The sequence below is a fragment of the Pseudoduganella rivuli genome (genome assembly GCF_009674485.1).
Lineage (GTDB): Bacteria > Pseudomonadota > Gammaproteobacteria > Burkholderiales > Burkholderiaceae_D > Rugamonas > Rugamonas rivuli_B.
In genome coordinates, this window is sequence record NZ_WKJJ01000008.1 from 115,344 (window position 1) to 230,686 (window position 115,343).

General features: G+C 64.3%; 94 protein-coding genes, 1 tRNA gene and 2 pseudogenes (1 of these 97 only partly in view). 48 read left to right on the plus strand and 49 right to left on the minus strand.

Translation table 11 applies throughout. The annotated features are described in order from the left end of the window. From GJ700_RS14050 to GJ700_RS14055, 3 genes are all read right to left on the minus strand, one after another. Positions 1-1,808, minus strand: the 5' portion of a protein-coding gene (locus tag GJ700_RS14050) for a TonB-dependent receptor (protein WP_371867953.1). 607 nt of this gene lie to the left of the window's left edge; only the first 1,808 of its 2,415 coding nucleotides appear in the window; it begins with the start codon at positions 1,806-1,808; its stop codon lies off the left edge, out of view. A 91-nt stretch (positions 1,809-1,899) separates the two neighbouring features. Next, positions 1,900-2,244, minus strand: a complete 345-nt coding sequence (locus GJ700_RS35445) for an arylsulfotransferase family protein (protein ID WP_229507000.1) — start codon at positions 2,242-2,244, stop codon at positions 1,900-1,902. 3 nt (positions 2,245-2,247) lie between these two features. Then, positions 2,248-3,351 carry an aryl-sulfate sulfotransferase gene (locus GJ700_RS14055; RefSeq protein ID WP_229507001.1) on the minus strand — a complete coding sequence of 368 codons (1,104 nt, stop codon included), beginning with the start codon at positions 3,349-3,351 and terminating at the stop codon, positions 2,248-2,250. Positions 3,352-3,586: 235 nt separating this feature from the next. Between GJ700_RS14055 and GJ700_RS14060 the strand changes: the two genes are divergently transcribed. The 3 genes from GJ700_RS14060 to GJ700_RS14070 all read left to right on the plus strand — a co-directional run bounded on the left by GJ700_RS14060 (position 3,587) and on the right by GJ700_RS14070 (position 7,471). Next, positions 3,587-3,662 (plus strand) — tRNA-Phe (locus GJ700_RS14060). Positions 3,663-3,834: 172 nt separating this feature from the next. Then, entirely contained in the window at positions 3,835-4,770 is a 936-nt protein-coding gene (locus tag GJ700_RS14065) for a histone deacetylase family protein (protein WP_154374809.1), read from the plus strand. A gap of 22 nt (positions 4,771-4,792) precedes the next feature. Beyond that, on the plus strand, positions 4,793-7,471 hold the full coding sequence (locus tag GJ700_RS14070; RefSeq protein ID WP_154374811.1) for a bifunctional acetate--CoA ligase family protein/GNAT family N-acetyltransferase: 2,679 nt from the start codon (positions 4,793-4,795) through the stop codon (positions 7,469-7,471). Positions 7,472-7,520: 49 nt separating this feature from the next. On the opposite strand, the gene GJ700_RS14075 is transcribed toward GJ700_RS14070, so the two are convergent. After that, on the minus strand, positions 7,521-8,705 hold the full coding sequence (locus GJ700_RS14075; protein ID WP_154374813.1) for a DesA family fatty acid desaturase: 1,185 nt from the start codon (positions 8,703-8,705) through the stop codon (positions 7,521-7,523). A gap of 280 nt (positions 8,706-8,985) precedes the next feature. Between GJ700_RS14075 and GJ700_RS14080 the strand changes: the two genes are divergently transcribed. The 3 genes from GJ700_RS14080 to trhP all read left to right on the plus strand — a co-directional run bounded on the left by GJ700_RS14080 (position 8,986) and on the right by trhP (position 13,373). Then, entirely contained in the window at positions 8,986-9,999 is a 1,014-nt protein-coding gene (locus GJ700_RS14080; protein WP_154374815.1) for a cyanophycinase, read from the plus strand. A gap of 223 nt (positions 10,000-10,222) precedes the next feature. Next, the gene (locus tag GJ700_RS36100; RefSeq protein ID WP_154374817.1) at positions 10,223-11,914 is read left to right on the plus strand and encodes a methyl-accepting chemotaxis protein; all 1,692 of its coding nucleotides are present in this window, start codon (positions 10,223-10,225) and stop codon (positions 11,912-11,914) included. A 100-nt stretch (positions 11,915-12,014) separates the two neighbouring features. Beyond that, positions 12,015-13,373 carry a prephenate-dependent tRNA uridine(34) hydroxylase TrhP gene (trhP, locus tag GJ700_RS14090; protein ID WP_195763897.1) on the plus strand — a complete coding sequence of 453 codons (1,359 nt, stop codon included), beginning with the start codon at positions 12,015-12,017 and terminating at the stop codon, positions 13,371-13,373. Positions 13,374-13,415: 42 nt separating this feature from the next. Here the strand turns inward: trhP and GJ700_RS35460 are convergent, their stop codons facing one another. Further along, complete coding sequence (locus GJ700_RS35460; RefSeq protein ID WP_154374819.1) at positions 13,416-14,171, minus strand: CPBP family intramembrane glutamic endopeptidase; 756 nt, start codon at positions 14,169-14,171, stop codon at positions 13,416-13,418. A gap of 254 nt (positions 14,172-14,425) precedes the next feature. Here GJ700_RS35460 and GJ700_RS14100 point away from each other — a divergent pair, with 254 nt between their 5' ends. Next, entirely contained in the window at positions 14,426-15,412 is a 987-nt protein-coding gene (locus GJ700_RS14100; protein WP_154374820.1) for an LLM class flavin-dependent oxidoreductase, read from the plus strand. A gap of 8 nt (positions 15,413-15,420) precedes the next feature. Here the strand turns inward: GJ700_RS14100 and GJ700_RS14105 are convergent, their stop codons facing one another. Beyond that, a complete protein-coding gene (locus GJ700_RS14105; protein WP_154374822.1) occupies positions 15,421-16,731 on the minus strand; it encodes a GGDEF domain-containing protein in 1,311 nt (436 codons plus the stop codon). Positions 16,732-16,927: 196 nt separating this feature from the next. Between GJ700_RS14105 and GJ700_RS14110 the strand changes: the two genes are divergently transcribed. Both GJ700_RS14110 and GJ700_RS14115 read left to right on the plus strand, forming a co-directional pair. Then, the gene (locus GJ700_RS14110) at positions 16,928-17,269 is read left to right on the plus strand and encodes a zinc ribbon domain-containing protein YjdM (protein ID WP_154374824.1); all 342 of its coding nucleotides are present in this window, start codon (positions 16,928-16,930) and stop codon (positions 17,267-17,269) included. Between the two features lie 63 nt (positions 17,270-17,332). Beyond that, a complete protein-coding gene (locus GJ700_RS14115) occupies positions 17,333-17,731 on the plus strand; it encodes a nuclear transport factor 2 family protein (RefSeq protein WP_154374826.1) in 399 nt (132 codons plus the stop codon). Between the two features lie 21 nt (positions 17,732-17,752). On the opposite strand, the gene GJ700_RS14120 is transcribed toward GJ700_RS14115, so the two are convergent. The 5 genes and pseudogenes from GJ700_RS14120 to GJ700_RS14140 all read right to left on the minus strand — a co-directional run bounded on the left by GJ700_RS14120 (position 17,753) and on the right by GJ700_RS14140 (position 22,535). Beyond that, the gene (locus GJ700_RS14120) at positions 17,753-17,968 is read right to left on the minus strand and encodes a hypothetical protein (protein ID WP_154374828.1); all 216 of its coding nucleotides are present in this window, start codon (positions 17,966-17,968) and stop codon (positions 17,753-17,755) included. Positions 17,969-18,031: 63 nt separating this feature from the next. Next, positions 18,032-18,640, minus strand: a complete 609-nt coding sequence (locus tag GJ700_RS14125) for a DUF1579 domain-containing protein (RefSeq protein WP_154374830.1) — start codon at positions 18,638-18,640, stop codon at positions 18,032-18,034. A gap of 169 nt (positions 18,641-18,809) precedes the next feature. Further along, entirely contained in the window at positions 18,810-20,606 is a 1,797-nt protein-coding gene (locus GJ700_RS14130; protein ID WP_229507002.1) for a DUF885 domain-containing protein, read from the minus strand. A gap of 175 nt (positions 20,607-20,781) precedes the next feature. After that, a pseudogene (locus GJ700_RS14135) lies at positions 20,782-21,522 on the minus strand (YoaK family protein); the annotation flags it as partial. Between the two features lie 47 nt (positions 21,523-21,569). Beyond that, positions 21,570-22,535 carry a GlxA family transcriptional regulator gene (locus GJ700_RS14140; RefSeq protein ID WP_154374834.1) on the minus strand — a complete coding sequence of 322 codons (966 nt, stop codon included), beginning with the start codon at positions 22,533-22,535 and terminating at the stop codon, positions 21,570-21,572. A gap of 95 nt (positions 22,536-22,630) precedes the next feature. Here GJ700_RS14140 and GJ700_RS14145 point away from each other — a divergent pair, with 95 nt between their 5' ends. Next, a complete protein-coding gene (locus GJ700_RS14145) occupies positions 22,631-23,572 on the plus strand; it encodes a fatty acid desaturase family protein (RefSeq protein WP_154374837.1) in 942 nt (313 codons plus the stop codon). Position 23,573: 1 nt separating this feature from the next. On the opposite strand, the gene GJ700_RS14150 is transcribed toward GJ700_RS14145, so the two are convergent. Further along, entirely contained in the window at positions 23,574-24,005 is a 432-nt protein-coding gene (locus GJ700_RS14150; protein ID WP_154374839.1) for a nuclear transport factor 2 family protein, read from the minus strand. A 12-nt stretch (positions 24,006-24,017) separates the two neighbouring features. After that, the gene (locus GJ700_RS14155) at positions 24,018-26,051 is read right to left on the minus strand and encodes an NADPH-dependent 2,4-dienoyl-CoA reductase (protein ID WP_154374841.1); all 2,034 of its coding nucleotides are present in this window, start codon (positions 26,049-26,051) and stop codon (positions 24,018-24,020) included. Between the two features lie 166 nt (positions 26,052-26,217). Here GJ700_RS14155 and GJ700_RS14160 point away from each other — a divergent pair, with 166 nt between their 5' ends. Further along, on the plus strand, positions 26,218-26,826 hold the full coding sequence (locus GJ700_RS14160) for a TetR/AcrR family transcriptional regulator (protein ID WP_154374843.1): 609 nt from the start codon (positions 26,218-26,220) through the stop codon (positions 26,824-26,826). Here the strand turns inward: GJ700_RS14160 and GJ700_RS14165 are convergent. Further along, positions 26,804-27,694 (minus strand): LysR family transcriptional regulator, encoded by an 891-nt coding sequence (locus tag GJ700_RS14165; RefSeq protein WP_154374845.1) that lies wholly within the window; start codon positions 27,692-27,694, stop codon positions 26,804-26,806. The genes GJ700_RS14160 and GJ700_RS14165 overlap by 23 nt on opposite strands. Before the next feature lie 98 nt (positions 27,695-27,792). On the opposite strand from GJ700_RS14165, the gene GJ700_RS14170 reads away from it, so the two are divergent. Further along, positions 27,793-28,548: an SDR family oxidoreductase gene (locus GJ700_RS14170; protein WP_154374847.1), complete on the plus strand. Its 756-nt coding sequence runs from the start codon at positions 27,793-27,795 to the stop codon at positions 28,546-28,548. Between the two features lie 65 nt (positions 28,549-28,613). After that, positions 28,614-29,837, plus strand: coding sequence for an erythromycin esterase family protein (locus tag GJ700_RS14175; protein ID WP_195763898.1), 1,224 nt, complete (start codon positions 28,614-28,616; stop codon positions 29,835-29,837). A 21-nt stretch (positions 29,838-29,858) separates the two neighbouring features. Here the strand turns inward: GJ700_RS14175 and GJ700_RS14180 are convergent, their stop codons facing one another. Then, positions 29,859-30,944, minus strand: a complete 1,086-nt coding sequence (locus GJ700_RS14180; protein ID WP_154374851.1) for a sensor histidine kinase — start codon at positions 30,942-30,944, stop codon at positions 29,859-29,861. Between the two features lie 199 nt (positions 30,945-31,143). On the opposite strand from GJ700_RS14180, the gene GJ700_RS14185 reads away from it, so the two are divergent. Beyond that, positions 31,144-31,509 (plus strand): hypothetical protein, encoded by a 366-nt coding sequence (locus GJ700_RS14185; protein ID WP_154374854.1) that lies wholly within the window; start codon positions 31,144-31,146, stop codon positions 31,507-31,509. 202 nt (positions 31,510-31,711) lie between these two features. Further along, on the plus strand, positions 31,712-33,103 hold the full coding sequence (locus tag GJ700_RS14190; RefSeq protein ID WP_154374856.1) for a GGDEF domain-containing protein: 1,392 nt from the start codon (positions 31,712-31,714) through the stop codon (positions 33,101-33,103). An 8-nt stretch (positions 33,104-33,111) separates the two neighbouring features. Here GJ700_RS14190 and GJ700_RS14195 read toward each other — a convergent pair whose 3' ends face one another. Next, positions 33,112-33,852, minus strand: coding sequence for a substrate-binding periplasmic protein (locus GJ700_RS14195; RefSeq protein ID WP_154374858.1), 741 nt, complete (start codon positions 33,850-33,852; stop codon positions 33,112-33,114). 221 nt (positions 33,853-34,073) lie between these two features. Between GJ700_RS14195 and GJ700_RS14200 the strand changes: the two genes are divergently transcribed. From GJ700_RS14200 to GJ700_RS14215, 4 genes are read left to right on the plus strand one after another with little or no spacing between them, the layout of a single operon-like run. Then, positions 34,074-35,318, plus strand: a complete 1,245-nt coding sequence (locus GJ700_RS14200; RefSeq protein ID WP_154374860.1) for a TIGR04552 family protein — start codon at positions 34,074-34,076, stop codon at positions 35,316-35,318. A 7-nt stretch (positions 35,319-35,325) separates the two neighbouring features. Beyond that, positions 35,326-36,117 carry a substrate-binding periplasmic protein gene (locus GJ700_RS14205; RefSeq protein ID WP_154374862.1) on the plus strand — a complete coding sequence of 264 codons (792 nt, stop codon included), beginning with the start codon at positions 35,326-35,328 and terminating at the stop codon, positions 36,115-36,117. Next, complete coding sequence (locus GJ700_RS14210) at positions 36,114-36,935, plus strand: substrate-binding periplasmic protein (RefSeq protein ID WP_154374864.1); 822 nt, start codon at positions 36,114-36,116, stop codon at positions 36,933-36,935. Before GJ700_RS14205 ends, GJ700_RS14210 begins: the two co-directional genes overlap by 4 nt. A gap of 12 nt (positions 36,936-36,947) precedes the next feature. Then, positions 36,948-37,976, plus strand: a complete 1,029-nt coding sequence (locus GJ700_RS14215; protein ID WP_154374866.1) for a serine hydrolase domain-containing protein — start codon at positions 36,948-36,950, stop codon at positions 37,974-37,976. 13 nt (positions 37,977-37,989) lie between these two features. Here the strand turns inward: GJ700_RS14215 and GJ700_RS14220 are convergent, their stop codons facing one another. Further along, positions 37,990-39,468 (minus strand): M61 family metallopeptidase, encoded by a 1,479-nt coding sequence (locus GJ700_RS14220; protein ID WP_195763899.1) that lies wholly within the window; start codon positions 39,466-39,468, stop codon positions 37,990-37,992. 187 nt (positions 39,469-39,655) lie between these two features. Between GJ700_RS14220 and GJ700_RS14225 the strand changes: the two genes are divergently transcribed. From GJ700_RS14225 to GJ700_RS14250, 6 genes are read left to right on the plus strand one after another with little or no spacing between them, the layout of a single operon-like run. Next, positions 39,656-40,339, plus strand: a complete 684-nt coding sequence (locus GJ700_RS14225; RefSeq protein ID WP_154374870.1) for an RDD family protein — start codon at positions 39,656-39,658, stop codon at positions 40,337-40,339. Positions 40,340-40,349: 10 nt separating this feature from the next. Next, positions 40,350-41,315 carry a stage II sporulation protein M gene (locus GJ700_RS14230; RefSeq protein ID WP_154374872.1) on the plus strand — a complete coding sequence of 322 codons (966 nt, stop codon included), beginning with the start codon at positions 40,350-40,352 and terminating at the stop codon, positions 41,313-41,315. Next, positions 41,305-42,894, plus strand: a complete 1,590-nt coding sequence (locus GJ700_RS14235; RefSeq protein ID WP_154374874.1) for a DUF4129 domain-containing protein — start codon at positions 41,305-41,307, stop codon at positions 42,892-42,894. The genes GJ700_RS14230 and GJ700_RS14235 overlap by 11 nt, the downstream gene beginning before the upstream one ends. Next, positions 42,891-44,216: a DUF4350 domain-containing protein gene (locus GJ700_RS14240; protein ID WP_154374876.1), complete on the plus strand. Its 1,326-nt coding sequence runs from the start codon at positions 42,891-42,893 to the stop codon at positions 44,214-44,216. The genes GJ700_RS14235 and GJ700_RS14240 overlap by 4 nt, the downstream gene beginning before the upstream one ends. Further along, the gene (locus tag GJ700_RS14245) at positions 44,194-45,189 is read left to right on the plus strand and encodes an AAA family ATPase (protein WP_154374878.1); all 996 of its coding nucleotides are present in this window, start codon (positions 44,194-44,196) and stop codon (positions 45,187-45,189) included. Before GJ700_RS14240 ends, GJ700_RS14245 begins: the two co-directional genes overlap by 23 nt. Further along, the gene (locus tag GJ700_RS14250; protein ID WP_154374880.1) at positions 45,186-46,529 is read left to right on the plus strand and encodes a DUF58 domain-containing protein; all 1,344 of its coding nucleotides are present in this window, start codon (positions 45,186-45,188) and stop codon (positions 46,527-46,529) included. Before GJ700_RS14245 ends, GJ700_RS14250 begins: the two co-directional genes overlap by 4 nt. A gap of 4 nt (positions 46,530-46,533) precedes the next feature. Here the strand turns inward: GJ700_RS14250 and GJ700_RS14255 are convergent, their stop codons facing one another. Continuing rightward, positions 46,534-47,127 (minus strand): DUF805 domain-containing protein, encoded by a 594-nt coding sequence (locus GJ700_RS14255; RefSeq protein ID WP_195763900.1) that lies wholly within the window; start codon positions 47,125-47,127, stop codon positions 46,534-46,536. Positions 47,128-47,255: 128 nt separating this feature from the next. Here GJ700_RS14255 and GJ700_RS14260 point away from each other — a divergent pair, with 128 nt between their 5' ends. Continuing rightward, entirely contained in the window at positions 47,256-48,200 is a 945-nt protein-coding gene (locus GJ700_RS14260) for an alpha/beta fold hydrolase (RefSeq protein ID WP_154374884.1), read from the plus strand. 3 nt (positions 48,201-48,203) lie between these two features. Here the strand turns inward: GJ700_RS14260 and GJ700_RS14265 are convergent, their stop codons facing one another. Next, entirely contained in the window at positions 48,204-49,643 is a 1,440-nt protein-coding gene (locus GJ700_RS14265) for a M16 family metallopeptidase (RefSeq protein WP_154374886.1), read from the minus strand. A gap of 1 nt (position 49,644) precedes the next feature. Then, positions 49,645-51,045, minus strand: a complete 1,401-nt coding sequence (locus tag GJ700_RS14270; protein WP_229507003.1) for a M16 family metallopeptidase — start codon at positions 51,043-51,045, stop codon at positions 49,645-49,647. Positions 51,046-51,273: 228 nt separating this feature from the next. Between GJ700_RS14270 and GJ700_RS14275 the strand changes: the two genes are divergently transcribed. Further along, the gene (locus GJ700_RS14275; RefSeq protein WP_371867961.1) at positions 51,274-53,514 is read left to right on the plus strand and encodes a putative bifunctional diguanylate cyclase/phosphodiesterase; all 2,241 of its coding nucleotides are present in this window, start codon (positions 51,274-51,276) and stop codon (positions 53,512-53,514) included. Positions 53,515-53,533: 19 nt separating this feature from the next. On the opposite strand, the gene GJ700_RS14280 is transcribed toward GJ700_RS14275, so the two are convergent. The 4 genes from GJ700_RS14280 to GJ700_RS14295 form a co-directional block, all read right to left on the minus strand. Beyond that, positions 53,534-54,361, minus strand: coding sequence for a hypothetical protein (locus tag GJ700_RS14280; protein WP_154374893.1), 828 nt, complete (start codon positions 54,359-54,361; stop codon positions 53,534-53,536). 122 nt (positions 54,362-54,483) lie between these two features. Further along, positions 54,484-55,095: a hypothetical protein gene (locus GJ700_RS34995; RefSeq protein ID WP_195763901.1), complete on the minus strand. Its 612-nt coding sequence runs from the start codon at positions 55,093-55,095 to the stop codon at positions 54,484-54,486. Positions 55,096-55,225: 130 nt separating this feature from the next. Further along, the gene (locus GJ700_RS14290) at positions 55,226-57,289 is read right to left on the minus strand and encodes a S9 family peptidase (protein ID WP_154374895.1); all 2,064 of its coding nucleotides are present in this window, start codon (positions 57,287-57,289) and stop codon (positions 55,226-55,228) included. Positions 57,290-57,476: 187 nt separating this feature from the next. After that, on the minus strand, positions 57,477-57,890 hold the full coding sequence (locus GJ700_RS14295) for a hypothetical protein (RefSeq protein WP_154374897.1): 414 nt from the start codon (positions 57,888-57,890) through the stop codon (positions 57,477-57,479). A 196-nt stretch (positions 57,891-58,086) separates the two neighbouring features. On the opposite strand from GJ700_RS14295, the gene GJ700_RS14300 reads away from it, so the two are divergent. Both GJ700_RS14300 and GJ700_RS14305 read left to right on the plus strand, forming a co-directional pair. Beyond that, entirely contained in the window at positions 58,087-58,539 is a 453-nt protein-coding gene (locus GJ700_RS14300) for a GNAT family N-acetyltransferase (protein WP_154374899.1), read from the plus strand. After that, entirely contained in the window at positions 58,536-58,895 is a 360-nt protein-coding gene (locus GJ700_RS14305; RefSeq protein WP_371867956.1) for a nucleotide pyrophosphohydrolase, read from the plus strand. Before GJ700_RS14300 ends, GJ700_RS14305 begins: the two co-directional genes overlap by 4 nt. A 24-nt stretch (positions 58,896-58,919) precedes the next feature. Here the strand turns inward: GJ700_RS14305 and GJ700_RS36105 are convergent, their stop codons facing one another. Both GJ700_RS36105 and GJ700_RS14315 read right to left on the minus strand, forming a co-directional pair. After that, positions 58,920-60,731: a TnsB C-terminal domain-containing protein gene (locus GJ700_RS36105; protein ID WP_154374901.1), complete on the minus strand. Its 1,812-nt coding sequence runs from the start codon at positions 60,729-60,731 to the stop codon at positions 58,920-58,922. A gap of 271 nt (positions 60,732-61,002) precedes the next feature. Next, positions 61,003-61,779, minus strand: coding sequence for an AraC family transcriptional regulator (locus GJ700_RS14315; protein WP_154374903.1), 777 nt, complete (start codon positions 61,777-61,779; stop codon positions 61,003-61,005). 87 nt (positions 61,780-61,866) lie between these two features. Here GJ700_RS14315 and GJ700_RS14320 point away from each other — a divergent pair, with 87 nt between their 5' ends. Beyond that, positions 61,867-62,565 (plus strand): aspartate/glutamate racemase family protein, encoded by a 699-nt coding sequence (locus GJ700_RS14320; protein ID WP_154374905.1) that lies wholly within the window; start codon positions 61,867-61,869, stop codon positions 62,563-62,565. Between the two features lie 16 nt (positions 62,566-62,581). On the opposite strand, the gene GJ700_RS14325 is transcribed toward GJ700_RS14320, so the two are convergent. Then, positions 62,582-64,819: a DEAD/DEAH box helicase gene (locus GJ700_RS14325; protein ID WP_154374907.1), complete on the minus strand. Its 2,238-nt coding sequence runs from the start codon at positions 64,817-64,819 to the stop codon at positions 62,582-62,584. Positions 64,820-65,030: 211 nt separating this feature from the next. Between GJ700_RS14325 and GJ700_RS14330 the strand changes: the two genes are divergently transcribed. Further along, positions 65,031-65,435, plus strand: a complete 405-nt coding sequence (locus GJ700_RS14330) for a nuclear transport factor 2 family protein (RefSeq protein ID WP_229507004.1) — start codon at positions 65,031-65,033, stop codon at positions 65,433-65,435. A 74-nt stretch (positions 65,436-65,509) separates the two neighbouring features. Here the strand turns inward: GJ700_RS14330 and GJ700_RS14335 are convergent, their stop codons facing one another. Then, entirely contained in the window at positions 65,510-66,328 is an 819-nt protein-coding gene (locus GJ700_RS14335; RefSeq protein WP_154374910.1) for an SDR family oxidoreductase, read from the minus strand. Positions 66,329-66,468: 140 nt separating this feature from the next. Here GJ700_RS14335 and GJ700_RS14340 point away from each other — a divergent pair, with 140 nt between their 5' ends. The 3 genes from GJ700_RS14340 to GJ700_RS14350 all read left to right on the plus strand — a co-directional run bounded on the left by GJ700_RS14340 (position 66,469) and on the right by GJ700_RS14350 (position 70,777). Continuing rightward, positions 66,469-68,106, plus strand: a complete 1,638-nt coding sequence (locus GJ700_RS14340) for a M28 family peptidase (RefSeq protein ID WP_154374912.1) — start codon at positions 66,469-66,471, stop codon at positions 68,104-68,106. 252 nt (positions 68,107-68,358) lie between these two features. Next, a complete protein-coding gene (locus tag GJ700_RS14345; protein WP_229507005.1) occupies positions 68,359-70,005 on the plus strand; it encodes a ShlB/FhaC/HecB family hemolysin secretion/activation protein in 1,647 nt (548 codons plus the stop codon). Position 70,006: 1 nt separating this feature from the next. After that, a complete protein-coding gene (locus tag GJ700_RS14350) occupies positions 70,007-70,777 on the plus strand; it encodes a FecR family protein (protein ID WP_154374914.1) in 771 nt (256 codons plus the stop codon). A gap of 10 nt (positions 70,778-70,787) precedes the next feature. Here the strand turns inward: GJ700_RS14350 and GJ700_RS14355 are convergent, their stop codons facing one another. Next, the gene (locus tag GJ700_RS14355) at positions 70,788-71,816 is read right to left on the minus strand and encodes a class I SAM-dependent methyltransferase (RefSeq protein WP_154374916.1); all 1,029 of its coding nucleotides are present in this window, start codon (positions 71,814-71,816) and stop codon (positions 70,788-70,790) included. Positions 71,817-71,831: 15 nt separating this feature from the next. After that, positions 71,832-74,201 carry a putative bifunctional diguanylate cyclase/phosphodiesterase gene (locus GJ700_RS14360; RefSeq protein WP_371867957.1) on the minus strand — a complete coding sequence of 790 codons (2,370 nt, stop codon included), beginning with the start codon at positions 74,199-74,201 and terminating at the stop codon, positions 71,832-71,834. A 209-nt stretch (positions 74,202-74,410) separates the two neighbouring features. Between GJ700_RS14360 and GJ700_RS14365 the strand changes: the two genes are divergently transcribed. After that, entirely contained in the window at positions 74,411-75,109 is a 699-nt protein-coding gene (locus GJ700_RS14365) for a dienelactone hydrolase family protein (protein WP_154374920.1), read from the plus strand. A 15-nt stretch (positions 75,110-75,124) separates the two neighbouring features. Here the strand turns inward: GJ700_RS14365 and GJ700_RS14370 are convergent, their stop codons facing one another. Together GJ700_RS14370 and GJ700_RS14375 are read right to left on the minus strand one after the other, a co-directional pair. Further along, positions 75,125-76,966 (minus strand): sensor domain-containing phosphodiesterase, encoded by a 1,842-nt coding sequence (locus GJ700_RS14370; protein WP_195763902.1) that lies wholly within the window; start codon positions 76,964-76,966, stop codon positions 75,125-75,127. Between the two features lie 100 nt (positions 76,967-77,066). Continuing rightward, entirely contained in the window at positions 77,067-77,882 is an 816-nt protein-coding gene (locus GJ700_RS14375) for an SDR family NAD(P)-dependent oxidoreductase (RefSeq protein ID WP_154374924.1), read from the minus strand. Positions 77,883-78,053: 171 nt separating this feature from the next. Here GJ700_RS14375 and GJ700_RS14380 point away from each other — a divergent pair, with 171 nt between their 5' ends. The 3 genes from GJ700_RS14380 (at position 78,054) to GJ700_RS14390 (ending at position 79,875) form a co-directional block, all read left to right on the plus strand. Next, positions 78,054-78,575 carry a winged helix-turn-helix transcriptional regulator gene (locus GJ700_RS14380; protein WP_154374926.1) on the plus strand — a complete coding sequence of 174 codons (522 nt, stop codon included), beginning with the start codon at positions 78,054-78,056 and terminating at the stop codon, positions 78,573-78,575. A 40-nt stretch (positions 78,576-78,615) separates the two neighbouring features. Continuing rightward, positions 78,616-79,365, plus strand: a complete 750-nt coding sequence (locus GJ700_RS14385) for a substrate-binding periplasmic protein (protein WP_195763903.1) — start codon at positions 78,616-78,618, stop codon at positions 79,363-79,365. Between the two features lie 66 nt (positions 79,366-79,431). Further along, positions 79,432-79,875 (plus strand): thioesterase family protein, encoded by a 444-nt coding sequence (locus GJ700_RS14390; protein WP_154374930.1) that lies wholly within the window; start codon positions 79,432-79,434, stop codon positions 79,873-79,875. A 9-nt stretch (positions 79,876-79,884) separates the two neighbouring features. Here the strand turns inward: GJ700_RS14390 and GJ700_RS14395 are convergent, their stop codons facing one another. Together GJ700_RS14395 and GJ700_RS14400 are read right to left on the minus strand one after the other, a co-directional pair. Continuing rightward, positions 79,885-80,391 (minus strand): DUF3016 domain-containing protein, encoded by a 507-nt coding sequence (locus tag GJ700_RS14395; RefSeq protein WP_154374932.1) that lies wholly within the window; start codon positions 80,389-80,391, stop codon positions 79,885-79,887. 108 nt (positions 80,392-80,499) lie between these two features. Continuing rightward, the gene (locus GJ700_RS14400) at positions 80,500-82,752 is read right to left on the minus strand and encodes a PhoX family protein (protein WP_154374933.1); all 2,253 of its coding nucleotides are present in this window, start codon (positions 82,750-82,752) and stop codon (positions 80,500-80,502) included. A 286-nt stretch (positions 82,753-83,038) separates the two neighbouring features. Here GJ700_RS14400 and GJ700_RS14405 point away from each other — a divergent pair, with 286 nt between their 5' ends. The 4 genes from GJ700_RS14405 to GJ700_RS14420 all read left to right on the plus strand — a co-directional run bounded on the left by GJ700_RS14405 (position 83,039) and on the right by GJ700_RS14420 (position 86,964). Further along, positions 83,039-84,544: an HD domain-containing phosphohydrolase gene (locus GJ700_RS14405; RefSeq protein ID WP_154374935.1), complete on the plus strand. Its 1,506-nt coding sequence runs from the start codon at positions 83,039-83,041 to the stop codon at positions 84,542-84,544. Positions 84,545-84,645: 101 nt separating this feature from the next. Beyond that, positions 84,646-86,280: an FKBP-type peptidyl-prolyl cis-trans isomerase gene (locus GJ700_RS14410; RefSeq protein ID WP_154374937.1), complete on the plus strand. Its 1,635-nt coding sequence runs from the start codon at positions 84,646-84,648 to the stop codon at positions 86,278-86,280. Positions 86,281-86,440: 160 nt separating this feature from the next. Then, positions 86,441-86,707 (plus strand): type II toxin-antitoxin system Phd/YefM family antitoxin, encoded by a 267-nt coding sequence (locus GJ700_RS14415; protein WP_154374940.1) that lies wholly within the window; start codon positions 86,441-86,443, stop codon positions 86,705-86,707. Beyond that, complete coding sequence (locus GJ700_RS14420; RefSeq protein WP_154374942.1) at positions 86,704-86,964, plus strand: Txe/YoeB family addiction module toxin; 261 nt, start codon at positions 86,704-86,706, stop codon at positions 86,962-86,964. Before GJ700_RS14415 ends, GJ700_RS14420 begins: the two co-directional genes overlap by 4 nt. An 11-nt stretch (positions 86,965-86,975) precedes the next feature. On the opposite strand, the gene GJ700_RS14425 is transcribed toward GJ700_RS14420, so the two are convergent. Both GJ700_RS14425 and GJ700_RS14430 read right to left on the minus strand, forming a co-directional pair. Further along, positions 86,976-88,934 carry a GAF domain-containing sensor histidine kinase gene (locus GJ700_RS14425; protein WP_154374944.1) on the minus strand — a complete coding sequence of 653 codons (1,959 nt, stop codon included), beginning with the start codon at positions 88,932-88,934 and terminating at the stop codon, positions 86,976-86,978. Between the two features lie 99 nt (positions 88,935-89,033). After that, complete coding sequence (locus GJ700_RS14430) at positions 89,034-89,513, minus strand: hypothetical protein (RefSeq protein ID WP_229507006.1); 480 nt, start codon at positions 89,511-89,513, stop codon at positions 89,034-89,036. A gap of 614 nt (positions 89,514-90,127) precedes the next feature. On the opposite strand from GJ700_RS14430, the gene GJ700_RS14435 reads away from it, so the two are divergent. Further along, positions 90,128-90,508 carry a hypothetical protein gene (locus GJ700_RS14435; RefSeq protein WP_154374948.1) on the plus strand — a complete coding sequence of 127 codons (381 nt, stop codon included), beginning with the start codon at positions 90,128-90,130 and terminating at the stop codon, positions 90,506-90,508. A 22-nt stretch (positions 90,509-90,530) separates the two neighbouring features. Here GJ700_RS14435 and GJ700_RS14440 read toward each other — a convergent pair whose 3' ends face one another. Both GJ700_RS14440 and queC read right to left on the minus strand, forming a co-directional pair. Next, the gene (locus GJ700_RS14440) at positions 90,531-93,587 is read right to left on the minus strand and encodes a CHASE domain-containing protein (RefSeq protein ID WP_154374950.1); all 3,057 of its coding nucleotides are present in this window, start codon (positions 93,585-93,587) and stop codon (positions 90,531-90,533) included. 153 nt (positions 93,588-93,740) lie between these two features. Then, positions 93,741-94,454, minus strand: a complete 714-nt coding sequence (gene queC, locus GJ700_RS14445; RefSeq protein ID WP_154374953.1) for a 7-cyano-7-deazaguanine synthase QueC — start codon at positions 94,452-94,454, stop codon at positions 93,741-93,743. A gap of 90 nt (positions 94,455-94,544) precedes the next feature. On the opposite strand from queC, the gene GJ700_RS14450 reads away from it, so the two are divergent. Together GJ700_RS14450 and GJ700_RS14455 are read left to right on the plus strand one after the other, a co-directional pair. Then, positions 94,545-96,374, plus strand: a complete 1,830-nt coding sequence (locus GJ700_RS14450) for an autotransporter assembly complex protein TamA (RefSeq protein ID WP_308700679.1) — start codon at positions 94,545-94,547, stop codon at positions 96,372-96,374. Beyond that, positions 96,374-100,780: a translocation/assembly module TamB domain-containing protein gene (locus tag GJ700_RS14455; RefSeq protein WP_154374955.1), complete on the plus strand. Its 4,407-nt coding sequence runs from the start codon at positions 96,374-96,376 to the stop codon at positions 100,778-100,780. The genes GJ700_RS14450 and GJ700_RS14455 overlap by 1 nt, the downstream gene beginning before the upstream one ends. 21 nt (positions 100,781-100,801) lie before the next feature. Here GJ700_RS14455 and GJ700_RS35000 read toward each other — a convergent pair whose 3' ends face one another. After that, a complete protein-coding gene (locus GJ700_RS35000; RefSeq protein ID WP_195763904.1) occupies positions 100,802-100,963 on the minus strand; it encodes a hypothetical protein in 162 nt (53 codons plus the stop codon). 145 nt (positions 100,964-101,108) lie between these two features. On the opposite strand from GJ700_RS35000, the gene GJ700_RS14460 reads away from it, so the two are divergent. Together GJ700_RS14460 and GJ700_RS14465 are read left to right on the plus strand one after the other, a co-directional pair. Then, the gene (locus GJ700_RS14460; protein WP_154374957.1) at positions 101,109-102,335 is read left to right on the plus strand and encodes a D-amino acid dehydrogenase; all 1,227 of its coding nucleotides are present in this window, start codon (positions 101,109-101,111) and stop codon (positions 102,333-102,335) included. Between the two features lie 38 nt (positions 102,336-102,373). Further along, positions 102,374-102,904 (plus strand): CcdC protein domain-containing protein, encoded by a 531-nt coding sequence (locus tag GJ700_RS14465; RefSeq protein WP_154374959.1) that lies wholly within the window; start codon positions 102,374-102,376, stop codon positions 102,902-102,904. Between the two features lie 12 nt (positions 102,905-102,916). Here GJ700_RS14465 and GJ700_RS14470 read toward each other — a convergent pair whose 3' ends face one another. Genes GJ700_RS14470 through GJ700_RS14485 form a run of 5 tightly spaced genes read right to left on the minus strand, consistent with a single transcriptional unit; the run spans position 102,917 to position 106,410 of the window. Next, positions 102,917-104,371 carry a TIGR01777 family oxidoreductase gene (locus GJ700_RS14470; protein ID WP_154374961.1) on the minus strand — a complete coding sequence of 485 codons (1,455 nt, stop codon included), beginning with the start codon at positions 104,369-104,371 and terminating at the stop codon, positions 102,917-102,919. Continuing rightward, complete coding sequence (locus GJ700_RS14475) at positions 104,368-105,000, minus strand: DUF4166 domain-containing protein (protein WP_154374963.1); 633 nt, start codon at positions 104,998-105,000, stop codon at positions 104,368-104,370. The genes GJ700_RS14470 and GJ700_RS14475 overlap by 4 nt, the downstream gene beginning before the upstream one ends. Then, positions 104,997-105,461 (minus strand): cell division protein, encoded by a 465-nt coding sequence (locus GJ700_RS35470; RefSeq protein WP_229507007.1) that lies wholly within the window; start codon positions 105,459-105,461, stop codon positions 104,997-104,999. The genes GJ700_RS14475 and GJ700_RS35470 overlap by 4 nt, the downstream gene beginning before the upstream one ends. Beyond that, entirely contained in the window at positions 105,458-105,868 is a 411-nt protein-coding gene (locus tag GJ700_RS35475; RefSeq protein WP_229507008.1) for a thiol-disulfide oxidoreductase DCC family protein, read from the minus strand. Before GJ700_RS35475 ends, GJ700_RS35470 begins: the two co-directional genes overlap by 4 nt. Positions 105,869-105,870: 2 nt before the next feature. After that, on the minus strand, positions 105,871-106,410 hold the full coding sequence (locus GJ700_RS14485; RefSeq protein ID WP_154374967.1) for a GbsR/MarR family transcriptional regulator: 540 nt from the start codon (positions 106,408-106,410) through the stop codon (positions 105,871-105,873). A gap of 156 nt (positions 106,411-106,566) precedes the next feature. Here GJ700_RS14485 and GJ700_RS14490 point away from each other — a divergent pair, with 156 nt between their 5' ends. Continuing rightward, the gene (locus GJ700_RS14490) at positions 106,567-107,535 is read left to right on the plus strand and encodes an IS1595 family transposase (RefSeq protein WP_154374969.1); all 969 of its coding nucleotides are present in this window, start codon (positions 106,567-106,569) and stop codon (positions 107,533-107,535) included. Between the two features lie 56 nt (positions 107,536-107,591). On the opposite strand, the gene GJ700_RS14495 is transcribed toward GJ700_RS14490, so the two are convergent. The 5 genes and pseudogenes from GJ700_RS14495 to GJ700_RS14515 all read right to left on the minus strand — a co-directional run bounded on the left by GJ700_RS14495 (position 107,592) and on the right by GJ700_RS14515 (position 115,270). Next, the gene (locus GJ700_RS14495) at positions 107,592-108,086 is read right to left on the minus strand and encodes a porin family protein (protein ID WP_154374971.1); all 495 of its coding nucleotides are present in this window, start codon (positions 108,084-108,086) and stop codon (positions 107,592-107,594) included. A gap of 166 nt (positions 108,087-108,252) precedes the next feature. Then, positions 108,253-109,689 carry a diguanylate cyclase domain-containing protein gene (locus GJ700_RS14500; RefSeq protein WP_154374973.1) on the minus strand — a complete coding sequence of 479 codons (1,437 nt, stop codon included), beginning with the start codon at positions 109,687-109,689 and terminating at the stop codon, positions 108,253-108,255. 96 nt (positions 109,690-109,785) lie between these two features. Beyond that, entirely contained in the window at positions 109,786-112,611 is a 2,826-nt protein-coding gene (locus GJ700_RS14505) for an ATP-binding protein (RefSeq protein ID WP_154374975.1), read from the minus strand. Positions 112,612-113,082: 471 nt separating this feature from the next. Continuing rightward, positions 113,083-113,778: pseudogene (locus GJ700_RS14510) on the minus strand (hypothetical protein); the annotation flags it as partial. After that, a complete protein-coding gene (locus GJ700_RS14515; protein WP_229507009.1) occupies positions 113,771-115,270 on the minus strand; it encodes a hypothetical protein in 1,500 nt (499 codons plus the stop codon). The pseudogene GJ700_RS14510 and the gene GJ700_RS14515, both read right to left, overlap by 8 nt. Positions 115,271-115,343: the final 73 nt, after the last annotated feature.

The window sequence follows — 115,343 nt, forward strand, 5'->3', positions numbered from 1 at the left end:
AGGTTGTTGTCGAACCATTGCGACTTCACGCCCGCTTCGAAGGCATTGGCGCGCTCGGTACCGACCAGCAGCGACGCAATGCCGCCCGCGCCCGGCACCGACAGGTTGATGCCACCGGATTTTTCGCCATGCGACAGGCTGGAATACAGCAGCACGTCCGGGTTGACCTTGTAGCCCACGTTGAGCAGCGCGGTCGGGCTGTTTTGCGACAGTTCCACGACGCCGGAATCGAATGCGCCGTAACGGCCGTTGCGGGACGCCAGCACGGCGCCGGTGACGGCAGGGCCGATTGGCGCATTGCGCGTGATCCGGGCGCTCTTGTCTTCATAGGTGACGCGGGCGCCCGCCGTCACGTCCAGCTTCGGCGTGGCGTGCCACGTCGATTGCGCAAACAGCGCATAGCTGTCGACGTCCAGCCAGGCGGGCGCCGTGCTGGTGACATTCGACCATGCACCGGCCGGCGTGCCGTTGTACAGGTCGTTCAGCGGACCGTTGACGTTGAACGAATTGTTCGACAGTTTCTGGCGGTAGTAATACGCGCCAAACACGGACTCCAGCGGCTGGCCGGATGGCGTGGCCCAGCGCAATTCCTGCGTGAATTGCTTGTGGCGCGTGGAAGCGCCCGCGTTCAGCCCGACGGGCACCGGCAAGCCGTCATCGTTTTGCGGCGTGAAGGCCCAGAAGCGGTATGCCGTCACGGACGTCAGTTTCGCGTCGCCGGCGAACGTCCAGTTGGCTTCCGCCGATGCGCCGCCCTGGTGCACGGCCACGTGGGACCCGGTGTCGAGGTTCACGGCGCGCTCTTTCGGATCGGGTACCGGCGAAGCGCCCACCAGCTTGGCCTGCGTCAGCGCGCGGCCGCTGGGGCCCGCGCTGTAGAACACCAGCGTGCCGTTATTCGAATCTTCCTCGTGGTAGTCGGCAATCACGCGCAGGTTGAAGTCCTTGCTCTTTTCCACCAGCACCTGGGCTCGCACGCCATTGCGGTCGCCGCCCTGCACCTTGCCGCCATCGTAGCGGTTGGTGATGTAGCCATCGTCACGCGATGCATAGGCGGTCAGGCGTCCCGCCACGCCGTCTGCCAGCTCGCCATTCAGCACGAAGCGGCCCTGCTTGTGGCCATACTGGCCCAGCGACAGGTCGGCGATGCGCTCGGTATTGAAGGTCGGCTTTTTCGATGCAATATTGAGCACGCCGGCCGTGGTGTTCTTGCCGAACAGCGTGCCTTGCGGACCGCGCAGCAATTCCAGTTGGGCGATGTCGAGCGCGTCGAACGCCGCCATGCCGGGACGGGCCAGGTAGACATTGTCCAGGTAGACGCCGACACTCCCCTCCAGGCCATCGCTGGCCGGATTGTTGCCCAGGCCCCGCACGGCGAAGCTCATTTGGCGTGCGTGCACATAATTGACGGTGGTGCTGGGCAGCAGTTGCGGCAAATCCTGCACGCGGTACGTGCGGCTGCCATCGAGCACATCTTCGCCCAGCACGCTCATCGGCGTCGGCACGTTCTGCGAACTTTCCACGCGGCGGCGGGTCGTCACCAGCACGGTTTGTACCGCGCCGGCATAGGCGGCGTCCGATGCGCTGGCGCCTGCGGCGCCGATTGCCGCGCCGATTGCGGCGGCGCCGCCCGCCGACGTATCGGTCGCGACGATGGTGACCGCGTCATCGGCGGCAATGCCGCCCGACGCGCCGGCTGCCGCCGCCACTGCCGTTGCGATGGCTGCCGCCGCATGCGATTGCACCGGTTGCGCCAGCGCCAGCACGGCCAGCGCGATGGCGCTGAGTTTGAGTTCTTGCTTAACCACGATTTATCCCTTTGCTCTCTATTTTTGGCAAAGCTGCGCCCCGCCCTCCAGCGATCGGGCGCGCTTTGCATGTATTGGTTACTTCGGAAAATCAGCGCTGGTCGGCAACCTTCACGCCGCTGTCCGCGTTGTGTGCGGCCACGGCTTTTTCCGAGCGGGGTGTGCCTGCCGGAGCCCAGTCATACGGCACCGGTTGTGCGCGGTAGACCCAGTTGGTTTTCACCTGCTTGCCCGCGCCGCCCACGGCGGAATTGCCGAAATACGGGCTGACGTATTCCCATACGATGTCGCCCTGTGGCGTCACCTGGAAGAAGCGGCCATTCATGCCTTCGTCGACCAGCGTATTCCCGTTCGGCAGGCGGCGCGCGCTGCTGATAAAGGCGCTGTAGAAACTCCACAGGGTCTGCCCGGAATTGGCCGCCGTGTATTGCCACACGATTTATTTGGTGACGGGATCGATTTCCAGCACGCGTGAATGGGGGAACATGCCGGGGCTGACTTTCGGATAGCCCGCTTCGCCCTGGTTGTCGAACACGAGCAGATTGCCGGCGCCCGGCAAGCCTTGCGGGATCACGTGCGCATCGTGCAGGCCGATGATCTGGTCGACGGGACGCGGCACGTTCGTCGCGCCAATGGCGGGATAATCCGGTCCCAGGTTCCACACCACCTTGCCCGTCTTCTTGTCGATGATGACGATGAAGTTGGCTTCGCGCGAATTGATCAGCACATTGTCCGGATGGAAGCGCGTATCGCCTTGGTCGTACCATTTATTGGGCCCCACCACCGACATGTTATTGACATGCAGGTAGTCGAGCGCTTTGGCGCCATTGCGCGGCTCCGCGGCGCGCACCAGCTTCAAGGCTGCGGGCGAAAAACCGAATTCCTCCAGGTGCTCGGACGCCACCCACTTCCATGCCACGTCGCCTTTCGGCGTGACTTCATAAATCACGTCATCGAGCACTTGTTCGGCCTTGAACCCTGCCACCGGGTGGACCTGGTTGGCCAGGACCAGCGTATTCCCGTTCGGCAGGCGGCGCCAGTCGTGGTGCTGTTTGACTCCGCCATCGGGCGCGGCGCTGCTTTGCACGGTCGCCGATGCATAGGCATCCTGCGCCCCCTGGCCCCACTGCCACACGACCTGGCCATTCCAGTCCAGTTCACCGATGGCCTTGTTGCCCAGGCCATTGCCGGCCGCCGCGCCGGGCGCGTTCGCCAGTTGCAGCAGGATGTTGCCGCGCTTGCCGCCGGCCAGCGCCGGGTCCAGCAACACGGGCGGGAAGCCCACATGCGGCCACTGGCGCACTTCATTGCCATTCATGTCGATCAAGTGCGTCTTGCCATCCTGGCCGCTGAAGACGACATAGCCATTCCATGCGCGCGCCGGTTCATAGCGGGTTACGCCGGTGGGATAGACGCTGGGCGCAGCGCTTGCCGTGACCGCAGCGAAGGCGCAAGCCATGGCCGCGCACATCATGGCGAGTTGCCGTGCGCGGCGCGGACGGCCTTTACCTTCAGGGGAAACTGCTGCGGACGATGCAAACATCTGTGGCTCCTTGGTGGTTATCAAACAGTGGGTGCATCTTACGCAGCACCCCATCTCGCTAGCCACGAATTAATTCGCATACGGATATTTGCAGCGGACGCATTTGAACAGTACAAATGCGCATGGACAGCGAGCGCCCAATAATTAGGCAAACCGCTGGCAAATCAGCCGAAGGGACAGCAACTAAAAGGGGCTTGGCAAACCGGATTTCATGCTGCTATAATCTTGGTCTCTTGGCCTGGTAGCTCAGTTGGTAGAGCAGAGGATTGAAAATCCTTGTGTCGGTGGTTCGATTCCGCCCCGGGCCACCAAGAATTCTTTAGCGAAAACGCCGACCCATGCTGGTCGGCGTTTTTGTTTGTACGCTCCCCGGTTTTGACGTCATCGATTTTTGACTTGAATCAACGACACTGTTGATTCAGCTCACTACACTGGTCCTACGATCCGCTCGCATCTCGCGCAGCGGTGGCTTCCCTCCCGACCATGGCGACGCTTCCCGCATACATCTTCCACACCGACTGCCTCAAGCACGAGATGGGGCCGCAGCATCCCGAGGCGCCAGGGCGCATCGGGGCGATCCACGACATGCTGCTGATCAGGGGGCTGCTCGACTTCATGCAGCCCTATGACGCGCCGTTGGCGACCGAAGCCCAACTGGCAAGGGCACATTCCAGCCTGTACCTGCACAGCATAGCGGCGCAGTCACCGGCCAGCGGCAGCGTGCAGATCGATCCCGACACCAGCATGAACCCATACACCTACCGGGCGGCGCTGCGCGCGGCCGGCGCTGCCGTGCTGGCCACCGACCTGGTGCTGACGCAACGCGCCGGCTTTGCCTTCTGCAATGTGCGCCCGCCCGGCCACCACGCCGAATATGGGGCGGCCGGCGGCTTTTGCTTCTTCAACAACGTCGCCGTCGGCATCCGCCACGCGCTCGATGTGCACGGCCTGGAACGGGTCGCGCTGGTCGACTTCGACGTCCACCACGGCAACGGCAGCGAGGACATCCTGCGCGACGATGCGCGCGTGCTGATGTGCTCGATCTTTGAGGACAAGCTCTATCCCTTCTCCGGCAATACGCCGCGCGGCGCCAACATGGTCAACGTACCACTGCCGGCACGCTCCGGCGGCGACGTGATGCGCGCCGCCATCACCGGGCAGTGGCTGCCGGCGCTGGAGCGTTTCGCACCGCAGATGATCTTCGTCTCCGCCGGCTTCGACGGCCACCGCGAGGACGACATGGGCAATCTCGGCCTGGTCGAAGCCGACTATGCCTGGATCACCCGGCAGATTGTGGCGGTGGCGCAGCGCCACGCCCATGGCCGCATTGTGTCCTGCCTGGAAGGCGGATATGAACCATCGTCACTGGCACGGAGCGCAGCGGCGCACCTGAAGGTGCTGCTGGGACTCGACGACTAACCCCATCTCTTGCGAAGCGACGATGCAAGCTCATTACCTTACCCCGCTGTTCTCCCCGGCGTCGATGGTGGTCTTCTGCGGCAAGGAAGACCAGCCGGAGAGCCAGAGCAGCTACGGTCGCGGCATCCGCGCCCAGCTCGAACAGGGTGGTTTCAGCGGCCCCGTCACCTATCTCGACGTCTGCATGAGCGGCACCCTGTCCGACCTGGCCCATTCCCGCGCCGACCTGGCCGTCATCGCGCTGCCCAACGAGGAGGTGGCATTTGCGCTGGAGGTGGCCGGCCGCATCCAGTGCCGCGCGGCGCTGGTGATCTCGGCCGGCGTGGCGCCGCCGCTGGCCAGGGAGTTGCACGCGATCGCGCGCAAGCACGGCCTGCACCTGCTCGGGCCTAACAGCCTGGGCTATCAGCGCCCGCGCCTGAACCTCAATGCCAGCATGGCCGGTCGCCTGGCGCAGCCGGGCAGCCTGGCGCTGATCTCGCAGTCCGGCGCGCTGACGGCCGCCATCCTCGACTGGGCCGACAAGAACGCGGTCGGGTTTTCCACCGTGGTCTCGCTCGGCCCCAACACGGCGGTCGACCTGGCACAGACGCTGGATTTCCTCGCCACAGACCCGGCCACGCAGTCGATCGTCATCTGCATGGAAGGCATCACCAATGCGCGCCGCTTCCTGTCGGCGCTGCGCGGCGCAGCCAACACCAAGCCTGTGGTGGTGCTCAAAGCCGGCAACGCGGCAGCGGCCTCGCAGGCGGCGCAAACACACTCCGGCGCGATCGTCGGCAGCGGCGAGGTGTTCGACGCGGCGCTGCGCCGTACCGGCGCGGTGCGCGTCCAGTCCTTCGTCCAGCTGTTCGCGGCGGCGAAATGCCTGGCCTCGCGCTACCGCCCGGTCGGGCCGCGCCTGGCCATCGTCACCAATGGCGGCGGCCCGGGCGTGCTGGCGGCAGACTGGATCGACGAAAAGAAGCTGCAACTGGCGCAGCTGTCGCCCGCGTCCACCCAGGCGCTAACGCCGCTGCTGCCGCCACACGCGACCCTGTACAACCTGCTTGACCTGTCCGAAGAGGCCGGGGCCGATCATTTCGCCTGCGCGCTGCAGACCTGCGCCCACGACAGCCAGATCGACGGCATCCTGGTGATCTATTCGCCCAAGCCGGGTAGCGACCCGGGCGCGGTGGCGCAGGCGGTGGCCAGCCTGTATCCCAGCCTGGGCAAGCCGCTACTGACCTGCTGGATGGGTGACGCCCAGGTTGGCGAGGCGCGCAGCATTCTCGGCGCGGCCGGCCTGGCCACCTTCCGCACGCCGGAGGCGGCGGTCGATGGCTTCAGCAACATCGCCTCCTTCTACCAGAACCAGCAACTGTTGTACCAAACCCCGCCGCCGCTATCGCAACTGGCGCAGCCCGACCTCGAAGGCGCGCGCCTGCTGATCGAAAGCGTGCTGGCCGAGCGCCGCAATGTACTCACCGAGATGGAATCAAAGGCGCTGCTGGCGGCTTTCCACATCCCGATCACCCAGACCATCCTGGCGCGCAGCGCCGGCGAGGCGATCCTGATCGCCAGCCAGCTAGGTTATCCAGTGGCGCTGAAGATCGACTCGCCCGACATCTCGCACAAGTCCGACGTGCAGGGCGTGGCGCTCAACGTGCTCGACGCCGCCGCCGTACGCGACGGCTACAACGACATGATGGCCAACGTGCGCCGCCTCGAGCCGAACGCGTGCATCAACGGCGTGACGATCCAGAAAATGGCAGGCAAGCGCAATGGGCGCGAGCTATACATCGGCGTCGTCACTGACCACCTGTTTGGCCCGGTCATCAGTTTTGGCGCCGGCGGCACGATGATAGAACTGATCAACGACCGCGCCGTCGAATTGCCGCCGCTGAACCAGTTCCTGGCCCGGCGCCTGATCGCGCGGGTACGCTCGGCCAGCACCCTGGGGGAGTGGCGCGGCGCGCCGCCGGTACAGCGCGAATCAGTCGAACACATGCTGCTGCGCGTGTCGGAAATGGTATGCGAGCTGCCGCAGTTGCGCGAAATGGACATCAATCCGCTGATCGTCGACGAGCACGGCGCGCTGGTGGTGGACGCGCGCATCGTCATCGGTGCGGCGCCGCCGTCCGCGCACGACTATGACCACCTGGCGATCTTGCCCTACCCGTCGACCTATACCCGGGAATGGCCGATGCGCGGCGGCGGCCAGTACACGCTGCGCCCGATACAGCCGGACGACGCCTCGATGCTGCAAGACCTGGTGCGCGGCTTGTCGGAAAAATCGCGCTACTACCGATTCGCCTCTTCGCTGCGCGAGCTGTCGGTGCCGATGCTGGCGCGCTACACCCTGATCGACTACGACCGCGAAATGGCGCTGGTGGCGGTGCAGCGCACCCGCACGCTAGGGCCGGATGGCGAGTTCGTCGAGGCCGAGAGCATCATCGGCGTGTCGCGCTACATCGCCAATCCCGACCGCAGCAGTTGCGAGTTCTCGTTGCTGGTGGACGACCGCTTCAGCGGCCAGGGCCTGGGCACGCGCCTGATGCTGGGCATCATGGACGTCGCGCGCGACAAGGGGTTGAGCGAGATCGACGGCCTGGTGCTGTGCAAAAACAGCGGCATGCTCAAGCTGATGGCCAGCCTGGACTTCCAGATCCAGCCCTACTCGGACGACCCCGACTTCCGGCTGTGCAGCAAGACGCTGTGAAGCCGCACCGGGACCGCACTTGGCGAAAACGGCGACGCAATCCCATGGGTCATCCATAACTGGCCACTTGCCGCGCAAACCTGCGCAGGCCGGCCGGTCCGGTTTGTTCCGCCTTCACGCACCACGCCTGCAGGCTGGCCAGCAACTGTTCCGGTGACGCCGCCGAACGGCGCCACAGGACTTCCAGCGTGTCGCGCGCCGCTTGCATGGCATCGAGCGGTCCGCTGTGGGCCAGCACCAATCCAAGGGCAGTGCGTTGCAGGCTGCTGAGCCGGCAAGGAGTGCGCCGCAGCAGATGCCTGGCCTGCGCCAGCATGGGGCGCGGGAATTGTTTGAGCAGCATGGCGCGTTCGGTGCGATAAACAGCAAGCGTCAATAGCGTCAGTTCCCGCACCAGCTCGGCACGGTTGCCCAGCACCTGCCGCAGGGTGGCCGGCGTCGGCGCCAGTTGTCCCGGACGCGGTGTCAACGGATGCGGCGCCTCGCGAACCCGCGCCAGCCGCAGCCATTGCAGGACGCGGATATATGCCCAGCCGATATCCAGCTCGAACCAGCGCACTGAAAATTTTGCCGAGGTCGGGAACGTGTGATGGTTGTTGTGCAGCTCTTCGCCGCCGATCAGCAAGCCAAACGGAACGATGTTGGTCGCCGCCTCCTTGCAGTCATAGTTGCGGTAACCCGCATAATGTCCCACGCCGTTGATCACGCCGGCCGCCAGGAATGGAATCCACATCATCTGGCACGCCCACAGCGTCAGTCCGCGCGCGCCGAACAGGAACAGCTCGATCGCCAGCAACAGGCCGACGCCCTGCCACGTATAGCGGCTGTATACACGGCGCTCGATCCAGTCGTCCGGCGCGCCGGCGCCATAGCGATCAACCAGCGCGGGCCGGCTGGCGGCAGCCTGGTACAGTTCCGCGCCGCGCCACAGCACCTGGTTGATGCCGGCGACAACCGGGCTATGGGGATCCTTCGCTGTTTCGCAGTGCGCATGATGGCACCGGTGAACCGCCACCCACTCCCGTGTCACCATGCCGGTGGTCAGCCACAGCCAGAACCGGAAGGCGTGCGATACCGCCGGCCCCAGCGACAGTGCGCGGTGGGTCTGGCAGCGGTGCAGATAAACCGTCACGGCCACGATGGTCGCGTGCGTGGTGATCGCGCCGACCAGGAACAATTGCCACCAGCTGAACGCCAGGAATCCGTCAGCCAGTCTTTGCCAATGCATCGCCATGTCTGCCCTCCTCGGGTGCCGCTATACATTCGGGTGTCGCCAGGCGCATCGCCGGCATGCGGCGATTGGGGGACTTTGACGGAGTTGCGCCGGCAGGCGGCAACGCTGAGGAAGGCCAATACGAACTGCAGTTTTTGGCGAAATACCTGTCCCCACTATACGCGCCAAAGCACGCATTACCTAACGATTCCGCCACCGTGCGGGGCACCGCATCAGTGGCGTTGGCGAAACAGCCATCGGCGTACAATAACGCTTCCCATCCCCCGCCAAGGAGGCTGTCATGGCCCGCCTGTCCCGCCTGTCCCATTTTGCCGCCACGCTCATGCTGCTCGCCACCTGGCTGGCGGCGCCTGCAGCCTTTGCCGGCAAGTCTTACCAGTACGCCGCCGTCGGCGATCCGGCCAATGTCGTCAAGCCCCACCCGGGCAAGCCGTCGCTGGTATTGATGGGTGGCGGCCCCGATGTCGACGCCGCGTTCGCGTGGATGATCACGCAGGGCGGCGGTGGCAACTTTGTCGTGATCCGCAGCCGCGGCGCCGATGAATACAACCCGTACATCTATGCCATGGGGGGCGTGCAGTCGGTGGAAACCCTGGTGATCCCCAGCCGGGCTGCGGCCAGCGATCCTTTCGTCATCGAGCGCATCCGCGGGGCGGAAGCCCTGTTCATCGCCGGCGGCGACCAGTCGGACTACATCAACTTCTGGCAGGGCACGCCGGTGCAGGCGGCGATCCAGGAATTGGCAGCCAACAACATTCCGATCGGTGGCACCAGCGCCGGCATGGCGCTGCTGGGGAAATTCGGGTTTTCCGCGCTCAATGGCGGCCTGCTGTCGGCAGACGCGCTGGCCAATCCATTCGACCGGCGCGTCACGCTGGAGCGCGATTTCGTCAACCTGCCCGATATGGGCGGCCTGATCGCCGATTCGCACCTCGACGCGCGCGACCGCATGGGACGCCTGGTCACCTTCATGGCGCGCATCGTCAACGACGGATGGGCGCCTTCAGTGCACGGGGTGGGCGTGGATGTGGAAACCGCGTTGCTGGTGAAAGACGGCAGCGCCACCCGTGTCGGCGCCGGGGCAGTGTATTTCCTGTCCACCGTGGGCGTACCGGGCGTGTGCAAACCCAAAACCCCGCTCACGTACCGCAATATCGGCGTGCAGCGCCTGTCCGGCGGCGCCATATTCGATATGCGCAACTGGGCTGCTTATAACGGTGGCGCCATCAGCTACACGATTTCCGCCGTAAATGGCGTGCTGAGTTCGACCCAGCCGGGCGGCTCTCCGTACTGAGGCCCGCCGCGAACGGCAGCTGCAAGGTTAGCTGGAGGAAATCCCTACCCCGAAATAGGAAAGTCCTGATAGTTTCTCCGCGGAATGTTAAATACATTCCTAATAAAGTTATAAAGGAGAACCACTTGTCTTCCTTGCTCAATTCCAGCGCTGAAATGGGCATGATCGACGCCACCGGCGCCTGAGCGCCGGTATTCACTGCGGAAATTTGACAAAGGAAAAAATGACCATCTCGCATTTGAAAGTTTCGACCCGGCTGGCTATTGGCTTTGGACTGGTCTCACTGCTGTTGGCAGTCATTACCCTGCTGGGCCTGAGCCGCATGAGCGGGCTGAAAAGCCGGATGGATGAAATCACCAAAGTCAACGACGTACAAGCCGCGCAAGCGTCGGCCATGTATATCACCATCACGGAACGTGCGCTGGCGCTGCGCAACCTCATCCTGCTGGGCGATAACCCGGAGGAAGTGCAGATCGAAGTGAAGCGGATCAAGACGCAGACGGAAAAATATGCGGCGGCGGCCGATACGCTGGGCCGCATGCTCGATGCGCCGTCCAACAATACCACGCCGCAGGAAAAAGCCCTGTTCGAGGGCATCCGCCAGAGCGCCGAGGCGGCGGCACCCTTCGTCGCCAAGGGCCTGGAACTGGCGCAGGCCGGCCGGGGTGACGAAGCTTACCGGCTGTTGCGGTTCGAATTCCGCCCCACGCAAAAGAAATGGTGGGACCAATTGAACCAGTTGATCGAACTGCAGGTGAAACAAAACGCCGAGGCGAACGCGGAGGCCGAAGTGAACTATGCCAACGCGCGCGCCATGATGCTGCTCTTTGGCGCACTGGCCCTGGCCGCAAGCGCCACGGCCGCCATATTGATCACGCGCAGCGTGGTCAGGGAACTCGGCGGCGAACCCGGCTACGCGCGCGCCATCGTCGAGCAAATCGCTGCGGGGGACCTGGGGATTGAAATCCACACTCGGGAAAACGATCGCTCCAGCCTGCTGTTTTCCATGCAAGCCATGCGCGACAGCCTGGCCGACATCGTCAGCAGGATTGACGTCACCGCGCATACCATCGCCACCGCATCGAATCAAATCGCCAGCGGCAACCACGACCTGTCTTCGCGCACGGAACAGCAGGCCGGCGCACTGGAGGAAACCGCGTCCGCCATGGACCAGCTGATCGGCACCGTCAAGCAAAACGCCGACCATGCGCAGCAAGCCAACAACCTGGCTTTGTCGGCGTCCGAAGTGGCGCTCAAGGGGGGCGCCGTGGTCGCGCGCGTGGTCGACACCATGGGCTCCATCAATGCCTCGGCCAACAAGATCGTCGACATCATCAGCGTGATCGACGGCATCGCCTTCCAGACCAATATCCTGGCACTGAACGCGGCCGTGGAAGCGGCGCGGGCGGGTGAACAGGGGCGTGGCTTTGCCGTGGTGGCCACCGAAGTGCGCAACCTGGCGCAGCGTTCGGCCGCAGCCGCCAAGGAAATCAAGGCGCTGATCGGCGATTCGGCCAGCCAGGTGGAAGCGGGCACGCAGCTGGTCGATCAGGCCGGCGCGACCATGAGCGAGATCGTCACCGGTGTCCGGCACGTCAACGACATCATGGGTGAAATCACCTCCGCCAGCCGGGAGCAGCATGCCGGCATCGAGCAGGTCAACCAGGCGATCAGCCAGATGGAGCAGGCGACACAACAAAACGCGGCGCTGGTCGAGCAAGCTTCCGCCGCTGCGGAATCCATGAAGGAGCAAGCCGGCCAGCTGGTGCAGATCGTCAGCATCTTCAAGCTGGGCAACGCCGGCGCCGCGCAACCGGGCAGCAACGTGACGCCGCTGGTGCGCCGCCGTCCGCCGGCGCGGCCGGCGGCGCAGCGGGAATTGCTGACAGCAGAGACGCGCCGCACATCCCGGTAACGCCGCTCCCGTGTAAAAAAGTGGGCTGTATTTGATCTGGATCATATACAGCCTCCGGTAGCGCCAGCTAGCCTGTGAAATTTTTCGCAGGTTTCCCACAATGCTGTCCGCTCCCGAACTTCTCCTTCCCGCCGGTTCGCTGGCCAAAATGCATGCCGCCTTTGACTTTGGCGCCGACGCGGTCTATGCAGGCCAGCCACGCTATAGCCTGCGCGCGCGCAATAACGACTTTTCCACGCTGAAAACACTGCAGGAAGGCATCGAAGGCGCTCATGCGCGCGGCAAGCAGTTTTTTGTCGCCAGCAATATCTTTGCCCATAACGCCAAACTCAAAACGTACCTGCGCGACATGGAACCCGTGATTGCCATGAAACCGGATGCGCTGATCATGGCCGATCCCGGCCTGATCATGATGGTGCGCGACAAGTGGCCCGAAGTGCCGGTCCATTTGTCGGTGCAGGCCAACGCGGTCAACTGGGCCGATGTGAAGTTCTGGCATCGCATGGGGCTGACGCGGGTGATCCTGTCGCGCGAACTGTCGCTCGACGAAATCGAGGAAATCCGCCAGCGCTGCCCGGAAATGGAACTCGAAGTGTTCGTGCATGGCGCGCTGTGCATCGCGTATTCCGGCCGCTGCCTGCTGTCCGGCTACTTCAACCACCGCGACTCCAACCAGGGCACGTGCACCAATTCCTGCCGCTGGGACTACAAGGTGGGCCATGCCGAAGAAGACGCCAGTGGCGACCTGGCGCCGCCGCAAGTCATCCAGCTGCAATTCAGGCAGGCGCTGGAACAGGCGGAACGCCCGTTGTCGGCGCTGCACCAGCAGCCGCGCCATCGCCTGGCGGACCGGCCCTACCTGATCGAAGAAGCGGAACGCCCTGGGGAACTGATGCCGATCCTCGAAGACGAGCATGGCACCTACATCATGAATTCCAAGGATTTGCGGGCCGTCGAACATATCGAACGGCTGGTGAAGATCGGTGTCGACTCCCTGAAAGTCGAGGGCCGCACCAAGTCGCTGTATTACGTGGCGCGCACCGCACAGGTCTACCGCCAGGCCATCGATGACGCGGTTGCCGGCCGGCCGTTCGATCCCGGCTTGCTGGGGCAGCTGCAGGGCCTGGCCAACCGCGGCTATACCGATGGTTTTTATCAGCGCCACCATACGCAGGCCTACCAGAACTACCTGCGCGGCGCCTCGGAAGTGGACCGCAGCCAGTACGTGGGCCACGTCCTGGGCGTGAACGATGGCTGGGCGCGGGTCGACGTCAAGAACCGCTTTGCTGTTGGCGACCGGCTGGAAGCCGTGCACCCGAACGGCAACCGCGACCTGATCGTCACGCGGCTGCGGGCCGACGATGGCGGCGACATCAGCGTCGCTCCCGGCAGCGGCCACGTAGTGTGGATGGAACTGGACCCGGCGCTCGAAGGCGCGCTGCTGGCGCGCTACGTGTAACGGTCCGGGACCCGGTTATGCGGGGCGCGCGGCAAGCGGCGTTCAGGATGCCGTGGCAACGCGGGGTTGCGCCGCCCTGGCGCCGCCCCAGATCACCCAGGCCACCAGGGCGAATTCGATGCCATAGGCCAGCCGCTCGGCCAGCACCAACGCGGCATGCCCCGCCGCCGGCTCGAGGTTCGAATAAATCTTGCTGAGATTGAGCGCCATGTGCAGCACGATGACGGGCCACAGGCCGCCGGTACTGTAGCGCACGGCGGCAAACATCATGCCGGACAGACACGTGGCCAGCGCCCACCACGCCGCGTGCTGCCAATTGCCGTCCATGAATCCATGGATCAGGTGCATGGCGCCAAACAGCAGGCCGGAGAGGACGATGCCCTTCCAGCGGGGCAGGCTGAGCAGCAGGGCGAAGATCACGCCACGGAACAGCAGCTCTTCGCCAAAGGCATTGATCAACTGGATCACCACTTCCGTGCCCAGCGGACGCTGTGGAGGAATGTGCACGCCCATCGGCAGGAACAGTACGCACAGCAGCAGGCTGGCGAAAAACACCTTGCCAGGCTTACTCTGGCCGATGTGAAGGCCGACCTGCCGCCACAGGCCCAGGCTGTGCACCAGTACCAGCGGCAACACCACGGTCGAGGCAAACGCCAGCAGCTTGACTTTGCCATACGCCGCGGCCGGCGCGTACGCCATGCCGGCCTTGAGGATCAGTGTGGTAACGAGGAATTGCAGGGCCGCGCAACCTGTGGCGGCAAAGACGGGATGCCTGGCGGCGGCTTGGCGTAGTGACACAATAATCTCCTGTTGTTATTAAGAAAGATCAACATTGTGTCGGGCATGGCAGCGCCAGTCGCAATCCATGCGACAAAGTGCAGGATTGGCGGGCCAGAATGCAAAATCGCCGTTCGGCCGCCATGCCGCCGGCACCGGGCCGATCCAGGCAGTGGACAATGTCCGCATCGGCGGCATGGCCTTTACCGCGCCGCCCTTGATTCAATGGCCGGCGCCACCAGTTAATGGACTTCCGCCAGCCGCCGAGAACCACCATGATCCCCTTTTCCGTACTCGATCTCTCCCCCATCACCGAAGGCAGCGACGCGCGCACCTCGTTCGCCAACACGCTCGATCTCGCGCGCCATGCGGAACACCTGGGCTACCGGCGCTTCTGGCTGGCGGAACATCACGGCATGCCCGGCATCGCCAGCGCCGCCACCGCCGTGCTGCTGGGGCACGTCGCCGGGGGCACGCAATCGATCAAGGTGGGCGCGGGCGGCATCATGCTGCCCAACCATGCGCCGCTGGTGATTGCCGAGCAATTCGGCACGCTGGAATCGCTGTACCCCGGCCGCATCGAACTGGGCCTGGGCCGCGCGCCCGGCTCCGACCACACCACGGCGCGCGCGCTGCGCCGCAACCTGGCGACCGATCCGGAAGAATTTCCGCAAGACGTGGTGGAATTGATGGAATACTTTGCCGGTTCACCGCGCCGCCCCGTCAAGGCTGTACCGGGCGCCGGGTTGCACGTGCCGATCTGGATACTGGGATCGAGCCTGTTCGGCGCCCAGCTGGCCGCGGCGCTGGGCTTGCCGTTCGCGTTCGCATCCCACTTCGCACCGGCCATGATGATGCAGGCGATCGAGCTGTACCGGACACAATTCCGCCCATCCGCCACGTTGGGACAGCCGTATGTGATGCTGGGATATAACATCTTTGCGGCCGATACGGACGACGAGGCGCAGTTGCTGGCGACATCGATGCAGCAAGCCTTCGTCAACCTGCGCAGCGGCAGGCCGGGCAAGCTGCAGCCGCCATCGCCCGGCTACCTGGAGCGGCTGGAGCCATCGCAACGCGCGATGCTGGACCAGGTGCTGTCGTGCGCGGCGATCGGATCACCGGCCACCGTGCGGCGCTCCGTGCAAGACTTCATTGCCCGCACCGGCGCCGATGAATTGATGATCACGTCGCAGATTTTCGACCATGGCGCGCGCCTGCATTCCTACACACTGGCGGCGCGCATCCGCGAAGGCGCGTAACCCGGCGCTCAGCCCGGCCGCATGCAAATGCGGTTGCGCCCGCCCTGCTTCGCTTCGTACAGCATGGCGTCGGCGCGCAGGAACAACTCATTTTCCGTCTTGAAGTCGGGATAGGCCGCCACGCCGCCGCTGAACGAGAACCGGCGCGTATCGCCCGGCTTGACTTCAAACGGGATCGCGCCGAACGCCTGGCGCAGCGCATCCATCTTTTCCCAGCCCTGCTCCAGCGTGCAATCCCAGAACACCATGACGAATTCCTCGCCGCCGAAACGGCTCAGCAAGTCGTCTTCGCCCATGCTGGGCGCCAGGGTCAGCGCCAGGCGCTTGATGACGATGTCGCCGAAGTAGTGGCCCCACGTATCGTTGATGGTCTTGAATTTGTCGATGTCGACCACGCCGAACGCCAGCGGCCGGTTTTCCCGCGCCGCGCGGCGGATCAGGTCTTGCGCCTTCTTTTGCAAGCCGATCTTGTTCAACAGCCCCGTGGCGCGGTCCTTGCCGATCAAGTCCTTGTTGATGCGGATTTTATTGGCGCGGTTGACCAGTTGCGACGCCAGCACGCCGGGGTCCGTCATCAGCAGGATGTCGTCAAAGCCGGTGGCCAGCGCGCGCGCCGTGACGGCGGCGTCGGGCTGGCGCTGCAACAGCATGATTTCCCGCACCGGGTCCGCTTCGATGTTTTTCTTCAATACCCGCACGATGGCTTCCGTACGCGCATATTCGGCTTCCGTGATCAGCACCATGTCCGGTTGCAGGTCCTTGACGCGCAAATGCAAGGTCTGCGCGTCGGTATGGTGGATCACTTCGAGCCGGCGATGCATCAGCGCACCGTCGTCCAGCCCCACAGGTTCACCCAGGTACATCAGGCGCACCAGGTCACCCCGTTTGCGCTGGACAAACAAGTTAAACAGTTTATCCACCAGCACGTCGTTGGCGATCGGCTTTTCCGCGTAGGCCAGGCAATTGCTGTCGACCAGGCGCTGCTGCAGCAGGAAGCGGCCGCCCTGGCGCGCGCTTTGCAGGTAGACATAGCTCTGGTCGCCAGGCAGGCGTTGCAGCAATTCGCTCAGCATCAGCGTCTTGCGGCTGTCCGCCATGTCGGACTGCATATTGTGCAGTGCATCGAGGTCGATCACGAACAGGCTGTGCCCCCCGTCGCACACGACGGCTTCCACGAAGTCCCGCACTTCGTTGAAGAAGCGGATGTCGAAATCGTATTTGTGTGCATGCAACAGCAGTTCGGCCTGGTTATCCTTGATAAAGAAACTCTGCGACAGCAGCATTACCTGGTTCTTGTAGAGCGGTGCTTCACTTGCCATGCTGGGTTGCTTTCAAAAGGGTTTCCGGGCTTGGCAACACCTTACACAAGAAATGCCATCCGCGCAGCACCAACGTTCTATTTTCGTGCCGGAAAGGCCACGCGGAACAGCATTCCGCAGTGGAAGATCACTTCAGGTTACCCGGACGGCACAACTGCTACAATCCCGGGTTTCCTTCTTCTTCGAGCGTGATTCCATGTCTGCCCTGCCTCCCTGCCCGCAATGTTCCTCCACCCTGACCTATGAAGACGGCACGGGCCAGTATGTTTGCCCGGAGTGCGCACACGAATGGCCCGTGGCCGGCGATGCGCCGGCCGAGACCGCCCGCGTGTGGCGCGATGCGTCCGGCAATGTGCTGCAGGATGGCGACACGGTCGTCGTCATCAAGGACTTGAAGCTGAAAGGCGGTGGCGGCGTGGTCAAGCAAGGCACCAAGGTGAAAAACATCCGCCTGGTCGATGGCGACCATGATATCGACTGCAAGATCGATGGCTTCGGCCAGATGGGCCTGAAAACGGAATTCGTGCGCAAGGCCTGAGCTTGAGTTTTACCGATTGCCCGCCAATACTGGTAGTCCCACCGTCGACTCCGAGAGGCTACCATGGACGAGCAAGCGAACGTGAATGTCGTCAGGCAGTGCTATGACGCCTTCCAGAAAGGCGACATCGCCAGCCTGAAATCGTATTTTGCCGAAGACATTGCATGGGAATTGCCCGACGTGCCGGGTGCGCCGTTCACCGGGCGGCGCCACGGCGTGGCGCGCGTCATGGAATTTTTCGAGCAAATGACCGCAGCGCAGGACGTCAATGTGTTCGAGCCCATGGAATTCATTGCGCAGGGCCCGCGCGTGGTGGTGCTGGGCCACTACAGTTTCACGGTGCGCGCCACTGGCAAGCGATATGCAAGTGACTGGGTGCACGTCTTCACGGTGCGCGACGGGAAAATCACGGCGCTGCGTGAATTCCTCGACACCCACGTGGCGGAAGCCGCGTACCGCTGACGGTTCCCGGACTGCGCCGGATCAGGCTTTCCTGCCCTTGCCGGTGGCAGCCATGTACAGGGTTTTCGCGTCCTTGTGCGCCTGGTCGATATTGCGCAGGCGCTTGTCATCGTCGTGCTTGACGAAAAACTCGGCATCCTGCGCGTCGACCACGATCTTGATGGCCGCCTTGTCGGCCAGGTCATACTTTTCGACGATCAGGGTCGTCACTTCATCCAGGTATTCTTCGTAAGTCATGGCTGTTCCTCGCGGCTGCGTTTCAATCAAGGCGACACTATAACCGCAGCCGCCCCGTGCCGGTTACTTCGCCCGCGTGTAGACCAGCTCCATCCACTTCATGTCCTTGCCGCCCGGCCCCGGCCCCCACATTTCCAGCTTGTGGCTATCGTTGCCGGTGATGGTGGTGGTCATCGTGTACGGCACTTCCTTGTCGCTCATGGGGTCGGACATCGTGCCCTGGTATTTGATGGTGTTGCCGCTCATGGCGCCGCGCGCCAGCGTCATGCCCGTGCTGCCGGAATCGATCCAGCTGCCGAAGTATTTCTTCGTCACGTTGTCATAGCCCTGCAATCCCATGCCGGTAAATGGCTGGCCGCCATACGTGCCCTGGAAATGCTCTTCGATGTAGCGCCCGCCCATGATCCATTTGCGCTCGGACGTGCCGGTGCTTTCTTCCGGCGGTTTGGCCGGGTCCATCCAGGACTTGGATTTGACGGTGAACTTGCCCACCAGCGGTTCCAGCTTCTTGTGCGCGTCGCCGGGCTTGCCCGCTTGCGTCATCTTGTCCCACATGGCTTTTTCCGCCGCCGAGGGCGCCGCCGGCTTCGGCGTATCCGCCGCCAGCGCCATGCTTGCCACGTGGAGACCGGCTGCCACGACCAGAGACTGCACGATACGGTTCTGCTTCATATCAAAGCTCCTGTTCTGCAGGGTGGTGAGAGGACCATTGTAAGCAGGGGTTGAGCGGGCAAACAATTAATAAAATGCATTAAATCCAAGTTTATTATGCATGATGCGCCTTAAATAAAAACAGGAAGCGGATCGCTCCGCTTCCCGCGTTATCGCATCACTGCCTGAATTACTGCTGCGCGACGCCCTGGTTGCGCGAGGGCACAAACTCTTCCATCACGGCCTTGCGCAGCACCGCGGGCGGCACCAGGCCTTGCGCCAGCACGAAGTCGTTGAAGGCCTTGCGGTCGAATTTCGTGCGCAGCGCCACTTCAGCGGCCTGGCGGGTTTCCATCAGGCGCTGGTAGCCATAGAAGTACGACGTGGCCTGGCCCGGAGCGCGGAACGTGTAGCGCTGCATTTCCTGTGTCGCCATGCCTTCCGACAGGCCCACTTCATCCATCAGGAACGACTTCACGCCCTCCGGCGAGATTTCACCCAGGTTGACCATCGGGTCGAGGAAGGCGCGCGCGGCGCGCTGCATGCGGGCCTGCAGCGCAAACAGCTGCCCGTCCAGCGGCTCGTACGGTTGCATTTCCGCTTCCGCGTACAGCGCCCAGCCTTCCACGTTGACGCTGTTGAAGGCAAACACGCCGCGCGCCGTGGACACGCCCGTTTCAATCATCTTCGCGAACTGCAGTTCATGGCCGGGACGCGCTTCGTGCGCCGTCAACGTCCACGTGCCGGCCTGGTGGGTGAAGTCGTCAAACACCTTGGCCTTGCCGCTGGCGTCCGGCGGCATGCCGGTGGTCAGCACGAACTCGCCATATTCACCCGTGTTGCCGATCAGGCGCGGCGGGTTCATGTGCGGTGCGGGCTGGGCCGCGTTCTCGGCCGGCGACGCCAGGCGGATCACGGCTTTCCGGTCCGGCAGGGTCACCACGCTTTGTTCGCGCACGGCAGCTTCGATCTGCGCCAGGCGCTCCTGGTACAGCGGCATCACATTGTCGAGCGGGATTTGCTGCTTCTTCAGCTCGCGCATCACGAAGCGGTAGTCGGCGTTCGGCAGGTTGCGCTCCCTGGCGATCAGGCCGGCCGTGATGTTCATCTGGTTGCGGATTTCCGAGAACGACGTCAGCGCCTTGGAAATCAATTCCTGCGGGCTGATGTCGACGCCGAACTGCTTCAGGTTGTCCGCATACATTTCCGGCGGCAGGCGGTGGTCGCTGCGGGCGCGCGGCAGGATTTGCTTGCGCACGTTGTCGTTATACGCGGTCAGCTGCTTTTCCAGCGCCGCATAGGTCGGTTCCCAGCCTTCCAGGCCGCTCTTGGCCAGCAAATCCTTGATCCCCTTGAGCATGGTCGGCGCATCGTTCAGCGCCTGCTCCACCTGGCCCTTGTAGGGGCCCAGCAATTTCGGGTTGGCTTTCAGGCGCTCGTTCAGGCGGTCTTCCGCCAGTTCCGTGATCGGACGGTAGCCCTTGGCCAGGCCCGCATATTTTTGCAGGCGCACCAGCAGGGTTTTCTGGCGCTCTTTCGGGATGCGCGGGTCCAGCGTCTGGCGCACCACGCCGAACAGCAGGCGGTTCAAGTCCTGGTATGGCAGCATCAGCTTGCGCTGCAAGGCATTGCTGACCAGGTTTTCATTGGCGGCATTGATGAGGATTTCCAGATCCTGTTTGATTTTGGGATCCGTTTCCGTTTTCATGCGTTTTTGCAGTTCCGCCACCACGGCGCGCGTATCCTTGACGCTGGCGTCGTACAGGTCGCGCGACATGTCGGTGATCTGCTCGTCGTAGCCATCCACGCCCAGCGAACTGGCGCTCTCCGGCGAATATTTCGCCATCACGTTCAGCAACAGCTTGGCATTGTCATTGCTCTTCGCCACCCAGGCTGGTTCGGCGGCAGCGGCGCTGCCGGCCAGGGAAGCAAACGCCAGGGTAATGGCGCCCAGCATGGCCTTGGATTTCCAATTCGGTTTCTGCATCGGATTCTTTCATTGTGGTTGTTAGGACAACATCTCCCCTGCGTTGGGTAAAACGCTGACAAAGTATAGGAATCCCCTGAGCCGGCGGACAGGCATATGCGACAGATGGCAGAAAACCGGCGCTGAAATGACGTTTTCGCGTGGTTTAAGAGGGGTTACCGCGCCGCCGGGCCAGCTTGCGCCATGCGGCAAGCGCGTCGTCCACCACCGGGACGATAGCCAGCACCACCAGCAGCAGCGCCAGGATGACAGTGGCGCCGTAGCCGATGCGCGTAAAACTCAGCGCGCCGGCGACGCCGCCGGCGAAGAAGGCGCCGGCCAGCGCCAGCAGGATGCGCAGCCGCGCGAAGTCGGCCCGGACCGGCGGCATGCCGGGCGTGGCATTCCAGTACGCCATCTTGCCCAGTTCGATGCCGATGTCGGTCATCAGCCCCGTGATGTGCGTGGTACGGATTTCCGCGTTGGACAGCTTGGTGATGACGGCGTTTTGCAGCCCCATCGTGAAGCACAGCAGCATCACGGTGACGGGAATGAACAACAGGTCGATTTGCGCCAGACGCGCACCCAGCACGCCGAAGCCCAGCAACAGCGCCGCTTCCACCAGCAGCGGCAACGCATAGGTGCTGTGCAATTGATGGCGCCGCGCATAGTTGACCATGATGGCGGAACAAGCCGCGCCGGCCAGGAACGACAGCAGCGCGCCCAGGCCGTCGAGCGCCAGATTGGCGGCGCCCATGGCCAGGTTATCCGCCATCGACGAGACGATGCCCGTCATATGCGACGTGTACTGGTGCACGGCCAGGAAGCCGCCGGCGTTGGCGGCGCCGGCGATGAACGCCAGCGCGATGCCCAGGTGGCGGTTACTGGCGGCGGCGCGCTGCGCGCCCGTCAACTGGCGGATATAGTGAATCGGCATGCCTCATGATACTCCGGAGCAAGCCGCTGTCGCACGGATTATCAGGGTCACGTGCCCCCGCCGCGGTAAGCGCCCGGCGTGACGCCGCACAGTTGCCGGAATGCCCGGCGGAACGCGTTTTCATCGTTGAAACCACACTGCAGCGCCACCGTCAACACCGGCACGCGTTGCTGTGAAAGCAGTTGTTTCGCATGCTCGATGCGGCAGCGCATGATGTAGCGCGCCGGCGGCATGCCGACTGCCGCGGCGAAGCGGCGGTTGAAATTGCGCTCGCTCATCGACGCGCGGCGCGCCACGTCCGGCACCGTCAACGGTTGCATGAACTGGCGTTCGATATACGCCTGCGCCTGGCGGATGCGGTCATCCGGGTGCTGGCGCCAGGCGGCGCTGGCCAGCGCAAACTGGCCATAACTTGGCTGCTGCGTGGAGTTGGCAAACCGCGCCAGCTTACGCGCCGCCTTGTCGCCATAAAAATGCGCGACCAGGTAGGCGCAGGCATCGATGGCGGGATTGATGCTGGCGGCCGTCACGACGCGGCCATCGATGGCCAGCGGCGCGTCCGGCAGGCAGTGGATGGCGGGATAGTGGTTGCGCAAGGTCAGCCAGTCGGCGGGATTGCACGCCGCTTCCCGCCCGTCCAGCAACCCGGTTTCCGCCAGCAACCGCACGCTGCTGGTGATCGCCACGATAATCGCGCCGTCCGCATACGCCTGGCGCAGCCATGCGGCCAGCGCGGCGCCGACCGCGCGCCGTCCCCGGTCCGGGAAATAAAACGCGGGCAGGAAAATCACCTGGGCCGGCGGCGCAGCCTCCACGCCCACGTCCGGCGTCAGCTGCGTGCCCGTGAACGACGCGACCGGCGCGCTGGTGGGCCCCACCACCGTCACGTCAAACAGGGCCGGGCCGCGCTGCAAGGTGCCGGCCACCGCCAGCAATTCGCGGATCAAATGAATGCTGCCCAGCCAGCAATCGGCATCGGCATACATCGCGACCTGCACTGGCGGCTGGGACATGGCTCGTCTGAAAATGAATGGATATTGGCTGAATTATATGCTTACCGGCGATGCTGTTTCGCTAGCATGACTCATCACCATCATGGAGCAATGCAATGGCCCGTCCCGAGATCATCAGCAAGGAAGAATTGAAGCAGTTGGCGCAAACATCGGCGTGGCGCGCATGGTGGGGCGTCGCCGTCAACTATGGCATCCTGGCCGGTGCGTTTGCCCTGCCCGTGCTGTGGCGCCACCCGCTGGCATGGGCCGTGGCGGCCATCGTGCTGGCGGGCCGCGCGCAAGCCTTCGGCATCCTCGCGCACGACGCCTGCCACCTCGCGTATTTCCCGTCGCGCCGCCTCAATGAATGGGCGGGTAAATGGCTGTTCGGCGCGCTGCCCAACCTGTCCTTCACGCGCTACCGCAAGGGCCACCTGGAACACCACCGCCTGGCCGGCACGGAACTGGATCCCGACCATGGCTTTATCGCCGGTTATCCGGCCAGCCGCGCCAGCCTGTTGCGCAAACTGGCGCGCGACCTTTCCGGCCTCAATGGCGTGAAAAACATTGCGTATCAATTAAAGGGAATCGAAGCGGAAAGCACCCTGCCCTTCCTGGCCACGCACGGCGCGCTGCTGGGCGCGTTATGGCTGGCGGGCGCCCCGGAAACCTATGCGTGCTGGTGGCTGGGACAATTGTTCGTGTTCCCGCTGCTGGTGCGCCTGCGCGTGATGAGCGAGCACGGCGGCCTGCCAGACGCCATGTCGCGCGATCCGCGCCTGAGTGTGGGCACGACCTTATCCGGCCCGCTGGCGCGGCTGCTGGTGACGCCCAACAACGTGAATTATCACGTCGAACACCACTTGTCCGCGGCCGTGCCGTCATACCGGCTGCGCGCATTCCACCGGTTGCTGGTGCAGCGCGGATATTACGAAGGCGCCGCGTGCGTGGCGCCTTCGCTGTGGGCCGTGGTGCGGCGCTGCACCGCGGCGGCGGGCGCCGCCGCACCGCGCGCCCAGGGCAGGCGCACGCGCAGCATCTTCGACAACATGACCTGACTTACGCCCCCTTCATCTGGGCCAGCACCGGTCCCAGGCGCCGGCCCATTTCCTCGCCCAGCGCCTGCAAGCCGGACAGCGGGCGCACCATCACTTCGAATTCCACGATCCTGCCCTGTTCGTCGAAGCGGATCATGTCGATGCCTTTCAACTCCTTGCCGTGCACCGTGGCGGAAAATTCCAGCACCACGGACAAGCCGTCCGCGCTGGCCAGTTCGCGGTGATAGGTAAAGCCTTCGAATACATCGATGACGGTGCCCAGGATCATGCTGGTTGCTTGCGGGCCCGGATAGGGCGTATGCGCCATCGGCGAGCGGAACACGACGCCGGGAGCCAGCAGCGCCGGCAATGCCCCCAGCTCGCGCCGCGCCACCATCGCATGCCACTGTTTCAGCGATGCGGCGGCAGCGTCCTGCAACTGTGGTTCAGCCATGCTGCCTCCCGTTCAAATGGCGGCCGCGACGCGCGAACCCTGGTTGATGGCACGCTTGGCGTCCAGTTCCGCCGCCACATCGGCGCCGCCCACCAGGTGCACGCTTTGTCCCGCGGCCACCAGCGCTTCCTGCAATTCGCGCAACGGTTCCTGCCCCGCACACACGATCACCGTGTCGACCGGCAGCACTTCCGGTTCGCCGTCCGCCACGCGCACGTGCAAGCCGGCGTCGTCGATTTTCAGGTATTCGACCGAGCTGAGCATCTTGACCTTTTTCTTTTGCAAGCCGGCGCGGTGGATCCAGCCCGTGGTCTTGCCCAGCTGGGCGCCGACCTTCTGTTCCTTGCGCTGCAACAGGAACACCTGGCGCGGCGACGCATGCGGCTGCGCCGCGATACCGGCCACGCCGCCGCGCGCTTCCAGCGTGCTATCGATGCCCCACTCTTTCCAGAATGCGTCGCGGTCGAGGCTGGTCGATTCGCCCTGGTGCGTGATCAGTTCCGACACGTCGAAACCGATGCCGCCGGCGCCGATCACGGCCACGCTCTTGCCCACTTCCTTGCGTCCCAGGATCGCGTCCAGGTAGCTGATGACTTTCGGGTGGTCGATACCGGGAATGCCCGGCGTGCGCGGCGCGATGCCGGTGGCCAGCACCACTTCGTCAAAGCCGCCCTGCGCCAGCTGGTCGGCCGATACGCGGGTATTCAGGCGCACGTCGACACCGGTGGTTTCCAGCTTGCGGCCGAAATAGCGCAGGGTTTCATAAAACTCTTCCTTGCCTGGAATGCGCTTGGCCACATTGAACTGGCCGCCGATTTCCGCGGCGCCGTCGAACAACGTGACCTGGTGGCCACGCTCCGCCGCCACGGTGGCGGCAGCCAGGCCGGCAGGGCCGGCGCCCACCACGGCGACTTTTTTCGCCACGGCGACCGGGATGTAATTCAATTCGGTTTCATGGCAGGCGCGCGGATTGACCAGGCAGCTCGTGATCTTGCCGCTGAACGTGTGGTCCAGGCACGCCTGGTTGCAGCCGATGCAGGTATTGATTTCATCGGCGCGGCCTTGCGCCGCCTTGTTGACGAAGTCCGCGTCGGCCAGGAAGGGACGGGCCATCGACACCATGTCGGCATCGCCTTCGGCCAGCACCTGCTCCGCCACTTCCGGCGTGTTGATGCGGTTGGTGGCCACCAGCGGAATGCCGACGGCGCCGCGCAGCTTGGCCGTCACCTTGGTGAACGCGGCGCGCGGCACCTTGGTGGCGATGGTCGGGATGCGCGCTTCGTGCCAGCCGATGCCGGTATTGATAATGGTGGCGCCCGCAGCTTCAATGGCCTTGGCCAGCGTGACCACTTCGTCCCAGTCGCTGCCGCCTTCCACCAGGTCCAGCATCGACAGGCGGTAAATGATGATGAAATCCTTGCCGACCGCGGCGCGCACGCGGCTGACGATTTCAATTGGCAGCCGCAGGCGGTTTTCCAGGCTGCCGCCCCAGCGGTCCGTGCGCTGGTTGACTTGCGCGGCAATGAACTGGTTGATGAAGTAGCCTTCGGAACCCATGATTTCCACGCCGTCGTAACCGGCTTCGCGCGCCAGGGTGGCGCACGTGACGAAATCGGCAATCTGCTTTTCAATTCCGGCTTCATCCAGTTCGCGCGGCGCGAACGGCGTGATCGGCGATTGCGCGGCACTCGACGACACGGCTTTCGGGCTGTACGCATAACGGCCCGCGTGCAGGATCTGCATGCAAATCTTGCCGCCCGCTTCGTGCACGGCGCGTGTGACGATGCTGTGCTGCTGCGCTTCTTCGGCCGTGGTCAGCTTGGCCGCGCCCGCATACACGCCGCCTTCCACGTTCGGGGCAATGCCGCCCGTGACGATCAGGCCCACACCGCCGCGCGCACGCTCGGCAAAGAAGGCAGCCATGCGCTCATAGCCATTCGGCGTTTCTTCCAGGCCCGTGTGCATGGAGCCCATCAATACGCGGTTTTTCAGCGTGGTGAAACCCAGGTCCAGCGGTGCCAGCAGGTGCGGGTAAGTCGTTGCCATCGGGTGAACTCCTCAGTATGAATTTATTACTGCCAACTTATCAGTGCAAAGATTGCGTTAAGGTACGGCTTTTTCAGCATCGGTGCGGCAAGTCTAGGATTCAATCTTATCAGTGTCAAGATATTTAAGCGTGATAAGATCCGCCTCCATACACACCCGGATCACCATGGCAAAAACAGCGCGCACCCGCGGCACTTACCACGTCGGCAACCTTGCACCGCAGTTACTGTCAGCGGCGCGCGACATGCTGGGCGAAGTGGGCCTGGCCAAGCTGTCGCTGCGGGCCGTGACGGAACGGGTCGGTGTCAGTTCCACCGCCGCTTACCACCACTTTGCCAACCGCGCGGAACTGGTGGCGCACCTGGCCATCCAGGGTTTCAACGAGCTGGCGCAAGCGATGGCGGACCGCGACCCGCAGGCGCCGGACGATGAAAAACTGCGCCAGGCCACCCTCGCCTACGTCCGCTTTGCCCGCGCCAATCCCGCGCTGTACCAGTTGATGTTCGGCACCGAACTGGGCGGCAGCGCGGAAATCCCCGAACTGAAGCAGGCGCGCGAAGCGTCGTTTGGCGAGCTCAAGAAAATCATCGCGGAATTGCTGGGCAAGGAAGTGCAATCGGCCGAAGTGCGCAGCGCGGCGCTGGCCGGCTGGTCGTACACGCACGGGCTGGCGTCGCTGGTGATCCACAACGTGCTGCCGGCGGGCGACGAACGCTACGTCGACCGCACGTTGCAGGGGTTTGACTACCTGTTCAAGGCCCGTTCGCCTTCATAAAATCCACCAGCGCCCGCAGCGCCGCGCTCATGTGGCGGCCGCTGGGGTAGTACAAATAAAACCGTTCGGCGGGCGGCGCCCAGTCCTGCAGCACATAGGCCAGCCGTCCCTGCGCCACCCACGGCGCCGCATACGCTTCATAGGTGTAGCACAGTCCCGCGCCATCGAGGGCCGCTTGCAGCAGCGCGGGCAAATCGTCCAGCGCCAGGCTGCCATTGGTCGCCACTTCGAGCGGTTGGCCATCATGCTGGAATTGCCACTTGTAGAGTGCGCCGCTGGGAAAGCGCAATTGCAGGCATTCGTGCGCCGCCAGCGCATGCGGCGTGGCGGGCACGCCATGGCGCGCCAGGTAGTCCGGCGTGGCGCAGACGGCAAAGCGGATGTCCGGCCCCACCGGCACGGCCACCATGTCTTGCTGCAGCAATTCGCCAAAGCGCATGCCGGCGTCGAAACCCTGTTCGACAATATCGACCACCGCATCGCTGGCCATGATGTCCAGCGCTACGTCCGGGCAGTGCGCGCGCCAGCGCGCCAATAACGGCGCCAGCACCAGTTGCGCGGCGGGACGGGGCACGTTCAGGCGCAAGCGGCCGCGCGGCATCGTGCGTTCGTCATTCAACGCATCGAGCGCGGCGGCCACGTCGGCCAGCGCCGGCTGCAGGCGCGCCAGCAAGCGCGCGCCGGCCGGGCTGGGGCTGACGCTGCGCGTGGTTCGGTTCAGCAAGCGCACGCCGAGCTCCTGCTCCAGCTTGCCGATCGCATGGCTCAGCGCGGACGGCGACACGCCCATGCCGGCGGCGGCCTTGCGGAAACTGCGGCTGTGCGCCACGCGGACAAACGCATCCAGGCCATTCAGGTCGACTGACATTAGTGAATTTTGCTCATTAACATGCTGAGCATTATGCCGATTGTTCGTACAATGCACATCCACCATACTGGCCTTTCTGACAATACGAAAGGATCCCCATGACGGCATTCGACCACAAAACCGCCCTGGTGACGGGCGCATCGTCCGGCATCGGCCTGGCCACCGCACGGGCGCTGCTGGCGCAGGGCGCACGCCGCGTCTACATCACGGGCCGCGATGCGGAAAAATTACGCGGCGCCGCCGCCAGCCTGGGCGAACGGGCCATCGCCATCGAAGCGGACAGCGCGGACATCGCCAGCCTGGCGCAATCGCATGCCGCCATCGCCCAGCGGGGCGACCGCCTCGACATCCTGTTTGCCAATGCCGGCGTGGCCGTCAACAATGTGTTCGGCGACACGTCGCCCGCCGCGTACAACGCGCTGTTCGACATCAATGTCAAAGGCGTGTTTTTCACCGTGCAAACCTTGCTGCCGCTGCTCAACGATGGCGCGTCCGTCGTCCTCAACGCATCCATTGCCGGCAACTTGGGCATGCCCAACCTGAGCCTCTACAACGCGTCGAAAGCGGCCGTGCGTTCGTTTGCCCGTTCGTGGGCCAGCGACTTGAAACCGCGCCGCATCCGCGTCAACGCCATCAGCCCCGGCGTGACACGCACGCCGATCCTGCACACGGGACTGGCCATGAACGACGCCCAGGTCGACGGCCTGGCGCAATACCTGGCCGACGCGTCGCCTGCCGGGCGCATGGCCGACGCGGAGGAAATCGCCGCCGCCGTGCTGTTCCTGGCGTCGCCGGCCGCCAGCTATGTCAATGGCGGGGAACTGGTGGTGGATGGCGGGTTCAGCCAGGTTTAACTGTCGATTGCCCAGGTTTCATGCTACCCTCGCCAATATTGGTATTAAATTGGTATGGCGTTGATATGAAAACGAAATGGAAATCGCAATGCCTGGCCGCCCTGCTGATGGCGGCCCTGCTGCCGCCAGCCCACGCTGCGGCGCCGCTGCCCGGCGTCAGCCAGTGGCCGATGGCCAGCCTGCACCCGGAGCATGACGATGACCGCGACTTGCTGCCATTCGCCCGCGCGATCGGCAACGCCCGCGTCGTCGCGCTGGCCGAGCAGACCCACGGTGGCGCCGAGGAATTCGTGCTGAAAACCCGCTTGCTGAAATACCTGCACGAAAAAATGGGCTTCGACGTGCTGTTGCTGGAAAGCGGCTTTTACGACATGGGCCGCCTGGCCGCGCGCATGCAGCGGGGCAAACAGCTGGACGACATGGCGCCCGGCAATGTGTTTTACATGTATGCGAAAAGCGCCGAGGGGCGCGCCATGCTGCAATACCTGGACCGCCAGCGTGCGCTGGGCAAGCCCATGGCGCTGGCAGGCATCGACAGCCAGCACACGGGCGCGCTGAGCATCGCCGAATTGCTGCCGGACCTGCAAGCGTTTTTGCGCCAGCACGCGCCCGCGCTGGCGACCGGTCCGGACTGGGAAGCGTACCGGACGGCGGCGCAACCGCTGTTCACGTTGCAGCGCACACCGCCGGCGCCGGACATCCGCGCGGCATTCGAACGCCACGCCGCCGCCATCGATGGCGCGCTGTGCGCCTGCATGGACGCCACTGCGGGCGGCGCCGGCTGGTGGTGTCGGGTGGCCCGCAGCGTGCACGCGCAAGCGCAAACCTACTGGAGCGGGGACACCAACTACCAGCGCGACAATGCGATGGGCGACAACGCCGTATGGCTGGCGGACACGCTGTTCAAAGGCAAAAAAGTCGTCGTGTGGGCCCATACCATTCACGTGGCGCGGGGTTTCCAGCGCACACCGGACCAGTTGCAGGCGGGCGAAGTCATGCATCGTCGCTGGGGAGCCGATTACAAGGTGGTGCAGTTGACGGCGGCCGAAGGCGAAGTGGTGGAATTTGCCAGCATGCAGCCATTCAAGGTGCCGAAGCCCGCGCCCGGCAGCCTGGAAGCGCGGCTGGCGGACAGCGGACAACGCTGGCTGGGTTTGACGGCTGCGGCGCCGGTGATGTTGCCCCAGTCGAGTTTCGATTATGCGGAACCCATGACCGGGCGGCTGGGCAAGAATTGGGATGTACTGTTTTACGTGCGCACCATGACGCCGGTGCGCATGACGCGCTGACGCGCCACCGATGATATCCGGTCAGGTGGGCACGGCGTAGCGCGGCAGGCTGACCGTCACCACGCAACCCAGGCCCGGCACATCGCGCACCAGCAACACGCCGTCGCAGGAGGCAACGAAACGGCGCGCTGCGGGAATCCCCAGCATGCTGCGGCTGGCGGACGACGCCAGCATGGTGGCCGCGCCGCCGGCGCCGAGGCCGCCACAGTGGTCGGCAATATCGATCAGGATGCGCTCGGCCGCCGCATGGGCGGACAACACGACATCGGTCTTGTGCTGCGTGAATTCAAACGCGTTTTGCAGCAGGCCGATCAGCGCCGCATACAGCAAATCGCGGTTGCCCTTCAGCGCCAGCGTGCGGTCGGCCGGCTGCAAGGTCAATGTGCAGCCCAGCGCCCGGGCCACTGGCGCGGCCGTGGCGTACACTTCGTCGAGGAAAGGCGCCAGCGGAAAGACATCCAGCACGTCGGAAATGCGTTGCTGCCCGCCCAGCTGAAGGCTGACGCTGTCGACCAGCCGATGGACGTTTTGCAGGCTGCGCTCGAGAATAGTGCCGGTGGCGCCACTGGCGTTCAGCCCGCCGCTTTTCATGGCGGAAAATGCCAGCGTTGCCGTACCCACCAGGTTGCGCAATTCATCGGAAAATAATTCCATGCGTTCATTGGCGTCGCTGGCATGTTTATCGGCCGAAATAAAGTCGCGCTGGTAGCTGAATTCGCTGACCGCGTATGCAATGGCATTGTCCAGGCTGCGGTTGAGGATGCGGAATTCGCGCGCCGTGAAGGGTTCACCGGATTCGACCGCCAGATCGCTGATGGATTGGCAAATATCGCCGTAGTTGTGCACCACGTCATGCACCGCATACCCTTGCGCCAGCATTTCCTTGCCATACAGCGCCGCAGCCATGCCGATATCCGGATGGATCGCCACCGGGTCCGTGCCCGTTGCGCATAACGCCAGTTCGGATCGCAACGCTTCGATCAGCTGGTCGATAAACCGCGGCACCCAGTTTTGCAGGTGGGCGCCATGCGGAACTCGCGCTGCGAGCTTTTGCTGGCAGCGCAGAATCAATTCGTCACGATGGGCCGCCAAAAACTCATGCAGCATGGCACTACTCCTTGGCCAATAAGGACCGGCTTCCCTACACCATACACAGGACAGATTGTTTATGCGAGTTCAACAATGACATATTTTTAAATAGGCCCATCCAGCGGCTTGTCCGACCGGCACACAAGGCGCAGTCCTACCGGGCAAGCCCGGCAACGGCGCAATAATGGGGATTCGAACAATGTCGCAGGAGATGCCCATGAACACCAAGGCAACCTTGCTGCTGGCCGCCATCGTGGCCGCCGGCAGTGCCGCCAGCGCTGGCGCCCAGCAAGTCAATCCGCGCAATCCCAGCGATTCGCGTGCGTTCGATGTCATGGAAACCGACCAGGGTCCGCCAACCGCGACCGACCGCCTGTATGCGAAACCCAAGCACAAGAAGGCAAGCAAGAAACACCGTTCGGCGGAAACCCAGCCTTATGACGCTTCCAGTATGGGCGCCAGCGGCGCTACCAGCACCACGGGCAGCGGGACGGAATCCCAACCCATCCCGCCGGTGTCCGAAGACTTGCGCACGCAGCCCGACCGCGAGCTGGCGCCGGACGAACCACGCATTGACCGCTGACAACACGGTTGGCGCGGCGCGCCATCCGCCGCTGCGCAGTGACCCGAATCATTTCATCACCACCGCCGCAGCACGCCCTTGCGCGCTGCGGCGCCTGCATGCCATATCCGCCACACTCCGCCTCGATTAGCTTGCTCGGTAACAATCTGTTTACTACAATCGAGCAAGTAAATATTCCCGCGACCGGCCCAGGCTGAGTTCCATGAAAGCAGCAAAACTTCCAGCCGGCCTGATCATTGCCGCCCTCGCCTATTTCGCGCTGGCCCGTTTCGGCATGGCCATCTTCGCGCTGAAACCCTCCAACATTACCCTGCTGTGGCTGCCTTCCGGCATGGCCCTCGCGATGTGCCTCGAATGGGGCTACCGTGCGGTGCCGTTCGTTGTCCTGGCCAGCCTGGCGGCGAACTTTGACGGCATGGCGGCAGCCAGTTCACCGGCGCACCTGGCGCATACCATGGTGGCGGCGCTGACCGATGGCATGGCTGGCGCACTGGCCATGCACATGTTCCGCCGCATGCTGCCGGGCGGCCTGGCGCGCGCGGCCGACTTGCTGCCCTTTATCCTGTACGTGTGCCTGGTGCCGACGACCGTGTCGAGCATCCTGATTGCAGCCAATCTAGCCGCGGGCGGTTATATCCCGTGGCAGGATGCGGGCGCGCTGGCGCGCGTGCTGGTCCTGGCTGACAGCCTGGGCCTGCTGCTGGTCTATCCCGCTTACCAGGGCTGGCGCCAGCGCAGGACGGCGCCGCCGCTGCGCATGCAGCCGCTGCTGGCGGCCGCCACCGCCGTCATCGCCCTGCTGCTGGCAGGACGCGCCGGACTGCCCGGCATGGAATATTTCATTTTCCCCGTGCTGCTGGTGCTGTCATTCCACACCAGCCTGCTGGGCTTGACGGCAGCCAGTGCACTGACCCTTGTCGCCGTGATGGCGGCCGCCGCGCAGCACAGCGGCCCCTTCGACGCCGCCTCGGGCGACCCGGCTTTCCGTGTCGCGGCGTTTGCTTTTTCCAGCGCCCTGACCTTGCTGGGCGCGGCACTGCAACATGGCCAGCTCGAGCATTCCGAACGCACGTGCCAGCTGTGGCAGGATGCCGCCGAACACGATGCGCTGACAGGCTTGCCGAACCGCCGCCTGTTCATGCCCAAGGTCCATATGGAACATCAGCGCTCGCTGCGCAGCGGCAAGCCGTATGCGATTGCCATGCTCGACCTCGACCACTTCAAGGCCGTCAACGATTGCTATGGCCACGCCGGCGGCGACCGCGTGCTCGATGCCGTGGCCGTCGTGCTGCGCGATAATTGCCGCATGATCGACACCCCGGCCCGGGTGGGAGGCGAAGAATTTGCGATCCTGCTGCCCGAATGCAGCGGCGCGCAAGCCCGCCCCTTCCTCGAACGCTTGCGGGGAAAACTGGCGGCGCTGGAAATCGTCATCGCGGAACAACGTGTGACGGTCACGGTCAGCATCGGCATCGCGTCGTTCAATGGTCCGCACGACACGGCCGACGCCGTGGCGGCCCGCGCCGACCGCGCGTTGTACCGGGCCAAGCAGGCGGGCCGCAATTGCAGCATCGTCGATGCGCTGGCCGCTTAGCTGGCGGCTTAGTAGGAACGCAACGCCTTTTGCCAGGCCGGATCCTGCAGGATCGCCGTCAACGCATGCGTGATGGCCGGTGCGGCGGACGAGAATTCACGGGGAATCAGGATCATGCGCTCAAACGCATCGTGCGGCTTGCGCGCCACGTAAAACTGCTGTTGCCAGTCCGCGCGGTGACGCAGCATGTAATCGAGCGTGCGGCGCGTGATGATGGTGGCGTCGACCCGCTTGCGGGCCAGCTTGTCCAGCGACGCTTCTTCGCTGACGGCATCATCGCGCGCAATGCGCCCGCGCCTCACCAGCTCGTCGACACCGTAATAGTAATAGCCAAACGACAGCCCCAGGTGCTTGCCCGCCAGCGATTCGGGCCCGTCATATTGCACGGGGTCGGAATGCAGCGACACCACCACGTCTTCATCCGTCATGAACGGCGGCGACCACAGGTAGCGGGTACGCGCGGCATCGCGGAACCAGGTCGGATGCACGCCCACCACCAGGCCATGCAGGCGGCCGTTTTCCAGGTCCGTTTCCAGCCGCTTGCGGGGCAGGTACACGGTTTTGAACGTATGGCCCTGCACATGCTGGTTCAGGTAACGGGCCAGGTCGTAATACAGGCCCGCCTGCTTGTTACGGTCGATCAGGTACGGCGGTTTCAAGTGATAGGCGTACAGGACGATATCGTCCGCCGCGGCAGGCGCACCGACCAGCCAACACATTCCCAGCAGCAGGTAGCCTGACCTTTTCATCCCTCACCTTCCTTTGTAACAATCCTGGCCAGCCTAGCATTTTACTTACTCTCAAACAAGCAGCCTTTGGTTACAAAACCACCGCGCCTGCCGGTTTTTGCCAAATAATATAAACCGTTTATTTGCTTTAACCATGCTGCATCGCGGAATCGACATTGATTGACCAGCGCAGACCACACTGCGATACTTTCTTATCAGATAGGGCTGATGGCATAAAGGAAATGACAGAAATTCATGCATCGCTCACCGGCGGCGCGCGCAGGTTTTCGCTTAACTGGGGCTACCTCAACGCTATCGCCAGCGGCGTGTCCGCAATCGACCTGGAAGGCCTCGCGCTGCGCAACCTGCACGACGCACGCCAATTCGTGCTGGAATATGGCTTCGACCTGGACCAGCCGGCCGCGCCCGGCGTCATCGCCCGCGCGCACCGCGAAGCCGTGGCCTTTATTACCAATACCTTCCTTGAACCGTGGCAGCATGACTTGATCCCGGACGCCGTGCGCCATCCGGAAGATCCGTTGCAATTGCTGGTGTACGCGTCGCGCCGCGGCATGCAGGCCGACACGCTGCGCATGTGGTCGTGCGCCGTGCTGAAAGTCATGCACGGCATCTTCTATATCGACAACAACCTGAAGCTGCGGCATTTCAACACGATCCGCGAACAAGTGTTTGCCACACTGGACGAATTGATCCATTGCGAAGACGGCCATTTTTACCTGCGCTATGACGGCGCCTGCCTGCCGTTGCTGCACTTCGACCGCAAAAACAACAAGGGCCGCAACAGCATCCTGCTCAAGCTGCTGCAAAAGGCCGCGTACCTGGCGGCCGACGTGTACGACCACCTGGGCGTGCGCATGATCTTCAACACCCGCTTCGAGTGCCTGCTGGCGCTGCAAACCTTGCAACATGCGCACTTGCTGTCGGTGACCAATGTGGACAGCCAGCGCACCCGCAACACGCTGCTGGACATGGACGCGGCCAAGGCCGTCTTCACCAAGTACCGCGCCCAGCTGGAGCGCTGCGACCACTATCCCGCTGAATTGCTGCAGCAAATGGACCTGGAACTGGCCGCCACCGCCAAGGAACAGACCCGCAGCGACAATCCGCACAGTGGCGAAGGCTTTGCCAGCATCCAGGTCACTGTGCGGAAAATGATACATTTGCATGCGGACGACGTGGGTGGCGCCAGCCTGCCCGCCTTTGCCGCGCAAGACGACAGCGACGCGCCGGCCGAGCCGGATTATGATGTGGGTTTCTTCTTCGAATACGAGATCCAGCTGATGGACAAGGCCAGCCACGACCGCAGTCTCAGCGGTCCAGCCAGTCACGAAGCGTACAAGCGGCGCCAGGTCGACACGGCGCGCATCCGCGTGTTCGGGCGCGAATTGCTGCGCTGGGTCGCCAGCCAGCCGGGCGCCGCCGCGCCGGCCGCAGCACCCGCTGCGGTTGCGGCATCGCCTGCCTGACTGCGCCATGCCGCGACTGCCTGCCCTTGCCGCGGCTGCCGTCCGCATCGCCTGCCTGGGCCTTGGCTGCATGGCCATGACAAGCCCTGCGCCCGCTGTGGCTGCCGCGCCGCTGCGCACCGCGGCGCAAGACAACAACACCATCAAATTCAATCTCAAGGGCGAACCTAAAGGCGTCTGTGTCGAAGTGTTCCAGGCAATCGAGCGCATCGAACCTGGCTTGCGCTTCACCGGCTGGAACCAGCCGATGTCGCTGCCCCGCGTGGAAAGCGCGCTGGTGGAAAACCAGATCGATGTATTTTGCGGATTGATCCGCACACCGGCGCGGGAAGCGAAATTCAGCTTCATCGACGTGCCGGTGTATACGGTACGCCACAGAATCGCCGTGCGCGCGGATGACGACGTGCAGGTGCGTAGCCTGGACGATATCCGCAAGCTGGGGCCGGCCAATGTGGTGATCGTCCTGAAGGGAACCGCGCACGAAGAGTTGCTGCGCCGCTTTGGCGGCCTGTCGCTGGACGCCAGTGCGCAAAACCTCGACGTCAACCTGCGCAAGTTGCTGCATGGGCGGGGCCGCTTTCTTTACCACACGGAAAACGCGCTGCTGCGTTATATTGAGATGGAAAAGCTCGGCGGCCAGATCAAGCTGCTGCCCGCCGTTCTGAAAGAAGACCAGATACTGTTTGCCGTGTCGCGCAGCCTGCCCGCCGCCACGGTGGACAGGCTGCGCAACGCGCTGCAGCACATGGCCGACCGTGGTGAACTGAAAAAAATCTACGCCGCTTACAAAGAAGAATGAATAACTCCCCGCCCGTGGGCCAGCTCTCCGTCCGGCGCGTGCTGCCGTTACTGGCGGCTGCCTGCGCGCTGGCGGGCGTCCCGGGTGCGGCGGGCGCCGCCCCGGCCAGGCCGCTGGTGATGTGCTACGAAGACGTGGTACAGCGGCCATGGACCACGCCGTCCGGCGGCGGCCTGAATTTCGAACTGTTGCGGCGGGTGGAAAAACAGCTGGGCGAACAATTCAGTTATGTGGCGAAGCCATGGCGCCGCTGTCTCGAAGAATTGCGCACCGGCGCCGTCGATGCCGTCATCGGCGCCGCCGATGCGCCCGACCGCCGCGCTTATGCGGTCTACCCGACCCTGCCCGGCGGCGCACTGGATACGTCCCGCGCGGTCGGCTCCGACTACGCCCACGTGTTCCTGCGCACGGCCGGCGCAGCCAGCTGGGATGGCAAACAACTGGTGGCGCCGAATAACGAAGTGGCCGTGCAATCGGGTTATATCGTGGGCGCCTTGCTGCGTGAACGGGGTTTCCGGGTGCGCGAACTGGTGAAGTCCGCCGACGATGGCTTGCGCATGCTGGCGGCGGGACTGTTCGACGTCGCCATTCTGCAAGGGCTGGAAGCCAGCAGCCTGGCGCGCAGCGATCCGCGCTTCCAGGGTGTGGTGAAACAGGCGCCGCAGCCTTATGCGGTATTCATGCTGTACCTGCCCTTCAACCGGGCGCTCTATGCACGCGATCCGCGCCGCATAGACAGCGTGTGGCGCGCCATTGCCACGGTCCGCCAGTCGCACGAATACCGGCAATTGCTGCACGAAGCAGGCGTGCCGGACTGACAGGAGCAGATATTGGGAGACACCAGCGCAGCCCCTGTCCAGCAGGCAGGATTCAATACCCGGCGCCTCGGCGAAGCGCTGGCCGAATTCGCTTCCGGCCCGGTCAACTTTCATGGACTGGTGATCCTGCGCCATGGGGTGCTCGTGGCGGAAAGTTACCGGACCGGCAGGGACCGTGGACTGTACCAGCTGCTTCTGCGCAAGCGCCGGTTCGATGCGTCACAGCTGCATGACATGCGCTCCGTGACCCGCTCCGTCATCGGGCTGTTGTGGGGCATCGCGGCCACCCAGGGCAAAGTCCCGGGCATGGATACGCCGGTCATGGCGCTGTATCCCGAACTGAAGCGGCTGGCGCTGCGCGGCAAGGAAACCGTCACCGTGCGCCATTTGCTGACCAACACCTGCGGCCTGTCATGGCGCGAAATCAATGCCGGCACGCTGTTCAACCACGAACTGCGGCTGTACTGGCGGACCTATGCGCCGTATCTGTTCCGCCGTCCCTTGGCGACGCCGCCCGGCATGCGTTTCAATTACAACGGGTGCTGCACGTCGCTGCTGGCGGAACTCCTGGCAAAGCACACCGGCATGACCCTGACGGAATTCGCGCGCATCCACTTGTTCGAACCGCTTGGGATCACGCAATGGGAATGGCGCAAGGACTTACGGGGCCGGCCGCTGGCGTTTTCCGGCCTGCGCCTGCGGCCGGCGGACCTGGCCCGCATCGGCCAGTTTGTGCTGCAACGGGGCCAGTGGCAGGGACGCCAGTTGCTGCCGGCAGCGTGGGTCGATGAAGCGATCCGCCCCCATGTCGACACCGGCGACGGCCGCCAGTATGGCTACCACTGGTGGCTGGGCAAGGTCGACGCCATCGGGCGCCCGCACCAGTGGGTCGGCGCCATCGGCAATGGCGGCCAGCGCCTGTACATCGTGCCGGCGCTGGACCTGGCCGTGGCCATCACGGCCGGCGCTTACAACTCGCACGCGATCAGCCAGCATTGCACCGCGCTGCTGAAGAAAATCGCCGCCGCGGTCGAGCATTGACGGGCGCCCGCCTTTACTTGTAATCGAAGCCGAAGATATCCCTGAAGCGCTGCCGTTGCGCCGCCGTGGCATCCGCACGTGGCGTAATGTCGTGCTCCAGCATGAACAGGAAGTGTTCATAGTCGAACCCCAGTTCTTCCATCACCGGCTTCAAGTCATAGGGTTCGGTGGTGGCGACGATCCGTTGCAGCAGCGGTCCCAGGTCGACACCGCCCACCTGCTTCGCCACGCGCACGATATCCGCATGGGTGTAGGTTTTCCCCGGCTGCGCGAATTCCGCATACAGCGCCTTCATCACGTCGGGCAAACCCACCTTGTTGCCGGTGGCGCGCCGCAATTCCACATCCATCGCCAGGCCGGCAATCGATCCGCCGCCGTACACCAGCAGCCAGGCATTATGCTTGTCCTTGACGGCTTCCTGCACGGTCGACTTCAATCCCTGCCCCTGGCGCGCCACGCTCTGGCCCCGCCCCAGGTTTTCCAGGAAGCGGGTCACGTGCGCCTGGTCGAACATGCCATTGCGCGCCATCGTGGTGACGGTCAGGTAATCCGTGACGCCTTCCTTGAACCATTCTTCGGACGGCTGCGCCGGCACCAGCGAATGGCCGTTCCAGAAGTGCAGCAATTCGTGCGCCATGACACGGCCCCAGAACGGGCGCGTCATGGCATTGATGTCGCCTTTCAGGAACTGGCTGAAACTGCCGGCAAACGCGCCGCCGTCCCCCGTGGCGCCGGGATTGGCGACGATCAGGTAGCGTTCAGCCAGCGGCGGGCGGCCGAACAGCGCCACGTAACTGGCCAACTGGCGTTCGATCAGCTCGCGCATCATGGCGCGCTGCGGCCAGTGGCGCTTGCCCAGCACCAGTGAAATCCGCATGCCGCCCGACGTGAACTGTTCCTGCTGCGCCGTGCCGAGGAACAGCGCATTGTTGACCAGTTCGCGCCGCGTATCGGCCGTGAACACATTCGGCGCCCCGGCCTGCTTCCACGGCGTGCGCGCGGTCCAGCCCTTGGGCAAGTCGAATTCCACGCGGGTCTGGCCCGGCATTTTTTCGCCCGGGACCAGGAACAGGTAATAGCCGATCGCCATCACGCCTTCGTCCGTGTGGTACAGCACTTCTTCCTGGCCGCCCGGCCAGTCGTACTTGTCGTGCTCCAGCCGCACGTCGTAGCTGAGCCGGACGCGGCGGTCGCCCTGCAACGTATATTCACCCTCCCCCTTGTCCGTGACGGCAATCGGCTTGCCGTCCATGGACCGCACATCGAGCTTGTCGATGAACGTGGCCTGGCCGTTTTTCAGCCCGGGAATCGGGAACGCGTTGAACATGGCCAGTTCCTGGCCTTCGATCCAGACGTCCGCTTCCACGTGGGCGCGCTGCGCATCGGCGTCGATGCGCACCTTGTAGTGGTTCGGTTGCTGGTCCCAGGCGAATGCGGAGTGCGCCAATCCCAGTGCGCAGCCCAGCACGGCTGCCAGCAAGGTCTTTTTCATTTTATCCCCCATGGTTTTAAGGTCCGCACTGTAGCGGCGCCAGCGGTTTGCCGGCCAGTATCACGCGACAGGATGCACAAGCAGCGGAACAGGCTGCACAAAATCGCGGAAAACCATCGCCTTTTTGCTTTTTATCTAACTATTTCTTGGTTACAATCAAATTCCTTTTCTCACGGCACCACTTACCTTGATCGATGGCCGCCTATCGCTGACGACGCCGGAAGGCACCCGCTTACTGCTGACCCCGGCAGGCCCGGCCGCGCGCGCCTGGGCCTGGGCCATCGATTTCCTCGTGTGGCTGGTCTTCATCGTCGGCGTCACGATGCTGCTGCCGCGCTTCAAACTGGCGCAAGGCTTGTTCCTGATCGTGCTGTTCGCCAGCTACTGGGGCTATCCCATCCTGTGCGAAGTGTATTGCCGTGGCCAGACCCTGGGCAAGCGCATCATGGGACTGGAAGTGCGGCGCGCCAACGGCTTGCCGGTGGGCTGGCGCGATTCCACGCTGCGCAACCTGATGCTGGTGGCCGATTTCATGCCCATGCTGTACGCGACGGGCCTGCTGGCGATGCTGTTCGACCGCCAGTTCCGCCGCCTGGGCGATATCGTGGCGGGCACCCTGGTGGTGTACCGCGACAAGCCGCCGGTAAGGCACACCACCGCGGCCGGCGACGAACCCGTGGCGCCACAACCGCTGCCCTTCCCGCTGCCGCCGCACCAGCAGCGCGCGCTGGCCGACCTGTTCGAGCGGGAAAGCACGCTGCCGCGCGCCCGGATGGAAGAACTGGGCGATATCGCCGAGCCGCTGACGGGCGCCACCGGCGCCGAGTCGCTGGAGCGCCTGCGCGCGTTTGCCGCGGGACTACGCCTGTGAGACCGCCACCATGAAGCAGCAACAGTTCGAACAACAGCACGGCGCGCTGTGGGAAGACATTGCCGCCATCCTGGAAAACCGTTCGCCGCAGCCCGGCGCGTTGCCCGCGCTGTACCGCCGCCTGTCACAATGCCTGGCGCTGGCCGAACAGCGCGGCTATTCGCCTGCGCTGACCGATTACCTGCACGCGCTGTCGTCCGAATGCCACCAGCGGCTGTACGGCACGGTGGCGGAGCGCCCGCGCGCGCTGCTGCAATGGATGCTGCACGATTTCCCCTGCCGCGTGCGGGCCGAGTGGCGGCTGTTTGCGGCGGCGTCGCTGGCATTCTGGGGCGTGGCGCTGATGCTGGGATGGCTGGTATGGCAGCAGCCACAGTGGGCGTACAGCTTTATCGAACCGCACCAGCTGGAACGCATGCGCCAGATGTACAGCCCGGGCAATGTGCGCATGGGACGGGGCGGCGCCGAAGGCGACGTCATGATGTTCGGCGTCTATATCTGGAATAACGTGTCGATCGGTTTCCGCACGTTTGCAGGCGGGATCTTTGGCGGCTTGCCCGCCCTGTTCAGCCTGGCCTTCAACGGCGTCCATATCGGCATCGTCGCCGCCTGGCTGTCGCGCGACCCGGCCACCATCGGCAATTTCTGGTCGTTCGTCATTACCCACGGCAGTTTTGAAATCACGGGGCTGACCCTGTCCGGCATGGCCGGCATGCGCCTGGGCCTGGCGCTGCTGGCGCCCGGTCGCATGACGCGCCGCCATGCGCTGCTGGCCGCCAGCCGCGCCATGTTCCCCGTCACGGCAGGCGCGGCGCTGCTGACCGTGCTGGCGGCGTTTGTCGAAGCCTTCTGGTCGGCCAGCACGACCATCAGTCCGGCCATCAAATACACGGTCGGCGCAGGCTGCTGGATCGGCGTCATCGCCTTTTTCGTGCTGGCCGGCCGCACGCGGGTGAAAGGCGGCGATGCAGCTTGACCGTATCACCATCGCCCTGCGGCCACGGCCCGCGCGGCAGGCGCTGGACCTGGGCTTTGCGCTGCTGCATGCGCGCGCCGCCACGGTCTACAAGGCATGGCTGGCGCTGTGGCTGCCGTTGATCGCGGTTGCCATGGCGCTGACGGCGGCTCTGCCCGACTATGCGGCGCTGTGGTTCCTGCTGCCGTGGTGGTTCAAGCCCCTGCTGGAGCGCGCCCCGCTGTACGTGCTGTCGCGCCAGGTGTTTGGCGAAGAAGTCACGTGGCGCCAGGCCGTGCGCGCATGGCCGGGACAGCTGGGTGGCGGCTGGATACGGATGCTGACGTGGTGGCGCCCCGTGATGGCGGGGCGCGGACTGTATCAGCCGGTATGGCAGCTGGAGCAGGCGCGCGGCGCGGCGGCCAGCAAGCGGCGCGATGTGATCGGGCGCGATGGCGCGGGACGCGCCGCCTACATGTTCGGCCTCGCGTGCGCACATTTCGAAATCGTGTTGCAAGTAGGGATGCTGGCGTTCGTCGGCATGTTCACCAGCGAAGACCAGTTCAAGGTGTTTTCATATATGGCGGGGCGCGACAGCGACAGCATGGCGATGCTGTTGCTGCCGTTGGCCTGCTACGCGATTGGCGGCGCCATCGTGGGTCCGGTCTATACCGCGTGCTGTTTCACGCTGTACCTGAGCCGGCGCGCCGCGCTCGAAGCGTGGGATATCGAACTGGTGCTGCGCCAGATCCAGGCGCCGGGCGAGCGCCGCAGCGGCACTGGCCAGTCCGTGGCGGCCTGGCTGCTGGCGCCGCTGGCGCTGGTGCTGGCCACGTGGCTGCCGGCGCCGCCCGCGCAGGCGGCGGACACTGCCCAGGAACCCGCTGCGCGCGCATCGAATTGCGCCAGCATGCCCGTATTGTTCCCGGCCGAGCGCTTCGGCGCGCGCGACGAGGAACAGCACAAGCTGCGGCAGGACATTGACGACATCTATGCAGGCGACGATTTGCGCGGCTACGATTGCGCGCCCACCTGGCGCATGAAAAAGGGCGACCAGCCGAAGCAGCCCGTGAAACCATCCGCCGCGCCGGACCTGTCGCTGCTGGCAGCGATCATCCGCGCCATGCTGATTGCCGCCGCCATCGGCCTGTGCGCGTGGCTGCTGTACCGCTACGGCGACCGGTTGCGCGCACTGTTGCCGCGCACCGTGCCGCCCCTGCCCGCGACGGAAATCGCCGGCCTCGATATCCGCGCCGAAAGTCTGCCGGACGACGTGACGGCGGAGGTGCGCGCGCTGTGGGAACAGGGCGACCGGCGCGGCGCGCTGGCGCTGCTGTACCGCGCCACCCTGTCGCGCCTGGTGCAGCGCCACGGCGTGCAACTGGCGCAAGGCGCCACCGAAGGCGATTGCCTGCGCGTGGCCGCCCATGCGCTCAACCGCAGGCAACTCGACGAAGCGGGACACGCCGTCATGGCCACCGTCACGCAACTGTGGCTGCAAGGCGCCTACGCAGGCCGCTGGCCGGACGGCGCCGCCGTCAGCGACGCCTGCGCGGCGTGGGATGCGCGCTGGCGCGCCCCCGCCGGGAGCGGCGCATGAAAAAACCGGTGCTCAGCAACAGCCTGATCGCAGCGGCAACCGTGCTGCTGGCGGCGCTGTGCACATGGCTGTGGTTTGCAGTCATGGAACAAGTGTGGGAGCCGCAGCGCCGCCTGTCTTCCGGCCTGGCCGGCAAACCCATGCTGGCCGCGACGCAATTGCTGGAGCGGCGCGGCTACCAGGTCGACGTGTACAAGCTGCTGGGCGACGCCAACCTGGATAACCTGCCCGACGGTACGCTGATTTTGGCGGACAACAATGGCCGCATGAGCGATGCGCAGGCGCGGCAATTGCTGGCGTGGGTCAGGCGCGGCAATACGCTGGTGGCGCAGCCCCGCTGGTCCGGCGGCGATGACAACGACGATGAACGCCCTGCGCCGGGCGCGAAGCGCAAATTCCGCCTGAAGCGGCTCGATGAAGAAGATCCGCTGGGTGCGCACGCGGGCGTGACGATGGCGTTTGCCAATGACATGCGCGACAGCTGCGACACGGGCATCGCGCCGCCCCGCAAGCACAAGCACCCCGCCTCTCCGGACGGGGACGATGATGGTGACGATGATGAAGACCATGCGGACAGCAGGGAATTCGCCGGCGAATACCAGTTCACCTGCGTCACCGTCCCCGGCGGCAGTTATCCGCTGGTACTGGAAACATCCGACGAAATCCTGTCGTCGTTGACGCCAGCCCGCCAGGCCCTGTGGAGCGATCCCGACGCGGTGGCGCTGCGCGCCTATGAAGAAGGCGGTGGCAGACTGGTGATGGTGGCGGACAATTTCTTCAACAATGCGCGCCTGCCACGCTACGACCATGCGCAACTGTTGCTGGCGCTGGCCGCGCAAAATACCGCGGCAAAGCGCGTCTTCATCGTGCAGGACATCAATGCGACGCCGTGGTACCTCGCGCTGTGGCGCAGCGGCAGCATGGCGCTGTCGGCGCTGGCCATCCTGGTGTTGCTGCTGCTGTGGCGCGCCATGCGCCGCTTCGGCCCGCTGTTGCCGGAGCCAAGCGGTACGCGCCGCGCGCTGCTGGAACATATCGAAGCGTCCGGCAACTGGCTGTGGAAAGCGCCCGGCGGCCGCGCGCTGCTGCTGGCGGCCGCGCGGCGGGAAACGCTGGCGCTGCTGACGCGCCGCGCTCCCGAGTTGCGCCAGCTGGACGGCAATGCGCTGTGCGCGCGGCTGGCCCGGCTGCACGGCATCGATGAAACCGCGCTGCAGGAAGCGCTGCATGCCGAAGCCGGCGCGCACCCTGCCGTGTTTGTGCGCCAGATCCGGACATTACAACAAGTGAGAACCTCCTATGAACATTCCGAACGACAGTGACGCCATCAGCCCTGAACGCTTGCAGCAGGCGCTCGATATCGTGCGCCGCATCGGCGAGGAAATCCGCCGCGCCGTCATCGGCCAGCATGACGTCATCGACCAGGTGCTGGCCTGCATGCTGGCCGGCGGCCACGTATTGATCGAAGGCGTGCCGGGGCTGGGTAAAACCCTGCTGGTGCGGGCGCTGGCGAAAACCTTCGCCGGCGACTTTTCCCGCATCCAGTTCACGCCCGACCTGATGCCGGCCGACGTCATGGGCCACGCCGTGTTCGACTTGAAGAACCAGAGTTTTTCCGTGCGCAAGGGTCCCGTGTTCGCGCACCTGCTGCTGGCCGATGAAATCAACCGCGCGCCGGCCAAGACCCAGTCCGCGCTGCTGGAAGCCATGCAGGAGCGGCAAGTGACGATTGAAGGGGAGTCGCACCCGCTGGCGCCGCCCTTCATGGTGCTGGCCACGCAAAACCCGCTGGAAAACGAGGGCACCTATCCCTTGCCGGAAGCGCAACTGGACCGCTTCCTTGTCAAGGTGCGCATTGCCTATCCATCCGAGCAGGAAGAACAGGACATGCTGGGCGCCGTCACGCGCAATCGCGTGGGCGACGGCCTCGACGTGGCCGCCGTCGCCACGCTGGTGCGGCCCGATACCATCGTCGCGCTGCAACAGTTGACGGCGCGCATCCGCGTCGACGACAGCGTGGCCAATTATGCGGTGCGGCTGGTGCGCGCCACGCGCGACTGGGCCGGCATCGCGATTGGCGCCGGGCCGCGCGGCAGCATCGCGCTGGTGCGGCTGGCGCGCGCCATGGCGCTGCTGGCGGGCCGCGATTACGTGACGCCCGACGATATCAAGCAAGCCGCGCTGCCCGTGCTGCGCCACCGCATCGCGATTTCGCCGGACAGCGAACTCGATGGCCTGAACGCGGACCAGCTGCTGTCCGCACTGGTGCAGCAAATCGCGGCGCCGCGCGCATGACACCAACGCGCAAGCTGCTGCAATGCGTGCTGGCCTGGGCCGTGTCCGGCCTGCTGGCCAGCGTGCTGGCGGCGTTCGTGCCGGCGCAGAAAGGATGGTTGACGCTGTCGTTCTGGGCGGCGGGCGCCGCATTGCTGGCGGTATGCCTGGCCGATGCATGGCGCGGCTGGCGGGCGCCCGCGCTGCGCGCGGAGCGGCAGGCGCCGGGCGTGTGGCCGGTGGGCGTCTGGCACAGCGCGGCCATCACGCTGCGCAACGGTGGCACGCGCGCCGTGCACGTGGAATTGTTCGACGATTATCCGGCGGGCTGGGAACTGGAAGGCATGCCTTACGCTGCCACCATCGAGGCCGGCGCCTCGGTCACCATCACTTACCGCCTGCGCCCGCAGCGCCGTGGCGATACGCACTTCGGCCAGCCGCACGTGCGCGTGGCGACGCCGTTCGGCTTGTTGCTGCGCAGCCACCGGATCGGCCCTCGGCAGGACGTCAAGGTATTCCCCGATTTTTCCCGCATGCTGGGCCAGACCCTGATGGCGACGGACCGGCGCGCGCCGGCCGCCGGTGCGATCCGGCGTCGCCGCCGTGGCGAAGGCACGGACTTCCGCCAGTTGCGCGAATACCGGCAAGGCGACAGCCTGCGCGCCATCGACTGGAAAGCCACGGCGCGCCAGCGCAAGCCGATCAGCCGCGAATACCAGGAAGAACGCGACCAGCAAGTGGTATTCCTGCTCGACTGTGGGCGCCGCATGGCAGCCGAAGATGAGGGAGGCACACATTTCGACCACGCACTGCAAGCGGTGCTGACCCTGGGCTTCGTTGCGCAAAAACAGGGCGATGCGGTGGGGCTGATGAGTTTTGGCCACGATGCGCCGGAGGGCACATCGCGCTGGATGTCGCCCCACAAGGGCCGGGCCGGCTTCGACCGCCTGCTGGCCGGCATTTACGACCTGCACCCGAGCGACCAGGCGCCCGACTACCTGCAGGCGGCCGGTGCGCTGATGCGCAAGCTGAACAAGCGCGCCTTCGTGGTCTTGATCACCAACTTGCGAGATGAAGACGACCTGGCCATGCGCAGCGCCAGCGAACTGCTTGGCACGCGCCACATGGTGCTGTGCGCCAGCCTGCGCGAGCAGGCGCTCGATGCGGCGGTGGCGGCAGAGGTGACGGATTTCGCACAGGCGCTGCGGCAATCGGCCGCCGTGCACTATTTGCAGCAGCGGCGCGAAGCCATCAACCGCCTTGGCTTGCGCGCATCGAACCTGGTCGATGTGGCGCCCGCGCGGTTACCGGGGGCGCTGCTGAACCGCTACCTGGAAATCAAGGAAAGCGGCCAGCTGTAAAGCATCAGAAGCCGCTGCCGCGCGCCGCCTGCGCTTTCGCCGAGTAAGCCTGGTAGGCGGGGATCGCAACGGCCGCCATGACGCCGACGATGAACACCAGCGGCAGCACGATGCCGCCGACGATCACCAACCAGGAATTCTTCGATGGTGGCAAGCCGTATTCGTTCGGCCCGTCGGTGCCCGGTGCGAACACCAGGTACAGCGACACCAGCACGTTCACCAGCGGCACCAGCATCAGCAGGCATAACCAGCCAGTGCGTCCCGTATCGTTGAAACGGCGCCGTGCCAGCGCAAAGCTGTAAACAAACATCGGGATATACAGGATCATCAGCCCCACCGTCAGCATATCAATGCCGCCGGCATTGCCGCGGACAACCTGCATCGCGCCCAGCACGCCGCCCAGGATGCCGACTGCTATCATCGTCAGGAAGCTGATACTGGTCAGGTACGCCAGATAGCGCAGGCGGCCGAGGCGCCCGCTCCAGGCCCAGAAACGGGGTTGGTACGTTGCGCCAGTGGGTTCGCCATCCACCACGGCAGCCGGCGCCTGGTAGGGGTTATTGATGTCGGTTTTGAAGTCGCTATGGGTGTCGCTCACGGGATGCTCCCTGTCGTTATATATTCGGCAATCATACAGGATGCGCCGGCAGGCTTGAATGGCTCGCCCCGTCCTTTACAGACGGCGCCGGACGGTGCCACCATATTCGTTTATACGAGGAGCGACGCTTGGACCTGTCCCACCCCATCACCATGATCATGGCCGCCCTTGGCCTGGCCGTCGTGGCTTTGCTGCTGTTCGACCGCCTCGCCCCGATGACGTCCGGGCGCCTCGGGCTGGCGCTGGAACAGCGCATGTCCGGCCTGCGGCTGCGGCATGGCAGCGCCGAAGGCCTGGCCATGCCCTACCTGGAAGGCGGCAGCGGCGCGCCACTGGTGCTGATCCACGGCTTCGCGGGGGACAAGGACAACTTTGCGCGCGTGGCCCGCTTCCTCACGCCCCATTACCGCGTCATCATTCCCGACTTGCCCGGCTTTGGCGACGCGGCGCGCGATCCCTCCGCGCCGCACACCGTCGAAGACCAGGCGCGCCGCCTGGCAGCGCTGCTGGACCAGGTCGCGCCCGGCCCCGTGCACTTGGGCGGCAATTCCATGGGCGGCTTCATAGCCGCGCAGTTTGCCGCCATGTATCCGGAGCGCGTGGCGTCGCTCTGGCTGCTCGATGCGGCCGGCACCGAAGCGGCGCACAGTTCCGACATCCTCCGGCACTATGAAGCGACGGGCGACATGCCGCTGCTGGTGCAAAAGGAACAGGATTTCAATACGCTGATCGCCGCCTGTACCGTGAAGGAGCCCCTCCTGCCGCACGGCGTGCGCGTGCTGCTGGGGCGGCGCGGGGCGGCCGATTTCGCGCTGCATACGGCGTTGATGAAGCAACTGTCGGAAGCGCCGCTGCTGCGGCCGCAGCCCGCTTATGGCGCGATACCGACGCTGATCGTGTGGGGAGAACAGGACCGCATCCTGCATCCGGATGGCGCCGCATCGTTTGCGGCGCTGTTTCCCCGCAGCCGCACCATCATGATGCGGGGAGTCGGACATTTGCCGATGCTGGAAAAACCGCGCCGGGCGGCGCGGGACTACCTGGCCTTCAGGCGCAATACCAACACCGTCTGAACATCACTTGTCGGTGACGGTGAATTCGCCGAACTCCTTCAATTGGTCGGCAATGGCGGCCTTGTCGCCCACCACCACGATCGACTGCGTGGCGGGATCGAAATACTTCCTGCCGATATCGCGCACCTGCTCCGCCGTCACTTGCTGCATCTTCGGCACGTACTGGCCGAGGAATTCCGGCGGCAGGCCGACCAGCCAGTTGTTGGCCAGCGTACCGGCCACGGCGCGCTGCATCTGGTTGGTCAGCAGGTACGTGCCGGCCACGTAGCGCTTGTTCATGCGCATCTCGTCCTCGCCGACCAGTTCTTCTCCCAGCTTGCGGTATTCCTTGAAATACTCGGCCAGCGCCTTGCCCGTGACTTCATTGCGCACATCGGCGCCGCCGGTAATCGCGCCGCCCTCGCGGAACATGCGCGCACTGGCCGAGGCGCTATAGGTGTAGCCCTTGTCTTCGCGCAGGTTCAGGTTGATGCGGCTGGAAAATCCGCCGCCGATGATGGTCGACGCCAGGCGCAGCGGCACCTGTTCCGCCACGGTGGCCGATGCGCCCGGACGGCCCAGGCGCACGGTCGATTGCACGCTGCCAGGACGCTCCAGCAACAGGCGCGCCGGTTCGGCCGACGTCCGCGCGGCCGGCGTTTCAGGCAGCGCGGGGCCAGACGCTTTCCAGTCGCCGAACGCCGCTTCCGCCAGTTTGACGGCTTCCGCTTCGGAGATCCGGCCAGCGATCACCAGCAGCGCGCGGTCCGGGCGGAAGCGCTTCGCATGCTCGGCGCGCAGCAGCGCCGCATCGGTCGAATTGATCGACTCAGCCGTGCCGGTGGTGCGGGCGTACGGGTGGTCGCCGTAGATCGTGCGCGCCAGCGCGCGGTCGGCGCGGAAGCCTGGCTGGGTTTCCGCCACCTTCAGCGATTGCAGCGCATTGGCTTTGGCCAGCGCCACTTCCGACTCCGGGAACGTGGGTTCGCGCACCACTTCGGCCAGCAATTTCATCATGTCGGCCGCACCGGACGCCAGCGCATTGGCCGACACCGTGATGCCGTCCTGCGACGTGCTGCCGCCCACGCCGCCGCCCAGCGCCTGCCCCGCTTCGGCGATGGCGCGCGAACTGCGTTTGGCGGTGCCTTCATTGAGCAGCGACGCCAGCAAGCCGGCAAAACCCGGATGCTGCGCATCGTCGGCGGCCGAACCGGCGCCGCGCATGGCCAGCACGTAATCGACGCGCGGCACCCCTTTGCGCGGCACCACCCACACTTCCAGGCCGTTGGCCAGCGTCTTGCGGGCGATATTCGGCACCGGTAGCGGCTTGTCGGCGCCATAAGCGGGCATGCCCGACGCGGTGGAAACAACTGCTTTTGCGGCAGGCGTCCTGGCAAAGGCAGGCGCGGCGCCCGTCGTCGCCATCGCTGCCGCGATGGCGGCGGTCATCATCAGCTTGTTCATTTCAGTGGCCTCCGTGTTCGTGGTCGTCGCCGCCGTGGAAATGCGCGGCGGGCGGCGTCAGCATCGCTTGCGGCTTGCGGTCGATGACCGTGCGGTTGGCTTTGGTCAGGTACGTCGCGGCCACGCGCTGCAGATCGGCCGACGTCACCCCCTCGATCCAGCCGGGGATCTTGTTGACGACTTTGGCGTCGCCCCACAGGGTTTGCAGCTTGGCCAGCATGTCGGCCCGGTTCATGTAGCTTTCCATCTGGTTGTTCCAGTCGGCCAGCATGCTGGTTTTCACGCGTTTCAGGGTCGCATCGTCGACGCCATCCTTGACGATTTTCGCGACTTCCTCGTCCATCGCGGCCAGCATCGCATCGGCGCTGCTGTTGGGTTTGTACAGGCCGAAAATCGTAAACAATGTCGGGCCGTCGTATTCCCACGGGCCCGTCAAGCCCCAGAACGACGAGACGTTCAACGCGATTTCACGGCCCTTGACCAGGCCCTGGTAAAACAGCGACGCATCGCCTCCCGCCAGCACTTCGCCCAGCACCGCCATCGGCGCCTGGTCGCGGCTACCGCGCGCGGGCATTTTCCAGCCTGCCGCAATGGCCGGCACCTGGGCCAGCGCATCGCCCTGCACCGTGCGTTTTTCTTCGGTATTCAGGCCTTCCGTAAAGTCGCCGCCTTTCGGCACGGCGCGTTTCGGAATCGCACCGAAGTATTTCTGCGCCAGGTCGAAGCCTTGCTGCGGCGTCACGTCGCCGGCAATGGCCAGCACCGCATTGTTGGGACCATAGTAATCGCGGTGGAAATTGCGCACGTCATCCAGGCTGGCGCCTTCCAGGTCTTCGAAGCTGCCATAGCCGTCGTGGTTGTTTTCCCACTTCTTGAATGCCTGCTGGCTAATGTCGATCCACATGAAGCCGCCGTATGGCTTGTTCTTCACGTTGACGCGAATTTCCTCTTTCACCACGTCCTGCTGGTTCTTCAGCGTCTTTTCACTGAAGTCCAGCGTCTTCATGCGGTCCGCTTCCAGCCACAGGATGGCGTCCAGCGCGGACACCGGCGCCATTTCGATATAGTTGGTGAAGTCGGCGCGGGTGGAACCGTTGCTGCGGCCGCCGCCCGCCGTGATGGTCTTGTCGAACACGCCTTTCGCTGCTTTCGGCGTGCCCTGGAACATCAGGTGTTCGAACAGGTGCGCAAAGCCGGTCCGGTTTTTAGGCTCAAGGCGCATGCCGACGTGATACACCACGGACACGCCGACGGTGGGCGAACTGTGGTCTTCTGTGACAACGACGGTCAGGCCGTTGCTCAGCTTTTTCACATTGACGGGCAAGTCCCAGCGGTCGGTGCTGGCGGCTTGCGCGGACAGCGAGAGCGTGGCTGCCGCCAGCAAGGCGGAAAGTTTGCGCATACGCATAGACATCCTCGGTGTTCGAACGGTTGATCGGATCGCCAATTCTGCGCAGGGATGACCAAAAAAGCAAGATTGAAAAGGAGTATCATATTGGTTGGTGTCGCACCTACGCATCCATCCGTTTTCGATGCCGCAAGTTTCAACCGCCAGAGGACTGTGGCCGCCACCAAACCACCGCCGGTGGGAAAGCATAGCGATCTACTATAGGAGACAGGAATTTTGACGGTGCAAAAGGAAGTCGCTCACTGGCGCGCGCAAATCTTCACACGCATCATGCAGGTGGTGCTGGCGCTCGGCCTCGTGACGGCGCTGCCCAGCATCATGCTGAGCCTGTCCGAAGGCATCTGGTCGATCGCTGTGGTCGATGTGCTGGCGATCGGATGGATTGCAGCCATCTGGCGTGTGCCCTCGTGGTCGTACCATGCCCGCGTGCTGAACTTCCTGGCGGTCACCTTCCTCGTCGGCATCGGGCTGATGCTGAAAATCGGCCCCATATCGCAAATCTACCTGGCGGCCGTGCCCGTGCTGGCCGCGCTGCTGCTCGGCCTGCGCTCCGGCATGTGGGCGCTGATCCTGTCTGCGCTGGCGCTGCTGGTGGTCGGCTACTTCACGCATCCGGGCCTGGCCGATGGCGACACCCAGGTGGCGTCGCTGATCCAGTGGTGCGTCATTACGCTCAATTATGTGTTCATCATGGCCGTGCTGACGCTGGCGTGTGGTGTGCTGCTCAAACGCCTGGACAGTTCGATCGGCGAATTGCGGGGACTGAACGAAGAATTGCGCCTGACGTCCGCCGCCGTCGCGCGCCTGAACGACATGGTGCTGATTGCCGAAGTCACGGAAGAAGGCCAGCGCATCATCTTTGCCAACAAGGCGTTCGAGCGCCGCACCGGTTACCGGCGCGACGATGTGCTGGGACGCGACCTGCGCCTGCTGCAAGGTCCGGATACGGCGCCAGCCACCCTGGAACGCATTGCCGGCGCCATGCAGCGCTGCGAGCCGGTCCGCGCTGAGCTGTTGAACTATACGCGCAACGGCGAGCCATACTGGGTCGAAATGGAACTGGTGCCGTTCGCCGACGAAGGCGGCAACAATACGCACTGGGTGGCGGTGGAACGCGACATCACGGACCGCAAGCGGTCCGAAGACGACATCCACCGCCTCGCTTATTTCGACGTGCTGACGGGATTGCCGAACCGGCGCCTGCTGATGGACCGCATCGACAAGCTGCTGGCCAGCTCGGAGCGCGACCATACCTTCAGCGCCGTGATGTTCATCGACCTCGATAACTTCAAGACCATCAACGATGCGCGCGGCCACGCGATTGGCGACGCGCTGCTGAAAAATACCGCCACCCGCCTGGCGCAACTGATCCGCAAGGCCGACACGGTGGCCCGCATCGGCGGCGATGAATTCGTCGTGCTGCTGGCGCACCTGGGCGCCGCGCACTCGGCTGCCGCCCATGCCGCGCTGGCCGTGGCGGAAAAGATCCGCCAGGCGATTGCGCAGGATTTCACCATCGAAGGCCAGACCTACAGTTCGTCGGCCAGTATCGGCGTCACCCTGCTGCCGAAAGGCGGCGAAAGCGCGCAGGACTTGCTGCGCGAAGCCGATATCGCGATGTACCGGGCCAAGGCGGATGGCCGCAACGGCATTGCCTTCTTTGAATCGGGCATGCAGGCCGAAGTGGAACAGCGGCTGGACATGGAACGGGAACTGGCCGCCGCCATTGATAACCAGCAACTGGCGCTGTATGCGCAGCAGCAAGTCGACAGTGAAGGCCGTCCGGTCGGCGCCGAACTGCTGATGCGCTGGCAACGCGCCGATGGCAGCTGGGTGCCGCCGTCGCTGTTCATTCCACTGGCCGAAGGCACCGGCCAGATCCTGCAACTGGGCGCGTGGGCGCTGCGCCAGGCTTGCCTGTACGTGGTGGAGCTGGCCAACGCGGGCCACAGCCTTCCCCTGTCCGTCAACGTCAGCCCCAGCCAGTTCCGGCACGCCGATTTCGTCGACCAGGTGCGCGCGGTGCTGGAAGAAACCGGGGCCCCCGCGACGCAACTGATTTTCGAAGTGACGGAAGGCTTGCTGGTAGAAAAATGGGAAGAAACCGTCGAGCGCATGCATGCGCTGGCGGCGCTGGGCATCCGCTTCTCGATCGACGATTTCGGCACCGGCTATTCCAGCCTGGTGTACCTGAAGCGCATGCCGCTGTACGAATTGAAAATCGACCGCAGCTTCATCATGGACACCCCGGCCGACGCCAGCGGCACGGCCATTGTGCAGACCATCCTGGCCATGGCGCACCACCTGGGCTTGCGCGTGGTGGCTGAAGGCGTGGAAACCGCGGCGCAGGCGAATTTCCTGATCGACAGCAATTGCCACAGCATGCAAGGCTACCTGTACGCGCGGCCCGCGCCGTTCGTGCAGTTGATGGAAGCGCTGTCGCCGCAACGCTCCGCGGCCTGAGCGCCGGCGGATCTGCGGATCAGCGCATCGGCTGCTCCAGCTCGACCTGGCCAAAACCCGCGAGTTGCGCATGCGACTTGCCGAAGTACCCGCTCCAGAAATCTTGCAACAACTGCATGGCGCGCCGGTCGCTTTCCGGCTTGGCCTTACCGCCGTCGGGCAGCAATCCTGCCGCCAGCACATAAACGCGGGCGCCGCCGAAGTCGCCGAACAAGTGGTGGCTGTCCGCCGTGCGTAGCTCCATGACCGGATCGACGCGGCGCACGGTGCGGCGGTGGTCGGCGTAAAAGTCGCCGGCCTCCGAATGCTCCAGCATGTCCGACACCACCAGCACCACCTTGTTGCGGGCAGTGGACGCCTGCACGGCTTGCGACAATGCCCGCATGCTGCCCATCACTTCCGTGTGTCCCGTGCTGCCGGTCGCCGTGTCGAACAGCCGCTTGAGCGCCTGCGCCGTGTACTGGCGCGCCATCTGTTTTTGCGTCAGCAGGCACTGGTCGAAACGGGCCAGCAGGGATTTGGACAGGGCGCCGCGCGCCGCGCTGTCCAGCGGCGTATCGAGCCGCCCGGACAAGACCAGGTCGGGCTGCGGGGTTTTCTCCGCCGAAGGAAAGACTGCCACCGCGATCGTGTTGCCGGCGACCAGGAACGGCTTGATGTAATCCATGACCTGGTGCCGAAGCTCCGCGTCGAGCGGCGTGGTGGCGTCGATTGCGACGAACAGCGCCGTGTCCGGCGGCCCCGCCTGGGGAACCGCCCCGCCCCGGCACTGGGGCAAGATATCGGCGCCCTGCGCCACCGCTGCCGCACAGGCCAGCACCATGGACAAAATCAGTCGCGAGTTCACGGCACACCCCTCTTATGTTGATCCGGCTCATAAGTTGTCCATACAATTCTCTCACATTTCCATCGGGAAACAATTATTTTTTGAGAGAATTTTTATGCAGGACGAAACGGGGCGGCCGCAGCTTAGCGCTGCGCGGCGGGATTGGCTTCCGCCATGGTGCCTTCAACGAAAGGGTTGCCGGCTGCGGCGGGAATAGCAGGAGCAACCGGCTTGGCCGTGGCGGCAGCCAGTTGCGGCGCGGCGGCAGGCGCCGCTGCCGGCTTGGCCGCCTGCGGTGCTGCGGCGGCAGGCGCTGCCGGAGCAGCCGGAATAGCCGCTGGAGTGGCCTGCGACTGTACCTGCTGCGCATTTTCAATCTGGCGCAGCATGATGGTGACGTTGCTCGGGTAATTGAACCCGGCGCCCGTCTGGCGGTCCACCACATAGCCGATCACGCCGCCCGCCAGGATATTGCCCCAGGCGCCGCCGTTGGCTTTCGATACCACCGTGGCATTGCCGGCCAGGCCCTCTTTCTTGCAATCGATGGCAAGGTCGCCCGTGCTCTTGTGCACGGTAACGCTGGCCGGCGACGTCAGGAACCAGCTGCCCGCGTCGTTGGACAGCGTGCAGCCGATGCCGGCCACTTCCTTGTTATCGAGCACCGTGATGACGGACAGCGGCTGGATCTTCTCGCCCGTGATGGATGCGCATCCCGTCAGCGCCAACATGGCGGCCAGTGCGGCGTATTTGGTCATAAACTCCCCTGTGTGGTTATTTTTTGGAGGCCGAAGCATAGCGTATTGTTGCACTTTAAAAACTAACCAATACTCACGGAAAGAAAAACGCCCGCTGATTCAGCGGGCGTTCAGGGGAAACAAGGACAGCTTATTTCTTCAAATGCTGGTCCAGCCAGCCCAGCACCGTGTGGTGCCACAGGATGGAATTGGCCGGCTTCAGCACCCAGTGGTTTTCATCCGGGAACACCAGCAATTTGCTTTCAATACCCTGGCGCTGCAGCGCGGTAAACGTGCTCAATGCCTGCGCGGTCGGGATGCGGAAGTCCTGGTCGCCCTGCACCACCAGCATCGGGGTTTTCCACTTGGCCACGTGGTGCACCGGGTTGAACTTTTCGTGTCCTTCGGGATTCTTGAAGTACGAACCGCCGTATTCCCACTCGGTGAACCAGATTTCCTCGGTCGAATACGCCATGCCGCGGATATCGAACACGCCGTCGTGGTTGACGATGCACTTGAAGCCGTCGGACCAATTGCCTTCGATCCAGTTCATCATGTAGCCGCCATACGACGCGCCCAGCGCGCACGACTTGTCGCGGTCCAGCCACGGGAACCTGGCCGCCGCTGCCGCCAGGCCCAGCTTCAAGTCTTCCAGCGGTTTGCCGCCCCAGTCATTGCTGATGGAATCCGTGAACGCCTGGCCATAACCGGTCGAGCCATGGAAGTCGATGAACACGGTCGCGTAGCCTGCGCCCGCATATACTTGCGGATTCCAGCGGTAACTCCACGAATTGCCGAAGCTGCCCTGCGGGCCGCCGTGCACCAGGAAGGCGACCGGATACTTCTTGCCTGCTTCGACTTTCCATGGCGTCATCACGTAGCCGTAGACCGTGTCGCCATTGGCGCCCTTGAACGAGAATTGCTCGTACTCGCCGTACTGCACGTCTGCCAGCGCCTCTTCATTGTTGGCGGTCAGCTTTTCAGGCTTGGCCGCGACGCCCAGTTTCATCTTGTACAGTTGTGCACCGGACGCCAGGTTCGCTTGCGCCATCACCAGCGTATCGCGCGCCATCGTGAAGGCAGACACATAGCCGGGACCGCTGAGCGGTGTGGCCTTGCCGCTGGCCGCATCGATGGAGAACAGGCGGTGCTGGCCCACGTCATCGGCCGTCGCCAGCAGCGATTTGCCGTCCGGCGCCCAGTGGAATTCCGCGACGGAACGGTCCCACGCATCCGTCAACGCGCGCTTCTGGCCGGTGGCCACATCCATCAGCACCAGGTGGAAACGGTCCGCTTCGAAGGTCGGGCGCTTCATGGCGGCATAGGCCAGCGTGCGGCCGTCCGGCGAGAATTGCGCCTTGGTGTCCCAGGCAGGGTTGTCGGCCGTCAGGTTGCGCGGTTGCGCACCGCCCGCAGCCGGCACGGAATAGATATCGAAGTTGGTGGACCAGGCTTCGGTTTTGCCGGCGATACGGGCATTGAACACGATGGTCTTGCCGTCCGGGCTGAACTGGTATTCCTCGTGGTCGCCAAACGGCTTCGACGGCACGTCGCCGTCGAGCGAGCCGGACAGGCTGACCGCATGGCCTGCCTTGCCATCGGAACGGATCGGGGCGCTGTACAGCACGGCATTGCGGCCATCCCCCCACGTATCCCAGTGGCGCACGAACAGGCGGTCATACACCTTGCCGGTGGCTTTGTTCTTCGCCTGCTCATCGGCGCGCTTTTTCGAGCATGCCAGGTCCGGGCAATCGCGGAACACGGCCATGCTGAACGCCAGGCGGTCACCTTTCGGCGACACGCGGAAATTGTCTACATCCAGCGGCAAGTCCGTCACGCGGGCCGCTTCGCCGCCACCGAGCGGCAGGCGCCACACCTGGTTGCTGCCGGAACGGGCCGACAGGAAATACACGGCGTCGCCATTGGGCGACCATTCGGGATCGGTGCTGCTGGCATCGGCCTGGGTCAGGCGCTGCGGCACTGGTTTGGCGGCGCGCAAGTCGATCATCCACAGCTGGGTATTGCCGCGGTTCTTGTCCAGGTTGGTACTGCGTACCGTGTACACGACCTTGGTCGCATCGGGTGACAGTACCGGGTTGCCCACGCGCTCCATGGTGGCCAGGTCTTCGACGGTCAAGCCGCGCGGCGCGGCATGGGCATGCTGTACACCGGCCGCAGCTAATGCGGCCGCGACTCCCAGCAGACGTAATTTCATTCGGGTATCTCCGAGTGGTATTTATAAAAAATGCCAGCTTTTGGCCGGCAGCCGAACATCATACCAAACTTGAAAGAGAAACCCGGGGGCACAAAGAGAACCGCCGGACCTGTCGATCCGGCGGCAAAGGGAGACTACGCGGGCGACGGACCCGCCCGCGCGCTGCTACAAGTTAATCGTACGGCCGTTACCGCAACGCGATCCGCACGTATTCCGTCGGCTGGCCTGCTACCGAAGATGACTTGGCGATCAACATTTCGCCACCGAAGTCGCCATCCATCTTCCGTTCCAGCGTGATCTTCAACGACAAATCCTTGGCCACGAACTTGCCATAGCCGGTGGCCGCGAGTTCATGCCGCTCGCCATCGTCCAGCTGGGCATACATGGTCGATCCGCGCTCCGTCAGCGCCAGCACCTGGCCATTCGACAAATCATAGGCGCCGCGATACGTGTCGAAACCGGCGCCGGCCTTTCCGACCGTGCGATCCGGCATGACGATGCTGTAGCCGGGCACTTTCACGGTGGGGGACGCATCCTGCGACTGGGCAAATACAGCAGGGGCGGCAATGGCCAGCAAGGCAATCAGGCTAATTTTTTTCATGATGACTGCTCCAAATAGTCGAACGGGTTGAACTCCAGGCAGCAGGGTCTTGTCCTATTCAGGCCCTGCATAAAATTCATCATAGACAGCTTTACGTGGCTTGGAAGGGATTGCATCATAGTATTTTTCTCACCTTCCCTTACGTGGCATAGACCGCTTGCATCCTGATACAGAATGGTCGGCTACAATGAAAAATATGACTATTTCCTTCGAAACCCCAAACCAGCCGGACGTGGTGTCCCTGATCGCCGAGCTGGATGACTATTTGTACGCGCTGTACCCTGCCGACAGCGTGTATGCCCTCGATATCGCGACACTGGACCAACCCAACATCCTGTTCGCAGTGGCCCGCGACAGCGCCGGTGCGGCGCTCGGTTGCGGCGCCATGGTGCTGACGCCGGAGTATGGCGAAGTCAAACGCATGTATGTGCGCCCTGCCGGACGCGGGCAAGGCTTGTCGCACAAACTGCTGGACTTGCTGGAAGGCGAAGCGGTCAAGCGCGGCTGTACCCGCTTCATGCTGGAATCGGGACCGGACCAGCCGGAAGCGCTGGCGCTGTACGCGAAACGGGGCTATGCGGTGCGGGGGCCGTATGGCGATTACCGCGACGACCCGCTCAGCGTGTTCATGGAAAAGGCCGCGCCGTGAGCCAGCCGGACAGCCTGCTGCAGTTGCGGGACTTGACGCGGGCCTTTGCGCGCGAACGGGACTGGGAACAATTCCACACGCCGAAGAACCTGGCCATGGCGCTGACCGTGGAAGCGGCCGAGCTGGCGGAACACTTCCAGTGGCTGCAGACCGGCGCGGACCATGAGCTGGACGCGCGCAAGCGGGAAGGCATCCGCCATGAACTGGCCGATGTACTGCTCTACCTGGTGCAACTGGCGGACAAGACCGGCGTGGATCTGCGCGCGGCGGCGCTGGAGAAAATCGCCCTGAATGCGGCCAAGTATCCGGCAGCGCAAGTCAGGGGCGATTCCCGCAAATACGATCAATACGATTAATACGATTAATACAGTTTTGATCCTTCAGCGCGCCAGCGCCGCCACCATTTTCTCGAACGCGACGCTGTGCACCGGGTCCGCATAGGTGCGCTGCTGCGCCGCCCGCAACAGCGACAGTTCCATTGACGACAGGCGGCGGTGCGCACTGCTGCCGTCGGCCAGGTGGCATGCATGGAAGTGCATCGGCGCGCGCGGATCGAGCAGGTATACCATGTCCAGGCTGGCCGGATCGTAGGCGACTTTCACGGGCCACTGGCCATGCCTGGCGGCGCGCTCGAACCATTGCTCGTCGAGCGCACGCGCGCATTCATAGTGACTGCCCTGCACGCGGATGCCCTGCGCCGTCACCATCGCATCGGTCACCGGCAACAGGCAGCAGCGCACCAGGTCTTCGGCGAACTGGCGCAGCGCGGCGCCGCGCTGCACCGTACCCCACACCCACAATTGCTGCGGCGTCGCGCCGCCCTGCGGGTTGCTGTGGTTGTAGTGCAGCACGCTGTCGATGACGAGGCGCGTGAATTGTTCCAGGTCCAGTACGCCATCCATGCGCGCGCAACGCAAGGTATCGCCATCGCCGTCATCGCGGGCCGCGCCTTCGAGCAGCGGAATGCGGCGCGCCAGCTCCGCTTGCAGTCCGGGCGCGTGGCCTTCGTGGGGCGGTGCGACCAGGCAGCGCGTGTGGAACTGGTTCAGCAGGTTGTCATGCTCGATATCGACACCCGCGGCCAGCGTCGCATCGGCAAACACCAGGCCCGGCAAGTGCTGCGCGGGCCACAGGGCGGCGCCGATATCGCGGCCGAAGCGCAGGCAGTAGCGCTGCTTGTCCGCGGCGCAGTTGGCCAGCGCCAGCAGCGCGTGGCGCCAGTTGGGGCGGTCCATGCCGACGTAGATGCCGGTCACCATGCCGCTGAAGACATCGGTGGCGGTGTAGATCACGGGACGGCCCAGGGCCTGGCTGCGGTCTGCCCGCGACACCAGCCGCAAGTCGGCCTGCACCGCTTCCAGCCGGAACGCGGCGCCCGGCCGGCCGGGACGGCCCGGGTCCATCCCGGCCGGCAGCGGCGGCTGCGGTTGAGGCCGGGCCATCAGGTAATCCTGCTCCAGCCAGTAACTGAACTGGCCGTAGGTGGGCAGCGCGGCATCCCGCGCGCCCGGCTGCACGCGCATGGTTTCCGTTTCAATCGTCCGCTGGCAGAAAAAGTCAGCGAGCATCTGGTCGAAGACGGCACGGCGGGCGAACGGCGCGGCGCTGTCCGGCAGGCGCGTGGCGGCCACGCGGAAGATGCGGCGCATGGACGCGTCGGCATTCACGCCGGGTGGCGCGCCAGCCTTGCGGGGACGACCCCGCTGCACGCCTTCGGACACGGCGCGGATCTTGCCGCGCGCGCCGGAATTCGCGTAATCGGGCAGCAGCGCATCCGCGCTCAGGCCGCGCTGCCAGTAGCGCCGCAAATAGCGGTAGACAGTGGGATGCGACACGTCGTGCCGCTCCATGCAAGCCTGCACCAGTTGGCCGCGCCGGCGCGGTTCATAAATCGCCGGCTCCTGCGCCACCAGGTCGTTGATGACTTGCCACGCGCGGTCGCGGATCTGCAGGTGCTTGGCGGGACGGCGCAAGGGCTGGGCCGGGGCAGGCCACGGGTCATCCGCCAGGCGCCGCGCACGGCCGGCCGCGAGATCCGCTTCCAGCATGGAAACGCGCGCCAGCTGCGCTTCGGCAGTCTTGGGCAATACGTTGAAAATATAAGCCGCCGCTCCGGCGTCATCGACCCACAGCACACGAAACACTTTACGCTGCGGACCGGCATACTCGATCAGGTCGTTACGGGTTATCACTGGCGCCCCTCGCAAGACAGGAAAAATATACATGTCTATGCAAATTCCGGGCCAGGCATGATTTTGCGGTAAATCACAGCGGCCACGCCAGATTGAGGCGCTTTTTGGTGCGACGCAGCATTTTATGTGCACCAATTCAGTGCAACGGTGCCTTGAAATGCAATGACTTTTTTTCCTGACAGCATTTAAGTTCCTGGCACTTTTTGGTGATTGGAATGAAGTGCCAGGCGCTTTCTTGGAAATGGGAAATTCGCCTGGCGTGGCGCAGGTTTCAGCGGCGGCGGTATTGGGCGGGGGTATGGGCAACTTCGCGTTTCAGCAGCGCGCCCAGGTGGGACTGGTGGGAAAAGCCGCAGGCGGCGGCGATGTCGGCCAGGGACGCGTCGGTGCCGCGCAGCATGCGGCGTGCGCGTTGCAGGCGGCGTTCCGTGATCCACGCGTGCGGCGTCATGCCGGTGGTGTGGGTAAAGCTGCGCAGGAAACGCAGTAACGGCATGCCGGCCAGGTCGGCCAGGCCTTCCAATGGCAGCGGGGAAGCCAGCATGGCGTCGATCGCGTCCAGCACCCGCGCGTGCAGCGCGCGGTCGGCATCATAGGCCGTGGCGGGCACAGTTGCGCCATCGAGCAACAGCGCTCCATGCGCCAGCAGCGCGGCGGCATGCTGTGCCGCTTGCTGCACATCGGGCTGTTGCGACAGCAGCAGGCGCCGCAAGCTGCGCGCCAGCGCAATGGCTTCACGCTGGCCACGGAACAGGCGGCGCGGCGCCCCCGTCACCGGCGGCGCCACCGCGCGATCGGCCTGCACGACCAGGTATTCGCCGCCATGCGCGGATTCGGAAAACACGGGCACGCCCGGCGCGGCCAGCGCGAATTCACCCGGCCAGGCATCGAAATCGCGGCGCGCTTCGCCCGCCACCGCGTGCACGCCCCGCTGCCGTTCCAGCGCCACGCCCATCACACAGGCGGACGATGCGCCGTCGGCTGAATACGGTGCGGACGGCAGCAACGCGATGCGCGCCCAGCCAACGTCCAGTTCCACCATGCCCATGCTGCCGCCCTCCCCGCCGCGCTGAAATTTCGTGATAGACCGGCATGGCCGGCGCAACCTATTCTAGCCTCACCTCAAGGAGACGATATGAAAACCATCGGCCTGATCGGCGGCATGAGCTGGGAATCCACCGTGCCGTACTACCGCCACATCAATGAAACCATCCGCGAACGCCTGGGTGGCCTGCATTCGGCCCGCGCCGTGCTGTACAGCGTGGATTTCCACGACATCGAGCAATTGCAGCGCGCCGGCGACTGGGAAACGGCAGGTATGGTCCTGGCCGACGCGGCCCGGCGGCTGCAGGCGGCCGGCGCCGATTGCATCGTCCTGTGCACGAATACCATGCACAAGGTCGCCCCCGCCATTGCGGCGGCCTGCGCCCTGCCATTGCTGCACATCGCCGATCCCACGGCGCGCGCAATCGAGGCGGCAGGACTGAACACGGTGGCCCTGCTGGGCACGCGTTTCACGATGGAACAGGATTTTTACCGCGAACGGCTGGAACAGCGCCACGGCCTGGCGGTGCTGACGCCGGCCCCCGGCGACCGCGCCATCGTCCACCGCATCATTTACGAGGAATTGTGCGTCGGCGTCGTGTCGGAGGCGTCCCGCGCGGAATACCAGCGCATCATCGGCCAGTTGGCTGCGCGGGGCGCCCGGGGCGTCATCCTGGGCTGCACGGAAATCGGATTGCTGGTGGGGCCGAACGACACGGCGCTGCCGCTGTTCGATACCACGGCGATCCATGCGCGCAGCGCCGCCGAATGGGCGCTGGCGCAGGATTAACGCGCGGGCAATGCGCTTAGCGGGCCTTGAAGCTTTTGCCCGCCTTGGCGCCGCCCTTGGCCGGCTTGACCGGTTCCTTCGGCGGCGTGTGCTTGCCCGACATCGGCGGCATGGCGTCCGCGTGGCTGATGCGCAATTGCTGGCCCCCCACCCACACCTTGCCCAGGTGGCGGAAGATATCGTCAGGCATACCGTCCGGCAATTCGATCATCGTGTGGTCGTCGAACATTTCAATGCGGCCGATGTACTTCGCCTCCAGCCCCGCCTCGTTGGCGATCGCGCCCACGATATTCGATGGCGTCGCATTGTGCTTGATGCCCACCTCGAGACGGAACGGCGTCATCGGCAGGTTGACCTTGTGCTTGTCCTTCTTTTTCTTCTTCGGCGCGTCGTCGTCGAAGCCCGGTTCGCCGAACGCAGGTTCGTCGTCATCGGCGCGGGCGCTCAGTTCCGGTTCCGGCCGTGCGGCCTTTTTCGGGGCCCGCTCTTCGGCCGCCTTGCGCGGCGCCGGCGCCGCAGTTGCCGCAGGCGCCGCCGGCACCGGGTCGCCATCGCGGCTGATGCGCATCGCCTGGCCCGCCACGCGGATGCCGCGCAAGTGTTCGATCAGATCCGGCGGCAAGTCGTCCGGCATATCCAGCACGGAAAAATCGTCATAGATTTCAATGCGGCCGATGAATTTCGAATCGACGCCGCCCTCGTTGGCAATGGCGCCCACAATATTGCCCGGCTTGACGCCGTGCTGGTAACCCACTTCGATGCGGTACGTCTGCATGCCCGGCTCGGACGTGCGCGGCAAGCGCTCTTTCTTCGGCCGCTCCATGCGTTCGCCCCGGTCGGGACGGTCGCCACGATCGCCACGGTCGGCGCGCTCAGGACGATCGGGACGGTCCGGGCGCGGCTGGCCGTCTTCATGCCAGCCCGTCTCACGTTTCTTGTCCAGCAGCAGCGGCTTGCCGCCGCGCGCCATCAGCGCCAGTGCGGCGGCGATTTCCACGGCCGGCACATTGTGTTCGTTTTCGTATTCCTCGATCAGGCTCTGGAAGTGTTCCAGCCCGCCCTGCGCCAGCGTATCCGTGATCTCGTCCTTGAAGCGGGCGATCCGCACGTCGTTGACGGCGTCCAGCGTCGGCAATTCCATGCGGCCGATCGGCTGGCGCGTGGCGCGCTCGATGGTTTTCAGCAGGTTGCGCTCGCGCGGCGTGATGAACAGGATGGCTTCGCCGCTGCGGCCCGCGCGGCCGGTACGGCCGATACGGTGCGTATAGCTTTCCGCGTCATATGGCACGTCGTAATTGACCACGTGGCTGATACGCTCCACGTCCAGGCCACGCGCCGCCACGTCGGTGGCGACCAGGATATCGATCTTGCCGTCCTTCAGCTGGGCAATGGTGCGCTCGCGCGATGCCTGCTGCATGTCGCCATTGATGGCGGCTGCCGAGAAGCCGCGCGCCTGCAGGCGTTCCGCCAGTTCTTCCGTACCCAGCTTGGTGCGCGAGAAAATGATCATGCCGTCGAACGGTTCCGCTTCCAGGATGCGGGTCAGCGCGTCCAGCTTGTGCATGCCCGACACCAGCCAGTAGCGCTGGCGGATGTTTTCCGACGTCGTGGTCTTGGCCGCCACCGTCACTTCGCGCGGGTCGTTCAGGTAGGTGGTGGCGATGCGCTTGATCGGCGCCGGCATGGTGGCCGAGAACAACGCGGTCTGGCGCGTGGCCGGCGTCTCTTGCAGGATACGCTCGACGTCGTCGATGAAGCCCATGCGCAGCATTTCATCGGCCTCGTCCAGCACCAGGGTTTTCAGCGCGGACAAATCCAGCGAACCCTTGTCGAGGTGGTCGATCACGCGGCCCGGGGTACCCACCACCACGTGCACGCCACGGCGCAACGCGGCCAGTTGCGGGCCATAGCTCTGGCCGCCGTAAATCGGCAGCACGTGGAATTTCGGGATATGCGCGGCATAGCGCTGGAAAGCTTCAGCCACCTGGATCGCCAGTTCGCGCGTCGGCGCCAGCACCAGCGCCTGCGGCGTCATCTGTTTCAAATCGATGCGCGACAGGATCGGCAGCGCGAACGCGGCGGTCTTGCCGGTGCCGGTCTGCGCCTGGCCCAGCACGTCGCGGTTATCAAGCAGATAAGGGATGGTGGCGGCCTGGATCGGCGAGGGGCTTTCATAGCCCACTTCTTTCAGCGATTTCAGGATCGGCGCCGACAAATTCAGGTCGGCAAAGAGAATTTCAGGTGTTCCAGACATGGCGTCACTCACAGTTAATGATCGAATCGCCCAATGCGAAACAAAGGTGACAGTTTACCCTTTTACCGTCCACCCTGTGCGAAAAGCACCTATTTCCATGCAATTTGCCCGCTTTTTGAGCATAGAAAACCGCATATACCGACTATCTCAGCCATGGGGCAGCCAGGGCCCGGAAAGCGGGGCATGATGGGGCTCCACCAAGGAGCCCGCCATGTCCCTGTCTATGAATGTCATCTTCCGCCCCCAATTCACCGAAGAACAAGCCGCGGTGATGGACCCGATCAAGCAATACATCGAAGGCCACGCGCGCGACGACGCCTCCTTCATGCGCCAGGCCTTCCTGCCGACCGCCCACATCGAATCGATGCGCGACGGCGTGTTCACGTCGTGGCCGCTGGACGTATATTGCCAGCGTTTCAAGGGCACGCCGGCCGCCGATGAATCCGAGCGCCAGCGCATCGTCGACTGGATCGACGTGCACGGCACGTCGGCCGCCGCGCGCCTGCGCCTGATCCACGGCGCCACCACGTTCACCGATTACTTCGTGCTGCTGAAAACGGAAAACGGGTGGAAGATCGCCAACAAGGCGTTCCACGGCGAACCGACCGCCGCGTAAGACTCACCCAGTACCCGGCAAGGTTCATGCGCTGAGGCGGCGCCTGCATGGCGGCAAGCCTTTGGCTTACCGCCCTACCGGGGACGATGCTCGTCCGAGACCGCCGCCAGCGCCATATCTTCCACCATGCCCGGGGCGATCAGCTTCATCCACCGCCCCAGCCTGCCCTTGGCCGACATCACCACTTCGCGCTTGCGGCGCTCCATGCCGTCGATGATCAGCCGCGCGCACTCAGCCACCGGCATCGCCCCCTCTTCCTTCAGGCTGCTCGAGCCCAGTTCGCCGCCCGCCGCGTTATAGCCGCGGTAGCGGATGCGCGTATCGACCACGCCAGGATACGCCGTGGTGACGGAGACGCCGGACGCCTTGAGTTCGGCCCGCAGCGCTTCGAAAAAGCCGGACATCGCGAATTTGCTGGCGCTGTACGCCGTGCGTCCCGGCACGCCGACCAGTCCCGCCAGCGACGCCACCGCCACCACGCTGCCGCGCGACTGCTTCAGGTAAGGCAGCGCCGCATGGGTGCACCAGACGCTGCCCCACAGGTTAATCCGCATCATCTCCTCGTACCAGCCCAGGTCTTGCACGTCTTCGAACAGCGCGTGGCCGGAGCGGCCCGCATTGTTGACCAGCGCATCGATGCGGCCAAACGCGTCCACCGTGGCCTGCACCAGTTGCCGGCACTGCGCCTGGTCGGCGACGTCGGTCGGCACCGTCAGGGTACGCACGCCGTACGTGGCGCATTCGGCGGCCACCGTATCGAGCATGGCGGCGTTGCGGGCGGCCAGCACCAGCGCCAGTAGTCCGGCCTGCCCGCCGGCGGCGCGCTGCGCCAGCTGGCGCGCCATTTCCGCCCCGATCCCGTCCGATGCGCCCGTGATGATAATGACCCGCATAACGTCTCCTTGTTGTCGATCCGGCAAAGGTTAACATGTTCGCCACGGCAGTGGTCAGCAAGAGTAAGATATGCGGTCCGCGCCGCCAGCTTCGAGCGGTACGGCCATCGAACCTGTCACCTTTTCACTACGGAGCCCCCATGCGCCTTCGCCCCCTGGCCGCAGCAATCACCGCCGCCGCCCTGTCTTCCGCCCTCACCAACGCCCATGCCCAGCAAGCCCCCGTGTTGACGGAAGGCCCGCTGCGCGCGCACCTGGCATTTTTGGCCGATGATTTGCTGGAAGGACGCGGCACGGGCCAGCGCGGCGGCGACCTCGCCGTGCGCTACCTGGAAACGCAAGCTGCGCTGATGGGCTTGAAACCGCTGCAGGATGGCACCTATCGCCAGCCGGTGCGCTTCCGTGGCACCAGGCTGTTGCCGGGCAGCGGTATCACGTTCCAGGCAGGGACGGCGCGGCTGTCGCCCGTGGTCGGAGAAGGCGTACTGATCGGCACAGGCAGCGGCAAGGCCAGCCTGAGCTTCGATGCGCCACTGGTGTTTGTCGGCTATGGCGCCACGGCGCCGGAAGAAAAATGGGACGACTACAAGGATGCCGACGTCAAAGGCAAGATCCTCGTCATGATGGTCAACGACCCGCAGCCGACGGCGGAAGAGCCGAACCGCTTCGCCGGCAAGGCGTACACGTACTACGGCCGCTGGCTGTACAAGTTCGAAGAGTCCGTGCGCCGTGGCGCCGCCGGTGCGCTGCTGATCCACACCACGCCGTCCGCGTCGTACCCGTGGAGCGTGCCGGCCAACGGCTTCGGCCACGAGCGCTTCCACCTGAACAAGGAAGGCAACCAGGTCGAAGGCTGGCTGCACGAGGACACGGCGCGCGACCTGTTCAAATCCGCCGGCTTCGACCTCGACGAATTGCGCGCCAAGGCCGAATCGCGCGATTTCCGTCCGGTCGACCTGAAGACCGCGGCGCACGTGGAATTGCGCAGCGCCGTGCGCCAGGTCGAGCAATTCAACGTGGCCGGTATCGTGCCGGGCCTTGACCCGAAGCTGAAGGAACAGGCTGTCGTGTATTCCGCCCACTGGGACCACCTGGGCATCGACGAGGGCGTGCGCCGCGAAGGCAAGACCGACCATACGTACAACGGCGCGATCGACAATGCGTCCGGCGCCGCCGCGCTGCTGGCGATGGCGGCGGAGGCCGTGAAAAAACCCGCCAAACGCACGCAAATCTTCCTGTGGCCGGCCGCCGAAGAACAGGGACTGTTGGGCAGCGCCGCCTATGTCGCCAACCCGGTCTGGCCGCTGAACAAGACCAGCGCGGACCTGAACCTGGACAGCATGAATTTCGTGGGCCGCACCAAGGACATCGGCGTGGCCGGCGCGGAGCGCAGTTCGCTGTATGCATCGGCCGGCCAGGTGGCCAGGAAAATGGGCCTGAAACTGGCGCCCATGATCCCGGACATTTCCGGCGCCTACTTCCGCGCCGATCATTTCAATTTCGCCAAGGCCGGCATCCCCGCGTTCAACGTGGGTTCCGCCGTGTTTTCCGGCGACGGCCACTTCGAATTCGAAAAAGACCAGCAGGCGTCCAGCGCGAAACTGGTGGCGTTCAAGAAGGATTACCACCAGGTGACGGATGAATACCACGCGGACTGGGATTTGTCCGGCATGGTGCAGCAGGCGCAATTCACGCTGAACCTGGGCTATGCGGTGGCCAACGACCCGAAAATGGCCAGTTTCAGGAAGGGTGACCCGTTCGCCAATGTCAAGCGCTAAGGACCAGCGGGGGCTGTGGCCAAGCCCCCACACTTGCTTGCCGCGAAGGGCAGATCGGTCTACCCTAGTGGATCAATTGGCAACGGGAGTGCCAAATAAAAGCGATGGATTTTTGCGTCAGGCAAGGCGCAAACCGCAGCGATAGCGACCTATCGCGAGGATTTGCAACGCAGCATGGCGCGAAAAGACGCGCTTTTATGGCACGAGCCGTTGCCAATTGAGCCACTATTTATCCCTTTTCCTTTTGACATCATGACGACTCGGCTGCCCGCAGCGTGTTTTGCGTTGGTGCTGGCGTCGGCATGGGCCGGTGCGCAGGCCGAGGAACAGCGCTTCGACATCACCCGCTTCGACGTGGTCGGCAACACCCTGTTGCCGGACGCCCAGGTACAGGCGCTGCTGGCGCCTTACCGGGGGCCGCAGCGCAACTTCGCCGACGTGCAGCGGGCCCTGGATGCGCTGGAAAACGCGTACCGGGCCGCCGGTTACGGCGCCGTCCAGGTGGCGCTGCCGGAGCAGGAAGCCACGTCCGGCGCCGTGCGCTTCGACGTGATGGAAGCGAAAATCGGCAAGATTACGGTATTGGACAACCGCCACTACAGCGCGGACAACGTGCGGCGCGGCTTGCCCGCGCTGCAGCCGGGCGCGTCGCCGAATTTGCGCCGGTTGTCGGAAAACGTGCAACTGTCGAATGAAAATGGCGCGAAACAGGTGGAAGTGTCGCTGGCGGCCGGCGACAACGATGACATCGTCGACGCCAACGTGCGGGTGACGGACCGCAGCCCCCACCAGGGCGGCCTGTCCGCCGACAACACGGGTACGGACGCCACGGGCAAGTGGCGCACGGGCGTGTTTTACCAGTACGCCAACCTGTTCGACCGCGATCACGCCGTCAGCCTCGCCTACACCACGTCGCCGGACAGCCCGGCCGGCGTCAAGATCCACAATTACAGCATCGGCTACCGCGTGCCGCTGTATGGCTGGGGCGACAGCATCGACGTCATTTACGGCAAATCCAGCTCGAATACGCCCTCTTCCACGCCGACCCTGGGCGGTGCGCTGAATATCGTCGGCAAGGGCGACGTGGTCAGCGTGCGCCTGAACCACAACTTCCCCCGCGCGGGCGAAACCACGCGCAAGCTGGTGGCGGCCCTCGACTATAAAGCCATCGATGCGCGCTGCACCGCCGTCGACGGCACGCCTGTCAGCACGGCGCCACCGACACCGCCGCTGGCCAGTTGCGTGCCCTACACCGTCATGCCGCTGTCCGTGCAATACATGACGTCGACCCGCAGCGGCATGGCGCAAACCGACGCCAGCGTGGGGCTGGCCGTCAACCTGCCCCGTGGCGTGGACTACACCAACATCACGGGTCGCAGCGACCGCTATTCCTATCTGACCAGCGGCAACCGCGATACGCGCGACCGCCTCGTCATCCTGCGCGGCGCGGCCAGCTGGTTCCGGGGATGGCACAACGACTGGCAAACCCGGGTGGCCGGCAGCGTCCAGTACGCGCTGCAGCCGCTGGTCTCGGCGGAAAGCTTCGGACTGACGGGCGCGAATTCCGTACGGGGTTTCGACGAACGGGTGCTGTCCGCCGACAGCGGCGTGATCGCCAATGCCGAACTGTATGCGCCGGACCTGGCGGCCGTGCTGGGCTGGGATGGCAGCCTGCGGCTGCTGGCCTTCGTGGACGGTTCCCATGGCCATAACCGCGCCGCGCAATTACCCGTTGCCGCCAGTGTTTCCGCCGCCAGCGCAGGCATCGGATTGCGCGCAGCGCTGGGAAAAAGCGTTACTATCAGGGTGGACGTGGCGCGGGTGCTGGAGGCGGGCCGCGCCCCCGGCGTTGCGCGCGGCGACCACCGCGCCCATATTTTCCTGACTGTGGGGTACTGAGATGGCTACCCTGGATCGTTACGCCACCCCGCTCGCCGCCATGCTGTGCGGGATGGCCTGTACCGCCGCCCTGGCGTCGCCGGGCGATACGGTGGCGCAAATCACGCACTTGTCCGGCGTGCTGACGGCCAAACAGGCCGATGGCAATACCAGGATGCTGTCCGTGAAATCCCCGGTGCGCGAAGGCGATGTGCTGACCACGGAAAACGAAGCGTATGCGCGGTTGAAATTCATCGACCATTCGGAAATGGTGCTGCGTCCGAATTCCGTGCTGAAGATCTCGGAATTCACGTTCCGCGAACCCGACCCGAAAGGCGACAAGGTGCGGCTGGAAATGCTGAAGGGCGGCTTCCGCGCCGTCTCCGGCATGGTGGGCAAGCGCAGCAAGGAATCCGTGAGTTTCAGCCTGCCGACGGCCACCATCGGTATCCGCGGCACGCATCTGGGCGCGCTGTTTTGCCAGAACGATTGCGGCGGCGTGCCCACGCCCAACGGGCAGACACCGGCCAACGGCTTGCACCTGGACGTGGTGGTGGGCGGCATTTCCGTGACGCCGGTGACGCCGCCGGGCGTCCCGCCGATGCCGCCCGCGCTGCTGGACGCCGGCCAGTTCGGCTTCCTGCCGCCGGCGCAAAACGGCGTGCAGCCGCCCATGATCCAGGTGCCGGCCAGCCAGGCGCCGCAAGTGCGGATGCCGGCATCGATCAGCCAGAATGCCCCGGCGCCGGGCGTGTCGGGGAAAAATTCCGAACCCGAGTGCGTCGTTCAGTAGCGTGGATGGGTCACGGATTCAACGCTGACATGTGTTCCCGCACATCCTTTTCCCACCGGTCTTCCGGCGGCTCGTACAGGTAGGCCGGCGGCGCCGGCGGCAAGCCGTCCAGTTCCCCCGTGCGTTCGTACAAGAAAACCGTGGTCCAAGCCACCGTGCCGGACTGGAATTGCGCCATTTCGCGGAACGCCGGGTGCTTTAACGGGAAGGTCGTCGTACTGACCAGGGCGCCCTGCCGCAATTCCCGCGCCAGTTTTTCACCGATGCGGTCCATCAGCGGCGCGAAGCACGTGCTGTACATGAACACCAGGCCTGCCTGGCTGACATCGGCTTCAAACAAATCGCCATTGACGAAACGGACCCGTTCACGCAAATCCAGCACGTGGCGCGCATCCGTCACGGCGCCATACGGCAGGTGCAGCACCTCGTCCGGCGCCGGCGGCGACGGCAGTGCGGCAAGCGCCGCGTCGCCCGCCGCCAGCAACGCGCTGAACCGCTGCTGCGCCATCGCATGCCGGTACGGCAGCAATTCCACGCCCGTGCAGCTGGCAAACGGCAGCGCCAGCGCGGCCGACAGCACGACTTTACCGAGGCCGCTGCCCAGGTCCATCATTGCGCTGCCCGGCTTCACGTGTGGTGCAATCACGGTGAAGTAATTGTGCAATTCCTGCGGCTTGAATTCGCCATAAATCAGGCGGCCGTCATCGACCAGCCACTGTTCCAGCTCGCTGTCCGGGATATCGTCGAGACGGCGGTGGCCCAGTCCGGCGCGCTGTTGCGGCGACAGCGCGGGCAGCAAGCCATGGCGCTGCACGCCGGCCGGCAGGTTGCCGATAATCAGGCGGCGAAACGGCTTCAGGCGGCGGATGAAGGTCTCGCGCAATTCAGGGCGCTCGAACGCTTCGCGCAACGCCAGGCCGATTTCCACGTAGCGGCCGAATTGCGATCCCAGTGCCGCTTCCATCTGCTGGCGCGTGTGGTGTTCGCCATCTTCGATACTGCGCTGCAGTGTTTCCAATACACCTGCCATTGCCGCCATGCCTGCCTCCCGTGTTCAAGCGGCCGCCGCGCGCTCCGCGTCGTCCCGTAAAGTCGCCTCAATGACCGCCGCCGGTGCGGGGCGGCTGAAGTAATATCCCTGCATTTGCCGGCAACCGTGCTGGCGCAGGAATTCCAGTTGTTCCACCGTTTCCACGCCTTCGGAAATCACGTCCAGCCCCAGGTTATTGGCCAGCGCAATGATGGTGGTAACGATGGCCGCATCGTCCGGGTCCACCGTCAGGTCGCGCACGAACGTCTGGTCGATTTTCAGCACGTCGATTTCAAAGCGCTTCAAGTGCGCCAGGCTGGAATAGCCGGTGCCGAAGTCGTCGATGGCCAACAGCACGCCGAGTTTTTTCAGTTCGTGCATGACGGCGATCGCGTGTTCGATATCGTTCATCACCTGGCTTTCCGTCAATTCCAGCTCCAGGCACGATGGCGGCAAGCCGGTGTCCGCCAGTACTTGCGCCACCGATTGCACGAAGTCTTTTTCCGCCATCTGGCGCGCAGAGACGTTGACCGCCATGCGCAGGCCGTGGTGTCCGGCGCGGCGCCACGCCACCAGTTGTTCGCACGCGGTGCGCAATACCCATGCCCCCACCGGCAGGATCTGGCCGGTCTCCTCCGCCAGCGGAATGAAGCGGTTGGGCGCCACCATGCCCAGTTCCGGATGCTGCCAGCGGATCAGCGCTTCCATGCCGACGATGCGGCCGGCCACGATATCGGTCTGCGGCTGGTAATGCAGCACGAATTCGTTGCGCTCCAGCGCCGAACGCAGCGCGCCTTCGATCAGCATGCGCTCGCCCAGCCGGTCGTTCATCGCCGCCGTATAGAACTGCACGTTGTCGCCGCCCATTTCCTTGGCGCGGAACATGGCGATATCGGCCCGTTCCATCAGGACGCCGGGGGCCGTGCCATCGTCGGGATAGACCGCGATACCGGTGCTACAGGTGAGGAACAATTCCTGGCCATCGATATGCAGCGGCACCGACAGGCAGTCCAGCACGCGCTGGAACTGGTCGGCGCGGGGACTCAGCGCCCCCTGTTCCGGCAACAGCATCAATGCAAATTCGTCGCCGCCCATGCGCGCCACCGTGTCGACCGGCCGCACGGCCAGTTGCAGGCGCTCCGCCACGGCTTGCAGCAGGCGGTCGCCGCCTTTGTGGCCCAGGCGGCTGTTGGTGAATTTGAAGCGGTCCAGGTCCAGCGACACCAGCCACAACACGTGGCCCTTGCGTTCCGAATGGTGCATGGTTTGCAGCAGGCGGTCGGCCAGCAGCGCGCGGTTCGGCAAGCCGGTCAGCGCGTCGTGCGTCGCCTGGTGGCGCAATTCGGCGGTGCGCTCCTCCACCAGGCGCCGTACTTCGTGGCTGCGCGACGCCAGCGCATGGACCCACGCCGCCCCCAGCGCCGTGACCAGGGCGCCGAACGCCAGCGTGAACAGCGACGCCAGGTGGTCGCCCGCATACACGGCTGGCGGTGCGGACGCGGTCATCAGCCAGGTCTTGCCTGCCACATCGAAGCGGCTGGCGAACGGTTGCGCGTGCTGCGGATACAGCCATGCCAGCCAGGACGGCAGCGTAGTGCGCACCGGGGAAGCGGCAGGCACGGACTGGTACACCAGGCTGGCCGCGTCCGGCGCCGGTGCAGCATACACCCGCATCGCCAGCCCATCGGCGACCTGGTTGCCGTCGGCAGACAGGATGCGCGCCACCATGGCGGACGGCAGCAGGACGGCGGCGGTTTCGCCTTGCAGCGCGGCCAGGCGGGCGGCTTCGCTGTCGAGCGGCGCGCCAAAGCGGTACACGGGCATGGAAATGATGACGCCCGGTTGCGACTGCTGCGCCAGCGGCACCAATGGGCCGGCCATTGGTTCGCCCGTGGCATAGGCCGCCTGGCGCGCCGGATCTTCCTGCACCGGATAAGCCGTATCGAGCCCCAGCGCCGCTTCGTTGGCGTCCTGCGGTTCGATGTAATCGACGACACGGTAGTGGTCGCGCACGCCGGCCGGCACGGGTTTGCCATCCCGCATTTCCGTCATCACGGCGCCGGGCCGCAATTGCGCCAGCGCCTGTTCATAGGCGGCCCGCCCCTCGTGCGGCACCACGCGCAAGTAACTGATCGCCTGCACGTAGGGATAACGTTGCAGCAGCGGCTTGGTGAACAAATGGAATTCCGCGCGGCTGACGGCGGCGCGGCTGGCAAACAGGTGATTGACGGAAGCAAGGCTGCCGACCGTGTTGGCGACGCCTTGCTGCAGCAGGAACAGCCGCGCATGGGCGCGCTGTTCAATGGCCAGCGCCACCTTGTCGTTTTCCAGCCGGCTGGCGCCGGCAAACAGCAGCGCCGTCACGCCCAGGCCGGACAGCAGCGCCAGCGTCACGGATCGCAGGCGCGCCGGGACAGTGGGAACGGGAGGAACAGCGCTAATGGAAATCACCCGCGTCGAAGCCAAGCTACAGAAAAACGCAAGATTAGCATGGAAACCACATTGACAGAAAACACCCCGGCTCATGCATTGCCATCCGTGCAACGCTTCCTCCCCATCTGCGGTAGCATACCGTCCTCTCCTTCCCACCCTGAGGACACCCCATGACTGGCACTTCGAAATGGATCGACATCGACGGCGATGAGGGCGCGTTTGGCGCTTACCTGGCGTTGCCGCGCAGCGGCAGCGGCCCCGGTATCGTCTTGCTGCAAGAAATCTTCGGCGTCAATGAACATATCCGCAGCGTGGCGGACCAGTATGCGGCCGATGGCTACGTGGTGCTGGCCCCGGACCTGTTCTGGCGCCAGGGCCACCGCATCGCGCTGGGCTATGGCGATGCGGACTGGCAGCGCGCTGTCGAACTCAAGGGAGCAACCAAGTTGAACCAGGCGCAGGCGGACGTCCGCGCCACCGTGAAAACCTTGCGCGCACTGCCCGGCGTCGGGCCGAAAGTCGCGTCGCAGGGTTATTGCTGGGGCGGCCTGCTGTCTTACCATGCGGCGGCGGACGGCCTGGTCGATGCGGCGGTCGCGTATTACGGCGGCGGCATCCAGAATGCACTGGACCGTGCCGACGATATCCGCATCCCGCTGATGCTGCATTACGGCGGCAAGGACAAGCACATTCCCCGCGACGCCATCAGCAAAGTCGTGGAGCGCTTCGATGGCAACGACAACGTGGAAATCCACCTGTACGCGGAAGCGGAACACGGCTTCAATTGTTCGCACCGCGACAGCTATCACCAGCAGTCGGCCGCGCTGGCGCACGGGTACACGCTGCTGTTCCTGAGCCAGATGCTGTAGCCGTACCGGCGCGCCCTAGCGGAACAAGGCGCGCAATTCATCCAGCGACAGCGGCGGCGCATCGGCGCCGCGCGCTTTCACGGCGGCCAGGATCGCGGCGATGTCGCGCGGCGTGCGCGCCGGGCTGAAATACCATCCCTGCACGCAGTGCGATCCCCGCTCGGCCAGCCAGGCGCGGTCTTCTTCCAGTTCCAGCCCTTCGCACACCAGTTCCACGTCAAACACTTCCGCGATGCCCTGGATCAGCCGGAACAAGCCGGCCACGCGTTTGTTGCTGGCCACGCCATGCACGAACTGGCGGTCCACTTTCAACCGGTCGAACGAGAAACTGTTGATGGCGTCGAGGTTGGAATAGCCGGTGCCGAAATCGTCGATGGCAATGCGGATCCCCATGGCTCGGAATTCCGCCACGCGCGGCGACAGCAATTCCGGCGTTTCCACCAGCAAGCTTTCCGTCACCTCAAATTCCAGCAGGCGGCCGGGAATGCCATACAGCGTCAGCAAACGCTGCAAGTCGCCGATCACGTCCGGGTGCAGCAGCGAACGGCGGGAAAAATTCAGCGACACGGGCAAATCCGGCAAGCCCGCATCGAGCCACGCGCGCATGTCGCGGCACACGTGTTCCAGCACCTGCAAGTCGACCTGGTAAATCTTGTCCGAGCTTTCCGCCACCGCGATGAAACTGCCGGGCGACACCAGCCCGCGCGCCGGATGCTGCCACCGTACCAGCGCTTCCATGCCGATCAGGCGGCCTTCCGCGTAATTGACTTGCGGCTGGTAATGCGCGACCAGCGCGCCATGGCGGATATCGCCCGCCAGCGCGCCCTGCAATTCATAGAGGAGGCGCGACTTGGCCAGCAATTCAGCGCCAAATTCCTTGACGGTCGTGCGCATGTGGGCGGAACTGATCGACGATGCCGCCGTGTCGGCCGCATCGAGCAAGGTGGCGGCGGCGCCCCGGTATGGCAAGTCGTGGTGTTCCACGCCGATGCGCGCATGCATGGCTTGCGTGCCGCCGCGCGCCAGCGTGAACGGCGCACTCAAATCGTTCGTCAGCCGTTCCAGGTAATCGGATTGCACCTGGTGTTCGCCAAACAGGGCAAACGCGAATTTATCGCCGCCCAGGTGCGCCACCAGGTTGGACGGCCCGGCCCAGGCCGTCAGCCGTTCTCCCGCCACCCGCAACACTTCATTGCCCGCGTCGCGGCCAAACATGTCGTTGAACTGGCGGAAGCTGATCAAATCCACATAGCCGACCATCACGTGCGGTTGCTCGCTCCGTTCCAGTCCCAGCTGCAAATGGTGCAAAAACACTTTACGGTTGGACATGCCCGTGACGTCGTTGCAATAACGCATTTCCAGCGTTTCCATCACCATTTTCGCCAAGCCCTGCAACAGCAATTTCTTGTCGTCGGCGCACAGACCCGGTGCGCGCCACATCATCCAGAACGTGCCCAGGATATAGCCGCGCGCCCCCTTCAAGGTGGCTGCGGCGTAATGGCGGTAATGGGGTTCATGCGCGACCAGCGCATTGTCCTTGAAGCGCACATCGTGCAATGCGTCATCGACTTCAAACCAGTCGCCGCCCGATGCCACGGCCCAGGTACACAGCGAACCGGCGCGCGGCACGTGCAGCGGCGCCAGCCCGACCCGCGACGGCAACCAGATCTGTGACTGATAGACGATGCTGATGCCGCCGATGTCGGCGCCCATGAACTGGATGGCCAGGTTGGTGATCAGGTCGAGGCTGGGGTCGCTGTGATCCTGCGTCATCGCATAGCGCGACAATTCAGTCAGGCGACACTGTTCCGTCGCCTCGTCCTGGCTGCATGCCGACGGCATGCTGCAAGTATCCATGGCGCCTCCCTGGTAAGCCGTTGGTAACCGAACACCCATTATTGCATCTTACAAGCGGGGGTGCGGTACTGTTTGGGAGGCGGTGCGCAGGGAAAACAACTCAGGCGGGCAGATAGCGCGGCGCCGCCGTGTTGCGCGACAAGTTCGGTTGCAGCGCCAGCCGGGCCGCCGTGAACGCGTTCCAGTCGGCCATGTCGGGCAAGGCCGGCAGCGTGATGGTTTCGCCCTGGTCGAAGCCGGCCAGCGCCGCATCGACCATGTCGTCGACGCCCATCACCATTTCAGCCGGGAAGGCATTGAGATCGATGCCGGCCCGCTCCCAGATTTCCGTGCGGGTCGCGCCCGGCAATACGGCCTGCACCCGCACACCGGCCGGCGCCAGTTCCACCTGCATGGCTTGCGACAGGTTCAGCATGTACGCCTTGGTGCCGCTGTACGTGCCGGAAAACGTTTCCGCCATCATGGCCGTTACCGACCCGATATTGATGATGGCGCCCTGGCCTTCCGTTGCCATGCGCGCGGCCGCAGCCTTGGCCAGCCGGGTCGGCGCGATGACGTTCAGCGCAATCATGTTTTCCACCTTGTCGATGTCCGAGCTGACGAAACTGCCTTCGACAGTATTGCCCGCATTGTTCAGCAGCAAGGTAATGGCGCTGTCCGTGGCCAGCCGCTGCTCCACCGCCGCCAGCGACGTGCGGTCCGTCAGGTCGGCTTGCTGTACTTCGACTTGCACGCCGTACTGGCTGCGCAAGCGGTCCGCCACGCCTTCAAGGCGCTGCCGGTCGCGCGCCACCAGGACCAGGTTGTAGCCGCGCCGCGCCAGGCGGTCCGCGTAGGTGGCGCCGATACCGGTGGAAGCGCCCGTGATCAGGGCCGTGCCTTGTGCTTGAGCTGCGGTCGAAGTCGAAGTTGCCATGGTGATGCTCCTTTGTGTTGGGTTATGCATGTGCATGGGTTCCAATGTAACTTCAAATTTTGAATCTGTAAATTCATTGCAGCGATTGAAAAGTAATAAGTTCAAAATTTGTAGTTATTTTTCGGCATTTGGACTACGATGCAGCCATGGATAGAATCGCGCGGAGCAAACATGAGCTGGTCTGAAAGCGGGGAATCGCAGTGCCCCATTGCGCGCTGCCTGGCCGTGGTCGGCGACCGCTGGACCATGCTGATCATGCGTGAATTGTTTTTCGGCAATTGCCGCTTCGATGGTTTGCAGGCGCAGACGGGCATGTCGCCGCACTTGCTGTCGACCCGCCTGAAGCGGCTGGAAGCGGACGGCGTGCTGGCGCGCCGCGCCTACCAGCAAAAACCGCCCCGCCATGAATATGTGCTGACCGACAGCGGCCAGGATCTGTATCCGGTGCTGATGACCCTGGCCGGCTGGGGCCGCAAATGGGGCGGGCTGCCAGACCAGGCCCCGGCGCTGAATATCACGCACCGCCACTGCGGCCATGAAGTGGAAACCGGCCTCGCCTGCCTCGCGTGCGGCGAACCCTATACACGCGCCGATGTCGACACCACGTTCAGCGCCTCGTTCGTCACGGAGCGCCGCGAACGCATGGAAGCGTTCCAGGCGGCGAAAAAACAGGCGGCGGCGGGAGAGGCCTGACCGGCATCCGCGCCAACCGCCCTGCGCTACAATGCAAGGCATGTCATTCCGGAAATTAAAGACGCTGCTTGTCGCCGCCGCGCTCGCGTTGCCGCTGGCCGCGCCGGCGGCGCCGCTGAAAGTGGGCGGCTTCGTGGTGGCGCCGCTGATCACGGGACACGCCACCGCGCCGCTGCAAGGCGCGCTGCGCGATTACGTGGAACAGGAAGTGGTGAAACGCGCCGGCATCGAACTGGTGTGGACGCCGCCCACGTCCATTCCCCGCGCCATGGAAAACCTGCGCACCGGCGCCATCGACATCCTGCTGCTGACCAGCGGCCGCATCGACACGCCCGGCATCGTTCCCGCCACGTGGCATTTCCTGCGCACGCAGCCGCACCTGGCCGTGCTGAAAACGTCACCGCTGCAATCCGTGCAATCTCTGCAGCAACTGGCTGGCGTGGAAATCGGCTGGGCCGGCGGTACGCTGGTGCCGCCCGCGCTGGCGGATATCCCCATCCAATGGCAATTCCTCACCGTGGCGGACTGGCAAACGGCGAACTTGCGCAAGCTGAAGATGGGCCGCATCCAGGCCGTGTTCTTTGAAAACGAATATTCGCCCCGTTATTACGCGGCCAGCGAACACATGGAAATCCACCTCGTCAAATTGCCGATGCAGGAGCGGCAATTCACGATGGCGTACTCGCCAAAAGCCGACAGGGAAGCGGTCGCCCAGTTCGACAAGGCCGCCGCCGCCGCGTTCGCCAACGAGCAATTCAGGGTCTTCCTCGAGCAGTATATGAAGCACTGAGTGAAGCACTGAGGACCGGCGTGCGTGGTAGTACAATGACGCGATTCAAACCTGTCATCGATCACCATGGCGCGCCTGCTACTTGAATTCCCCGAAGACCAGTTTTACTTTTCCACGCAATTGACGGTCCGCGTCACCGACATCAACGGCGCGAACCATCTGGCCAACGACTCGATGATTTCCATGATTTCCGAAGCCCGCGCACGCTTCCTGTACGACTTCGGCGTGCGGGAAACGGAGGCGGACGGCAATGGCATCATCGTTACCGACCTGGCCACGACGTACAAAGCGGAAGCCCATGCACGCGACCACTTGCTGTTTGAAGTGGGCGTGATGGACTTTAATAAATACGGCGGCGATATCACGTTCCGCATCACGCGGCCGGCCGACCAGACCTTGATCGCCATGGCGAAATCCGGCTTTGTCTTCTTCAATTACAAGCGCAGCCAAGTGGTGCCGATGCCGGAAGATTTCCTTGCGAAGTTTCCGAAGGTCAACTGGATCGATTAAACCTGACGATCAGCCGCGCCGTTTCACCTGGACGTGGAAGGTTTTGCCGAACCACTCGTCGATCATTTGTTTTTCATGGCGCAGCGACTCGCTGCTGCCATACAAGTTCATTTCGTTCAAGTAATTCAGGCTGGCCAGGTCCGCTTCGCCACTGTTGATGACTTTGCCATCCTGCATCAGGCTGTAGCGCAAGTGCATGCGGGGCCAGTCGGCGCCGCCGGTCAGCAGGCGGATTTCATTGCCGGTGCGGCGCGTATGTTCGATGCGGCCCGCGAGGTCCAGTTCCGTCACTTCGACTTTTAAATCCTGGCCGGCTGGCAATTGTTTTCCCAGCCGTGCGAAGTGTTCGCTCAAGTCTTTCAACACCCGCTCCCGGTCGATGGGGGAAAACGGGACGTCGATGAATTTATCCGGTTCGATATACGTGACGGTGGCGCCGGCATGTGCGGCGCCGGCCGTCAGCGCAGCCCCCATGGCCAGCGCCGCGGCGGCCAGGGAGTGGAGTGATGTACGCATGATGGATTCCTTTCACAGGCATGAAACAGGCAATCAGCCATGTTTCAATATACGCCGTTTTGACGTATTGCCCGTAAAAGGAAATGTTTGCTTACGATTAAAACCGCGTCAGCTGCCGATACGGCCGCCGTCATTCTTGGTGATGACGATGGTGGCCGAGCGCGGGCGCTTGCCGGCGCCGTAGCCGGCGTTCGACGGCCACTGGCTGCTGTACTTGCCCGGGTCGGCAATGTTGGCCTGGTTGGTCAATTCACCCGGGTGCTGGATGTTGACGAACAGCGCCTTGCCGTCCGGCGTTTCCGTGATCCCCGTCAGTTCGCAATCGACCGGGCCCACCAGGAAGCGCTTCAGCGTATCGGCAGTCGGTTTCTTGCCAACGAAGGTGTCCACGTTCAACGTGCCGCCATTGGCGGTCGGGTAGCTCAGCGTGACCTTGGCGCCATCGCCCACCTGGCCCGGCAGCGCCGCCAGCATCATGCAGTTGGTGACGTCGGTGTACGCGCCGTCGTCGGTCTGGATCCAGCAAATGCCGGTCGACTGGCTGAACGCCAGGCCGTCCGGGCTGGAAAAGTCCTGGTCGGACGTCAGGTTCGACAGGTTGACCTTGCTGGTGTCCGCACCGGATTCCGCGCCGAACAGGTACACGTCCCACGTGAACGACGTTGCCGCAGAACCCGCCGCGCCTTCTTTCACGCGCAGCAAGTGGCCGTTCGGGTTGCCGTTTTGCGCGGTGGAACCTTTCATGTCGGTGTAGGCGCGCGGGTTCGGGCCGTCCGGCACCAGGGCCGACGAGCCGCTCGGGGTGGCGGTACGGTTGCTGTTGTTGGTCAGCGAGAAGTAAATCTCACCGTTGGCCGGGTTCACCGAGCACCATTCCGGGCGGTCCATTTTGGTCGCGCCCACGGCGTCGCCTGCCAGGCGGGCATTGACCAGCACGTCGGCCTGGTCGGCGAACTTGTAACCGGCGAAACCGGTGATCGCGCTGTTGGCGAGCGCCAGTTCGATCCAGGTACCGGTGCCGTCGGCATTGAACTTCGCGACGAACAGCTTGCCGCTGTCCAGGTATTTGTCGCCGATCGCCAGCAAGTCGGTCGGGGTGGCGTCGGCCGGGTTCCAGGTCGCGGTGGACACGAACTTATAGATGTATTCGTTGCGCGAATCATCGCCCATGTAGACGGCCAGCGGCTGGCCGGCCACCGGCTTGCTGAAGGCCGCCGATTCGTGCGCATAGCGGCCCAGCGCGGTACGCTTCTTCACGACTTTGGCCTTGTTGTACGGGTCGGCTTCCACGATATAGCCCATGCCGTTCATTTCATTGCGGTAGTCGTCGCTGCCGTCCGTCGACGCGCCCAGCTTGCTGTTGTTCCAGCGCGCGTATTTGTCGTCGGTGCCGCCCGACTCCCAGCCGTGGCGTGACGCGGCGCCCTGGCTGCGGCCATAGCGGTTCAGCGACGTCACGCTCTTGTCGTTGCCGCGCGCCGCATTGTCGGCGGCGCCGCGCACGAAGTAGCCGGACCAGTTTTCTTCACCGGAGACGAACGAACCCCATGGGGTACGGCCCGTGCCGCAATTGTTCAGGGTGCCGCGGGTCTTGGTGCCGTCTTTCGAGTACTTGGTCACCAGCAGCGCATTGCCGCGCACCGGGCCGGAAATCTCGCATTCGGTCAGGCAGGTGACGCGGCGGTTGAACGCGGAATCCTTCACGTATTCCCATTTGCCGCCGGTCTTGCGTACTTCGACCATCGACAGGCCGTGCAGCGCGGTTTCGCGGTCGATTTCCGCGCCGGGACGGGGCAGCGTGTTGGTGCCGCCATTGGCGTGAATGAAGAACGACGACAGTTGCTGGTTGGTGGTGGCTTCGTGGTTGATGGCCAGGATGCCGCGGTCGACCGCGGTGGACGAGGCTTTGCCGTCGGCGGACAGGCCGAAGAATTCCATGCCGTCGTGGTGGTCGCCGGCGCGGTTTTCAAAGTCGGCGTCGGTGCCATCGTTCTTGAAGGCGGTGGCCGACGCGGTCAGCGGGTCGCCCAGCGCATACAGCACGGTGGCGGTATAGCCGGCCGGCACCGTCACCAGGTCGGCCAGGCTCTTCGGCACAGCGGTAAAGCCCAGCAGTTTTTCCGCCGGCGGCGTCACGGGCGGCGTCACTGGCGCGACAAGATTGGCAGGCGCTTCGCTGCTGCCGCAGGCGGACAGGCCCATCGAACCCATGACGACGGTAGCGGCGCTGGCGGCGCCACCGCGCAGCAAGTTACGGCGGCTGATACGCTGATCCAGGATGGCGCTGAAATGCTCGTTCTGGGTATTGTTGTAGCCGATGTCATCCATGTCGATGCGGGCTGGGGCGCGGTCTTTGGTCATTTTTCGCAATCTGTGTGTAGTGGGGTGGTCAAACGCCCGCCATTCTAGGGTGGAAAAATGACAACATTGTGACCGGAAATCTGCGCTGCCTGACCTTGCCTTGTGTTGAAATATTGGCAAAATCGTCACAAAATTCAGCCAAACGCTTGAGTTTGTTGTTAAGCGTTCCCGCAATGAGTGTTGCCAGTTGTTAATTCGCTGGAGCTGGGTCTACAATCGAAAAACTGCGCCTAAAAAATGCGCATAAGTCCTTGTTGCAATGCCACATTTGCGGAAATTCGTCCCTATGTCTTTTTTGTCTTCTGCGTCGCCGAAACTTGCACCCTGGAAGGTACTGTTGGTCGATGACGAACCGGATATCCACGACGTTACCAAGCTCACGCTGACCCGTTTCCGGCTCGACGGCCGCGCGCTGACGTTCCTGCACGCCTATAGCGGCGCGGAAGCCAAGGAAGTGCTGGCGCGTGAAAAAGACATCGCGCTGGTATTCCTCGACGTGGTGATGGAACAGGAAGACAGCGGCCTGGAAGTGGCGCGCTGGATGCGCCAGGAATTGAACAACCAGTTCACCCGCATCGTGCTGCGCACGGGCCAGCCGGGCCAGGCGCCGGAAGAACGCGTGATCGTCAATTACGACATCAACGATTACAAGGAAAAGACGGAACTGGACCGCACCAAGCTGTTCACGACCACCTTTGCCGCGCTGCGCGCTTACCGCGACATCATGAAAGTCGAGGAAGCGCGGATCGCGCAGGCGAATTACCGCGAAGGCCTGGAGCGCGTGATTGCCGCCTCCGCCCATATCTTCCAGCAGCGCAACCTGAAAGACTTTGCCAACGGCTTGCTGCAGCAAGTGGTGGCGCTGCTGCGCCTGGAAAACAGCATGCTGCTGCGCCTGCGCGCCGCCACCGCCATCAGCGGTGAAAATGCCTACGAAGTGCTGGCGCAAATCGGCGACGAAGGCAATTCCATCCTGACGCCGGAATTGCTGGCCCAGCTCGACGCGGCGCAGAGCAACCGCATTTCCAAGTTGGAAGGCGACACTTATGTCGGCTATTTCCCGAATGCCAGCGGCAAAATATCGCTGCTGGTGCTGAAAGGCGTGGACGAAATTTCCGAAATCGACACCAAATTGCTGGAAGTGTTCTGCTCCGGCGTGGCGATCGCTTTCGACAATATCCTGCTGACCCAGGAAATCACGGATACCCAGGCCGAGCTGATCCTGCGCCTCGGCGACGTGGTGGAATCGCGCTCCAACGAAGCAGGCAACCACGTGCGCCGCATGTCGGAAATCTGCCATTTGCTGGCCACCGAATCAGGCATGCCGGAAGAAGAAACCGCCGTGTTGAAATACGCCGCGCCCATGCACGATATCGGCAAGATCGCCACGCCGGACGCGGTGCTGCTGAAACCGGGCAAGCTCGACGAAGCGGAATGGGAAATCATGAAGCAGCACCCGGCGGTCGGCCTGTCGATCCTCGACGGGTCGCAGCGGCCGATCCTGAAAGCCGCCGCCGCCATCGCGCACCAGCACCATGAAAAATACGACGGCAGCGGCTACCCGCAGGGGCTGAAAGGCGAAGAAATCCACTTGTATGCGCGCATCGTGGCGGTGGCCGACGTGTTCGACGCGCTGATGCACAAGCGCTGCTACAAGGATGCGTGGCCGGTGCAGGAAGTCGTGGCCCATTTGCGTGAGGTGGCGGGCAAGCACCTCGATCCGGTCTACGTGGAAGTGCTGGTCAATAACATCGACAAGGCGCTGGCGATCAACGACCGCTTCCCCGATTAAAACAAGTATGTAACAGACTGTTGCGGCAGTGCCTTGCAGACACTTTTCCGCATAAAAAATACGCTACACTCGTCGGCTTTCAACCTGTGGAAGCCTCGACCATGCGCCCTACCCTGATTTACGCCAGCCTGTTCACTGCCTTTGTCTTGACGGGTTGCGGGGACGGGACTTCGGTAACGGGCCAGGACCGCGCCCGCCAGGGCGCCACGGTCACTGCGACCACCATGGCGGCGCAAACCGTCCAGCCCATCATCTTCAGCGGCGTCATCGCCAACTACACTGTCACGAAAACCGATGCCGGCTACGCGATTACCGACACCACCGGCGCCGAAGCGCCCCGCACCGTGGCCGCCACGGCGCGCCTGCGCTTTGCCGACATGTCGATGGCATTTGACGCCGACGGCAATCCCGGCCAGGCTTACCGCCTGTACCGCGCCGCGTTTGCGCGCGAGCCGGATGCAGCGGGCCTCGGTTACTGGATCGGCGTGCTGGACCAGGGCGCCTGGCTGTACGACGTGGCGAACGGTTTCACCGCTTCCAATGAATTCAAGACGCTGTATGGCGGCGCGAAAACCAACCGCGACTACGTCAGCCAATACTATGTCAATGTGCTGAACCGTCCGGGCGAGCCGGCCGGCCTCGATTACTGGACCGGCGTCCTCGACGGGAAAAACGATACGCTGGGCGGCGTGCTGCGCAACTTCAGCGAGGGCCCGGAAAACAAGGCCGGCACGGCAGCCGCGATCGCCGCCGGCATCCGCTACATTGAATACGGCGTCCGTTATCCAGCCACCGCGTATCCGCTGCGCGCGGCTTACCAGCAAAGCACGACGACCGAACATACGGACTTCCTGACGGTGACGGGCACCTGCCCGGGCAATGCGGCGTTCACTTATGCGGCGCCGGCCGCCGTGACGTTCGAAGGCCAACCGGCGACGGCGCTGTCGACGGCGGTCGATGTCGGCCTCAGCAATTGCACGCCAACCCGCCGGGCCTGGACCCAGACCGACTATTACGACGGCAACAAGGCATTGCTGGGCTTCTCCCGGGAGAGCCTGGAGTACGACGTGGGCGGCGGCGGCCTGCCCGCCACGGCCAAAGTCGGCGACAAGGGCGTGATTGCCACGCAAACCGCGTATGCCAGCAATACCAACCGAACCGTCATTGGCAAACGCACGCTCAGCTATGCGCTCGATGCGGATGGCGAATCCGCCAATAGCGCCATCCTGACCGTCACGGCGACGCACGTTTCCACTGCCAACGTGACCACCCTGACCATGACCAGCAGCTACCGTGTCGGCACCGACGGCTCCCTGAAACTGTTGACCGTCGATGAACGCTTGAGCGGTGGCGCATACTTGATCTATACGCAAGACCCAACCGTCATCCAGCCCGCCAAACTCACCATCACGGATACCGTGGTGGGCACGGGCGCGGTGGCGCAAAACGGCAACACGGTGACGGCGCATTACACGGGCTGGCTGTATGACCCGAAAGCGCCGGATATGAAAGGCCAGAAATTCGACTCGTCCGTCGGCGGCACGCCGTTCAGCTTCAAACTGGGTGCGGGCCAAGTGATCGCGGGCTGGGATCAGGGCATCCTGGGCATGCGCACAGGCGGCAAGCGCACGCTGCTGATCCCCAGCACGCTCGGTTACGGCGCATCGGGCGCGGGCGGCATCATCAAGGGCAATATGGCGCTGATCTTTGACGTGGAACTGGTCAGCGTGAAATAAACAATCCGGGGCGGCCCTGCCGCCCCCTGCCGCCCCTTCCCGTGCCGCTTGCCGGCCATCGCTATCTGCGCTACTATACTTGTACAACTTATTGCACAAGTTCAGCCTGCTGTTAACCTTCTACCCATCAACTTGTGCGCCCGCCCCATAGGACCAGGCCATGAGAATCGTTAACTTTTCCGATGCCCGCAATAACTTGCGCGCCGTCATCGACCAGGTCGTCGAAGATGCCGACGTCACCGTGATTGCCCGCCGCGACGCGCAAGATGCCGTCGTGATGTCGTTCGACCATTACAGCAGCCTGATGGAAACTGTCCACTTGCTCGGCTCGCCCGCGAATGCGGCGCACCTGGCCAGGTCGATTGCCCAGGCCCGTGCGGGCAAGGCGCAGCCCCGAGAACTGATCGAACCGGCAGCCGGCGAATGAGGAATTTCACGTTCACGCCCGAGTGCTGGGATGATTACGTGTATTGGCAGGGACAGGACCGGAAAACGCTGAAGCGGATCAATGAACTGCTGAAGTCCGCCGCGCGTACGCCGTTCGAGGGCATCGGCAAACCGGAACCGTTAAAGGGCAACTTGACGGGATTCTGGTCGCGGCGGATCGATGAAACCAACCGGCTCGTGTACGAAGCCACCGAACACGAGCTGATTGTCATTTCCTGCCGCTATCACTACGACTGATGTGACGCCAATTACGCGGCAATCTTCCCGTGCTGCACCTTCGGGAATTTCAAGCTGTAGTGCAACCCCATCCCCGGCGCGCTGACGACTTTGACGGTGCCGCCCAGCGCCCCCGTCACCAGGTTGTACAGAATATGCGCGCCCAGTCCGCTGCCGCCTGAACCGCGCTTGGTCGTGAAGAACGGGTCGAACAGTTGCGCCAACGTCGTCTGGTCCATGCCGATGCCGTCGTCGCTGTAATCGAACAGCACGTGCTCGCCATCAATGCGGCCACGGATCTTGATGGTGCCTTCCTGCCCGTCGCCGTAACCGTGCACCAGCGAATTGACCACCATGTTGGTGATGATTTGCGACACCGCGCCGGGGAAACTCTCCATCTGGATATCCGCCGGCACGTCGACGTCGACCACGATGGGCTTGCCCTTGAGCTTGGGCTGCAAGGACAGCAGCACTTCATCGAGGTATTTGCGCAGGTTGAACGAACGCACGCTGTCGGACGACTGATCGACGGCCACCTGCTTGAAGCTGCGCACCAGCGCAGCGGCGCGCTGCGTGTTGGTGGTCATGATGCGCAGCGACTGGTCGATGATGTCGAAGAACTGGTTCAAGCCTTCTTCGTCCAAGGTGCCGGCCGCCAGGTCTTCACGCGTGAGTTTCAGTTCCTGCACCAGGTGGCTGGTGGCGGTCACGCAAATGCCCAGCGGCGTATTGATTTCATGCGCGACGCCCGCCACCAGCCGGCCCAGCGACGCCAGCTTTTCCTGCCGCACCAGTTCCGACTGCGCTTCCTGCAACTGGTGCAGCGCATTGTTCAGCGACACGTTTTGCTCTTCCAGCGTTTCCTTGGCCAGGCGGATGGCGCGCTCGTTTTGCAGGCGCGAAATCGCCACCGCCACGTGATTCGCCATGAAAGCCAGGATGTCGAGGTCCGACTGGCCGTAGATCACGCTGTCGTCATAGCTCTGCACGATCAGCACGCCATACGCGTAATCGTTCAGCAGCATCGGGGCGCCCATCCAGCTGGCGATTTCCTCATTGCCCAGCGGGTGGTCGATTTCGCCCTTTTCCAATAGTTCGCGGTAACTGTCGCGGTCCAGCAGGCACGGCTTGCGCTGCTTGAGGATGTACGAACTCATGCCGACGCCGTACTGGAAGCGCTTGACAGGCGCATCCGCATCCTTTTCATCGATGAAATACGGGATCGTGATTTCATTGCTGCTGGGCTGGTACAGCGCGATGAGGAAATTGCGCGCCGTGACCACTTCGCTGATCGCTTCGTGTAACTGGCCCCAGATGGTGTCGGTATCCCAGGCGCCGGCCGACAGGCTGGCGATTTCATACAGCGCGCGCTGCAAGCTTTCCGCGCGGCGGCGTTCCGCCACTTCGAATTCCAGCGCGGCCGTACGTTCGTGCACCGCGCGTTCCAGCCGGTCCATGCTCTGCAAGCCTTGCAGTGCGCTGGATACGTAATTGGCGATCAGCGAAAACAGCGCCTCGTCTTCCTCGCTGAACGTGTGTTCCTTGTCATAACTCTGGATCACGATGGCGCCCAACGCCTGGTGGTTCTGGTCCATCAGCGGGAAGCCCATCCAGTGCTCGGCCGTGGTGCCCCAGCCCCACTTGTTGCCATCCTGCTCGTGCTGGTTATGCTCTTCCGCCGTCATGATCAGCGGCTGGCGGTTCAGGATCACCCACGCGGTGGGCGACTGGTCCGGTGACGCCAGCGTAACCAGTTCGCCGCGCCCCGGCGCTTCGTCCAGCTCATCGACAAAATAGACAAACCGCACGGCATTGGGCTTGCCGTCCAGGTCGCTCAGCGCCACATAAAAATTGGCCGCATACATGATACGGCCCAGCGCCGCGTGAACGGCTTGCAGGAATTCTGCGATATCGGTGCATGTGCTCGACTTTTGCCCGATTTCGAGCAACATGCTTTGTACGGCTTCCAGGCGGCTGAGGCGGCTTTCCATCTATGTTTTCCTATTGGGCAAAATGCGCATAGGAAATACTAGCAGGCGGGCCCTGTCCAGACCAGCGGATTGCGCCTGGGATGCAACAACCCGCGCCGATTATGGCTTGCGGTAGCCGGATTCCATCCACGCAGTCGCACTGGCCACAGTCAGCTTGAAATTCGGCGCCACCCGCACTTGCGCCTGTTCTTCGCCATACGGGTCGAATGCGGTCAAGGTCGCATACGGATCGTCTTCATCCGCAGTAATATCGAGATTGACCGTGATATAGGCGGCGCCTTCCGTATGCACGCGCACGCTCTTGTGCAATTGCGCGTGCAATTGCTGCTCGTGGCGGCGGATCACTTCGCTGGCGGTTTTCACCAGCGTATTGAAGGCATTGATATCGAGCGGCTTCGGATTTTTCTTGTCGCGCCCCATGGTCCATGGCCCCACCAGCGCGGGTTCCGGTTCGCCATCCTTGATCATGGCCACGGCCCAGCCTTCATCTTCCTCGTTCTTGATGACCCTGGCGGTCCAGCCATTGCCCTGCCAAACGCGGTCTTCCTGCACCAGCGCTTCTTCGTCTGCGAATTCCATCAATTCTTCTGTCATAGCGGCCCCAGCGTAAGTGTTTTCAAACACTGTGATTATATACAGTTATTTTTATCAGGCAAATAAAAAGCCCGCTATGGAAGCGGGCTTTTCAAGTTTGCTGGCCAGAACCAGCCGGCGCTTACATCAGAGACGGCACGCTGGCGGGGGCGGCGGCGCTATAGGCGGCCCCAGCGGCGTGCGGCGCGGATCGATCGCCGGCTCCGGCATATGGTAGGTGTACGGGTTGATGATGATCGGCGGAATGCTTGGCGGTGCAGACGGCGGGCCCTTGGGTCCACCTGAACACTGTGCGCTGCGCTGGCGCATTTCACTGCCGAATCCCGAGGATATCGATTGACCCTCGCTAATTTCAAGCCATGCCATATTGCCCTCCATGTGCAGGTGAGGTAGTCAGTATAGGTAATCATGCCTTTATTTCAAGGTAAAACTGCCTATATTTTCAGCAAGCTGCGCCGCGCGTACCGCCTGTCGGCGCAAGCGCCCCATTTATCCCGTCATTTCCACCGTTTATCGCACGCTTGTGGTGGCGCAAAAGCGCGAAGCGTACAGTTTCACCATACCAACCAGCAACACCACACCACAACGAGGGAACCAAAATGAAAAAGCTCTTTGCCATCGCCATCATTGCCATCCTGGCTATTTGCGCATGGAATTCGATCGACACCAATGACATGATCGTCAACATCGATGGCGAAGAAGTGCACGGCCCGCTGGGCGCCTTGCTGGGCCTGGTCTTCGGCGGCCTGGGCCTGGTGATTGCCGCGATCGCCATCACGTGCGCGGCGATCTTCGTCGGCTTCCTGTTTGCCGGCCTGGGCGTGTTGATGGTGGTGGGCCTGGCGCTGGCCGGTATCATCGTGGCGGCCGTGATCGCCCCATTCACGCTGCCGCTGCTGATCCCCGCCGCCATCGTCTGGTACGTCATGTCGCGCAACCGCAAACACCGCGAAAAAGCGGCTTTCGAACACGCGGTATAACACGCGGTAGTAACAACCCGAATCAATTAGCCGGAGGCGCCACCGCTTCCGGTTTTTCCTTTCCGGCCGGCTCATTTCCCTCGCCGGCCAGTTCCACCCGGTTCCGCCCTCCCCGCTTCGCCCGGTACAGCGCCTTGTCGGCGCGGATCAGCGCGGCATCGCCGCCCGGATCGCGCGCATGCATGGCCGCGATGCCGATGCTGACCGTGACCGCCAGCACGTGGCCATCGATTTCCAGCGGCGTGCTGCCGATGCGCTGGCGCAGCCGCTCGGCAAACGCCAGGGCGGCGGGCACGTCCGCCCCCGGCAGCAGCACGGCGAATTCTTCGCCGCCCACGCGGCCCAGCATGTCGATCTTGCGCTGGCATTCACGCATTTGCACGGCAAGGTGGCGCAGCACCGCATCCCCCGCCGCGTGGCCATATTCATCGTTGACGCGCTTGAAGTGGTCGATGTCGAGCATCAGCACGGCGGCCCGCCCGCCCCGCACGCCGACGTCGCGCTGCAGGCGGGCCTGTTCGTCTTCCAGGCGGGCCATGAATTCGCGCCGGTTCGGCAAGCCGGTGAGAAAGTCGGTAGTCGCCAGCAACAGCAATTCATCGTTCATGCGCTTGCGTTCCGTGATGTCGACCGTCGACACGATGACGAAGTCCAGGTTGTGCGTATGGCCCGGCATCACCAGCAAGGTCAGCTCGTTCTGGCGTGTCGCGCCATCGAGCCGCTGGAACGTGCTTTCGCAGGAAAACAGGTGCGCGCCCTGCAGCAGCGCGGCCAGCGCGCGGGCAAAGGCCGGCATGGCGGACGCGTGGAAATTCTGCGCCAGCGACAACGCCGACAAATCCTTGCTGCCCGGCGCCGCGCCCACCTGCGCCAGCGCCGCGGCATTGACGTCGACGATACGCACCATGGCTGCCATGCGCGCGAGCTGGCTGGGATTGTTTTGCAGGTACAGCGGCACATCTTCCACGCCGGATTGCTGCAATTCCTGCAGCGCGCCATGCACTGCCGACCAGTCCTGTTCCCACAGCGCGACCGGCGCGTTGTCGTACAGACTGCGGAAGCGCGCTTCGCCGGCACGCAAGGCGACACCGGCCTGCGCCTGTTCGATCGCGATCCCGGCCAGCCGCGACGCCTGTTCGATCAACGCCAGGTGCGCCACGCTGGGCCGCTGCGGCTCGCGCTGGAAAATCGCAAACGTGCCGAGGATCTTGCCGGTGGCGCTGCGGATCGGTTCAGACCAGCATGACTTCAGGCCCGCGCGGGCCGACAAATCCCGGTACTGGCGCCACAACGGGTTGGATCCCATGTCTTCCACGATGACCCGTTCGCCCGTCATGACGGCCTGGCCACAGCAGCCTTCGCCCATGTCCACGTAATGGCCGTGCAGCGCGGCGTTGAAAAACGCGGGCAGGCTGGGCGCCGCGCCCACCAGCAGGCGGCGGCCATCCTCGTCCAGCAACAGCAACGCGCACAGCATGCCGGGATTGTCCGCTTCCACGCCCTGCACCACGCTTTGCAGCACCGACGCCAAAGGCGCGCCGGTGGCCAGCAATTCCAGCACGTGGCGGCGCATTTGTTCGCGCCTTTCGCCATGAGTGCGCTCGGTGATGTCACGGAAGGACCACAGCCGCACCGATTCGCTACCGAGGAAAATGCCGCGCGTGTATTGCTCCAGCACGCGGCCATCCTTCAGGTGCAACTGGGCGCGCTGTTCTTCATTCGACGCCAGCATGCGTTTGACCGCTTCATCGAACACGGGCGGGTACACCAGTTGCGCCGACATGTGCCGCATCAGGGTGGCGCCGTCCTCCTGCCAGTCCAGCTGTTCCGGCAAGTTCCACAATTCGCGGAAGCGCCGGTTCGAATTGAGGATGGCGCCACGGAAGTCGTCCACCAGGATGCCATCCACGGTGGAATCGAGAATGCTGCGCAAGACTTGCTGGCTGCGCTGCGAACTCTCCGCCATGGCCACGATATTGGCCTGGCCTTGCGCCAGTTCATCCGCCAGTTCCCTTGCCTGCGCCAGCGCGGCGCGCGACTTGCGCCGGCTGTGCGCCAGCAGCCAGGCCAGTGCCGCCAGCACGGCGCTCAGCACCACACCCGACACGCCGATCAGCTGCATCCGGCCATCGCGCTCGGCGCCGGCGGCGCTGCCCGGGATACCACCGATACGGATGGTCCAGCGGTGGCCCGCGATGCTGATCTTCTGCACCGTGCGGCGCACGCGCGCTCCGGGCACATCGGCCACGCTGTCATACATGCGGTTAGCCGCATCGACGTCGTCACCATCGTAAATTTCCACGTCCAGGCTGGCCGCCCCTTCGCCGCCGATGCCGGCCATCACATCGGCCATGCGGAACGGCGAATACACCCAGCCGGCAATGGCGGCCCGGCGCTGTTGCAACGTCGCGTGCGGCGCGCCGTTGCGGTAGACCGGCAACACCACCAGGAAACCAGCCGGGCCGCGCTCCGACGTTTCCTGCACCAGCGTGATCTTGCCCGACATGGCGGGCATGCCGGTATCCCGCGCCAGCTCCAGCGAGGCGCGGCGCACGGGTTCCGACAGCGCGTCATAGCCGAATGCGCGCAAGTTCCGCCCTTCGAATGGCTCCAGGTACACGATGGGCGCATATTGCGGCCGCTCGCCCGCGGGGCGTATCGTATAGTCGGGGAATCCTTCGCTGCGCACGGTGGCAATGTGCACGCTGCGCTGGCCGCCATCGACCAGGCGGATATAGCCGATCCCCTGGATGCCGGGGAAGTGTTCGTTCAACCCCTGGCCAGTGACATAGCTGTGGAATTCGTCGCGGCTCACATATTCGGAACTCGCATATAAACCCTGTGCGCCATACAAAACCTGCACATAGGTTTGCATGCGCTGCGCGATATTGTTGACCAGTTCGTGGACGCGGTAATTGAAGTCGGCCTGGTTGTCCCGTTCCGCATCGGCGCCGGCGTTGTCCCACACCCACCACGTGGCGCCGAGACACACAGCCAGAACCAGCCCCGACGTCAAGGCGGGGCTGAGCAAATCCTGCGGCAGCCGGCGTTGTTTGGGCCGGGAAGTAGGCTCGTCCATTGTTTCCACGCAGCGAGGGGAAAACGGAAACATCTCCTCGATAGTACGTGACGCAGCCAGTGCAGGCAACGATAGTTTGTGGCTTATCGGCAATAACCACCACGGTATTGCCAATGACAATCGGGCATGGTTTCCCGATTGTCAGGCGCAGTCTTACAGGGTTCCCTTACCGGCGGCAAACTGCGCATAGCCGCGCGCGCGCAGTTCGCAGGCGGGGCAGGTTCCACATCCGTAACCCCAGTCGTGCAGTGCCCCTCGCTCACCGAGGTAGCAGGTGTGCGTGCCGGCACGGATCAGGTCGACCAGCCCCTGGCCACCCAGTTGCTGCGCCAGCGTCCACGTCTGCGCCTTGTCCAGCCACATCAGCGGCGTTTCCAGTTTCAGGCGGGTCGCCATGCCCAGGTTCAGCGCCACTTGCAGCGCCTTCATCGTATCGTCGCGGCAATCCGGATAACCGGAGAAATCCGTTTCGCACATGCCGCCCACCAGCACGTTCAAGCCCCGGCGGTAGGCCAGGGTGGCGGCCGTCATCATGAACATCAGGTTACGGCCCGGAACGAACGTGTTCGGCAAGCCGTTTTCCTGCATGACGATTTCTATGTCTGCCGTCATGGCCGTGTGCGACAACTGGGAAATCAGGCCCAGGTCGATCATGTGGTCGTCGCCCAGGCGCGCCGCCCATTCCGGCTTGTGCGCGCGCATCTGCGCCAGCAATTGCGGACGCACTTCCAGTTCGATGGCATGGCGCTGGCCATAATCGAAGCCAATGGTTTCCACGCGTCCGTAACGCTCCAGCGCCCAGGCCAGGCAAGTGGTGGAATCCTGGCCGCCGCTGAATAACACCAGCGCCGCGTCAGTAGCAGTCATAATTAGTCCTTTATAAATCTTAGTCGAACGCCATCCAGGCAGGCGATCCGGTAACATGACCGGTGACCCATCGAGGCAGGATCACGAATTTTGGCACAACTCTCCATGACGGGCCATCGCGCCCCCGCTATATTGATCGCGCTGGCCGCCACGGCTGCCGCCGGCCTGCCCTTGCACGCGCTGGCGGAACAGGGATTTCAATACACGGTGCGCATTGCCGCGCCCGGCAAACTGGACGACCTGCTGCGGGAAAACCTCGACGTGGTGCGCTTCCGCGGCAATGCCCGCATGGACCGCGAACAGTTGCAGCGCATGGTGCGCGCCGCACCGGAACAGGTGAAGACGCTGGTCGCGACGGAGGGCTATTTCAGTCCCGTGGTCAGCGCCCGCATCGACGACGGCGGCGAACCGGTGGTCGTCATCGACGTGCAGCCGGGTGAGCCGGTGCGCGTCGACAGCGTGGACATCGTGCTGGAAGGATTTGCGCCGAATCCGCAATCGCCGTTCGACACGGCGGCATTGAAGGCGTCGTGGACGTTGCCGAAGGGCGACGTGTTCCGCCAGGAAGACTGGGAAAAGGCCAAGCGCGCGCTGTTGCGCCAAGTGGTGCAGACGCGCTACCCGCGCGCCGTGCTGACGGAAACGGAAGCGGCCGTCGACCCGGAGCGCCATGCGGCCACCCTGCGCATCGTGCTCGACAGCGGCCCGGAGTTGCGTTTCGGCGAACTGCGGGTGGAAGGCTTGAAGCGCTACCCGGCCTCCATCGTCGCCAACCTGAACCAGATCAAGCCGGGCGATTACTACAGCGAAGCGGCGCTGCAGGCGTACCAGACGCGCCTGCAGGACACCGGCTATTTCGCCAGCGTGGAAGTCAGCGCCGACCTGTCCGCCGTGCTGGACGAACAAATCGAGGCGGGCAAGGAGCAACAGGCGGGCGCGCCATCGCCAGCGGTGGCGACGACGGCGGCGCCACCCGTGCTGCCGCTGCTGGTGCGCGTGGTGGAAAACAAGCGCCGCAATGTCAGCGCCGGCCTGGGTTACAGCACCAACACGGGCAACCGGGCCCAGATTAACTACGATGACCTGGTGATCCACGGCTTGAAAATGAAGTCGGCGCTGACGCTGGAGACGAAAAAGCAGACCGCCAAGGCGGACTTTTACTTCCCCACCACGGCGGACGGCTACAACGACAGCTTCGGCGCGGCGTACGTGCGCAGCGATATCGAAGGCGAAGACACCCACACGTTTTCCATCACGGCCCGCCGCGCGTGGGGCACGCCGCTGCTGGAACGCAGCATCGCGGCGGAATTACTGACGGAACGCAAGGACGTGGACGGGTCCAAGGGCCGGCGCAGCACCAGTCTGCCCCTCACCTATTCCGTCACGCGCCGCAAGGTCGACAACCTGCTGTTCCCCACCAAGGGCCATGTGCTGAACTGGCAGTTGGGCGGCGCCCTGCTGGCGGAAGAACCGTTTGCCCGCGCCAGCGTCAAGGGCTTGTTTTACTTCCCGCTCGACGCGAAAAACATGGTGCTGCTGCGGGGCGAAGCGGGCGCCGTGCTGTCGAAACAAAAGGACGGGATACCGGCCACCTACCTGTTCCGCGCGGGCGGAGACCAGTCGGTGCGCGGGTATGCGTACCAGGAACTGGGCGTGGACGAAGGCACGGCCACCGTCGGCGGCCGCTACCTGGCCACGGCCAGCGCGGAGTACCAGTACTGGCTGCGGCCGGCGTGGGGCGCGGCCGTGTTTTATGACGCGGGCAATGCGGCCGACCAGTTGTCGGGACTGCATCCGAAATCCGGCTATGGCGTTGGCGTACGCTGGAAAAGCCCGGTCGGTCCGCTCAATGTCGATGCCGCCTATGGCCACGCCGTGAAAAAAGTACGGCTGCACTTCTCGCTGGGGATTTCGTTCTGATGGCCGATACCACGACTCCCGCCCCTACTCCGGTCCCACCGCGCCGCCGCTGGCTGCGCATCGTGCTGGCCGTGCTGGCGCTGCTGTTGGTGCTGCTGGGCGGCGCCGTCTGGCTGCTGGGACGCGAATCCACGTTGCAGCAAATCGTGCAGCGCGTGGCCAACAGCAGCGGCGGGCAGATCGCCGTCACCGGCGTCTCGGGTTCGCTGTATGGCCGCATGCACGTGGACCGCATCGTCCACAAGACGCCGGAATCGGTCCTGACCGTGCTGGACGTGACCATCGACTGGTCCCCCTGGCAGTACTTTTCCGAAGGCATCGCCATCAGTGAATTGCATGCGGCATCGGCCGTACAGCAAACGCTGAAGGTAAGCCCCCCCGCCACGCTGCCGGCCACCCTGGCGCCGCCGTTTCCCCTGTCGCTGGCCGACGCGCGGCTGGACAAGCTGACATTGGTGGGCATCGATGGCGGCAAGGTGCAGGTCGATGCGATCCGCTTCAAGCTGGAAGGCGGCCCGCAGATATGGAAGCTCTCCGGCGCCAGTGCTATGACGCCGCTGGGACGCGCCGACGCCAGCGGCACGGTCGGCGCGCAGCGGCCGTTTGCCGTGAACGCCCAGGCCAGCCTGACGCAGACCGGGGCCACTGCGGCATCGACGCCTGCACGGCTGGCGCTCGACGTGCGGGGCAACCTGTCGCTGCTGGAGATCGCGGCCACGGGCACGTCCAGCAACGCCAATGGCAGCGGCAAGCTGGCGCTGGCGCCGTTCGATCCCGTCATGCTGCACTCACTGGACATGCAGGCGCAGGGCGTCAATCCCGCCCGCTTCAACCCCGCATGGCCGCAGGCCGACCTGGCGCTGCGCCTGCAAGCGGCAATAGCGGCCAACCGCAACGTGCAAGGTGTGCTGGCGCTGGAAAACCGCGGCGCCAGCGGGCCGCTGGACCAGCAACGCATTCCGTTGCGCAGCGCGGGCGCGAAAATCGGCGGCACATTGACGGTGACGACGCTGGACGATGTGGTGCTGGATCTGGGCGCGGCGGGCCGTTTCGATGGCAACGGCCGCATCCAGCGCGCCGACGTCAGCGCCGGCATCGACGCCGCGACGCTGGCGCTGAAAACGTCGAAACTGGACTTGCATGGGCTGCACGGCGCCATCCAGCCGACCCGGGTGGCCGGTACCATCACCGTGGGCAGCACGGGCGCGCGCCAGACGGTAACGGTCAACCTGGCCGACGCCCTGTTGCGCGTCGATGCGCAAGCGGTGACGGACGGCGCGCAATTGCTGGTCAAGCAGGCGCGCATTGCCGCCGGCAAGGGCACGGTGGAAGCGACGCTGTCGGCCAGCCTCAAGGACAAGCAGCCCTTCACGGCCGGCGCCGCGATCAACCGCTTCGACCCGTCCCTGCTGGTGGCGGCGCCGAAAGCGGAATTGAATGGCAGCCTGCAGGCGCAGGGCACATTGGCGCCGCCATGGCAAATCGGTGCGGCATTCAAACTCGAGAACAGCCGCGTGCTGGGCCAGCCGCTGTCCGGCAATGGCAAGTTGCACGCAGACGCGCGCCATATCAGCAACCTCGATGCAAAACTCGCGCTGGGCCGCAATACGGCGGAATTGCGCGGCGCCTTCGGTTTGCCGGGCGAGCAATTGCAATGGACGGCGGATGCGCGCCAGTTGTCCGCCTTTGCCCCCGACCTGGCCGGCGCCGTGACCGCCAGCGGCGCCGTGACGGGTTCCTATGCCGCACCCCGTTCAACATTCGCGGTGGAAGCAAAAGGACTGACGCTGCCGTCGGCGCGGCATCCGGCGCAAGACAGTGTGCTGCGCGCCAGCGGCGACGCGGCGCTGGTCAAGGGCGGCGTGGAGTTGAAGGCGTCCGGCACGGCGCAGAAAATCGATCCGGCCGCCTTCGGCCCTTATGGGCTGGGCAATATCAACGGCAATTTCACCATCGGCTACAACAGCGGCCGCGCGGTGTTCGACGTCGCCTTGCTGCCATCGACGTACAGCGGCGCGCCGCTGGCGGGCTACGCCAAAGGCAGCGTGGAACCGGGACCGGCGCCGCGCATCGCGGGGATCGATGCGGACGTGAAACTGGGACCGAACAGCGTGCGTGTGCAAGGCGCGTTTGGCGCGGCACGCGACCGTCTCGACTGGAATATCGATGCGCCCCGGCTGGCCGTGCTGGGACCGGATTTTGGCGGCGCGGTGCGCGGCGCCGGCCTGTTGACAGGGACGCTGGCGCAACCCGCCGCGAACTTCAGCCTCGATGGTGCGGACTTGCGGCTGTTTGGCCGGCACCAGCTGAAATCCATCAAGGCATCGGCCAGCGTGGGCGCGGGCCAGGGTGGCATGGACCCCGTCACCAGCAATGTCACGCTGGCGGGCTTTGTGTCGCCCGGCCTGAGCCTGAACCAGGCGGCATTTTCGTCGAGCGGAACCCGGGCCGCCCACGTGCTGCAATTGTCCGCCGCCAATGCGGATTTCGATGCGCTGGTCAAAGTACGCGGCGGTTCGCAGGAGGGCGCGTGGAACGGCGTCATCGAGACCTTGCAAAACAAGGGACGCTTTGCGCTGTCGCTGCAGGCGCCGGCATCGCTGCGCCTTGCCGCGCCGCCGGGCAGCGGCATTGCCGGCCTGGCGCATCCGGAACAGCTGGCGTTGAGCGGCGCGGCACTGCGCTTCCCGGAAGGTGGCATGCGCATCGATTTGCTGGAAAAGAATGGCACGCGCTGGACTAGCCGCGGCGCCGCCACCGGCGTTCCCGCCAGCTACCTGGCGCAATTGTCCAGCGCATGGCGCGACAACATCGTCAGCGACCTGGCGCTGGGCGCGGCCTGGTCGCTGGACTTGCAACGCCCGGCCGGCGGCGCGCCGGCGCTGGAAGGCGAAGCGCGCATCTACCGCGAAAAGGGCGACCTGGTGGTGGTGGGTTCGGGCGACAAGCCGGTCACGCTGGGCTTGCGCAAGCTGGAGGCGCGCGCCAACGTGGCGGGCGGCGCGCTGCGCATGGCGGTGGAACTGGATGGTCTGCGCGCGGGACAAGCCCGCATCAACGCCACCACGCAACTGGTGGATGGCCGCATTGCCGGCGCCAGCCCGCTGACGTTCGACGGCAACGTCAACCTGGCGTCGATCGCGTGGCTGGCGCCGCTGGCCGGCATGCCCGGGCTGGAACTGGATGGAACCTTGCGTATCAATGCCACCGGCGGCGGCACGGTGGCCGATCCCGTGCTCAATGGCGACGCGGCCGGCGACAAGCTGGTGGTGAACTGGGCCGACCAGGGCATCAAGCTGCGCAATGGCCAGCTGCAAGCCAATTTCACGGGCGACAAGCTGCAATTGCAGCGCCTGACGTTTGACGGCGACCGCGGCACGGCCAGGGCCGATGGCTGGGTACGTTTTGCCGGCGGCGACGCCACCATGCAACTGGCGTTGACGGCGGAACAGCTGCAAGTGCTGTCGCGGCCGGACCGGACCATGGTGCTGAGCGGCCGGGCGGCGCTGGTGCGCGACCAGAAGCATTTCCAGCTGGACGGCAAACTGAAAGCGGAACGCGCCAACATCGAACTGGCGGCCGACAACGCGCCCACCATCAGCGACGACGTGGTGATCGTGGGCCGCAACAAGCCGGGCCAGGCCGCGCTGGCGGCGGCGCAGAAAGCGCTGCCGCTGAACGTCGACGTGGAAGCGGACCTGGGCGATGACTTCCGCCTGAGAGGCAAGGGCATCGATGCGCAACTGGCGGGCACGGTGCGGGTACGCATCCAGGACCGCCGCCCGCCGCGCGCGACCGGCAGCATCCGCGTCGTCAGCGGCACGTATGCGGCATATGGGCAAAAGCTGACCATCGACCGTGGTGTGCTGAATTTCACGGGTGCGTATGACAATCCCGGCTTGAATATCCTGGCCGTGCGCAAGCGCCCGGAAGGCGAGCAATTGACGGAAACGAATGTGGAAGCCGGCGTGGAAGTGCGGGGCACGGCGCTGGCGCCGCAAGCGAAACTGGTGTCGACGCCATCGGTGCCGGACAGTGAAAAACTCGCCTGGCTGGTGTTGGGCCATGGCCTGGCCGATGCGGGCGGCAATGAAATGGCGCTGCTGGGCACGGCGGCCGGCGCCTTGTTTGGCGGCAGCGGCAGCGGTATCGCGGGCAAGCTGGGGCTGGATGAACTGGGCTTTTCACAAGCCCAGAACGGCAGCCAGGCCAAGGGGCTGGAAAATACGGTCGTGACGGTCGGCAAGCGCTTGTCGTCGCGCGCCTACCTCAGCTTTGAACAGGGCGCGGGCAGCGCCACCAGCCTGGTGAAACTGCGCTACAAGCTGAACCCGCGCATCACGCTGCAACTGCAGACGGGCACCAACAATGCGCTGGACGTGCTGTACACGTGGGCGTTCGACTAAGCGGTAGCTGGGGCCGCGGCGTCAGCTGGGGTTGTGGTCCGGCACCGGTTCGTCCTGCGGCACAGGCGGCTCGGGATGGTGGTGCGGCTGGCCGGGCTGTGGTTCCGTATCCGGCTCATCCGCAGGCGCCGGATCGGGCGCGCGGTGCGCATGGATGGCAGGCGACGACAGTGCTGGTTCCATAATGGCCCTCCGAGGCAGATCATTCTGACAACATACCACACTCCCAGTCCGGTCACGCGTGCATTCGTGCGGGAAAAAAGTGCATCGCTGCACGCCTGACCCCACTGTGGTACTCTTTCCGGCGTTTTGGAACGGGCCAGCTAGCATGAAAAAGATCGCCGTGGTCGGCGCAGGCATTACCGGAGTGACGACAGCGTATGCGCTGTCGAAGCGGGGATTCGAGGTCACGCTGTATGACCGTCAGCGCTATGCGGCCATGGAAACGTCGTATGCAAATGGCGGCCAGTTGTCGGCGTCGAACGCCGAAGTGTGGAACCACTGGGCCACCGTCGCCAAAGGCGTCAAGTGGATGTTCACCCAGCAGGCGCCGTTCCTGGTCCACCCCGCCCCCACGTGGCACAAGTTATCCTGGTTCGCACAATTCCTGGCAGGCATTCCCCGCTACCGCGACAACACGGTTGCCACCGTGCGCATGGCGATTGCCGCGCGCGAGCACCTGTATGCGTGGGCGGAGGAAGAAGGTATCGCCTTCGACCTGCGCCGCCAGGGCATCCTGCACATTTACCGCGACAAACCCGGCTTCGAACGCGCCCGCGCCGTGACGCAAGTGCTGGCGCAAGGCGGACTGGAACGCCGCCCCGTATCGCCGGAAGAAATGCGCGCCATTGAACCGACGCTGCACGGCCAATACTACGGCGGCTTTTACACGCAAACCGATGCCACCGGCGATATCCATAAATTCACCACCGGCCTGGCGGCCGCCGCGCAGCGCCATGGCGCGGTCACCCGCTATGGCGCGCACGTGGCCGACGTGCGCACCGACGGCAACGGCGCCACCATCGCCTGCACCATCGACGGCCATACGACGCAGGAGCGCCATGACGCCGTCGTCATTTGCGCCGGGTCGTTCAGCCGCGCGCTGGCGGCCCGCCTCGGCGACCACGTCAATGTCTATCCCGTCAAAGGCTATTCCGTCACCGTGCAGCTGGACGATGCCGCCAGCCAGGCCGCCGCCCCGAACGCCAGCTTGCTGGACGACGCCACCAAGATCGTGTGCAGCCGCCTGGGCGCCGACCGTTTCCGCGTGGCCGGCACGGCGGAATTCGCCGGGTTCAACCGGGATATCCGCGCCGAGCGCATTGCGCCGCTGATGGACTGGATACACCAGTGTTTCCCGCACGTGGAAACGCGCCGCGTGATTCCATGGGCAGGCTTGCGCCCCGTGATGCCGGACATGATGCCGCGCGTCGGTCCGGGCCGTTCCCCGCGCGTGTTCTACAACACGGGCCATGGCCACCTGGGCTGGACCCTGTCCGCCGCCACGGCGGAGATGGTCGCGCAATCGGTGGCGCTGGCCGCGCGGCGGGCGTGAAGTAAAATCACGGCTTTCCTTCATAAGCTTCCGACCGTATGGATATCACGACCCTCGCCCTCCTGCTGATGATTCCGCTGCTGATGTGGCGCATTTATGCGCGGGTCAAGCAAATGCTGGCGCGGCAGCAATCGCTGATCTGGCGCCACTGGATGTCGGCCGTGTTCTTCCCCCTGTTCCTGGCGTGGATGGCGCTGACGATGGCCGATAACATCCTGGCCGTGTCCTGCCTGGGCGCCGGCGCGCTGGCGGGCGCCTGGGCAGGGCATTTTTCACTGCAAGGCACACGCTTCGAATGGTATGGCCCGCGCGTCTACTTCACGCCGAACATGCGCATTGCGCTGGTGGTGTTCTTGCTGTTCGCCGGCCGCATCGTCTACCGTGGCGTGGAAATCTACCTGGGCAACCATATGAGCGCGCAGGAATTGATGTCACAAAAAGATTTCGTGCAAAGCCCCGGCACGGTGCTGCCACTGGGACTGATGCTGGGCTATTGCGCTGCGTATTCGATCGGCATGATCCGCTGGCGCAAAGCCCATCCGGCCGATACCGGCCCGGAATTAACGTAATCACTGAGCGGATCACATCACGCTGGCCAGCGCCTCCCGCATGGCCGGATAACGGAAGGCAAAGCCGCTCGCCTGCAAGCGCCGCGGCGCCACTGCCTGCCCTTCGAGCAGCAAATCCGCCTGCTCCCCCAGCAGCAGCCGTACCGGCCAGCCCGGCGTCGGCATCCCGCCCGGCCGGCGCGCCACGCCGGCGGCAATGCGGCTGAATTCCCCCTGCGAGACGATGTCCGGCGCCGTGAAATTCCAGCCGCCGGCCACGTCAGCGCCCTCGCTGCCCTGACGCCACAGGTGCGCCATCCCCCGCACGATATCGTCCACGTGGATCCACGACAGCGCTTGCCGCCCGCCGCCCAGCGGTCCGCCCAACCCCAGCCGGATCGGCATCAGCATCATCGGCAAGGCGCCCTGCCGGCCCAGCACCAGGCCAAAACGCAGGCACGCCACCTGCACGCCATATTGCGCCGCCTGGCGCGCCGCCGCCTCCCATTCCTGGCACAACTGCGACATGAAGATGTCCTGCGGCGCGGCCGCCTCGTCCAGTTGCCTTGCATCGCCCTGCGGCTGGATGCCGTAATAGCCGATGGCCGAGGCATTGAGCAGCAGCTTCGGCTTGTGCTGGGCCCGCGCCATCCATGCCACCAGCCGCTGCGTCAATGCGATGCGGCTGGCGCGCAGCGCCGCTTTGCGTTGCGCGCTCCAGCGCCAGCCCAGGATGCGCGCACCGGCCAGGTTGATGACGACATCGATGCGCTCGGCCGGCGCCAGTTCATCCAGGTGCGCAATGCACCGCACCTTGCCGTCAAAGCGCCACGCCGCCTGCTTCACATGGCGCGTCAGCACCGTCACCGTGTGGCCGCCGCGCAGCAACGCTTGCACCACGTGGCCGCCGACAAAGCCCGTCGCTCCGGTCACCAGCACGTGCGCCGGCGGCAGGTCGAACACGGACGCCCCATCCTCCCGCGCGATACCGGCCAGCGAACGGGATGCCAGCGCATCGCGCACACCGGACAAGCCCACGCCGATACCGCACAGCGCAAGGAAGGCGCTGAGCCACCCATGCGTTTGCCACACCAGCGCGGTGGGCAACGAAAACCATTGCGGCGTGTTCAGGGCCAGCAGCGCGATAAACGCCCCGCCATTCATCGCCAGCACCGTGTGCGTGATGCGCTCAGTGGCGGGCAGCAGCCGCGTCCGGTCTTCCGTCACGAAGTCCCACAGGGTCAGCACGATTTCCACGCCAAACACGGCCAGCAGCGTCACCGCCCACCAGCCATGCCACGCAAAGCACGCCAGCCCGATGAACAGCACGCTGTAAATCGATGCCCGCACGGCATGAATCGCCAGCTCCTTGCGCGCGCCAGGCTGCTGCGGCAGCGCTTCCGTCAACTCGTGGTGGTAAATCGTGTCGAACGCGCCCAATATTCCCTGCGCGGCCATCAGTTGCAGTGCCAATACATGCGTGTTCATGCCGCCTCCCAGGTTGCCGCCCGCTCGCGGAATACGCCCGCCTGCACGAATGCCAGGCCAAACAGCCGATGGCGGATTTCAATACGGATATCGAACTGGTTGGGTCCATTGTTACGGTGGCACAGGTACGTCTTGCCCGGCGTGAGGATATCCGGCAGCGGGATGCGCCAGCCCAGCACATCCCAGAAATAGCCGTCGCTGGTGAAATGCAGGTTGCCATCCTGGACGTACAGCGTCAGCTTCATGCCCAGTCCCATGCCCACGTATTCCAGTACTTCGCCCTTCGCGCTTTCCGCCATGTAGGACGTGAAGCGGATCGGTTTGCGCCCCGCGATGCGATAAAGGCGCTGCTTGAAAATATGCGGGCAATCCGGTTTTGAATACACCTCGATATGCACCGGCACGCCGGTGGCATCATAGGGAATCAACGCGCCCTGGACCAGCGGCCCCGCCAGGTGGCCCAGCAGCTTGCCGAAGCGCGATGCGCGCAATTCGTCCAGCACGCCTTCGTACAGCAGCGGTTTGCCGGGTGCGGGGTTCTTGTCGAAGCGGCGCTGGATGTCGGGGTGCAACCGCGTCCATTCGCTGCCCAGGATTTTCTTGAATAACTCCCCTTCGGACGGAATCATGCGCCCCTCCGGTCCATCCGCCACAGCCACACCAGCGGCGGCAGCATGGTGGCGACAGCAAACAAGTCCAGCCATACATTGGCCAGCACACCCGCGCGCTGCGACAACAGCATGTCCTGCGGCGCCCACAACACGATGCCGGCAATCAGCCACGCCCACACGGCCGCGCTGCGCTGGCGGTGGCCGATCTGCACCAGCGCGAACATCCACAGGCCCACGCTTTGCATCGTGGGGCCGAACAGCGCCATCCACCACGCCTGCTGCGCATGCGCTTCGGTGGGAGCGGCGCCCGCCCAGAAGCCGGCGGCAATGCTGCGGTGGTAATCGTCGAGGAAAGGCATACCGGATAACCATGGCAGCAGCAAGCCCGCCAGCAGGTGCGCCAGCGCCGCGGCGTACAGCCAGTACACCAGCCAGCGACGCGCGGCGGGTTCAGTCACGTCAGTGGCAATCTTGGTCATGGCCGCTCCAGTCTGCACACGCCATCCTTGCACGGCGACGCCACCGTATAGCCCAGCCACCCGGAGATGCGATACCGGTGCAGCGCAAACTTGCGGTATAGCGCCGCCAGCACCGGCCGCAACGGTTTGCAACGCAACAGCACCACGCGCCAGCCCTGTCCCGCCAGCGTGTACGCGGCTTCGATGCAATCGACGCCCACCAGCAGGCGGCCATCGGCCGTCACGCCGTGCAATTCGCGGTCCAGCGCCGCCATCGTCACGCCCAGCGGCGCGGGATCGAAACCGCCGGCGCGGATATCGGTGAACGCCAGCGCGCCACGCCGGTTCCAGGCACGCAGTTGCGCCATCGAAGCGGCGCAGAACGGGCAAGCGCCGTCGTAATACAGGGTCAGTCCGGGCGTGTCCATGGTCACTCCTCCTTGTCGTCCGGCCCCAGGAAGCGGGCGACCTTGCCGCCCATTTTCAGCAGCTTCAGCATGGTGGCCGGGGGGATGTGCTTGTAGTCTTCGTAACTGGCGCCCAGCATTTCCATGAAGCCCAACACATCGTTCATGCGCTTGCGGGCGGCATCGTCGAGCGCCGCATCCGTTTCCGCCTCGATCGCGCATTCGCGCAGCACCGTCAGGGTCGGATCGATTTCACGCCGTTTGCGCTCTTCGACGATGACGCGGAAGATTTCCCACACGTCCTGCAACGCGACGAAATGGTCGCGCCGGTCGCCCATCACGTGGCTGACCTTGACCAGGCCCCAGCTCTGCAATTCCTTCAGGCTGTTGCTGACGTTGGAACGGGCCACGCCCAGGGTTTCCACGATGTCTTCCGCGTTCAGCGGCGTATTGGACAGGAACAGCAGCGCATGGATTTGCGCCACGGTGCGGTTCACGCCCCAGCGCGTTCCCATTTCGCCCCAGTGGAGGATGTACTTTTGCATGGTCGGGCTCAGTTGCATGAAACTTTCCTTTATTTCTGTCGTTACAGAAATTAAAGATCAAATGAGCGGCCATGTCAAGAAAACCCGTAAAAAAAGGCGCTGTCTGCAACTTTCGTGGAACTCTGCTTTTCGTTCCCGGTCCAAGCAATATCATCCCGGGACTGGAGACAGATCATGGAAACGCAGGCATTCGCATCGCTGTTGGCGCAACTGGCGTTACTGACTTCACGGCAATGCACCCAGCTGCAGGTCCGGCTGGGCCAGGCCGACGCCAGGCAGCACGTGGGCAGGCTGCTGGACCAGGCGGCGCAGGAAAAACTGTGCTGTCCGCGCTGCGCCGGCACCCGCTGGTACCGGCATGGCCGCGAAAGCGGCCTGCAGCGCTACCGCTGCCGCACGTGCGGCAAAACCTTCAATACGCTGACCGGCACGCCGCTGGCCAGGCTCCACTATAAGGAACGGTGGCTGGCCTACCTCGACGGCATGCTGGCGTCGCATTCGCTGCGCCATGCCGCCAGCCGCCTCGGCGTGCACCGCAATACCACGTTCCGCTGGCGCCACCGCTTCCTGGCGCTGCCCCGCACCGACCGCGCACCGCTGCTGCATGGCATTGCCGAGGCCGACGAAATGTTCTTGCTGGAGTCGCAGAAGGGATCGCGCCACCTGGACCGGCCGCCGCGCCGCCGGGGCGGGCACGCTCGCCGGCGCGGGATTTCACACGAACAGGTGTGCATCCTGGTGGCGCGCGACCGCAATGGCCGCACGCTCGACTTCGTCACCGGGCGCGGCGCGCTCACCCGCACCGCCCTGCACCAGTGCCTGCGGCCGGCGCTCGATCCCGACATCCTGCTGGTGACCGATGCCAACGCGGCCTACCGCGCCTTTGCCCGCGAGAGCGGGATCACCCATGAAGCGGTCAACCTGCGCGCCGGTGTGCGCACGCGCGGCGCGCTGCATGTCCAAAACGTCAACGCCTACCACAGCCGCTTCCGCGCCTGGCTGCACCGTTTCCACGGCGTCGCCACGCGTTACCTGCCGAATTACCTGGGCTGGCGCTGCATCCTTGATGCACATCGCATCGATACCGCCGAAAGTCTGCTCAAAGCGGCAATTGGACACTTTCCACGGTTTGCAGGGACATAGCCTAAAAAAAGCCAGGTCCGGTGCTACCCGGCCTGGCTTTTTAACGCGGCGTTCGCTTAGAACTTGTACGACACGCCTACGCTGAAGTTGTTCGAGTCGCTGCTCGGACGCTGCCACTCGGCGCGCACGGCCACCACTGGCGAGACGTCGAAGCTGGCGCCCACGCCGTACACGGCGGACGACGTCGAATCGCTGGCGCTGCGGCCGGCGTAGGAGGCATCGGCCGACAGGTGGTTGTAGCCGAGACGGCCAAACACCTTGACGCCGGAAGCGACCGGAATGGCGCCGATCACAGAGACAGCGGCTTGTTTGGTGTCGACGTCGGCGCCGAAGTACGTGAACTTGGCCAGGCGGCGGTAGCCCGCTTCCACGGCGAAGTTGTCGTTGAATTGGTAGCCGGCGAAGCCGCCGAAGCTGGTTTTACGGCCGCTCAGGTCGTCCAGTTTGGTCGAACCCACGTCCAGGCCGGCGTAAACGCCCGCTGGTTCAGCAGCGAAAGTCGAGGTGGCCAGAACTGCCAGGGCAGCGGCGGCGGCGATTTTTTTGATCATTGCATGTATTCCTTGGTGATGGCACTGACGACGTCCGTTAGTGCCGGGCGGCAATGATATCAAAAAAATAATAGTTGGTCAAATTGAATGATTGCACATGGGATATTTGCGCCCGCATATAAATTTTTGCATCGCATGCGGTAGTCCGTGCCGGCGGCACGCTGCGTCATGGACACTCGGCCGGCGTGGGACCGGTTGGCGGGGAATACCAGGCCACGCGGTTGCGGCCCGCTTTCTTGGCGACGTACATGGCGGCGTCCGCGCGTTTCAGCAGGATGTCCGGATCGTGGCCATCCTGCGCATAGACCGCCACGCCGATGCTGCAGGTGATGCAGAATGGTTCACTCGCCAGCATCAGCGGCAACGCCAGCACTTCCTGGATCTTGGCCAGCATGCCGTCCACCAGCCCTCGCAAGCCGGCGGGAGGGTCCGGCGTCTGGTGCAGCGTGGCCAGGACGAATTCATCGCCGCCCAGCCGGGCCAGCGTATCGGATTTGCGCACGCAACCGCCCATGCGGTCCGCCACGGTTTTCAGCATCAGGTCGCCGGCCTCGTGGCCAAACGTATCGTTGACGTACTTCAGGCGGTCGAGGTCGATGAACGCCACCACCAGTTGCGTGCCGTTGCGTTCACACATGGAAATCGACTGCGCCAGCCGCTCCATCAGCGCGCGCCGGTTCGGCAAGCCGGTCAGCGCATCGCGCGTGGCCAGCAGCGCCATGTGTTCTTCGTTGCGGCGCGCTTCGCTGATGTCCCGGATGGTAAAGACGAAATGGGTGGCGCTGCCGGTGCGGTCGCGCACGACGGCAAGCCGGGTGTCGCTCCAGAATGCTTCGCCGTCCTTGCGCAAGCTGCGCAGCACGGCCCGGCCTTCGTGCTGCCGTTGCAGCGCATCGCGCAAACCATCGCCCCCTTCGGCTGCGGATTCGTCGTCCAGCAGCGCGTCGACGCCGCGCTGCTGCGCTTCTTCCTGCGTAAAGCCGGTAATGCGCTCGAACGCGGGATTCACATACAGCACCGGCATGCCGGGCGTGCAGCCGGCAATGGCGATGCCGTCCGCGCTCAATTCAATCGCGCGGTTGCGCAGCCGCACCGCTTCCAGCGCATCGATACGTTGCGTGATGTCCCGCGAAATGCCGACGATGCCCTGCGGCGTGCCGGCGGCATCGTAAAACGGAAATTTCGTGGTGGAGAACCAACGCCGCACGCCATTCCGGTTGATATTTTCCTCGACCTGGTCGATCAGCGGTTGGCCCGATTGCAGGATGTTCTGTTCATCGGTGAAGAAGCACTGGCCACAATCGAGGGGATAGAGTTCCAGGTCCGACTTGCCGACCAGCTCTTGCGGCGACGCCACGCCGATGTCGCGCGCGGCCGCATCGTTAGCGATAATGAAACGCCCGCTGCGGTCTTTCACGTAAATGTGATCGGGCATGTTGTCGATCAGCGTGCGCAGCAGGCCACGCTCGCCGGCCAAGTGCTCGTCCAGCGCAACGCGCTCATCGAGCTCCTGCCGCAGCACCTCGTTCTGGCGGCGCAATTCAGCCGCTTCGGCACGGCTGGCGGCAAGCTGCCGCTGGATGTCGGCCAGAGACTCTTCCACTGTCTGCCTCCATACGGTTAGCGTAGGGGCCACACTGGTTCGCGACGACGGCCCCGCTTTCAGCTTACCACGCCGTCAGCGGGACGCGAAAGGCTATCATGCAGCAACCTTATCGCCACTGCGCCGTTGCAGCACGAAGATCGGCTGCGCCCACTGCGTGTCTTTTTTCTTCTTGCTGGTGATCAGCGTCAGCTCGGAAGGGTCGTACACGTCCGTGTTGTGCGTCAGCGGCGTCGTCATCAGGTACTGCGCGTCGGTGTTCTTCAGGAATTCGCCGACCAGCTGGATGTTACGGATATCCAGGTGGGCAAACGGTTCGTCGATGAACACGAAGCCGCCGGAACCGTCTTCCGATTTCAGCAGGCCGATCAGCAGCACCAGCGATTTCATCACCTGCTGGCCGCCGGACGCTTCGCCGTCGTTCATGCCGATCGGGCCTTTGCCGTCAAACTTGAAACGCACGTGCAGGCCGGCCTGCGCCAGCAGCAAATCGTCGTTTTCCAGCTTGACGGGATCGGTCGTCACGTCGATGTTGGCCAGCTCGCCCAGTTCCTTGATGTTCTTGCTATATTGCTTGATCGTGTAACGCAGCCGCTCGATGTAGGCGCCACGGGCATTGGTGGTCGCTTCGATCGCGCGGTTGTTCTGGTAGCGGCGCTCGTCGGTTTCATCCGCGCGCACTTTCAACTGCTCGTTCAGGCGCGTGTACTGGTCGATCACGGTGGCGTCCAGTTCCCAGTCGCCGCGCGCCAGGCTGTTTTCCAGGCTGTGGATACGCAGCGCCACCTGGTGCGTGTTCTGGTGTTCCTGCACCAGGCGCGCACGGCGCGACGGACGGCGCCAGCCGGACGGCAAGTGCTTCCACTGGCGCCGCAACGCCAGCAGCGCTTTCGCATGGTCGGAGCGCTGGTCCAGCACCTTCTTGTGGTTCATGCGCAGCCCCGCCTCCAGTTCGGACAGGTTGAAGCGCGCGTTTTGCCACGTGGTGTCGGCGCGGGTGCGCGCCACCGTGGCATCCTTGATCAAGCCTTGCAGTTCGCCCAGACGGGCGCCGACTTCCAGGCGCTCCGAGCGCAGCGGCACCGCGCTGTGCGCCGCCTCGTCGAATTCCGCCATGCGGGCCGTCAGTTCCTTGGCAGCATCCACGCCGGCCAGGCGCGCGCGCAGGGCCGATACTTCCGACGCCAGTTTGCTGATCGCCAGCGTATAGCCGTCTTCCTGCGCTTCCAGGTTCGGGATGCCTTTCAGCAGCGCTTCCATACGCTGGGTCCGGCCCGCGGAACCAAAGCGGTAGCGCGACGCTTCCACGAACAGCGAGCGGCCGCCACGGCGTTCCTTGTGGTACGCGTCGGGCGTTATCCACTCTTCCACATTGCCCATGCGCGCGCCCTCTTCCACCGAGTCCACGCGGGTAATGCGCATCAATTGTTCGATCAGCCAGCCCGGCGCCTTGTCCGTGAAGCGCACCACCGACATCAGGCTGTCGCCCTTGGTTTCCGGCGCCGTGATCAAGTCCGGCACGATGAAGTGGCGATAGCGCTCCTTCTCCGCCAGGCGGTATGCCGCCGCCGCGTCGGACGGCTTGTCCAGCAACACCACAGACGCATAGCCGCCCAACACACCCTCCACGGCGCCCTGCCAGCGCGGGTCCGTCACTTCGACGATATCGGACAGCATCGCGTGGCCGATATGGGCATCGTTCAGGGCGCGGCGCATGGCGCGCACATTGTCCGGCTCCGGCATCGCGGTCTTGCCTTGCAGCGCGGCGATGGTGGCCTTGTCGGCGGCAATGCGCGTCGTCACGGCTTCGCGGGCGGCCTTTTGCCTGGCCAGTTCCGCTTCCTTGGTTTCCAGCTGCGCGGACACTTCCGCAATGTCGGCGCCGGCATCGGCCGCCAGCTTTTGCAGGCGGGCCTTTTGTTCCAGCAGGCTGTCCAGCGGCTTCAGTTTCGCATTGAGCGCGGCCAGCTTGCTTTGCAGCGCCGTCGATTCCTGTTCCAGCACGGTTTCATGCTGCTGCGCTTCCTGCAGCATGTTGACCTGGATCGCCAGTTGCGAACGCTTGTCGGCCAGTTGCTGGTCGGCCTGCAACAGCGGCTTGCGCGCTTCGCGCAACTGGCGGCTGGTGTTGGCCGCTTTTTCGCGCGCCTCGTGGTATTCCAGGTTCGGCAGGATTTCTTCCTGCAGGTTGCGGCGTTCCTGGTTCAACGCTTCCCACTGGTGGTAATTGGCCACGCGCAGGCGCAAGCCTTCCAGGTTGGTTTTCGACCCTTCCAGTTCCGCTTCGAAGCGTTTCAGCTCCTGTTCCGTGTCGCGCTGGTGGCGTTTGGCTTCATCGTAGGCGTCCAGCACTTCCTTGTCGCCGAACACGGAAAACACCAGGTCCAGCAACTGGCGCGGCGCATATTCGCACAGCTTGTCCGTCTCGCCCTGCTCCAGCGCCAGCACTTTCGCCATGGCCGGCGACAGGCCCGCCGCCGCCAGGCGTTTGCGGTAGGTTTCCACGCCCAGCCAGTCGGTGGCGTCGGTGACTTCTTCGATCTGCACATTCCCCGGGCGCATCAGGTACTGGCGCTTCCAGTCGCCGCCGTTTTTCTGCACCTGGCAGAACAGCGTCACTTCATCTTCGGCAAAGAAACCGGAGCTGCGGAACGGGCGGTTCGACAGCTGGCGGCCCATCGGGCTGTTGTCGACCACGGAGCGGATCCAGGCGGTCTGCTGGCCGGAGTGGCGCGCGTAGTGCTTGTAGGTACGCCCCATCGAGCAATCGAGACCGAACAGCGTACGCATGGCGTCCAGCAAGGTGGTCTTGCCGGAACCGTTCTGACCCGCGATGGTGATGATTTTCGCGTCGAGGGGAATATTCTTGATGCGCTGCCAGTAATCCCAGTGAACCAGCTCCAGCGATTTGATATGAAACATTGCTTAATTCCGCTTGAATTGTTCGAACGGCCAGGCCGGGTTGACGCCAGGCGGCAGCTCGTCGTCTTTCTGTTCTTTCGAGGCTTTAGGGGCCTTGGGTTCCTTTGGCGCCTTGGCCGGCTTGGCGGTGGGCGCTGGTTCCGACTCGGTAGCTGGCGCGGCTGCGGCTGGCGCAGCGTCGACCGCAGTTTCAGCCTCTACCACTGGAGCGGCTTCAGCCACCGGGGCAGCTTCTACCACCGGTTCGGCCTCGGGCTCCGGAGCGATGTCGGCGTCCGGCGCAGTCTCGCTTGCAGGGGCGGGATCAGCTACCGGCGCATCCGCTTCCGGTTCCGCCTTGGCCACCGGCGCTGCCTCCGCCACTGGTTCCACGTCAACCACCGGCGCCGCTACCGCCACCACTTCCGGCTCCGCCACGGCCGCAGCCGCAGCGCTAGCATCGGCCACCGCTTCCGCCACAGCCGTATCCAGCGCTTCCTCCGCCGCCACGGCGGTCGCCGCTTGTTGCGCCAATGCCGCGCGCGGAATATGCACCACCTGCGTCGGGCGGCGCTTGAACACGTCCGCCAACGCGCCGTTGACGATGCGCTCCTTCAGCATGTCGGTGTCCATCACCAGGTCCAGCAGCGGGCCTTCGAAGATCACTTCGCCGCGGCGCTCGATGAACCCCAGCTTCGACAGGATGCCCAGGTTCATGTCCATGCGGGTCTTGCGTCCCAGCTTGTCGCCGAAGTCCGCCAGCAGCGCCTTGTACGGGATGCCGATCGACGTGTCTTCCGCACGGGGCAGCGGCTTGTCGACGCCGAACATGTCGTTCTGGTCATCGTCCGCATGCTGGTGGGTTTCCTGGCGTTCGCGCTTGGGCAAAATGATTTGCGCCCACAGCACCACCAGCAAGGCCACGCCATCGCGCGCCAGGCCGAAGTTATTGTTTTGCCATACGTCCTTGGCGCCGAACACTTTCGGTTCGATCTCGCGCGTCAGCGCCAGGGTCACGTGGTCCGCATACACGTTGTCGAGCAGGCGCATGCCGCAGGCCAGCAAGCGCTGGTCCACTTCGGCGCGGAACAGTTCATCCGACAGCGCGCGCTTGACCAGGCGGTCGTCGCGGCGCAGGGTCTGGTGCGTCAGCAGGCGCGAAATCAGGATCTGGGAATCGTCACTCATTGTCTTCTTGGTTCTCTTGTTTGCCCACGGCCAGGTCCATGGTTTGCGACAGGGCTGCCATCTTCCGGGCCGCTTCTGCCATATGTTCGAGCTGGCTCGTGCTCAGTGCGGGGTCTTGCTGAACATTCAGCGACAAGGTCGCGATCGACATGGCCGCCACTTCCGGATCGTCCAGCTGCACCAGGTCATCGGTCGGCGTGAACGTCACGGGCAGGCGCGCCAGTTCGGCGGTGGCGCCTTGCAGGTTCGCTTCGGCGGCGTCGCCCAGCAACGGCAGCATCGACGCGCGGTACGATGCGACGGCAAAGCTGGCCGGCAGCACGGATTCGTGCACCTGGACGGATTTCGGCGCTTCCTCGGCCACGCTGGGGAAATTGCCCAGCGCCGCGAAATCGGACAGGCGCGCGATCCAGTCATTCAATTCCTGCTGCATGGCAGGGTTGTCGTTGATCGTGGTCGGCGCGTCTTCACCGGTCGGCAAGCCGTTTTGCAGGTTGTTGCCGGCACGGTCGGACAGCAATTCGGTTTCAGCCACGTCGATCATTTCAGCAGGGGTGATAAACAGCGGCACCACCGGCTGGTCGATGGCGCCGACCGCCAGCTGGGCCAAATCCTCATGTTCCAGCAACCAGCGCTTGATGTCCGTGGTGGACAGGCCGGACTGGCCCAGGTGCACGCGCTGGCGCTCGATCTGGTTCAGCGCGCGCGAGAACATGCCCTGCATGTTCAGCAGCGCGCTCTGGGCGCGGCCGATGGCCTGCGCCACGCGGTGCGTGGACGCATCCGCATTTTCATCGGACGTGATGGCGCGCAGGATTTCCGAACCCTTTTCCACCCAGTCGCACGCCATGTGCCACTTGGCCTGCGATTCGCGCAGGCGGAATTCCGAGCCGGAGGCGATGGCGTCGCGGAATTCTTCCGTCAATTCCACCAGCCGGCCCAGCAAATGCTGCAACTGCTCGGCGGTAACGCCACCCACGGCCTGGGCGCCGGCCACCTGCGACAGCAGGAAGCCCATTTCCACGTCGTCGTCTTCCTTGCCCAGGTTCAGCAGGCTGTCGATGGCCGACAGCACGTTGCGCGCCATCGGCGTCACGCGGTAGACGCCCTGCTGCGCATCCCATGCCAGCAGCTGGTTCGAGCGCAGGCGCATCAACACGGTTTCCAGGCTTTCCGGCAACAGGTAAGCGAGGCGGGTATTGATGTCGGCGCGGGTGAACGACGACACGCTGGTGTCGGCCGCCAGTTCGCGCAGCACCAAGAGGCGCACCAGGACGCCTTCGAAGCCGCCGTGGAACAGGGCCGTGAACACTTGCAGCAGCGGCTGCGCGCGCTTCAGGTGGTAAACCTGTTCGATCTCATCCGCCGCGATATGGGGCTGGAAGTGCGCCTGCAGCGCATCGTTCTGCTCTTGCTCAGAGGGATTTACCGCAGTGTTCACTTCGGCTCCCGCTTCCATCGCCAGGGCCACGTTTGCCAATATGTCGTTCATGCTGATCCGGAGTTGCCATTTTTATCACACCGCAAAGGCAATGCTCGCGGAGGGGCGTCAGTATAGCAGTTCC

Excerpts from the sequence above, each read along its gene's own strand:
- GJ700_RS14300 (WP_154374899.1), top strand. The coding sequence starts at position 58,087 with ATGACTATTTCCTTCGAAACCCCAAACCAGCCGGACGTGGTGTCCCTG.
- GJ700_RS14165 (WP_154374845.1), bottom strand. The coding sequence starts at position 27,694 with ATGTCAGTCGACCTGAATGGCCTGGATGCGTTTGTCCGCGTGGCGCAC.
- GJ700_RS14195 (WP_154374858.1), bottom strand. The coding sequence starts at position 33,852 with ATGAAAAGGTCAGGCTACCTGCTGCTGGGAATGTGTTGGCTGGTCGGT.
- GJ700_RS14330 (WP_229507004.1), top strand. The coding sequence starts at position 65,031 with ATGTCCCTGTCTATGAATGTCATCTTCCGCCCCCAATTCACCGAAGAA.
- GJ700_RS36100 (WP_154374817.1), top strand. The coding sequence starts at position 10,223 with ATGACCATCTCGCATTTGAAAGTTTCGACCCGGCTGGCTATTGGCTTT.
- GJ700_RS14385 (WP_195763903.1), top strand. The coding sequence starts at position 78,616 with ATGTCATTCCGGAAATTAAAGACGCTGCTTGTCGCCGCCGCGCTCGCG.
- GJ700_RS14470 (WP_154374961.1), bottom strand. The coding sequence starts at position 104,371 with ATGAACACGCATGTATTGGCACTGCAACTGATGGCCGCGCAGGGAATA.
- queC (WP_154374953.1), bottom strand. The coding sequence starts at position 94,454 with ATGACTGCTACTGACGCGGCGCTGGTGTTATTCAGCGGCGGCCAGGAT.
- GJ700_RS14115 (WP_154374826.1), top strand. The coding sequence starts at position 17,333 with ATGGACGAGCAAGCGAACGTGAATGTCGTCAGGCAGTGCTATGACGCC.
- GJ700_RS14120 (WP_154374828.1), bottom strand. The coding sequence starts at position 17,968 with ATGACTTACGAAGAATACCTGGATGAAGTGACGACCCTGATCGTCGAA.
- GJ700_RS14455 (WP_154374955.1), top strand. The coding sequence starts at position 96,374 with ATGGCCGATACCACGACTCCCGCCCCTACTCCGGTCCCACCGCGCCGC.
- GJ700_RS14430 (WP_229507006.1), bottom strand. The coding sequence starts at position 89,513 with ATGGAATTCGCAGACGAAGAAGCGCTGGTGCAGGAAGACCGCGTTTGG.
- GJ700_RS14410 (WP_154374937.1), top strand. The coding sequence starts at position 84,646 with ATGCGCCCTACCCTGATTTACGCCAGCCTGTTCACTGCCTTTGTCTTG.
- GJ700_RS14370 (WP_195763902.1), bottom strand. The coding sequence starts at position 76,966 with ATGGATACTTGCAGCATGCCGTCGGCATGCAGCCAGGACGAGGCGACG.
- GJ700_RS14185 (WP_154374854.1), top strand. The coding sequence starts at position 31,144 with ATGAACACCAAGGCAACCTTGCTGCTGGCCGCCATCGTGGCCGCCGGC.
- GJ700_RS14490 (WP_154374969.1), top strand. The coding sequence starts at position 106,567 with ATGGAAACGCAGGCATTCGCATCGCTGTTGGCGCAACTGGCGTTACTG.
- trhP (WP_195763897.1), top strand. The coding sequence starts at position 12,015 with ATGCTGTCCGCTCCCGAACTTCTCCTTCCCGCCGGTTCGCTGGCCAAA.
- GJ700_RS14055 (WP_229507001.1), bottom strand. The coding sequence starts at position 3,351 with ATGTTTGCATCGTCCGCAGCAGTTTCCCCTGAAGGTAAAGGCCGTCCG.
- GJ700_RS14340 (WP_154374912.1), top strand. The coding sequence starts at position 66,469 with ATGCGCCTTCGCCCCCTGGCCGCAGCAATCACCGCCGCCGCCCTGTCT.
- GJ700_RS14395 (WP_154374932.1), bottom strand. The coding sequence starts at position 80,391 with ATGCGTACATCACTCCACTCCCTGGCCGCCGCGGCGCTGGCCATGGGG.
- GJ700_RS14290 (WP_154374895.1), bottom strand. The coding sequence starts at position 57,289 with ATGAAATTACGTCTGCTGGGAGTCGCGGCCGCATTAGCTGCGGCCGGT.
- GJ700_RS14390 (WP_154374930.1), top strand. The coding sequence starts at position 79,432 with ATGGCGCGCCTGCTACTTGAATTCCCCGAAGACCAGTTTTACTTTTCC.
- GJ700_RS14295 (WP_154374897.1), bottom strand. The coding sequence starts at position 57,890 with ATGAAAAAAATTAGCCTGATTGCCTTGCTGGCCATTGCCGCCCCTGCT.
- GJ700_RS14155 (WP_154374841.1), bottom strand. The coding sequence starts at position 26,051 with ATGGCAACGACTTACCCGCACCTGCTGGCACCGCTGGACCTGGGTTTC.
- GJ700_RS14240 (WP_154374876.1), top strand. The coding sequence starts at position 42,891 with ATGAAAAAACCGGTGCTCAGCAACAGCCTGATCGCAGCGGCAACCGTG.
- GJ700_RS14200 (WP_154374860.1), top strand. The coding sequence starts at position 34,074 with ATGACAGAAATTCATGCATCGCTCACCGGCGGCGCGCGCAGGTTTTCG.
- GJ700_RS14230 (WP_154374872.1), top strand. The coding sequence starts at position 40,350 with ATGAAGCAGCAACAGTTCGAACAACAGCACGGCGCGCTGTGGGAAGAC.
- GJ700_RS14220 (WP_195763899.1), bottom strand. The coding sequence starts at position 39,468 with ATGAAAAAGACCTTGCTGGCAGCCGTGCTGGGCTGCGCACTGGGATTG.
- GJ700_RS14315 (WP_154374903.1), bottom strand. The coding sequence starts at position 61,779 with ATGGGCATGGTGGAACTGGACGTTGGCTGGGCGCGCATCGCGTTGCTG.
- GJ700_RS14210 (WP_154374864.1), top strand. The coding sequence starts at position 36,114 with ATGAATAACTCCCCGCCCGTGGGCCAGCTCTCCGTCCGGCGCGTGCTG.
- GJ700_RS14070 (WP_154374811.1), top strand. The coding sequence starts at position 4,793 with ATGCAAGCTCATTACCTTACCCCGCTGTTCTCCCCGGCGTCGATGGTG.
- GJ700_RS14475 (WP_154374963.1), bottom strand. The coding sequence starts at position 105,000 with ATGATTCCGTCCGAAGGGGAGTTATTCAAGAAAATCCTGGGCAGCGAA.
- GJ700_RS14075 (WP_154374813.1), bottom strand. The coding sequence starts at position 8,705 with ATGGCGATGCATTGGCAAAGACTGGCTGACGGATTCCTGGCGTTCAGC.
- GJ700_RS14425 (WP_154374944.1), bottom strand. The coding sequence starts at position 88,934 with ATGGAAAGCCGCCTCAGCCGCCTGGAAGCCGTACAAAGCATGTTGCTC.
- GJ700_RS14505 (WP_154374975.1), bottom strand. The coding sequence starts at position 112,611 with ATGTTTCATATCAAATCGCTGGAGCTGGTTCACTGGGATTACTGGCAG.
- GJ700_RS14235 (WP_154374874.1), top strand. The coding sequence starts at position 41,305 with ATGCAGCTTGACCGTATCACCATCGCCCTGCGGCCACGGCCCGCGCGG.
- GJ700_RS14495 (WP_154374971.1), bottom strand. The coding sequence starts at position 108,086 with ATGATCAAAAAAATCGCCGCCGCCGCTGCCCTGGCAGTTCTGGCCACC.
- GJ700_RS14125 (WP_154374830.1), bottom strand. The coding sequence starts at position 18,640 with ATGAAGCAGAACCGTATCGTGCAGTCTCTGGTCGTGGCAGCCGGTCTC.
- GJ700_RS14190 (WP_154374856.1), top strand. The coding sequence starts at position 31,712 with ATGAAAGCAGCAAAACTTCCAGCCGGCCTGATCATTGCCGCCCTCGCC.
- GJ700_RS14145 (WP_154374837.1), top strand. The coding sequence starts at position 22,631 with ATGGCCCGTCCCGAGATCATCAGCAAGGAAGAATTGAAGCAGTTGGCG.
- GJ700_RS14420 (WP_154374942.1), top strand. The coding sequence starts at position 86,704 with ATGAGGAATTTCACGTTCACGCCCGAGTGCTGGGATGATTACGTGTAT.
- GJ700_RS14375 (WP_154374924.1), bottom strand. The coding sequence starts at position 77,882 with ATGGCAACTTCGACTTCGACCGCAGCTCAAGCACAAGGCACGGCCCTG.
- GJ700_RS14325 (WP_154374907.1), bottom strand. The coding sequence starts at position 64,819 with ATGTCTGGAACACCTGAAATTCTCTTTGCCGACCTGAATTTGTCGGCG.
- GJ700_RS14350 (WP_154374914.1), top strand. The coding sequence starts at position 70,007 with ATGGCTACCCTGGATCGTTACGCCACCCCGCTCGCCGCCATGCTGTGC.
- GJ700_RS14270 (WP_229507003.1), bottom strand. The coding sequence starts at position 51,045 with ATGCGCAAACTTTCCGCCTTGCTGGCGGCAGCCACGCTCTCGCTGTCC.
- GJ700_RS14465 (WP_154374959.1), top strand. The coding sequence starts at position 102,374 with ATGGATATCACGACCCTCGCCCTCCTGCTGATGATTCCGCTGCTGATG.
- GJ700_RS14110 (WP_154374824.1), top strand. The coding sequence starts at position 16,928 with ATGTCTGCCCTGCCTCCCTGCCCGCAATGTTCCTCCACCCTGACCTAT.
- GJ700_RS14335 (WP_154374910.1), bottom strand. The coding sequence starts at position 66,328 with ATGCGGGTCATTATCATCACGGGCGCATCGGACGGGATCGGGGCGGAA.
- GJ700_RS35470 (WP_229507007.1), bottom strand. The coding sequence starts at position 105,461 with ATGACCAAGATTGCCACTGACGTGACTGAACCCGCCGCGCGTCGCTGG.
- GJ700_RS14175 (WP_195763898.1), top strand. The coding sequence starts at position 28,614 with ATGAAAACGAAATGGAAATCGCAATGCCTGGCCGCCCTGCTGATGGCG.
- GJ700_RS14440 (WP_154374950.1), bottom strand. The coding sequence starts at position 93,587 with ATGGACGAGCCTACTTCCCGGCCCAAACAACGCCGGCTGCCGCAGGAT.
- GJ700_RS14150 (WP_154374839.1), bottom strand. The coding sequence starts at position 24,005 with ATGGCTGAACCACAGTTGCAGGACGCTGCCGCCGCATCGCTGAAACAG.
- GJ700_RS35000 (WP_195763904.1), bottom strand. The coding sequence starts at position 100,963 with ATGGAACCAGCACTGTCGTCGCCTGCCATCCATGCGCACCGCGCGCCC.
- GJ700_RS14415 (WP_154374940.1), top strand. The coding sequence starts at position 86,441 with ATGAGAATCGTTAACTTTTCCGATGCCCGCAATAACTTGCGCGCCGTC.
- GJ700_RS14250 (WP_154374880.1), top strand. The coding sequence starts at position 45,186 with ATGACACCAACGCGCAAGCTGCTGCAATGCGTGCTGGCCTGGGCCGTG.
- GJ700_RS14170 (WP_154374847.1), top strand. The coding sequence starts at position 27,793 with ATGACGGCATTCGACCACAAAACCGCCCTGGTGACGGGCGCATCGTCC.
- GJ700_RS14485 (WP_154374967.1), bottom strand. The coding sequence starts at position 106,410 with ATGCAACTGAGCCCGACCATGCAAAAGTACATCCTCCACTGGGGCGAA.
- GJ700_RS35475 (WP_229507008.1), bottom strand. The coding sequence starts at position 105,868 with ATGGACACGCCCGGACTGACCCTGTATTACGACGGCGCTTGCCCGTTC.
- GJ700_RS14100 (WP_154374820.1), top strand. The coding sequence starts at position 14,426 with ATGATCCCCTTTTCCGTACTCGATCTCTCCCCCATCACCGAAGGCAGC.
- GJ700_RS14130 (WP_229507002.1), bottom strand. The coding sequence starts at position 20,606 with ATGCAGAAACCGAATTGGAAATCCAAGGCCATGCTGGGCGCCATTACC.
- GJ700_RS14460 (WP_154374957.1), top strand. The coding sequence starts at position 101,109 with ATGAAAAAGATCGCCGTGGTCGGCGCAGGCATTACCGGAGTGACGACA.
- GJ700_RS14380 (WP_154374926.1), top strand. The coding sequence starts at position 78,054 with ATGAGCTGGTCTGAAAGCGGGGAATCGCAGTGCCCCATTGCGCGCTGC.
- GJ700_RS14355 (WP_154374916.1), bottom strand. The coding sequence starts at position 71,816 with ATGGCGGCAATGGCAGGTGTATTGGAAACACTGCAGCGCAGTATCGAA.
- GJ700_RS34995 (WP_195763901.1), bottom strand. The coding sequence starts at position 55,095 with ATGACCAAATACGCCGCACTGGCCGCCATGTTGGCGCTGACGGGATGC.
- GJ700_RS14345 (WP_229507005.1), top strand. The coding sequence starts at position 68,359 with ATGACGACTCGGCTGCCCGCAGCGTGTTTTGCGTTGGTGCTGGCGTCG.
- GJ700_RS14365 (WP_154374920.1), top strand. The coding sequence starts at position 74,411 with ATGACTGGCACTTCGAAATGGATCGACATCGACGGCGATGAGGGCGCG.
- GJ700_RS14265 (WP_154374886.1), bottom strand. The coding sequence starts at position 49,643 with ATGAACAAGCTGATGATGACCGCCGCCATCGCGGCAGCGATGGCGACG.
- GJ700_RS14405 (WP_154374935.1), top strand. The coding sequence starts at position 83,039 with ATGTCTTTTTTGTCTTCTGCGTCGCCGAAACTTGCACCCTGGAAGGTA.
- GJ700_RS14515 (WP_229507009.1), bottom strand. The coding sequence starts at position 115,270 with ATGAACGACATATTGGCAAACGTGGCCCTGGCGATGGAAGCGGGAGCC.
- GJ700_RS14320 (WP_154374905.1), top strand. The coding sequence starts at position 61,867 with ATGAAAACCATCGGCCTGATCGGCGGCATGAGCTGGGAATCCACCGTG.
- GJ700_RS14080 (WP_154374815.1), top strand. The coding sequence starts at position 8,986 with ATGGCCCGCCTGTCCCGCCTGTCCCATTTTGCCGCCACGCTCATGCTG.
- GJ700_RS14160 (WP_154374843.1), top strand. The coding sequence starts at position 26,218 with ATGGCAAAAACAGCGCGCACCCGCGGCACTTACCACGTCGGCAACCTT.
- GJ700_RS14105 (WP_154374822.1), bottom strand. The coding sequence starts at position 16,731 with ATGGCAAGTGAAGCACCGCTCTACAAGAACCAGGTAATGCTGCTGTCG.
- GJ700_RS14180 (WP_154374851.1), bottom strand. The coding sequence starts at position 30,944 with ATGCTGCATGAGTTTTTGGCGGCCCATCGTGACGAATTGATTCTGCGC.
- GJ700_RS14245 (WP_154374878.1), top strand. The coding sequence starts at position 44,194 with ATGAACATTCCGAACGACAGTGACGCCATCAGCCCTGAACGCTTGCAG.
- GJ700_RS14065 (WP_154374809.1), top strand. The coding sequence starts at position 3,835 with ATGGCGACGCTTCCCGCATACATCTTCCACACCGACTGCCTCAAGCAC.
- GJ700_RS14140 (WP_154374834.1), bottom strand. The coding sequence starts at position 22,535 with ATGTCCCAGCCGCCAGTGCAGGTCGCGATGTATGCCGATGCCGATTGC.
- GJ700_RS14400 (WP_154374933.1), bottom strand. The coding sequence starts at position 82,752 with ATGACCAAAGACCGCGCCCCAGCCCGCATCGACATGGATGACATCGGC.
- GJ700_RS14435 (WP_154374948.1), top strand. The coding sequence starts at position 90,128 with ATGAAAAAGCTCTTTGCCATCGCCATCATTGCCATCCTGGCTATTTGC.
- GJ700_RS14205 (WP_154374862.1), top strand. The coding sequence starts at position 35,326 with ATGCCGCGACTGCCTGCCCTTGCCGCGGCTGCCGTCCGCATCGCCTGC.